Below are 109881 nucleotides of genomic sequence, written 5' to 3'. Positions count from 1 at the left end.
GCTGTTCCCGCAGCAGGTCGGAGGCGTGCTCGATGGCCTCAGCGGCGAGCTGCATCCGGCCACGGCCCTCGCCCTGGTCGAGGGCAGCCGCTACGTGCGCGATGCCGCGTTATCGCGCCATGCCGGCGCCGCCGCGCCCGGTAGCGACGTGGCTGATGCGACGGGTGCGTGGGTGCAGGCCATCGGTGGCAACGGCAAGCTGGACGGAGACGTCAACACTGCCCGCACCGAAGCCAACAGCAACGGCCTGCTGGTCGGCATCGACCGCGAGTTCTCCGGCTGGCAGGTCGGCGTGCTGGCCGGCACGGGCCGCACCGACGTGAAGCAGCAGGAGCGTCGCGCCAAGTCGAAGATCGACAACACGCACTTCGGTGCCTACGCCAGCCACAACTGGGGCGGTTTCGGCCTGCGTGGCGGTGTGGCGTGGAGCAAGCACGAGGTGAAGAGTACGCGTGACGTCGCCTTCGCAGGCTTCAGCGACAGCCTGAGCGCGCGCTACGACGCCCGTACCCGCCAGGCCTTCATCGAAGCCGGCTACCGCTTCGGTGGCCCGGAAGCCGGGCTGGAGCCCTACCTGCAGGTCGCACGCGTCGAAGTGGATCTCAAGCGCGTCAACGAACGCGGTGGAGCGGCGGCACTGCAGGGCAAGGTGGACGATACCGGAACCACGATTGCCACTGCCGGCCTGCGCTTCGACAAGGGACTGAAGGCTTCGTTCCAGCAGGAGAGCTGGCTGCACCTGCGCGGTGGCGTCGGCTATCGCCGCGCTTCCGGTGATCGCAGCCAGGTCGCCAACTTGGCCTTCGCCAACGGTAGCACGGCATTTGCGGTCAATGGCGCACCGATTGCCGACAACGCGGTGGTGGCCGAACTGGGCCTGTCGGCCTGGCTGACCGCGCGCCAGCAGCTGGAGCTGGGCTACAGCGGCCAGTTCGGCAATGAAAGCCGCGACCACAGCGCCAACGTGCGCTGGTCGGTACGCTTCTAGTTCCAGTCACCTGTTCTCATGAAGGATTGGGGCGGCCTCATGGCCGCCCCTTTTTTCCACCGGCCGAGGCTAGCGGCGGCCGCGCAACATCGCCGCGGCGACCAGGCTGGCCACTGGCAGCAACAGCCCATAGGCCACCAGCGGCCATACCGTATCGCCCGGCAGCAGCACCGTAGCCAGTGTCCCGAAGCAGGCCACGAGCAGGCTCTGCATCGCGTAGTAGAGCGCCACCGCCGTACCCGACGCATCGGCAAATTCACTCAACGCGCCGTTGGCAGCCACCGAAACCACCATCACCAGCCCCACCGCGATGCCCCACATGGGCAGCACGACGCTGGCGAATGACCGTGGCAACTTCGCAGCGAGCGCCATCACCAGCACACCCACCACCATCACGCACAGGCCACGCACGAAAGTGCCAGGCACTGCCCAGCGTGCAATGAACGTCTTTGCCACGCGCGACGTGAGGATCATCACCAGTGCCACCGTCGCGAACGCCAGGCTGAAGGTGATCTGGGAGTACTGCATGCGCTCGACCAGCACGCGCGGTGCGATCGAGAAGAACACGAAGAACGTACCCATCGCGGCACTGAATCCCAGCGTGTAGACCCAGAAGGCACCACTGCGAAGAATTTTCTGCAGTGCCGGTCCAGCGCCTCTGCGCCCTGCGGGTCGGGTTTCCTGCCACTGGCGTTGCGCGCGCAGGCCGGCGATCAGGCCAAGCACACCCAGCAGCACGAAGATCGCGCGCCAGCCTGCTGCCGCAGCCACCAGTGCGCCCAGCATCGGCCCCAGCGCCGGTACGAAGGCCAGCATCGAAGCGAACAGTCCATACAAGGACGCCCCCTGCGGTGCATCCGCGTACACGTCGCGGACGGTGGCAAACGTCGCTACCAGCGCTGCCGACGCGCCAATCGCCTGCACTGTGCGCCAGGCCAGGAAGATCACGCTGTTGCTGGACAGCGCCAGCGCAAACGAGGCGACAGTGAACAGCAGCGCCCCCAGCAACAGCACCGGGCGGCGCCCGATCCGGTCGGACAACGGGCCGAACAACAACTGGCCCAGGCCCAGCACCAGCAGGTAGATGCTCAGCGTCAACTGCACCCGCGCAGGCGATGCGTCCAACGCGCTGGGCATCAAGGGCACTACAGGTAGATAGATATCCATGGCCAGCGAGGCCAGGATATCGAACGGCGCCATCAGGACAAGCGCCGACGGCAGCGAATGGGCCCAACGCGGGGCCTGTCGATTGAGCATGGGGAGTCTCCGCCAAGAGTGAGTCCGGCGGTGATCCATCCACTTCGCATGCATCGCAGGGATGTTCACCGCAACAACGTCTGCGTCGTTGTTGCGGCTCAGCGAACTGTCTGCGGACCGTTCCCGTTGTTCATGGTGCTGATCGTTGGCAGTGCGGGACCAGCAAGAGTGTAGCAGCGACCGATTCAGGGTGGCCGGGGCAGCGGTGCCGCCCCGGCCGCGGCGGCCCTGGGGAGTGGGCCGCCGCTGATCGTCAGGCCGCCTTCATCGCATGCTTGCGCGCGCGCATCACGTTGTGGCACTCCTGCACTTCCGGCAACAGCTGGGTGACTTCCTGACGTACCGCCGGCGGAAGCTCGTTGTCCTTCAGCACGTCCTTGAACGCGCCCAGCAGGCGGTCTTCCGATTCTTCCAGCTCGGCCACATAGCCATAGTTGGTGTCACCGAAGGCTGCACGCACCTTGCCGTAGAACTGCTGCATCGAACCCACCACGGTGCCATGCTCGGCCGGCTTGCCGCCGCTGGCAGCCACCGAACCGCTCAGCGCCGCGACGATGCGGCCCTTGACGCCGGCGATACGGGTGAACAAGGCCGACAGCTCGGCATCCTTCACCTTGGTTGCGGCCTCTTCGTAGAACGACTTGCCGTCACGAGCGATCTCGATCAGGTCGTTGAGGCGATGTTCGATGGTGGACTGGGTGCTCATGGCGTTGCTCCTGTATCTTCGTTTCAGGGGAGAAAAGCAGCCTCGACTGCGCTGCCTGCGGATCCACTCTGGACACGCCCCTGTGGTTCCCGGGTGAGCAACGATTGATACGCACATCACGTCACCCAACCCGCACTGACTTTTTCACGCGGCGGTGGCGCGTGGATCACATCGAGCGATCCTGGGCAGGGTCACCAAGGGACGAAGAGGATGATCAGCACGATCACCAGGACCGCAACGAGTGCTCCCATCAGCACGTTTCTCTGGCGCCAACTGGGTTTCGGTTTTCCGGGAGTATTCATGCCTGCTACCTGTCTCTGCGGATGACCCCGGCAGACTGATGGATCGGCGACGGTGCGTGCGTGCAGGACACGTGCAGGCGACGTGCAGGGCACCGCCCCCATGTCGATTTTCGGCACACTCGCTCGTCAGACCATCAAAGCCATCCTTGACTGCGGACTGCTCCCATGCCTCCCATCCTCACCGCCTTCGCCACCTCCCCCGACCGCGGCCAGGGCCTGGCCCGTGACATGCGCGTGCGCTGGGCACTGGAGGAGCTGGCCGTAGCCTACGACGTACAACTGCTCACCTTCGCCGAGATGAAGCAGCCTGCACACCTGGCACGGAATCCGTTCGGGCAGATTCCCACCTGGCAGGAGGGCGACCGGACCCTGTTCGAATCCGGCGCCATCGTCCTGCACCTGGCCGAACAGCACCCCGGCCTGCTGCCGCGCGATCCGGACGCCCGCATGCGCGCGCTCATGTGGGTGTTCGCTGCGCTGAACACGGTGGAACCACCCATCGTTGAGCGCTCCATGGCCTGGGTGCTGGAGCGCGAGCAGCCGTGGTACGCGCAACGGCTGCCGATGCTGGATGAGCGGGTTCGGGCGCGACTGGCGCAACTGTCGACATGGCTGGCCAAGGCGCTGTGGCTGGACGGCGAGTTCAGCGTGGGCGACCTGATGATGGTCTCGGTGCTGCTGCGCCTGAAGAGCAGCGGGTTGCTCGACGAGTATCCGACGGTGGCCGCCTATGTGGCCCGCGCGACGCAGCGGCCCGCCTATCAGCGTGCGTTCGCCGCGCAGCTGGCGGTGTTCCAGCACGCCTAGCGCTGCGCCCCGCGCGGAGTCTTCAGCGCAACCTGCGCCGGCAGGCGGCCTGCACCAGCATCAGCTGCGCCACCAGGATCAGCATTGCGCAGCCCGACAACAGCCAAGGGTCGATGTACCACTGCTCATTGAAAGTGAAATCACCGGCGGAAATGCGTTTCCAGCCGTTGAAGTGCTGCATCGCTGCGACCACGAAGGCGAAGCCACCCGCTGTGTACGACAACCAGGGCACGATGAGGCTCCCCGGGCGCGCGAACAGCGTCAGCAGGCCGAGCACGCCGATGACCGTTCGCTGCACGCGGCAGTACGGGCAGACATAGGCCATCCCGCTCCATTCCACCGCCCAGGCCAGCAGGCTGACCAGCACGGCCGCGCCTGCGGCTGTGTGCAGGACTTTCGGCGTGATCGTCATGCCACTCTCGTGTGCCATCCCGTGCTCCTTTGAAAGACCCGGGCAGGGTAGCAGTGCTGCAGCCTCATCCCTTCTTGATGACGGTCCGCTTGCCGATGGTGCTGGTCTTGCCAGCGGTCGGCCTGGCCAAGCCAGGAATCAGGAAATCGGTGACCTTGTGGCCCATTGACACCTTGGACACCAACCAGCGCGGCATGCGCCCGCGACCGGTCCAGGTCAGGCGCTTGTATTCCGGGTCGCGATACTTGGGTGCGACTTTGCCGGATCTACGGCGGGCGGGTTTGCGGGCGGGCGCAGGTGTTTCCGAGGCTTGGCCACCAAAGAGTTCTTCAAGGGTATAGCCGGCTTCGGCGGCGGCGGCCTTCAGCATCCGCCGCACCGCACTGGCCGGACGGCGGCTGGAAATCAGCTGTTTCCGCTGTTCAGCGGCAACCACCAGGGCACCCAGCTCGCGAAGGCTGAGCGATTCAATATCGATCGTCATGCGGGAAAGGTCTACTGCAGCGCGGCAGCTGTCAAGGCGCCTTGTCCGGCGCGTAGACACAGGCTTCACCGCCGGTGGGCTCCGATCGCTCGGGTCGGCCATCTCCGAGGACATCGACGTGAGCACTTCATCGCATTCGCTCGCCTACCTGCTTGCGCGCATCCTGCTGATGGCCCTGTTCCTGGTCTCCGGGCTGGGCAAGCTCGGCGATCTCAGCGGTACCCAGGGCTACATGGAGGCGATGGGAGTACCCGGCATCCTGCTCTGGCCGACCATCGCCTTTGAGATCGGCAGCGGCCTGTGCATCCTTCTCGGCTTGCAGACCCGGCTGGTGGCGGTCGTGCTCGCGGGTTTCAGCCTGGTCACCGCTTTCATCTTCCACCACGACTTCGCCGATCAGACCCAGCAGATCATGTTCCTGAAGAACCTGGGCCTGGCCGGTGGCTTCCTGCTGCTGGCCTGCACCGGGGCGGGACGCTACAGCATTGATGGGCGGAGGCGGCGCACGCAGCTGTAACGCCAGTCCAGGGCATCGAGAGTACCCTCGCCGGATGCGGGAGGCACCGGACCAGGACGATCAACGGCTGACCGCGACTTCCGTCATTGCTGACGGCTGGCTGGCCAACCTCGTCAGGGAATCGTCTCAACGTGAAGCACACAGTGCAGGACACGCAGGATCCGCTGCAGCCACCGCGATCGGTCAGCTTCCGGGAGGCCGTTGCCTTCTGGCTGAAGCTCGGCTTCATCAGTTTTGGCGGTCCCGCCGGCCAGATTTCGATCATGCACCAGGAGCTGGTCGAGCGTCGGCGCTGGATTTCCGAACGGCGCTTCCTGCATGCACTGAACTACTGCATGTTGTTGCCTGGCCCGGAAGCCCAGCAACTCGCCACTTACATTGGCTGGCTGATGCACCGTACCTGGGGCGGGGTGGTTGCCGGGATGCTGTTCGTGCTGCCCTCGCTGCTCATCCTGATCGGGCTGTCATGGCTCTATGTGACGTTCGGTGAAATGCCCGTGGTGGCCGGGTTGTTCTACGGGATCAAGCCGGCCGTCACGGCCATCGTGGTGCATGCCGCCTATCGCATCGGCACGCGCGTGCTGAAGAATGCTTGGCTGCAGGTGATCGCCGCTGCTTCGTTTCTGGCCATTTTCGCCTTCGGCCTGCCCTTCCCGCTGATCGTACTGGGTGCTGCGCTGATCGGTTATTGCGGCGGACGATTCGCCCCACGGATGTTCGGCGTCGATGGCGACCAACGTGCCCCGCAGCAGACGTTCGGTCCTGCGCTGATCGACGACGACACCCCTGCGCCGGCGCATGCGCGCTTTCGCTGGCGGCGCCTGATCGTGCTGGCGGCCACAGGCGCGGCGCTATGGGCGTTGCCCATGGGCGTGTTGATCGCGCTGTATGGTTGGGAAGGCACGTTGACCCAGATGGGCTGGTTCTTCACCAAGGCCGCACTGCTGACCTTTGGCGGCGCCTATGCGGTGCTGCCCTATGTCTACCAGGGCGCGGTGGGCCACTACGGCTGGGTGACGCCCACGCAGATGATTGACGGCCTGGCCTTGGGCGAGACCACGCCGGGACCGCTGATCATGGTGGTGGCCTTTGTCGGCTTCGTCGGTGGGCATGCCGCGCATGCAGTGGGTACTGGTCAGGCATTCCTGGCTGGCGCGGTGGCTGCCAGCGTGGTCACCTGGTTCACCTTCCTGCCCTCTTTCCTGCTCATTCTCGCGGGTGGCCCGCTGGTGGAATCGACGCACAACGAACTGAAGTTCACCGCACCGTTGACGGCCATCACCGCCGCCGTGGTCGGCGTGATCCTCAACCTGGCCCTGTTTTTTGGCTACCACGTGTTCTGGCCGCAGGGGTTCGTCGGCCCGCTCGACTGGCCATCGGCACTGCTCACGCTGTTCGCCGCCGTGGCCCTGTTCCGTTTCAAACGGGGTGTCATCCAGGTATTGGCCTGCTGCGCGCTGCTGGGTTTGGCTGTGTACCTGATGCGGAACTGGTGAGTGAGCGTGCGCGTGGAGCACCATGGGCCGCACAGGGGCGTAGGCCACTGGCGCACAGCCCGGCGAACGTCTGGTGGAGGCGACGTGACTGTCCCTGAAATCCCGTTCGCCGATCTCCTGGGTTCCGGCACGGCCCGTACTGCGGCAGGGTGGTCGGGACACGTTGGCGAAGATCTGGATGGATACCTCTGAACCCGACATTTCCCTGCAGGAGATCAAAGCTCTCCGCCAGCAGTTGGCGGTCCTTCGTTTCGATATTTCAGGCAAGGAGTGGCTCACTGTTGACGAGGCCGCGCACTATTGCGGCAGTCGTCCGGCCAGCTCCGGAAGAACGCTCCTGATCTCGGCCTTGTCCCTGGGAACTTCATGGGCAAGCAGCTCTATGAGAAGAGTGAACTGTATAGGGCTGTTCACAATGCCAGCGACTGGGCCATGCGTGGGCGTGTTGGCTCCAACACTCCATCTGCTGCACCGAGGTCTGCGCGGGTGGAAGAGGCTCGTGCCCGCTTGAGCCGCTGTGACCAACGAAGGGGGAGCCGCTGATGGATCAGGCTAACAAGCTGATGACGCTCGCTCAGGCGGCGGAGCTTTGTGCATGCCACCGGGTCGCGCTGGCTCGACGAAAAAGACACTGCAGATAATTCTAAGTGCCTGATTCGATGGTGGGCCCACCAGGATTCGAACCTGGAACCAAGGGATTATGAGGCCTCTATAGGGCTTCCACAACCTTCCACAGGCGTCCCGGCTTTAAGCTAAGTCGTTGATTTTCTCAGGTTGTGCGACCACCTGCGCCCATCATCGTCCACCTCTTTCCATGGACAAACGGTCACCGAGCGGTCACCAATGGGCGCATCAAAGGGAATGCTTACAGCGAAGGGACTGGCCGCACTGCCGGCCGGCGAATGGGTCTCAGATCCGGCGCCGCGCGGCGCGGGCTGTCTGGACGTGCGCAAGCTGGCCGGCGGGCAGCTGCGGTTCTACTACAGGTACACGAAGTCCAACGGGCAGCGCGACCGTCTGCTGATCGGCACCGGCCTGGCGCTGACCGCGGCACGCGAAGCGGCGGCGGCGTTGTCACGGCGGTATCAGGCCGGCCAACGGGATCTGCGCGAGGCGATCGCGGCCGAGGCAGCGGCCGCGGACCGCGCGAAGGCTGAGGCCCTGGCCGAATCGACACGCCGATCTGGTGCAACACTTGGCGCTCTGATGACAGCCTACGTCCAGAGCTTGGAGGACGCTGGCAAGGTCTCTGCCGCCGCGACGCGCGCTTCCATCAAGCGCCATATCGAGGATCCGTGGCCAGCCCTCTGGGCGCGCCCGGCGTCCGAGCTTGAGCTGGATGACCTGCTTCCGATCCTGTCGCGACTGGTGCGCGCCAAGAAGCTGCGCGAGGGCGGCAAGATCCGGTCGTATCTGCGGGCGGCGTATGCAGCCGCGATCGCAGCGAAGCAGGATGCGGCAGCCCCCGACGCTCTGCGCGTGCTCAACGTATCCAGAAACCCGGCGCGCGACCTGGCCACGCTCGACAGCGGGCAGCCGCGCGACCGGGTTCTGTCGGTGGCCGAGCTTCGTGCCTACTGGCGCCGGATCGAGGCGATGCCCGGGAGGGAGGGTGCTCTGGTGCGCTTCCACCTGCTGACCGGCGGGCAGCGCATTGCACAGCTGATGCGGCTGAAGTGGTCTGATCACGATCACGACACGGACACCGGTATCGGATCCGTGCGCTTGCTCGACATCAAGGGGCGTCGCCGCGTGCCTCGCGTGCACCTGGTGCCACTGCTCCCGCTGATGGCTGCGGATCTCGCCGTCTTGCGCGGCGATGATCACAGTGAAGGCGGCGGCGACGGCGCCAGGCCGCACCTGTTCTCGCTCACCGGCGGAAAGGCGCCTGCTACCTATGACGAATTCCGGGGAATCATGGATCCGGTGGTGGGCAGCATGGTGGCCGCCGGAGAGCTGACATCGCCGTTCACGCCGGGCGATCTGCGACGCACGGTGGAGACTCGGCTAGCTGCGCTGGGACTGTCGCAAGAAGTCCGTGGCCACTTGCAATCCCACGGCCTGAGTGGTGTTCAGAAGCGGCATTACAACTTCTTCGAGTACGAAGCGGAGAAACGTGCCGCGATCCATTCCCTGTATGAGCTGTTAACCTCAACGCTTGAAAGCTCGTCAAATTCTGGAACCGCTGTCGGTAACACTCGAACATACTCTTCAATTTCCGGCATCGGCAATCGACGGTGACCGCTGTCGCGTGCGGACACTCAGCTTGTGAGACCACTGCTTTTACGGCAACCTTGCGAGCATCCGACGGCAGCTTGGCAAGGACGCGTCAATGGCACTCTCAAAGGCATCACATCCGCAGATTGACGCGTCAAACCCTTGGGCAGGGGATCCCTTGGCGAGGCAGCCCGAGGGAGAGGTTCTAGCCAACCTTATTTCAACACTCGGCGACTCTCCATTCGTAATTTCGCTTAAGGGCGGATGGGGTACCGGAAAATCAATCTTTCTGCGCAGGCTTGGCGCCCACCTTCAAGGGACCTTAAAGATACCGGTTATTCATATCGACGCGTGGCAATCTGATTACGTTGACGACCCCCTCCTAATAATGGCTAGCGCGCTAGGTGACAGACTGGGGGAAATACAAGATGGCCGTATCACCAGGGGGCTGAGCACAATTATCTCGGGGCTTGCAGGGTCTGCCGGAAAGATCACTTTGCCAGTTCTATCAGTTCTTGCTTCTGCGCTTCTCCCTGGCGGAGCCAAAGCAGTAGAGCTTGCGGCGGCAATGCCCCAGATCGCTCAGAACTTCCTAGATTGGGATGGCGAGAGAAAATCTGCTGAATCCGACTTTCGCGCCAGTCTAATAAAAGCTAAAGAAAAGCTGCACAAGTCTCTAAGAAGTGACTCCGAACTACCCGTTGTTGTAATCGTAGACGAGCTCGACCGCTGCCGCCCAGACTTTGCCATCAAGTTCCTAGAGCGAATGAAGCATTTCTTTAGCGTTGACGGGATCTGCTTTCTGATAGCGACAGACTATGAGAACTTGCCAAACGCCGTTGAATCCGTCTATGGCCCCAAGGTGGCGGGAGAACTATATCTAAGAAAATTCTTTGACTTCGAGTTCAACCTCCCTCCCCCCGCAGCCGAAGACCACGCCACTTATCTTTTCAGCACCTTCCCTGGCGCCGCCGATCCAGCAAGGGCCACTGCGGCTAGGAAGAGGCTGCTCACAATGGGAGGCTACCAAGAATTGTTCAGTGGCCCACGCAGCATTCTAGAGCAAGCGGAATACACCCTACTCTTTGGCTGGACTGCTTCCGCAATGGAGTTGCAACTACGCGACACGCTGCAAGCCCACACCCTCCTGATGGCATTCGTCAGAAGCTACCCGAAAGATTCAATGAGATTCCCCTTTGTAGATTGCTTTATTGCTTGCATGCGCTTCCGAGATCCCGACCATTTCAGAAAGCTCGTAACAACTCATGCGGGGCAGTACTCAATTTCGGCTGATCTTACCTCAAGCGGCAAGATCTCCGGCGCGGTCTTGGGCGCCTTAAATCGCTTCACAGCCATCCGTCTCGATTCGTCCCTGTTCAAATTTGATAACGAGGTTTCTCGCAAGATCTACGATAACTCGAATAATCCCATACAAGCTCTTGCATACGAATCTCTTTTGAGGCGAGGCAAAGCGACGGCGAACCACAGTGCCGGGATTCTCACCATAGACGTTGAGAAGTACATACGCGACGTTATAAAACTTTCTGCGGCGTTTAGCCAAGATGACCCAATAGCCGATCCCTAATAATGCAATGGCCACTTGATCCGCCAATTGGATAGAACGCCAAGCTTTTAGAGAGCTCAATGCCTACTAAGCGCCTGACGGTGCGCTGATTGTGACTGGCTGCCGCCCAGAGTCGCTGCACGCCCTTTCGGCAGCGCGCGCGGCAAGGTATCTCTTTCGAGGTACGACGCCTACTGCAGCTTGGCCGCAGCCTTGGCCTCCAATCAGGCCGGGGCCTTTTGCCAGCGCTGCAGGATGCCTGTTGAGCTTCGCGCAGTTCGCGACTGCCGTGGCGCCTGGCCCTCTGTGCGGAACGCGTTCAGGAATCCGAGGGCGACGATCGCGGCCAGCAATTAGTAATTGTACTAACATGCGCCCCGTCTCGACCCGTGAGACATGCCGCTACCAGAGTACGCCCATGCAGTCGCTTCCCCACTCCCATACGCTGGCCCACCCAGTCGGCCCGGCCATGATCGATGGCCCGGCGCAGTTCGTGCCCCTTGCCGCAGCGCGCGCGCGGCTTGGCTTCCCTTCGCCGGCCGACGACTTCATGGACGATGCGATCGACCTGCATCGCCTGCTGGTACGCAACCCGGCCGCCACGTTCCTGTACCGCGCCGATGGCTGGTCCATGAGCGGCGCCGGCGTCAGCGACGGGGACATCCTGGTGGTCGACCGGTCGGTAACCCCCCAGGCCGGGGACCTGGTCATCGCCATCTGGGACGGGAACCAGCCCACCTGCAAGGTGCTGCAGCTCTTCGAAAGCCACATGGAACTGCACTCGGCCAATCCGGACTTCCCCCCCATCGTGCTGGAGCAATCCACCGAGGTGGAAGTGTTCGCTGTCGTTGGAGTCGTCCGCCAGATCAAACGCCGGAGTAGCCGTGTTAGGGCTCGTTGACGGCAACAACTTCTACGCCAGCTGCGAGCGCGTGTTCCAGCCGGGCCTTCGCGGCGTTCCGCTGGTGGTGCTGAGCAACAACGACGGCTGCGCGATCGCGCGCTCGGCCGAGGCCAAGGCGCTCGGCGTCAAGATGGGCCAGCCCGCTCACGAACTGAAGCACCTGGTGCGCCGGCATGGCCTGCAGATGCGTTCGGCCAACTTCGGGCTCTATGGAGACATGAGCGCCCGGGTCGTGAGCGTTCTGCGGGAGGCCGCGCCGCGGGTGGAGGTCTACAGCATCGATGAGAGCTTCATCGACCTGGACGGAATCCGGGATCGCGAGCGGTTTGCCCGGGATCTGCGCCAACGTGTGCACCGGTGGACCGGCATACCGAATTGCATCGGCATTGGCCCCACGAAGACCCTGGCCAAGTTGGCCAACAAGGTGGCCAAGAGTGCTGACGGTGTGATCGACCTCGGCAATGCGGCCTACCGGGACACGGTGCTGCGGACATTCCCCGTAGGTGATCTATGGGGCGTCGGGCGCCGGCTGGCGCCGCGGTTGGAATCCATGGGCATCAGCACCGCCGCAGCACTGCGCGACGCGCCGGCGGACGACATCCTGGCCACCTTCGGTGTCACGTTGGCACGCACTCAACGTGAGCTGCAGGGACATCCGTGCATGGAACTGGAGGAAGTTGAGCCAGATCGGCAGCAGATCATGGTGAGCCGGTCCTTTGCGGAGCGGGTGGAAGACCATGACGCGGTTGCCCAAGCACTCGCTACGTTCGCCGTCAGGGCCTGCGAGAAGCTACGCGCGCGCGGCCTTGTCACCGCGGGGGTATGGGTGTTCGCGCATTCCGACACGTTCCGTCCGGAGCTGCGGCAGCACAACGCCACCCGGTCAGTAAGCCTACCGGCCTCGACCGCTGACACGATGGTGGTGCTGGGTGTTGTCCGCCGGCTGCTGCGCGGCCTGCTGCGGGAGGGCATCGGATACAAGAAGGCGGGTGTGGCGCTGCTCGACCTAGCCCGGCCGGAAGAGCTGCAAGCGGATCTGTTCGGACCCACGGTGGTAGGCAACGAACGGCTGATGGCCACCATGGACCGAATCAACCAGAAGTTCGGGCGGGGCACTGCGGGACTCGGTGCGTCAGGTTGGCAGGCTCGGCCTGCCTGGGGCATGCGGCAGCACATGCTCTCACCGAACTACACGACATCCGTGCACGAGATCCCTCCAGCGCGGTGCTGACGCGCCAATGGCCTATGCACCGAAGGCTAAGGTCACAAAGCCTGCGGCCGCGGTTAGGCGGCCGCAGGCATAAGCACTACGCGAAGTTCTCCAACTGCGCCAGAACGCTCTCCTTCCACTTCAGCTGCAGGACATCAGCGCCTGCGCGCTGCTTCTTATGCACCTGCAGCAGCACTCCAAAGGCCTTCCCGGCTTCAGTGGGACACCACTGACCATCACGCCGTTCCTGAAGCCCTCGCTCCGCAAGAAGGCGATTGAACTTCTGCGCGGAGAGGCCCTTTCGCTGGCCGAGTTCCGTAGGCGTGAAGCAACGGACGCCGTCGACATGGACCGCGACAGGACCGGCAGACAAAGCAATCGGGGGGGGCGGGGACACCAGCTGGTTAGCGGCCTGCGCCAAGGCCGATGGCGCGATGCCAATCAACCCGCACCAGTCCGACGGTGACACCGATCCCAGTTCAATGAATTTCTTGGGTACGAAATCTGAGCTATCGTCTTGATTGTATTTCACTTTCTATCTCCGTTGGACGGAGACATGAACCGCCAGGCGTTGACGTATATCCGGATATACATATGATCAACTTAGGCTCACCTAACCGGCATCGAATAGCCGGTGGTTAAGCCCGAAGCGATGAACGATTGCCGTCGTTCCTGCTTCTCCTGGCGGCTATGCCGCCGGTATTGCTCTGAGTAATGCGCAACCCTGAGGCTACCCGTCAAAGATGGCCTCGGGGTTTTGCGTTTTTGCCGCCGGAGATTGGGGGAAATAGAACTTGGACCAGCTCCCAGGCGGCTACTCGAAGATAGTGGGGGCAGTGGGGTCCGTCAACGCCAAATGTAGTGAAATTTGGCGACCCCTTGTCGCGCAAGGACCGTGCCATCGGCGCCTGGTTTAGGCGCTTTGAACCTGCTCGAAGTGGCTGCGCAGTCAAGCCCGCAAGCGTTCCGGTCCGCTACCGCGGGGCTAGGCCGAACTCAAGCTCTTCGCCGCTGACGCTACTCCCATCTAGCCGCGCTTGAACGTCTTGGAACTGCGGACCGCTGTGATCCGGCGAAGGCCTCTTGGATCATGCGGCAATGGCGTATGGCTCGACCAAGCCAATCAAGAGATCCATGGCCGTTCGATTACCGTCTTCGGCATCGCCGCGCTGGTTGAACCTGGTCCAGTCTGCGTGGGCCAACCGCCGTAACTCTTCTGGCTCGACGGGCAGCCACTTCATTGGCCAGAACGGCAGGCGGCGCTGCCCTACCCTGCCCCTCTGCAGCTCGACAATACCGTTGTGGCTGCTGGCGCCCAGCACTCGGGAATAGGACACGGACAGTCCATCTTCGGGCCCCTCCAGATACTGGAGGAAGCGTTCGCCATCGAAGAGGAGCACCCCCGTAACGCCAGCATTACGGTTGAACCGGGCCGCGTCGTCCACAACTTGATCCAGCTTGCCGTTGGACAGGCCCAGCTTGTCGCCGGCAATTTCCTCGCCAGCGGTGCTCGCGTATACAACCGCCCGGATGGGCATGGCGCACCTCCTTGATGAGGCACGACCCTAACAGACGCATGGGAACGTTTACGTGAGGTAGCGGCGACTTACACAACAATTCAGGAACCCATGATGCTGAATGCGGACGATCGTCACACGATGGAGGCAGCGATCAAGGCAGCATGCCCGAAAATTCTTGGTACACCGCAATGCCCGATACAGGCCTTTTCTACGTTCTAGATCTTGACGCAGTACGCGACCGCGATGGCAACCTCGACCGCGTGACCGCAATCAGTGTCCGATGCAACCACTGCAAGCACATTACCCATTCAAAGGTGCCTCAGCTGGAAACCATGCCGGGTGGCACGCTGCTAGCGTGCGCAGGATGCGGCGAGCGCCAAGCTGTGAGCAACGCCCGGCTCGTGGAGTGTGACCACATCCTCGGTGCGGGGCGTCGATCTCCAGAGGCCGCCTGATCTATCACGCCGCCAGCCGGTGCTCGTAGAACGGGTGCCGCTTGTCGTCGAAGATCCTGTAGAGCGCGGCCAGGTTGGTCGGATCCGGATTGAGCCAGGCATCCACGTGCTCTGGCTTGATGTTGATGATGGTCCGGTCATGGCCGGCGGCGGCCACCTCGGGCTCGGGGTCGTCGGTGATGGCAGCGAACGACAGCAGATCCGGCTCTTTGCCGGCCGGGTCCTTCCAGTGTGACCACAAGCACGCGACCAGCATCGGCTCGCCCGTGCGCGGGGTGAACTGCACCACCTGGTTCTTCCGGTCCGGGCCCTCGACGTTCTCATAGAAGGTGTCGACCACCATCAGGCCGTGGGTGTGGCCGAATGCCGGCGCCCAGAACTTCTCCAGGCTGTCGCGACGGGCGTTGTAGGTGCCGGGGAAGCGCTGGTCGTAGTTGGCCGGCTTCCCGGCCAGGCGGCACTGGTAGCGCATCGGCTTAATGACCAGCTTCCCGCCCTCGGAGACGATCACCGGAGCGTAGACGCCGGGAAAGATGCGGCTGTCGCGGTCCTTCGGCTCAACGCGCTGTAGATCCGCCAGCCGCGCCTTGGCCCGCTCGATCTTGTTGCCGGCGATCCGCACATCCTCCCGAGCCTTCTTCGTCTCCTTCACCTGCAGCGCGCGCTCAGCGTCGGCCAGCCGCTTGCGGTTGGCGAACAGCTCCTGCTCCAAGATGGTGGCCTCGGCCCTGTTCCATTGCTCGACCTCGTCCCACACCGCCAGCTCTGCCGGGCTCGCGCCGACCCGGAAGGCGTCATCCATGGCCTTCGGCGTCTTGGGCCGCTTCTTGCCCGGGTCGTGTGCGTAGAGAGCAGCGAACTCCTGCAGCGACAGGGTGGCGCCGGTCATCCTGACCAGCTTCTGATAGGCGGCGGTGATCTGGGCGGAATAGCACATGGCTGACATCTCGCCGCAAGCGCCGTTGCCGCCGCGTGAGGATCAAGTCACTGACTGCGGTGCCAGTCCATCCAGCGGCAGCCACGCCTGCTTCGGCCAGGCCGGATGGGTCAGGGATAAGCCGGGCGTCAACATGCTCAGGCATGACGGTGATGATGGTCCGATCATGGCGGCCAACGTCCGCTAGCAAGCGCTTGCCCGTAGGAATTTCCTTACACGAAATGCAGTGCGCGACCGATTGACAAAGGAACAGCACATTGCGACTTTGCAGGAGGGAATTGGCAATTACTTGGCTTCGGCGGTACGAAATTGAAAAAGATCTTGATCGTAGTACCTGTCCTGCTGGCAGCCGCCGTAGGCATCATCGCAATCAATGCCAGAAGCACCGGACGCGACACTCGCGCAGAGCAAGCCGAAACCAGCGGCAGGTCGACCTCAGCACCAGACCACAACACGCCGAAGCCGTACACGTCTCTCATCTCTCAGCGAAAGCTCGACCCCAAGGTCGTGCAACCGGTGGGATCACGAGCATTTGCCGTTTCGCGCAATGGCGCTTTCCGCCCTAGTGGCGATGCCAAAGACTTCATCCTCTCTCGCATTGCTGCGTCGGACGCTGGCGATAGCATTGCGACCTACGAGATCTATCTCGCTGCCCTCGATTGCAGAAACGCAGGGTCACCGGACGAAATTCAGTCTGCAGCTGTGCTAGCGAGTAAATCAGATCAGCAAGGTGCACTGGAATCCTCTGAGAGGCGTCTGAAGGAGTGCTCCTCGCTACTGAAAGACTCTAGCCTTTCGTCTCCAGGAAAGTGGCTGATCAAAGCCGCGCGTCAAGGTTCTATTGAAGCCATGCTCCTTTACGCTACCGATACCGAATCGGCATTTGGCGGTTCACGTGCAGCCATACAGAACCCGGAAGCCGTTGCCGAATGGAAGACTGACGCAGTCTCATTCCTCAATGCCGCTGCGAGCGAAGGCAGCGTTGATGCCTTGGTTGCCCTCGGGCGCGCTAACGCCAACGGCATAATTGTGAACAAGAATCCGACCGAAGCCTTTGCCTATTACTTGGCAGCCAAAAGGGCAATGCCCTCAGCGTTCTCGGAAAAATTGCTCGGCATGTACCAGAAGGAACTGAGCGCCGCTGAGCAGCAGGCGGCCATCAGACGAGCCGATGCAATTTACAAGAACTGCTGCCAATAACCAGAAAGGATTTCTGATGTCTCGTAGTACCAATGCAGTGCTCTCCATCGCGCTGGTGGCGGTCTGTGGCTGGGTCTTCTACGCCAAAGCAACCGAAGGCGGCCAAACCTACGGTCCGCTGCCTTGCTCAGCTTGCCGCCTAGAAACCCCAATGCCAGGGCCAGGAACCCAGACCTTCCTTGATGCCTGGGCTTGGGATGTTCGGCACACGACGGCGGTTTGGACTCAGATCGTTGTCAAACCCAACGACAAGATCGTGGTGTGCAACGGAACGTCATGCGTCACCTACACGATGACCGACAGCAATAGCTACCTCGGCGGCCAAGCGACGCCTCAGACTTCGAACCCAGGCGGCGGTGGCGGTGGCGGTGGTGGTGGTGGCGGCGGTGGAGGCGGTGGTGGTGGCGGTGGCGGAACCAACCTTGGCGGTTCCGGGGGCTGCGTTGGGAATTGCACGGGCGTCGTAACCGTGAAGCCGCCGTTCAAGGAGAATCCGAAGTAAGAAGGGCCGAGAGACGCTGTAGACGCTGCGGTCCGTCGGGGCCGCAGCTTGCAGCGTGTAGCAGCCGATCGATGGATCAGCCCCCTAGGAGACGGAACCCGCACCCTCGACAGAATCTGGTGTGCTAGGCGGCTTAGAGGACGACGTCGGGGCTTCCAGTGTCCAGCGGTAGCTCCGCCTTCTCCGGCCAGGCGAACGTCTCCGGCTGCGGCAACAGCGTGCGCACCTGCTCCCAGGTCTCGATGCCTTCCGGCGGCGCCAGCACCAGCTGCTCCAGCGCCTGGTTCACAGCATCGCGCCAGGCCACCATCGCCCGCGCCTCGGCGCGGTATCGGGCCACGCCGCTGTTGTAGTAGCTGGCGCACGACTCGATGCTGTCGTAGCCACGCTCTACCGCTTCGGCGCGCATCCACGCGAACGCCTGGTCGCGGATGTAGCGGTAGTGCGCGGGCGTGTGCAACTCGAAGCCCAGGCCGGGCGATGACGCCGGCAGCGGTGTGTTCCGTTCCAGCCATTCGGTCGGCCACAGGTAGTGCCCGCGCGGGATGAAAGCACCCGTTTCGACGCAGCGAATGACGTCCGGGTCATCGGTAAGCTGGTACATGATTAAATCTCCGCGTCTGCAGTCCAATTGAAACGCGTCAGGTATGACCCGTTTACAGTCAAACCCGAACCAAATACGCCATTCACGGCAAACCCCCTACTTGAAGCGCTGTCAAAGCTCCAAGAGGCGTTAGAGTTCCACACTGCGCCGTTCCACAAAGCCGCGCCATTACCCTGCGAGTTTGCGTCATTGCTGGTGTAGAGCAGCAACGCAGGGGTGGCGCGCATTTCGACCGGGAAATGGACTGTGCCTGTACGTACATCTGAGCCGCTCCACGCGGTCGCCCCTTGTGCTGTCGCTGCCGCAAGCGCAACGGCGGGGGTGGTGCCTACGGGGAATGACTTGCAATAGAAGCGCTGGCAGAGAGTCAATTCCAGTCCATCAGGTCGGTACTCGAAAGCGCTTGCTGAAGAACCTTCTTCGACCTGCACCTGCGTGAAATGCACATCACCAGCTTGCGCACCAAGCGATGCGTTGCGAGCGTTAAAGTTGCTTCCGCCTGTTGCCCAAAGAGTCAGAATCAGAGAACTGTTGGCACCCACAGTCTTACCGCTGATAGACGGAATCTGCACGGTATGAGTGACGGTATTGATTCCAGCTGCGAGGCTGTACTTCGCAGCACCGATCCCCGAAACCTGCGCACTTCCGCCAGCACCGAAGCTTTGACCAAATTCGATGGCAATCTGTCGGCCTGCCGCGCCACTGTTGAACACCTTCAAACTCACGGTTACCGTTCGACCCGCGAGCGTGGTCACATTCTCCATTCGTTGTTCAAGCACAACGTAATGGTTTGCAGCATCAGTCACAGCACCGTATGCGATTTTGGCAAGATAGATACACTCGGTATCGAATGCACCTGGCGTTACCGTGTTCCGTGACAAGCTCGGCGTTGCCACGCCGCCCGCGTTGAAGTACCAACGGTCGACGGAGTAGCCCGGCGCAGTGAAGTTGGTCCCGCGCTGCCACCAGCGCATCGAACCGTTGATGAGCCGGTTCTTTCCGATGAAGCGTGCACCGAGCGCAGTGTCGGCGTTCTGGCGTGCGGTCACTTCCGCTGCGACAGCCTGCGAAAGCGCGGTGTCGGCGCCCGTGCGCAGCAGTGTCTCCTGCTGCAAGCCCGTTTTCAGGTCGGCCACGTCCTGGCCGATGTTCGATGACCCACCTTCCAACGCCGAAAGGCGTCCCTCGGCATCCGCGAAGTTGTCGTTGCAGGTTGCAAAGGCGGTAAACGCGTCGTCGCCAGGGCGGCCGTCCGGCTGGATGGTGGTTTGATCGATGAGTTTCTGCGGCATGTGTGTTCTCTGCTGTTGATCGCCCACGGCAAAGCGGGCCGGACATGCCGGCCCGCGCCTTATGCGGTTTCAGTTCTCGACCGAGATGATCGACAGGCTCTGCGTGATGGACTGCTGCTGGAAGGACCCGGAGGTGTGCGACACGGTCTGCTCGGTGAAGCTGGTGATCACTGCGCGGTAGGTCATCGTCTGCGCACTGGTGCTGGTGTCGTTCACGGTGAATGACCCGCCCCAAGTGGACGTGGCGTTGTCAGGGCCGTCCTGCTCGTTGAGGATCATCACCGAGCCGCTGACGTTCAGTACCTGCCAAAGCGATTCAGCCCCCTCCCCCACCCGCCGATAGATCTCCACGCGTGCCGTGTTCTGGCCCGCGCCCGCGACGAAGCCGTCGCTGCCATAGGTGGTCTTGGTCCGGATGTGCCGGCGGGAGAAGCTGACAGTGACGCTCCGCACGCGGCCATTGGTGGCGAACGGCCCGTTGACCAACTCCACGCCGACGGTCTGCGTGGTCGTGGTCTGAACCGCGTTGCGCAGGATGCCCGCCGACAGCTGACCACCGAAGTAGGCACTGCCGTTGGCATCCATCCACATGACCGCGTTGGACTTTGCCGCGGCCCCGGCGCCGACGTTCGGCCCGAAGTAGTCAACCAGGTTGTCGCCGGCAGCGCCGAAGTTGGTACCGATGATGCGTTGGGCAGCCCCCTTCCAGACGCGCAGGAAGCCGTCACGCCACTCCATGCCCTCGCTGGCCCCCGGCGAGATGACCTCGAACGTGTTGCTGGCGAAACGGGTGTTGATGACCTGGCCGTTGTTGTCGATGACCATGCCACCGATCAGCGGTCCGCCGCCGCTGTTGGCGATGACGTTCAGGAACGCCCGCGCCAACACCTGGGTCAGGCCGTTCTCGTTCTCCACGACACGGGCTTCCATGCCCTGGACCACTTCGGCGCTGGCCTTGCCGGACACCTCCGCCTTCACCGACGCAAGCTGGCCCGTGAAGGACTCTATGCCGTCCTCGGTGACGGCCACGCGGGCTTCAATGCGCTCCACGTAGTCAGATGATGCCTTGCCCTCCAGCTCTGCGCCCACGTGCTCGATCTGTTCGGCTTGGCTGGCCTGCTCGGTTGCGATCAGCTCGATGGACTTCGTGGAACTGGCCTTGAAGTCGCCCAGCTCGACGTTGAGTGAATCGACAGTCTTGGCCACCGCCCGATCACCCTGGACGATGACCGACTGCCAGGTGCGCACGCCGGCGTAGACGTTCCGGTCGCCCGCATTCCAGTCGCGGTCGCCAGCGTGCTTGTACGTCATCTGCGCTTCCAGCGACGACGTGCGGTCGCCGACCGCGCGCAGGCCCTCTTCGGTTTCCTCCACCCGGCCGCTGACCGCGTCGACCGCCTCGACCGACGCCACCTTGCCGTCACCGGCCGGCATGCGCGCTACGATGGCATTGATGCGGCCAGCCTCGACCGCCAGGTCTGAAGCGTTCTGGTAGGCCATGTCGATCGACGCGGCCAACGCCTCGCCCACGCCAGAGAAGTTGCCCACCAGCTGCCAGTCGTCCGGGGCGGTGCCCGGCTCGGCGTCGGTGTTCTCTCGCAAGGCCCGGTACAACTTCCCGTCGTGCCGGGTGAAGTCGCCCACCGCGTAGGTCTTCCCAGCCTCCCATTCGTCGGCCTCGGTCAGATCCGCGACGATCGCCCCGATGGCATCGGCGTGTGCGATCGCCGCTGCCATCGCGTCATTTGCCTTCTTCGTGGCATCAGCCGCAGCCTCGCTCGCCACGCGGGCGTCCTCGTTGAACCTCTCGATCTTCTCCCGGTCAATGCGCTGCTGTGCGTCGATGAGTTCCTGAATGGTCTTGTCGATCACCTGGCCGAGGTTGGGGCCGAGCTTCTTGGTGATGACACGAGCCTCGGTGGACAACTCCCCCGACGTGTTCACACTCCGGCAGGCGAAAGTCCAGTCGCCCGACTCCGGGACAACTGCTTCGAAGGGTACTGCGTGGTAGCCGCTGCCCCCGATGGGGATCATTTGCTCCCATTCCGGTCGCAGCACCGCGCCCTGCATATAGCGGATCTCGACGCCGGCAAAGTCCGGCGACTGGATGCTGTTGGCCAGGAATCCCCAGGTGTACATGCGCACGCCGCCGGACAGCTCGTCCACGTCGAAGAAGTCCACCAGGCGCGGCGGGACATCCGCACCGGCCGTGATGTAGGTCACCGACGCTGCAACGCCGGCCCGGCCGTCGGGGCTGAACGGTCGGACCACCACGGTGAACTGATCCGCATGGCTGATGCGCCAGGTGGCCGTGCGGGTGGTGGTCTGGGCGACCTCGGAGAGCACACCGTCGCTGCCGGCGGCCAGCACGACGATGTTGCCGACCGGGCCACTGATCTCGAAGGTGACGGTCAGCTCGGTGAACACCGTATCGCCCTGCACCACCTGCTGCTCAGTGATGGCCAGGCCGCTGGCTATCGGGCGACTGGTGATCGGGTTGGTATTGACCGGCGGAACGTATTCGCCGGTGAGCACGTAGTTCCAGAACTCGGGCGGTTCGGGCACCACGGACACCTTGGCGCCTTTCAGGTCGCTCTCGGGCTCGATGCCGACCACACGGACCCGGTACCCCGGCGTCTGCTTGAAGTCGTAGATCCAGATGGTGTCGTGAGCCGGGTTGTCCGGTGTGTCGCCAGGCAGCGGCGCATCGCCTGGCCAGGAACCGGTCAGGCGGATCGTGTCGCTGGTGCCAGTGAACGCCTGCACGCCGAACACGCGGTACACCCGCTCGCCGGGGATGCGCAGGCCGATCCAGGCATTGCCGTTAGTAGGTGCCTGGACCGGTTCGTCCAGCAGCAGCGTGACAACGCCGTTGGCCGCGGTGGCCGAAACGATCCGGCCGCCGGCGCCCCACTGCGTCAGGTCGTGCTGCAGGGCCAGCAGGGACAGGCGACGATAGCTCAGGTGCTCGATGTCCGTGCTATAGGTGATGTCCTTGTACTGGTAGAGGGACTGCGCCAGGTGGTAGCGCGCCATCCGCGCGGCGTGCGCCTCGTTGGTGATGCCCTCGCCCTCCACCGTGGCCGGGTTGAGCATGGTGGTTACGCCGGGCGCGGCCACGCGCAGGGTCTTGGTCGTCCAGTCGGTGGCGTCGTAGTAGCTGTACTCGATCCCGTCGGCGGCGTTGGCCAGGGTGTAGTCAACCTGGAATTGCCCCTTCTTGATGGTGGCCATGTTGACCACGCCGGACAGCGGCTGCTCCGACCCGGCCCACACCACCGACAGGCGGCCGCCCGCCCAGGTGATCTGGCCGAACCCGGCCAGCGCGACGGCGTTGAGCACGTCATCGTGGTTGCGGACATCCTTGATGTAGTTCGAGTAACCGTAGCCGTTGGCCTGGCAGAACAGCATGAAGGCCTTCAGCGCCTCGATATCGATCTGGACGTCGTCCAGGCCGATGCCGGCGATCAGCTTGCCGTGCTCGTCCCTGAAGCCGCGGGCATAGGCCAGGATCAGTGCGCCGGGGTTGTTGGTCTCCTTCGTCGCCCACCCCGCCTCCGTCCAGACCGGTGCCGGCTCGGCGTAGGCGACGCAGCGGATCTCGTCCGGCTGGCCGTTGAGCTGCCCGGTTGCCTTGATCCGGATGCCGATTCGGGCCAGACCGGCGTAGTCGGCGGTGTCCTTCTGGATGCTGGTCAGGGTGGACCAGGTGAAGTCGCTGGTGGCGCCGCTTCCGTCGGTGTTGTGGCCGGCAATGCGGACCCGCACTTCGTACTGCCCCTCCGGTACATCCCGGGAGTAGCTGCGGCGCTGCTGCTTCTGCGACCGGCTGACGATCGAATAGGACCCGAAGAAGCTCCAGTTGGCGATGCCGACGGCGCGGTATTGGATCTCAATCGTCTCGCGGTTGTCCTTCGGCTTGCCCTTGCTGGTCGTGTCGAACAGCATGAAGTCCACGTCCACCTTCAGGCGGATCGTGTTCGGGCTGCTGGTGCGCTGCACCCACGGGCTGGCCTGGCCCTTCTCCGCCTCCAGCGCGCCGCCGTTGATCGTGTCGGCGTTGCTGTAGAGCGGGATGGCCTCGCTGGGCATCTCGGAAAAGCCGTTGTGCCACACCGTGACACCCTCGAAGGACGACAGCAGCGCATCGCCGTTGTACAGCGCCTCCACGCGCCCCACGTTGATGCCCGCGGTCAGGGTCATGGCGAGGTACTGGTCGTCGGCCTCGTACCAGGTGTAGGGGTTGCTGGCCACGTCCGGTGCGATGCGCAACGGCCCGCCCAGCAGCAGCGGCAGGGGCTGGTACGGGCGCGGCTGATTCCGGGCCGCGCCGATGGTGTACACCGGGCTGGCATCGCTGGCGCTGGGCTTGGGGCGCTTGGGCCCCAGCACTTTCTGGATCAGCAGCGCCCCTGCGGCGTAGATGGCGCCCTGCGCCAGGCCGGCGACGGCTGCGCTGTAGCCGGCGGCCACGATGGCCGTACCGACACCCATGGTGAAAACGGTCAGGGCGATCAGCGCAACGATCATCAGCGCGGTCTTCTTGACCACGCCTCGAACCTCGATCACCGTTCCGTCCTTCGGGCGCACGCGGTCCATGACCTCATGCGGCACGACCACCCCATTGATGCGCACCTCCCACAGGTCGCTGGAGTAGTCAGGCACCACGCGTGCCAGGAAGCCACCCAGCCGCTCCCCCTCTTGCAGCTGAGCCGCCAGGGTGCGCTGGCCCTCCAGCGTCACCGGATGCGGTGTGATGATCAGCGGCGCGTCCTTGATCAGGCCCATCTGTAGTAACCCTCAATCCTCAAGCCGAACTCCGGCAGGTCACGAACGCGGTGCAGTACGCTGCAGCCGTTCTTTTCGTTGGAATGCAGCACCCACCCCTCATGAGCCAGGTGGAAGTAGACGCCGGCGTGGCCGGCGCGCTTCTGCCCGTGCTCGACCATCAGCACCAGGTCACCGTCCGTTGGCACGGCCACCGCGGTCCCATACGGCCTCGACAGCTCGCCGATGGCGGCTTGGCCCGCCACGCCTCTCGGGCGGCCGTTGGGGAGCTGAACGGCGCGCCCGAACAGCTGCCGTTGGACCAGCACCACGAAATCGGCGCAATCGCACGTGTGCTCGCAGTACGGCACGCCCACCAAGGCTTCTACGTCTGCCAGCCGCATCAGAAGATCCCCGGTAGCGTGAACGGGTTGGCGCGCAGGCGCACGGCTTGCTGCCGCATCAGGTAGTCGACACCGCACTGAGCGGTGGCGGTGGCGCCGGCCACCGACACGCTGGTGATCGGCAGGTAGTAATCCCGCTCGTACAGGTTGGGGTCAGCACGGTCCGACACCATCAGCCGCGCCATCATCAGCTCGTTCGGCCCAAGCGCCTCCAAGTCCTCGGAGATGCCGCGCCCGACGTTATCCAGCACCAGCTGGGCACGCGGGGACTGACCGCGGGTGTCATCGGGCAATTTGAAGCCAAAGGGCACGCCCATGTAGGGAATGCCCTGACTTACCCAGTCCTGGGTGTCGTTGACGATGCGCAGCGGACCCGGAAGCGACGGCGAGGTGATGAACAGGAACAGCAGCGTCCCACTGGTGTCGGTCATGCGCTGCTTGCGCTCGGTGAAACTGCTCATCTCATGTACTCCACGACCACATCCATCCTGTAGTCCTCGGGCAGCTTCTCTTCGGGCACCAGATCGCCGAGGGCGCCATTCTCGAAGCGCGCGGTGATCACCTCCCCCGTGTAAGGGTGCACAAGGGTGAACCACCCAATGCGCTTGATCTCGCCGAAGTACCAGGCATCGAAGGTGTTCACATCCGCGATGCTGGCAAAGTAGAGCGTCATAGCCTGCTTGATCAGCACCTGGCTGTTCTCCAAGCGCTGCTTGGGTGCACCGCGCTCCATTTCGGTCCTCAGAACCGAGGGGTCGAAAGTTCGTTTTTGCCCTTCGAACATGACACGTGCCACTGAAGGTAGTGCTGTCATCACACCGAGTCCTTTAAGCCGAATCGGCTCCCCATTGCTGCATACGTTGATCCCTGACCACTGGCGACCTGGCCACCGATGTAGCTGTCGACCTGGCCCAGCAGAACCTCAATGTCGATGACGCCCTGACCGTTGCGCGATGCGCTGGCGGTAGTTCCTGCAGGCGCGTTCATCACGCGAACGTTGATCGCGGCGGCAGCCATTCCGGAGCCAACTGGAATGGCCACTGCTCCGCCCGAGTCGTAGCCCTTCAGCCCCCTTCGCATCGCCTCAACCACCTCGACGCCACCCGCGCGCGCCACATCCCGCTGCGACCAGACCACCTCGCCCTTATGGACCACCCCGGCCGGCTGATGAACACCACCGTCACCCGTGTACCCGCCGGTGGAGTAGCCGCCCCTCATGTTCTGGAACAGCTGGTTATTGATGCTGCTGGTGCCGGAGGTGACCGCCTGGTTACCCGCAGCGGTGACACCGCCACCCCAGGCACTGGCGAACATGTTCACTATTCCCATTGCCGCCTGCCGCGCGGCGATCCGCGCGAGATCGGCCAGGACCGACTTGGTGAGGTCGGAGAAGCTCAGCTTCCCGGTCGTGGTGAACTTGACCCATGCGTCTTCGAAGCCACCAATGGCGTTTCCGACCACGTCGCCCATCTGCCGCGCGGCATTGCCGGCCTCCTGCTGGTAGTTCGCCCAGGCAGCGCTGGCGCCTGCCAGCCAGCTTCCCTCGGCCTGCTGGAGCTCGTCGTACCCGTCTCGAATCATCTGCAGGCGATCGAGCGTCTTCGACAGCAGCTGCGCTCTCTCGGATTCGAACGTTTCCTGGTCGATTTGCCCCGCGTTCAACTGCAACTGCAGTTCTCGCAGCTTGTCCGCTTGGTCGGCGTAGGCGTCATTGATGCGCTGCTGAATCTCGTACTCACGATCACCCACCCCAACGCGCTGGGCCTGCGTTGAGAGCTGTCGCTGTAGTGCTTGATTGCTCGCGTCCAAGGCGTTTCCATACGCCGCGATAGCATTCAGGCGCGCTTTTACTGCGGCCGCTTCCTCAGTCGCCAGAACCTGCAGAGCGCCGGCTCCCTCGGTGCGGACCTTGGCGAGCCGTGCTTCAAGATCCCCGACCTGTCGGTTCACGCCGATGGCTTCTTTTCCCGTCACCGCCTGTCGCTGGAGGAAGGCAATCTGCCGCTCCAACGATTTCGCCTGCGCGTCGGTCCCCTTCTGAACGAGCTCTCGCATTCGACCGTAATACTCGCCCGCCGTGATTTCTCGCGCCGAGTACTGAGCACGCAGCATCTGGGTAGCGGCATTGATCTGCGCCTGCTCTGCCAGCAGATCGTCTTTGTAGCCCTGCAGCCCTGCCGCCCTGGAAGCCGACCCGCTGGATGCCTTGGGCTTCTCTGCATACTTCTTCTCGATAGCGGCGACGGCTGCGGCGCGGCGTTCCTCAATGGCACGAACCTCTTCCACGAGCCCGGCCGCTTCAGCTTTTCGCCGGACGACCTCGGCCTGCCCGTTGATCTGGGCAATTTCCCTCTTCTTCTTCTGCTCCTTCGTGGCCTGGGCCTCGATGATCGCGTCCTGCTGCTGCACGTAGTCCGCGCTGGCGTCCTGCGCAGCCTTTACTTCTGCATCCTTTCGCTCTTTGATCAGGTCGCCAGCCAACGCCTTGATCTTCTCCGACCGGTCCTTGATGGACTTCTCCATCGCAGCCAGGGCAATGGGATTCCGGGCCAACGGCAGGCCCCGCTGGGTGCCATTAGCCAGATTGTTCAGCTTCTCCAGTTCCTGCTGGTTCTCAGCCAACAGTTGCTGCATTTGCGCTGCCGCCGGTCCGAGGCCCACGCTCGCCTGCATCGCCGACCACGCCTTCGTGGCCTCGACCCAGAGGTCCTTGAATCCCCGGATCACCGGGTTCTGGCTGGCGCGGACCCGAGCGAGCGCCATGACGGTTTCATCCGCTGCTGCACGGGTGATCACAGTCACGGCGTCCTGATTCCGGCCCTGCTCCTGCAACGCCTTCACCTGCTCGTAGAGCGCCAGGGTCATGAAGTTGACCTGCTCGTTAAGCTTCTGCATTCCTTTGACCGGGTCTTCCGCCAACTTCGCGTACAGGGCGATGGTTTCATTGAGCGCCTGCCCGCTGATTTCCTTCATCGCCACGGCCGCATTGGCCACGTCCTGAAGGTTCTGCGCGGCAATCTTCCCGTTCGAGCCGACGGCTTGAGCCGCCTCGGCACCAACGCCGGCGGCAACCTGCAGCGCGTCACTGGTCTTCTGAGCCATGGTGACGAGCGTCAGGGTCGTCGCGGCCGCCTCATTTCGCGACAGGACAAGTGCCTTCGTGTAGGCCTGGGCCTGCTGCTCGGCGTCATACCAGGCGTAGACCACCAATCCGACAGCCGCCGCGGCCACGGTATACGGATTCACCATCCCCAGCAGCGCCGACGAGACCCCCTTCAATGCCGGCTCCACACCCCCGAAGCTGTCCTTGATCTGGCCACCCTGCTGCACCAGCACTGTGAAGAAGGGCATGCCGCCCTGCAGGCTGGTGAAGATGTCGGTGAACTGCGCCGGTAGCTGGCGCATCGCCTGCGCCGTCTGCCCTGCAGAGACCCCCAGCTCCGTGATGTTGTTCTTCGTCGGCAGCGGCCTGGCCGCTTCCGTGCGTACCTCGCGCAGCTGGCGAGTGAGCACGCCCAAGCCCTGCCGAATGTCGGCCAGGTCCGCGCTGATGCGGACGCGCAGATTTGCTGAAGGATCAGCCATCGTTCGATTTTCCTTGTCGCTGCTGTGCCGGGGCCTGGCCGCGCAGAGCAGCCAGGTACATCTGCCAGTCGGCAGCCGGGGCGGCCATAGCCATGCGCGTGGCCACGGCGAACTCCGCGATGCGATCGCGCTCAACCTGCGCAGCTGCGGCGGTGAAGGCTCGCAGCTGTGCCAGGGTGTAGGTCATCACCTCCGCGCGGGAGTGTCCGTGGGCGATGAGGTACTGGATCAGGTCGGCGAGGCCGTACTCTCTTCCGCCGGGAGCTTCGCCTGCAGCAGAAGCCGCCGCAGGCGGAGGGCGAAAAAATCCCTGTTGAGCCCGACAACCGCCTCCAGCAAGTCAGCGATCTCGTCCAGCGTTGCCCCCGCAACCCATTCCGCCTCGCGTCCGATTGCCACCCCCAAAGCCGCGGCGATCTCGTTGCTGTCCTGCTCGAGCAGGTCGAGCAGGATGGCACCGACGCCAGCACGATCGGCGCCCTCGACCACACCGGCCATCATCGCCACTCGGGCGATGATGGTGCGGCTGGCCGTGATGAAAGGACCGATCTGTTCCAGGCGCAGGGGACCCACAACCACCTTCTCGCCACGTACAAGAACCGTGCGCGTCGGCGGGGCGATCACGTCATCATCGGCCACGGCTTACTTCTCCTGCTGCCAGTAGAAGTAGGCCGACTTATCGTTGCCCGTGGCCTTCGACGAGTCCTTGAGCAGCGCGCCGGGCACGCTTCCCGCGCCGAACTCATTGCCGATCAGGCCCATGCTCTCGATGACGCCGCCGGCCACCTTGTGCGCCACCAGGCGGACCATCTTGCCGCCGCGTGCCTCGTTGGCACCGTAGAACTGCATCTCGTAGAACTTCTGCGAGGTGACCGCAGCTTCAACGTGGCCCAGGTCCGCGTTCTTGTAGGAGACCTTGATGTTTGGGGTGCCGATCGCAGACGGCGCTGCAATCGCAGAACCTACCGGGATGAACAGCATGCCGCGCTCGAAGCGGTAGTCCTTTCCGGCCTCGTAGGCGGTGGTTCCGGTTACTGGCTTCACAGCGGTGATCTCCGTCGCGAGGCGCGACAGTGGCGCGAAGCTGCCCGGCACGGCCAGCACCAGCTCATCGGTGACGGTACCCGCGGCGATGCTGCTGGCCTTGCCGCGAGTTGCCCGGGCGAAGTTCTCCGGGTTGAAGTCGTGGAAAGTGTAATTGAGGTTGTAGCCGGTCACCCGATCGACACGGTTGGCCGTGCCGCCGCCGGGGTTCTGGTAGTCGGCCAGCTCGATGGTATTGGTCTGCGGCGCCACGGTATAGGCTGAGATATTGCCGATCTCCAGGAACGGATCAGCGGTGTTCCACTCACGGATCAGGACGATTCCTGCGCCCAGGTAGCTGTAGTCTTCGGCCATGATGGCTCTCCAGTTGGGTTGCCGCTGTGCGGCGGGTTATTTCTTGGGGATGTGGGTCTGGTAGGTGATCAGCACGCCGACCCAGCCGGCGCTGGCCTTCTCCGGCATCAGCGGTTCCATACCGACGTACACCGGCACCTGGATGCCGTCAGGGAAGTTGCGGGCTACGTTCCGGCTATCCATGGCCGCCTCGATATCGGTCACCAGGTCGTCCAGCGCCTGCTGGTATCCCTCGGTGTCGGTGGGAACCTTGGCGATGACGCTGACGGTGGTAAGCCGGTGCGTGTTGACTTTCGAGGGGCTCTCCGCCCGCTGCTGCTTCTCGATCACGGCCGTCAGCACAGTCTGCGTATCCTGATCACCGGGCTTCGGCTCCAGTGTCCAACCGGCACCGGCATCGGTCAGGTAGCCGTTGTCGGTGCTGATCAGCTGCAGCGTCTTGCCCATCGCCTGCAGCAGCTGCTTCCGCGGACTGGGGGTGCGATCAGACATTGGCCACCTCCCACACCGCCGTCGATTCGTCGGCGTGGATCTTCTGGACCAGTTTGAGCCGGCGGCCGGTGCCATCAATCCGCACCACACCGCCCGCGCGAGGGTTGATTTCGGCCAACTGGAGCGTCACCCGATCAACCGTAGTCGCGACCGGCGCCACATCGTCGGGCGTGAACTGCTCCACGGCCTCGTCCAGCAGCACTGTGCACGGCACCTCAACCGTGCCGCCCGGATCTTTGTAGTGGGCAGCATCGGCGACGCCGGCTGCGCGGAAGGCATCGAACGCGGCTGCGTCGAATGCCTGCATGAAGGCTTTCTGGTTCAAGGCAGGGGCCTCGCGGTTTCCATGGCCTTTTCCAGCTCGCGCTTCAGGAAGAACGGCATCAGCCGCTTCCAGGTGTCCTCGGCCATGCCGAAGATGTCGTAGCGCGGCGTGTAGGCGGCGGTGTTGGTGAAGATGAAGATGGATCGGACACCTGATCCGCGTCCGATTCGCTCATAGATGCCCGGGCGCAGCACGCCGCGGCGCTTGGTGATCACGAAGTACTCGCCATCACGGTTGTTGCCTTTGCCCCGTCGCCGCTTCCGGCTGACACTGGTCTCGTTCTGGTACCGGTCCCGCTGGGCGCCCAGCTGCGACAGGATTTTGGTCACCTGGCCGGCCGGAACGTTGCCGTACTGGTTCGCCTGAGCGCCCCGACCCATCACCGCAAACTGCGTCGGCGACAACAGGCCTCGGCTCTGCAGCAGCCGCTCGAAGCCCTTCCGGCGGCGCTGACCACCATCCACCTCGGCAAGCAGGTACTTCGCCGGCGGCGTGCCCTTGAAGGCCTCGTCCCGGAGGTAGATTTCGGCGTACGGCTGGGCCTTGGTGGCCTTGCGGTACATCGCTGCGTTGACGGTCAGCGGCGTGGGCCGGTCGAACACCCGGGGCGCTTGGCGCTTCCAGCGCTCGCGGATCTCGTAGGCCACCTTGTTGGCGGCCTGCGATGCAGCGTAGGGCAGCTGGGACTGCTCCAGCTCGGTCAGTTGTCGCCCGAAGACGTTGTCGGGGTCGACCCCTATCCTGATCTGGGCCATACACCCTCCTGCCTGGCCCGCCGGAGCGGGCCAGGCACTGTTGGCTTACTTCGCGCCGGCCTTCAGGCGGATCACTGCGTCCGGTCGGGTGTTGATGTTGAGCGGGTTGGACTGGCTTTCCAGCTGGATGCCCTTGTTCATGCGCATCGGGGCGGTCTTGGTGTAGTACGGCAGGCCGATGCCGCGCACCGTTTCCAGGTAGTCCGCCGGCGCGAAGCGGGTCAGGAACATGTCCGGCACACCCAACGGGAACGCGATGGCCTCGCCATCTGCCAGGGCCAGATCGCCGCCGGTATTGCCCTGCAGCTCTTCGAAGGTGATATCGCCGAACACGAAGCCCTTGCGGACGTCATCGCGCAGCGCGGCACCGTCCTGCCAGCGCTCGTAGGCCTTCTGGACGTCCGGGTGGTCGGTCAGGGCATCGAAGAAGCCGGCGCTGCAGAACACATGGATGCCGGTGTACGGAATGCCACCCAGCTTTTCCTCGATTGCGCGCTTGATGGCCATGCACTTGGCGCGGACCTTGGTGGCGTCCTTGTTCAGCTCCATGCCGATGACGATCTGGCTGACACCGAATTCCTCGTAGAAGTCGATGATCACCGATCCGTCGGCATCGAGCAGCTTGCCCTGCAGCGCGCCCATACGGTGGTATTCGATGGTGAAGTCCAGGTCGCGCTTGTGCACCGCCTGCAGCGCGTTGACCACGGCGGCAACGTTGGCGCCTTCCGGGTCGGCCGGGTCATAAACGCCCAGCAGCTGGTCAGCCATGACCGTCGAGTTCTGCGGCAGGTGGGTGGTTTCCAGCAGCTTCACCTTGCCACGCTCCAGCCCCTTGGGCTGGCCGGGCGCACCGCGCGGAACGTTCGGGACCAGCACCAGCTTGGTGCCCTTGATACCCACCTTGACGATGGTGGTGCCGACCAGGCCATCTTCCTGGAACAGGCGCATGTCGGCCAGCCGCGTGGAGATGCGCGGCAGGTTGTTGATGTAGGCGTTCAGGGCGTCGAAGCTCAGCACGCCCAGAGCCAGAAGGGTCTGCAGATCCATGGTGATTTCTCTCTTGGAATGGGATACGAAAAGGCCCCGCGAAAGCGGGGCCAGGGGTCAGCGGGTGAAGAGGGAGCTGCTCGGCGGTCAGCCGCCGGCAGCGGCTGCGATGGTGATGGTGTCGCTGATGGCTTCGCCCAGGTCGGCGGCCGTCACCTTGAGGGTGTAGTCGCCCGCTGCGCTCAGCGTCGCGGCATCCCAGGTGATGACGCCGCCCACGGCTGCCTTTGCACCGCCGCCGGCCAGGTTTCCGGTGCCGCTGGCCTTGGCCAGAGTGGCGCTGACGGTGCTGCCGGTGACCAGGGCACCAAAGACGTCCTTGACGTGTACCACGATCGGGCCCAGCGCAACCCCGGCGGTGCCGGTCAGCGGTTCGGTCACGAACACCAGGTGATCGGCTGCGTTCGACGCGATCGGCTGCTGGGTCCAGCGGGTGATGATTCCCGACTCGGCCAGGCTCAGCGCGGCCAGCAACTTCTGATCGTCGGTAACGCCGTCAGCCCAGACCAGCTTTTCGCCAAAGACCTCTGCATCGCGTGCGATCGCTGCGCCCTTCACCGGCAGCTCGCCAGCGTTCGCACCGGTATCCACCGGGCCGTAGAGCACCTTCACTGCATCGGCGCCGTTGGCGGCCACGGTATTGTCGGCCTTGAGCAGGGTGCCGGCGGACAGCATGCCCTGCCCGGCCGGCAGACGGATCATTTCGCGGCTGCGCTCGCCGCCTGCTTCGGACAGCAGGAATTCGCCGGTGCGGGTGCCGGCCAGAGAGATTTCCATCGTCAGTTACCTCGGTTCTTGTAGATGTTGTTGGGGTTCAGCTGCGCCTTCATTTCGGCGGCTCGTTGATCGGCCATGGAGGCCGGGTGTGCGGTGACGACCTGAGTACTCCGGCCCTCTTCCGCCTTCATCGACAACAGCTGTGCACGCACCGTGTCGAGGTCGGTGTTCTTCTCGATGAAGCTGGCCGCGATCGTGTCATCGCCACGCAGTGCAGCCGCGCATGCATCCTGGACTGCGGTCGCGTACTCGATCGCGCTTGCCGCCTGCTCACCCTGCTGCATCGGGCGACGCAGCAATGCCACAGCGAGCGCCGGCGGTAGATCGCTGGAAGCGACCGCGGCAGCCAGCGCGGCTGCCGGGTTCTCCAAGACGGCTGCCGGCGGCGCGAGTGCGGCCTCGGGCACCAACGGCGTTGCCGCTGCCTCCGGCTCGTCGTCCGGATCCGGGCCGCCCGGCGCGGGCGGCGGTGCCGCTTCGGCCGCGCCGAGGTGCGCGATCAGGTCGTGCCAAGTGCCGAGCCGGGTAGCAAAACCCACCGCCACAGCGGCCTGGCCGCGGTAGCAGGCCGCCTCGGTGGCGCGCACCGCTTCGGCTTCCATGTCGAGGTTGCGCGCGACGGTATCGACGAACAGCGTGTACATGTCCTCCAGATCCGCCATTGCCTCTGCGTGCGCTTCCTCGCTAAGGGGGAAGTTGGGGTTGAAGTCGACCTTGCGGGCACCTGCGAAAAGCGGGGTGACCTTCAGGCCGATCTGTGCGTTGTTGCCACTCCAGTCATGGTGGAAGCGGACCACGCCCACCGACCCGACGCCGCCGGTGCGGCTGATCCAGATCTCGTCGCAGGCAGAAGCGAGGGCGAAACCAGCGGAGTACGCATGGTCATCGACGAGCGCATACACCGGCTTCCGGCCACGCGCCTCGAAGATGTGGTCGACCAGGTCGAAGCAGCCAGACGCCATGCCGCCCGGGGTGTCCAGCCGCAGGATGATGGACGTCACCGCATCGTCGTTGAGCAGTTCATCGAAGGTGTCGCGCACCGCGGCATAGCTCACCGGACCTGGGCCGCTGGCGCCGGGCATCGGCCGGTTGACCATTGCACCGGACAGGTTGATCACACCGATCAGTTTCTGGGCGACACCCACCGGCTGCCCGTCGGCGCCGGACACTTCGAAGCGGTCGGCCTTCAGCACGCTGTCGTCGCTGGTGACCTTCCCCTCCAGATAGCCGCCCACCAGTGCCTCGCCGATGGTCGGCTGCACCAGCAACGGCTGATTGAGGACCGCGGCAGCGAGCGAGGCCACCACAGGCGCACGGCTGCCGCGACCCAGCATTCGGGCCAAGAGGCCAGGCTTACTCGTCATCGTCATTCCCTTCATCGTTGTTGGCGCCAGGGGCGCCGGGTTTGTCGTCCTGCCGGGCACCGGAGGCGTTCGTACGCCTCGGGTCGCTGTCGTAGCGAAGCCCGGCCGCGTCTGCGCGCTCGTTGTCCAGCGCCTGCTCAGCGTCGACCTGTTCGGGATCCTCGCCAGCTCCCAGCACCACCTTGCTGCGCGATTTGAAGCCCGCCCGCACGGCCTTGAGTTCGGACGTCACGTCCTGCACCGGGTGGCTCCACGGCCAGCCCTCGGGCACCCACAGGGTTTCGGTCACATCGTCGCGAAGGGCCGCATACCGTGGCACCTTCAGCAGGCCGGCCAGCACTGCCTGATCAATGAAGGCGTCGCGCACCTTCTGGCAGAACATGGGAATCATGTAGAGCCACTGGTCCTGCTCGATGACACGGCGGAACTCGTTGAGGATCAGGCGCAGCGCGCGGTCGGAGACGTTGCGTAAGTCGCCGGTGAGCACCTCGTAGGGCACGTCCTGGCTGGCGCAGATCGCCAGCAGGTGACCACGCAGGAACTCCGCATAGTCAGAGCCGGCACTGGGCGGATTGGCGAAGTCGATTTTCCGACCCGGTGGCAGCTCCTGCAGCGTGCCGGGTTCCAGGCCACCGATGGCCATTCCATCGACGTCCTCACCGGTGATCAGATCTCCGACGGCATCGCCCTCGTCGCCATCAGCGCTGGCATCTGATGTGATGAAGCCTGCGAACAGGTTGGCCAGCGCCTGCCGTTCCAGCACCGCGTCATCGAGGCGGTCCAGGTTGAACATGCGCAGCAGAGCCGGAGCGGAGCGTGGTACGCCCCGCATCGCACCGGCGCGGCTCGGCCGGAAGAGATGCAGCACCTGCTCCGCAGGCACACGCACCAACTCGTTGCCGTTGACGGTCTGCTGCAGATCCCCGGGATGTTCCCGGTACATCCAGTAGGCCACGCGGCGCCCGATGCGATCGACCTCAATGCCTTGTCGAATCGCGTTTCCGTTGCTGGCCACGCCGTTGTAGTGCTGCGGGCACTGCTCCGATTCGATCAGCTGCACCTGCAGCGGCACTGGCAAGCCGTCCTCGGGCCGCCGGTAGCGAAGCCGGGCGAACACCTCGCCGGCTTCGTTCCACTCGCGCCAGGACAGCGCCTGCAGACCCTCCCAGCCCAGCACGCCGTCTGCATCAGCGTACTTGCCCCAGCGGGTCCACAGCTTGGTGAGCTTCTTCTTGTGCTCCTTCGACCCCCAAACTGGCTTTGCCTGGATGCCAGTGGCGATGCCGTTGGATACGCTCTTGTTGAGCGCACTGACCATCCACGGGTCATTGCGGGCCAGATGCCGTGCCCGGGCCAGCAATGTGGACAGGCCCGTCAATGCGGCATTGGGCCCGAGCGAGGTCGGCCGGAAAGTGCGCAGGCGTCTGCCATTGCCGGCGGCGCGGTAAGGGCCTTCGGCGATATCAGACATTTCCGGTCCCCGACTGGTAGAGGCGCACGATGCGACGACGCCGAGGCGCGCCTGATGCTTGACCAATCTCGTCCCGCATCTGCTTCAGCAGCCGCCGCATCGAGTCCAGGCTTTGGTAGGTCACAGTTCGGTCGGCGTAGCGGACGCTCAGGACGCCCGCCGAGATAGCTGCCTCCAGCTTCGCGACCTGTTCTTTGGTAAATGCCATATCAGCGTCCCAGGTACTTGCTTCGGATGACGCGGCGGGTTCGCGTGCGCGGCGTTGGCGCCGGCGCGACGTCGTCTGCCCTCACGTCTGGGTTGTCGTCCCACGGCGCGGCCCATGCCGGCGGCGCGGTCCAGTTGATGGCCGGAACCTTCAGCCACAGCGCCATGCCTTCGGCATAGCCGCACAGGTCGAAGGCTTCGTTGCGGCGCTTGGCCAAGTTTTCCCAGCCTCGGGCCGTCCTCGATTCGGCCGTCAGCTCCGCGTAGAACGCCTCGGGCAGCCAGTCGGGAAAGTGGTAGTAGCCCGGCCCGGGCTCGGCCCGCTTGATGTTGGCGTCCACCGTGTCCTTCAGTCGGTCCACGTTGAGCAGCAGCTGCGGCACATCGCCCTTCGACCCTGATTTGCGGTCCCGGCGCTTGCTGCTGTCCGGGAAAGTCTCCCGGAACAGCCCACCCTCGCGGCGCGCATCGCCCTTGATCAGCCTGACCCTGGCGTGCAGCTTCCTGGCCTTGAGCGAACGCCAGAACTCCAGCGCGCGCACCGAGGTGCCCGACTTGCCGCCCCAGTCGATACCCACTGCATGCACCGGCATGCTGCGGCCGGTGGCATCGTCCAGCGGGTAGCGCCGGCTGATGACCTTTTCGACCAGGCGTTCCCAGTCTTCCAGGTACTTCGGAGGGTCCAGTGGCAGGAAGCCGCCCGAACCGTCCTCCCGCTTGGAGGTGCGCAGGGTAAAGGAATCGACCACCCAGCGCTCCAGTTGCCCGGATTCTCCGATGCCGAAGCCCAGCACCAGCACGACGAACCGGTTGGCCTGGACGTCGACCTCACCGAGCAGGAAACGCACGCCCGCCGGCACAGCACCCGCAGGCCAGACCTCGGCCCGCTCCTGCATCTCGTTCGGATCACTGGCAGAGCGCGCTGCCATCGGCACGTAGTTGATCGCGCCGTCGACGTTATGCGTCGTCTTCAGCGGCCGCTCTTCACCGGTGGTAGCGAACGTCCGCAGCGCCTGGAAGTAGCGCTCGATCAGCGATTCCCAGGACTGATAGGCGGCTGCAACACCACCCAGCCAGTAGCTGGCGATGCGCGCTTCCGGCCTTTCACCGGTGACCGTTCCGTCGGCGTGCACGACCTGGCCCTCCGCAGCCCACACGCCGCTGCGGTTCATCCCGTCCTTCCACCGGTGCTGCAGGCCCACACCGCAGTGCGGACAGTGCAGCAGCGAGTAGTGCCGCGCCATCTTCTGCACGTCGTCCAGCACGACCCGTTCGAGCAGTTCCTCCATCGGCGGTAACGCGAAGCCGTCATAGCCTGGCGCTGCCTGAAACCTCTCGCCGCACTCCGGGCATGGCCAGTACCAGCGTCGGCGGTCGCCGCGCGCGTACAGCGCCGCGATGCCGGCCGCCGGCGGACCTTGGTGTGGGTGCAGAGGCTTCCACGCACCGTCGGCGTAGTCGGTTGCCGGGCTCGATTCGGCCACCACCATGCCGGCGGACATGTAGGTCTGCGTGCGCTTCAGGCCAAGGCCGAAGCACTCGTCGATAGTCAGGTCGCCGGTGTAGTTGTCCACGTCCGTCATCAGGACGTCGTGGATGTCCTTGCCCGACAGCACCGACACCGACGGCCAGCCCATGCGCAACGACATTCCCGACCGGAAGAACTTCAGCAGGATGTTGTCGTCGTGAGCACGCGGGCTCAGCCTGGAGCGCAGCTCCGGGCTGGCGGCGATGCTGCGGGCGATACGGGTCTTGCTGTAGTCCTCGGCCGCATCCTTGGACATCTGCACAACCATGGCGTCGGCCGGGTTGCAGGTGATCAGGTAGGCCAAGCGCGCATCGATCAGCGAGATGGTCTTGCCAGACCGCGCCGGCCCTACGAACACCACCGCCTCGTAGTGGCGGCTACCGGTCGTGTCCAGCGGCTCGACCATGTAGGGCGTCGTGTCCGGATCCCAAGATCCGGCGGCCCCGGCGGCATTGGCCACCTGCAGCACGCGCGCTCCCTCGCTCACCCTGATGCGGCGCGGCGGCCGGATCATCTCGGCAACGCCTTGGCGCACGCTACGCGCTGTCGCGTACGTCGTCATCGGTGATGCCCTCGTACATGGATTGCCGGACGCGATCGCACTCGTCCTGGACCTTGACCACCTGCTCCGGCGTGAGGCCTGCCTTGCGCTCGAGCACGTCAGGCAGCGTGTCGAAGAACTGAACGACCTTCTTCACCAGCTCGGCGTAGTCGGCCTCGACCTCTGCGGCCGGCACCAGCTGCCCGATGGTCGACTCAACCTTCAGGCGCTCGTTTTCCGACTGGTAGTAGGCGCGCCGCTCCATCGGCGGCAGGTCGCGCGGGTCGACCACGCCCTCCGCGCCGAACGCTGCGGCCCCCGGATTCACCAGCGCAGGAGCTGCATCGGCCAGGCGATAGACGTCGTGCCCAGCTCGCTTGGTCAGCGGCGGGACGCCGGCCTCCTTCAGCCGCTTGCTGGCCGTTCGGCGGTCCATTCCGAACTCATCCGCCAGCCTGGCCACGGACCAGCCCTTGGTGAATTCGTGGATGTCGGCCATGTGCTACCCGATGCGCAACCTATTCAGCTATGAAAATGCGGTTTCTCCCGGGAAAACCCGCCAAAACCGTGCCCTGTGGTGGAGCACCATAGAGGCCGAAAAACTGTCTTTGACCGGGGTCCGAATTCCCCCCGGTCGCTGTGGATAAGCCCGGGGGCCCCCGCACACACGTTGCCAACAAGTTGTCCACAGGGCTGTCCATGGCGAGGCGTGATCCCCGTCACATAGAGTCGCCTCGACCATTCCGGTCGCTAGGAGAACGACATGGCAGGTAATCCCGAGCAGTTCGTCGTATATAAGGACAGTGCTGGTGAGTTCCGTTGGCGCCTCTTCGCTCAGAACGGCAAGGTGATCGCAGACAGCGGTGAGGGCTACAAGAACCGAGGCGACTGCGTTCATGGAACAAGGCTGGTCGCTTCGATTGCTGCGGTCGCCGCTATCTGGGATGCAGACAACGAGAAACGGATTGAATGACCGAGGGGGCGGCGCACACTGCGCCGCCTTCCCTTTGATGATGGCCACCTACTGTGCTGCCGGCTTCCCCTGCACCTGGTCGATGGCATCGAACTGCGCCTCGTACTGCAGCAGGCAACGCTTCCGGCCGTTGCTCACCTCGAATACGGCAGACGGCGCCGCTTCCTTCACCCACTTACAGCGCTTCCGCAGCTGGGCGTCGATCGGCACGTAGGTGGCCACCGGAACCGTGATGACGGCTGCCGGCGGCGCGTTCGGCTTGGTAGGTGCTGCATGGCACGCGACCAGCAGCGCAGCGGTAGCAACCACGATGGTGCGCATATCAGTACCCCTTCAGTGCTGGGCAGGCGGAATCGAGCAGCTCCAGTGCTGCCTTGCAGGTGTCCGGCCGTTGTTCGTAGCGGCCGCGCCAGGTGGATGCCTCCTTCTCGGATGCCTCAATCTTTCCGGCCAGGTCCTGAAGTGCTGCCGCGCTCTCTGCCTTCAGGGCTTCCAGCTTCTCGGCTTCGGCCCTCAATGCGGCGGCGACCTCGGCCAAACGCTGATCGCGCGTATCCACGTCGGCCTGCAGTCGAGCGGCATCAGCCTGCCAGTCGGCACGTACCTTGATCACCTGGGCGCTCAGGTCGCGGATCTTCTGTTCCTTCTCCCAGGCAGTAAGCCCGGACACCATGCAGCCGAAGGCCAGCACCGCGCACACCAGCTTGATCTTGCTGCCGGGCTTGCTCAGCCACTGCAGCGCGTCGGCAGCGGCGCCTACGATCACCGTCCACAGTGCGCGAAAGAATCGAATCAGTACGCTCATGGCTTGTCGCCTCCGATGGCGCCGGTGGCTCGCTCCACCATGCGCACGTAACCCGGCAGCAGCCGGCGGATCAGGACGCCGGACAGACCGGCCAGCGGCAGCTGCGGAGCGCCCGCCAGTGCAGGCCAGATGGAAGCCGCAACGGCGATGACCCATGCGGCCACGATGGCGTAGGCCAGGACAGCTACTGCCAGGGCAGCCCACCGCGCGGCGGTCTGCAGGAGACGGTGTCCGCGTCGGCGGCTGGCATCAGCTGCCACCCGCTCCGCGTCCTTCTCCGGCAGCAGCAGGACACCGATCAGCGCTCCCGCCATAGCAACCAGCAGCACGGACTGCGGTACGCCAAGGATCACCCGTTCGGCCTCCCGCAGCGCGTCGGCTGTCGCCGGCGCCACAACAGCCGCGGTGAACGTCCCGACGATGGTTTTCAGTGTGCTCACGGGCTCAGTCACGGCACCACCGTCCCGCCGGCCTTGCGGTACACGGCCAACAGGTCGGCAATCTTGTGTTCGTGCTGGCCGTAGCCAGCGCCCGGCAGGCTGGCCCAGATGTTGCTGACCGCCTTGATGGCTTCCCGGATCTTGCCCGCCTGGATCAGCCGCAGCGCGCGGCGCTCACGGATCTGCTGCAGCGCAATCAGATCCTGGCTCAAGGGCGAGAAGTCCTTCAGGCCGAGCGTCTTCTTGTAGGCGTCGTAGTAACGGCGCAACAGCTGGTACCGGCCGGCTGCGGTCGACTGGATCTTGAGCTTCGGCAGGTCCACCAGCACGCGAGGATGGTCGGCGTAGCCCCGGAATAAGCCACCACCGACAAGCACGTCGTAGCCGCGGTCGTTCGTGGGCTGCCTGCCGTTGTCCGTCCCTTCGGACCAGGCCAGCATGTCGAGAAAGGCCACGACGTTCACGCCGCCAGCCTGTTGGGGAGTGATCTGCGTCATTTCGGTTCCTGCAGAGGTTCAGCCCCGCCACGCAGGCGGAGCACGGGACCCAGCCGGACCTGATGCCCGGCTAGGTCGTATAGATGAGCTCGCTCCGCGCAACGCCCTCGCCGCCACCAACGGTGTAGCGGATGGGCACGCTGACGCGAGTGAAGCGGTCGAACAGTGCCCGCATAGCGGGATGATCGTTGATGGTCAGGATTGCCCTGCCCTTGAGCTGGGCCATGGCTGCTGCTAACAGCTCGTACTGATCCATACCGAACTCGCTTCCATAGCCCGTCGTCTCCCAATACGGTGGATCGAGAAGGAACAAGGTCTCGGGTCGGTCGTACTTCTCGATGCAGCGCTGCCACGGCAATTGTTCGATCACCACCCCCTGCAGTCGGAGGTGCGCATCACTCAGATCCTGTTCCAACCGAAGCAGGTTGATACGTTTTGCAGCCGTCGGGCCAACGCCCAGCGACTGCCCGTCCACCTTTCCACCGAAGCTCAGCTTCTGCAGGTAGTAGAACCGCGCGGCGCGCTGGATATCAGTCAGCGTTTCGACGTGCTGCAGCTGAGCCCACCGGTACATTTCCCGGCTGGTCAGTGACCAACGGAAGTGCCGAACGAACTCGTCCAGGTGGTTGGCGACCACTCGGTACAGCCTCACCAGCTCTCCGTGCGTGTCGTTTAGAACTTCAATCTTGGCCGGTGCACGCTCGAACAGCATGGCGGCGCTGCCAGCAAAGGCTTCGACGTAGCAGGTATGGGGCCGCTCGTTGATCAGCGGCAGCAGGTGCTTCGCCAGGCGTGTCTTACCGCCCGGCCAGGGGAACAACGTCTTTGTCTTCAAGTCTCAACCTGTGCGACATTCGTTAAGCAAACTGCGCGCGCTCTCCGGAGAGCGGCAGGGCTTAAGCCAATGGCACGCGGGCGAAACGCGTGTACTGCGGCGGCGCCTGGATGCCTGCAAGCATCCAGGCGCCGCTCTGTTTAATGGTGGGGCGACGTGGAGTCGAACCACGCGAGTCACAGACGCCGGATTTACAGTCCGGCCCAGCGCCCATCTGGCAACCCGCCCCAGAAACGACGAACCGCAGGTGACTGGACCTCCCGAGTCCAGGCCTGCGGCCGTTGAGTGGAACGGATCGGAATCTCGCCCACGGTATCGATTGGACAACAATCCCGGTTCCCGCTGCAACTGCGGTAAGGTTCCTTACCGCATTCGCGCGAATGCGGTAAGTTTCGCGGCGACTGCGGTAATGTTGCTTAATATCTACGACTAGCCGCCCTCGCCCTCTTTCTCATCGAGGCCCCGGGAATTTCGAGTTCTGGCAAGACGAATTACCTCGCTTTTCCGAATCATCACGTCCAGTGACTCGACAACCTCTTTTGCCAAATCCAGCGTACGTCGCATGGCCTCTGGCGTAGCGGACGTGTGTTCCACTTCATTGATCATATCCATGGCAGCAACGATTCCGCCTGCTTGGCTCGTCGTAATCACCGACTTTTCCATCAGTCGATGCATCATGCCCATCGTAGAAAGCCCGAGCGGTGGTATCGAGTTGATCTGACACAGATACCGGATGCTGCGCATCAAGATCTCTCTTAAACCTGAGAGCTCAACTCTGCTGCTGCTCTTGCCGGGAAGAAGAGATGTGCGCAGCTCCAACTCTACGAGATCGTCAGCGGGACGTGCGCCGCTTTTGATGCGCTTGGGCGCTGCGCCATCAATCGTGTAGAAGATAGTAAGCGGGGTTCCCGAGTCTGTGCTGCCCTTGTTTGCCTCCTTTGGTTCCGCCCAAGTGTTCCCTTCATTGGACGCGACTTTCACGTCTGGTTGATCCTGCTCTACTTGTTCAGCCCCTTGAATTCCTTCCGGCAAATCTGGCGCATCATCTGGGGTTGGCAGGTCTGAAGCTTCAATAGCCTTAGCTACCTTTTCGACGTCATTAAGCTCAATTTTGCCAACTCCTGCCACCTCAATTGACTTGATCGCAGATCGAATCCATGGAGCCACCCCGACGATCAGAAGGCCGATCGAGACAGCGTCCATCTTGAAAATGTTCGGAAACAGATTTCTCAGTACGATCAGCGCCAGACAGAGCATGCTGATGGTAATCCCCACCCACGGCAGGCTCCTAATCCACGAAGTTCCTTTTGACATGGCCCGCCCCCTATCGTTAAGCAAAGGATGAGTTGACCAGGTCATCCGGTCAACCTACCCCCGTTGGCTGAAGAAGAGCCTGGCACTGAACTCTGCGCGGGCATCCTCCAGCGCCTGCGACAACGCAGAGCTGGCAATACCGTAGACCCGTAGATATTCGCTCTTGCGCATCTTGGCCGCCTTAGCCGCCGACTGCGCAGCGACCCTACGTTCAGGCCATATCAAGTCGTTCACAGCATCCTGCAGTACCAGGCGCATCCGCCAACGATCTGCCGGCTCGTCCATTCGAAGCGCGAGCTCGGCCCCATTTCGACGCTCCCACTGGATCTGTCGCATTACACGCCTAGCCAGCGCCCGCCCGAGCGAGGCTAAGGACACGCCCTGTCCCCGCAGCGCAACCGCTACAGCTGCCTGCTTGGCTACCGGATCCCGCATCAGCCCGACGGCACCAGCAATGTCGGCGGGCGTCAAAGGCTGTATGGACGACCTGCCGTTCGATGGCTCGCGGAAACTTCCGCCGACCAGCATGCGGGCGATCAGCTCGAGTGGATCTCGCCGCAGGGTGGGTTCTGGCACCGGTACTCGGTCGCGCGCCACCCTCGCTGCTGGCGGTGCCGGAGGCGCGTGGTGTTTGTGTCTCCAAGCCTTGGCCGCCTGAGCTTCCGCATCCGCGCCGACGCACAGCTCACTGTGGGCGCTACAGCGCGCGCACACGACCTGCGCGGTGCGCCGGCTGCTGGCGCTGCCCCGCGCCCGCATGCGCACTTCGTCGCTGCCGCAGTTGCCGCACGGCGTCAGGGCCGCCGCGGGCGCTGCTACTGCCGACATCAGGCCACCTCGGAGTTGCTGACCCAGCGGGACCGGCCGTCCTGCCAGACGTCCCACACGCTGCCGTCGACCTGACACCTGATAGGGCCTTCCCTCCCCTCCAGGTACAGGTGGTGGGTTGCCTCATCCAGGCTCGGGAATTTCGGGATCATCGGGTAGTCTCCATGGTTGTCACGTTCGTTGTTTCCAGGGCCACGCCCTGCTGTTGAAGGAATTGCTGGGCCAGCGCGCGCAACTGGTTCTCGCCTACGTCCAGGCGCTCCACCAGGTGTTCCCCCGGGCTGCGCACACCTTCGATCTGCTCCCGCTTCACCCCGAGCACGTCCGACACGATCGGGTCGCTGCCGCTGTCGGAGAGCAGGAAGTACGCCATGACCGGCTCGGTCTGGCCGTCGCGGTGGACGCGGCCGATACACTGCTCGTGGACACCTGGCGACCAGTCCAGTTCGCCGAACACCACGGTGCTGCACACGTGCTGCAGCCCGTCGATGCCCGCACCCGAGCGGAGGCTGATCAGCATCACCTGGCTATCGCCGCTGATGAATGCGTCTTTCGCTGCCTGCTTCTGGCTCGGCGACTCGCTGCCGGTGTACATGACGGGGTTGTACGCAGCGAGCTTCTCCTGCCAGATGCTGTAAACCTCTCGGTGCCACCCGAACAGCAGCACCTTCTGGCCGCTCTCCAGCAGCAGCCTGACGAACTCGGCCACGTAGGGCGCCTTGGCCACGCCGGTCGCCTGCCGCAGCAACCGGTCGAACTCGCCGGCGGCCTGCATCTTCTCGCCGCGGTACTGCTCGTTGGCCCGCAGGATGATCCGCGCCAGCGCCGCGGCGTCGCCGGTGATGGCGTCCAGTGCTTTGGCGTCGGATTCCACCTCGTGCGGGATCTTCGACAGCGCCGGCAGCTCACGCCCCACTTCCTTGCGGGTGCGGCGCAGCATGATCCCCTGTCGCCGCAGGTACTGGCCGAACTGCTCTGCGTCCTGCAGCTTGGCCTTCTCCCCGGGCGCGGAGATGCACCATTCCCGCAGGAACTCGTCATAGGTGCCCAGGCAGCCCGGCAGCAGCGGGTCGACCACATGGAAGAACTCGCAGCCGTAGTTGTAGATGGGGGTAGCGGTCAGGCCCATGCGGAGCCGCGCACGGCTGGCCAGATGCCGGCAAGCGCTGTGGATGCTGCTGTCCGGGCTGCGCAGCTGTTGGCATTCCTCGAACACCACGTACTGCGCGATCTCCCCCAGCGTCTCGGCCCAGCCCCGGAGCTTGTGGTAGCTGACCAAGATCACGTCCGGCAGCGTGTCCCACAGATCCTTGATCCTCTGCTTCGGCTGGCGCACTAGGGGGTACGGCGCGCTTTTCCTGATGTGGTGCACGCGCAGCTGCGGTGCAAATTCGGCCAGCTTCTCCGGCCAGTGGTTCGGCAGCGCCGCCGGGTACACCACCACGGCCGGCAGGTTGCCCGGCGCGGCCATCGGGCAGATGCCGGTGACCGTCTTGCCGAGTCCAAGGTCGTCGGCCAGCAGCAGGCCGCCGCGGATGGACAGCTGCGCCCCGGCCACCCGCTGGTAATCCCGCGGCGGCTTGGCCAGGGTGAACTCTGGAATCTGAACGCGGCCGGCCAGCAATTCGCCCAGGCTGCGCTCCATGTCCACGTGCTTGTCCGCCAGCTGCTGCAGCGCGCGCTGCGTGTCCGCATCCATCGACAGCGGGTATCGCTGGGTGAACCATTGCAACTCCCGGCTGTTCTCCGGCGTGGCAGAGAGGTCGATGTGCTCTGCAGCGTGCTGGCGCACCCGGGGAAAAACGCGCTTCATGCGCGCGCGTACCTGCGGCTCGCAAATCACCCGCCAGGTACTGCCGGCGGCGCTGTACAGAAGGGTTCCATAGGTCGTCTGCATTACAGTGCCTGCCTCTTCAGGCGAATGATGTTGAAGGGCTTCCCCTGCCAGGCCGGCCGGGCTACGAGCGGGCGTTCACCCCACCGCTCGGTGGTGGCGAGCAGCACGCCGCGCACCTGCGGCAGGCTGATGTAGCGCCCAACCTGCCGCAGGGCGTCGGCGAGTGAGCCGGCCACCTTCACCTCGATCACCAGACCGTCGAGCCAGAAGTCCGCGCGGTTGCTGGCATCGAGCCGGTACTCGCGAACGTGGGCATGGCCGGCCTGGTCAAGGATGGTGGCCAGAACCTCGTGCAGCTGGACCTCGGAACCGTAGCGATAGCCGAAGCCCGCCAGCAGCCGGCCAATGCCCTTCAGCTGCAGCTGCTCTTCCATGGCTGTGCCGGGGCGCATCGGTGCAACATCAGCACGCTTACCGAGTACTCGGTTCATTGCTTCTTTCTCTCCCAGGTGCCGTGCCAGCGCGCGTCGGCTTCCCTGTCGGCCAAATCGAGCCGAACCAGACGACGAATTTCTTCCGCCTCCTTGTGAGCGACTCCCGCTATCAGTACGCCAAAAACCACATCCAGCATCGCAAGGACGAAGCGCGCAGGTGCGGCCCAATCGGCCGGGTTGAAACTGGCTGCGGCGAACGCACAAACCAGATACATCACGGCAGTTGCCACCACGAACGCGATGAAGGCCAGCAGGTAGTAGCGCATCAGTTCACCTCCGCAGCCAGCTGCAGGCTGGTGGCGGCGTCGGCCTGCGCCCAGGTCATCTGGTCACGGTCGATGCTCTCGGCCAGTCGTGACAGGCCCTTCGCGGTCACCAGCACCTGCTCGTACACGCGGTCCGGCTCGCCCTCCCGCCGCTGCACGCTGGCCTTGTGGGTCAGCACGCCCTGCTGCAGGCGTGTTTGGTAGGCCAGCCAGTTCTTGCTGCCCGCGCGGCGGTAGATCCAGCCGTGCTCGGACAGCCAAGCGAACAGCTGGCGCGGCTGGACCTGGAGCATCTTGGCCGCGGTGCTGATGTTGAAGGCACCGTCAGCCTGGGTCAGCCGCAGCAGCGCACGGACCTGCGGCTCCTGATACTGCACGCGCGCCTCAAGGATCTCGGCCTTCTCGCTGTAGGACAGCAGCAGCGCGCGCAGCGTCGCCGGATCGGTCAGCGCCTGCATCGGGTCAGGCGCCGCCGCCCCGGCCGCGAGCGCGTCATAGGCGCGGATCACCTGCAGGCTGAAGCTGGGACTGATCCACATGGCGTAGGCATAGACCAGCTCGCGCACCACGTAGCTGCCGCCGTAGCGGCCGGCCACCGAGTGCACCGGGTAAATCCGGGAATCACCGGAGTTGACCAGCTCGGCCACCAGTTCCTCGGTCTGCTTCAGGCGCTGCCAGTCGCTGGGCTGGTGGCGCTTCGCACCGCCGGATGCCTGGTGCAGATCGTTCAGGCAGAACCTGCCCACGTCGTCGCGGCGCACAGTGACCCCGCCAATCATCATTGCGTTCAAGAGAACACCTCCGTCTTCCAGCCGCCGCCAGGGGCACGCTGGACTGCCAGGAATCGAAACGGGTACATCTCGGCGGCCACCTTCACCTTTACGCGGGCGTCTTCCTCCCAGAAGCCCTTCACCTCGTGGGCCTCCAAGTCACCAGCGGCCGTCATCACGAAGAAGTCGATGGTGAGGTGGGTCTTTTCGGCCAACTTCAGCTTCACCGACTCGAACCGGAACCATGCGATCTCGCCGGCGGCCAGCTGCAGCGCCAGATGCGCGGCATAGGCTTCTTCGGTCTTGTTCATCTCCCCGGGCACGTGCCGCGGCCTACCGCGTGCCACCTTGCCGGCGGCGTTTCCGCTGCCAGAGGGCTGAACAGCAGACGGCGGACGGTACGCGCGCGGCGCTGCCGGTGTAGGCCCGGCTGCCGGCGCACTGGCCTGCACGAGGCGGCGCATGCCTTCCGGCATGTCCTGCACGGTTGCGTACCGCAGGGAACGGCTGGATGTCTTCTTCGGCGGCATCAGGCAGATGCCTCCATAGCGCTCCACACGCGCATTGCTCGCTGCCGGAATGCGTCGAACTCCTGCCGGGCGCGTTGCTGCGCGGCCTGGTGCTCGCGGTCCATCTGCTCGAGCATGCAGTCGAATTCGACGTTAAGCAGTGCCATCAGTTGTTCCATGGACAACCCGCCGCGCGTGCGCTGCCCCGATGGTGGCGCGAGCATTGGCATGGCCAGCTGCTGCTGACCCGAGGGCGGCGCCGGCGCACGCTCTACGCGGCCGGCCTCAGTCGCCGCCCACGTCGCCACCGGCCGCCCATCGCGGCCGCTGTCGCGGTTCTCGCACCTGCGCACCAGGCCATCACCGTCCAGCTCTCTCAAAAGGCCAGCCACGGCGGCCGTGCTCAGCAGCATCACCTCGCGCGGCGCGCCTGACTCGAGCGCGGCGTTGCCCATCAGCTCCAGGGCCTCCGCTGCAGTGCTCTCGCCGTGGATGCCCAAGCAGAACAGCAGCAGCTGCCGCTGGTAGGCGCGGATTTCAGCCGGCTCCATGAGTGCCTCCGAAACCCAGATCCGCCGCGGCCTGCGCCATGGCGCTGCGGGCGGCGTCGCGGTTGCGCACCACGTGCAGTTCTGGCTTGTGTGCAGGCAATGCAGCCATCGCCTCGGGCACGGCGCCGCCGTCCATGACGTGCTTCACCGCCCTCTCGTAGGCGTTGGCCAACATGCGCTGCTGCTGCGCGCCGCTCTCGGCCGTGGCGTAGGCGTGCAGGTCCAGATTCGACCGCACCAGCACGGTGAACCCGCTATGTGCTTGGCCGGGTCGCATCTGGCCATCAACCTCTGCCAGCGACGGCACGCCCAGGCACATGGCCCGGAACTGCCCGGGGTTCGGCGGCCACTGCAGCGCACTGCGCAGGCAGTTGCCCATGCCGTCGGCGACCTGTCGTGGGGTGATGCCAACCAGCACCTGGAACCACAGTTCACCGGCGGTGGTCAGGCTGCCCGCGTTGTTCACTGGGGCTGAGCCGTTCTCACGCACCCACTTCCCGGGAAACATGCCGGCCATCCGTTCCCACACCGTCCACAGCATGCTCACCGCACGCTGGTCGGGCTCAGTGGTGGACGGGTTCGAACTCGACGTCGATGACATCGCCGCCCGTTCCGCCAAAGCCGCCAGCTCCCGCGCGCTGCTCGAATTGTCGCCGCCGCTCTGTGACCTGATCGGCAGAACCTGGCTGATGGCTTGCATTGGTGCCTCCGGTGGTATTTGGGATTGCGGGCATTGCGCCTGCTGCGTGGCGGTTGCGGGCGGTCTTGATCGCCCAGGGGAACGGGTTCGCGACCGGTGGTGATCGCGCAAGTCCTTCAGCGACCGTGTGCCCCAGCGTCTCCGGCGTCACGCCCTCCTTCAGGGCAGCCAGCAGGTCGGGGTGGCTCGGGTTGGTGGAATGGCAACCGGCCTTGCGCATCAGCAAGCACGCACGCCCCGCGTCGGTCACGCCTCCCAGAGATCCTTGAGTGAGATGTGATCTATCTGGAGTAGTAATGGGGTCTGGGGTCTGGGTACCCGTGTTCACACCTGTGTTCACACCACCTGTCACGCGTGACTCTGCGTGACAGGTCACGCGTGACAACTGGTCGAGCGTCACGCGTTCGTCGCCCGTGACATGCGTGACATGGAGCGCCTTCAGCTGTGCCATCGTGACCATTCCGTCCGGCACGACGCCGACCGCGCGCAGGTCTTCGAACAGCATGGTTCTGCGTGCTCGGGTGCGTGCCTGGCGCTCAGTTTCATTGCTCTTTCGGGCATCGCGGCGGCCTTGGCCCTCGGCAATACGGCCTTTCGCCTTGGCAATTTGCTCATCGCAGCGCTTGCTGTGCCGCAATCCGTCTTCTGCCACGGGGAAGTAGCGGTCGGCGACCTTCTTGACCGCGGCCTTGTCCGCCGCAGTGATTGCGCCGGCGATGATGTACAGCTCGGCCAGGCTCTCTGGCAGCGCCTGCTCTTCCGAGTAGTACGCCAGCATCAGCTTGAAGTAGACGCCGTGGTCGGTCAGGGACAGTCGGGTCGTGTCCTTGAGGTAGTCGCCCGGGAACATCTCGAAGTAGATCATCAGGGTTCCCCGGCCCCTTGCTTGCCGCGCGCCGCAGCACCGGAGCTGCCAATCCTGGTCAGCTCATGCTCGTTGGGCGGCAGCGTCTCCAGCCGGTATGTCTCACCCAGACTGTTGCGCCAGCGGTACGCCGTGGCGCGGCTCACGCCGAAGTGCCGGACTATGGCCTCAACGGTTGGGAAATCGCTGAGCTCGACTGCCCAGCGCATGAACTCCATGACGATCCTGGTGGTGTTGTAGCCGGCAAGGGCGTGCTGCGGCGCGCTGCGCCGCGGCTTCTTTTCAGACATCGCGGCGGCGACCGGAGCTACGGCCGGCTCTCGCTCAGTCGGAGCGGCGCGGAGCGCAGGGCCACAGCGCAGACCGAGGGTCGGACTGATGTTCATCCTGTCGCCCCCGCATGGCCCGATACGGGAACCTCACGCCCCATCGCGGTGCTCAGCTGCCGCAGGCTGGGAAGCCGCCGCCTGGCGGCCGCCGGGTCGTTGAGGTCCTGCAGCGCGAGCTGCCAGCGGTATGCCGTCGCGCGCGAAAGGCCGAATCGCTTCTGGAGCGCATCAACGCGCACCGGCTGCGGCTGCTCTTTGGCCCAGAGGACTACATCCACCATGGGCAGGAGCGGCACCACACTCTCGGGGATGCGACGGCCGGCACTGTCGAATTCGCTGACCACGGCGATTGCCCAGCTCACCATTGCACCGCCCCTCATCGCTGCGCACCCTGCACCGCTCGCGGCGCCAGATCCTGCAGGTGGCCCGACACGTAGCGCTTGGCCGTCACCAGTTCCGCCTCGAGCTGACCGATCTCGTCCAGCGCGCGGCGCAGCTCAGGTATGTCCTTCGGGCAGATGCGGCCGTCAGCCAGGACGTTGGTGATCGCTTCGAGCGTGTGACCGAACTCCACCGACAGGCGGGCCACAGCCAGCACGCCGGCATGCGGCTCCATCATCGGAATACGGGCACCGAGAAAGCCATAGCGCTGGGCCAGTTCGCGCGAACAGGCGTCGCGCCAGTGCGGCGGCAGCGCACGAACCCACGACTCTTCCAGGTCCACCGGCATCTTGACGGTGCCATTGCGGATGCGGGCAATGAGCTGGCCGTTGGACTTCAGCGCTTTTTCGGTGCTGTCGGCGTCTACACCGACATGGAAGTGCAGGATGCGCTCGGCTGGCGCTACGTCCGCCATGTACTGCTCGGCGATCGCCTGGGCGAGGCTGCTGTCGGTGTGGCCGCTGTTGCGGACGGCGTCGGTCGTGTGGCGGAACACCACCGCAGAGCGCGGCTCGTGGAACTGAGGATCAGGCTTCATTTACGCACCTCGGGAGGCGATGCAAAGTGGTCGCCATGGACAGGACGACCGGAATTCAAAGGCTTGGAGTCGCCCTCCTTGCGCTACGCTGGATGTGCGAACAACACCGCCCGCAAGGAGGGCGACATGGCAAAGAAGGGCGTTACGGCTGGCCGGAGCCAGATGAACGAGATCCGGCATCAGAACCACTACTGGAAGGGCTATGCGGACTACACGCTCGAGGTCTTCGGCGACACGCTAAAGAAGCGGGAAGGCTGGAAGAACGACCTGACTGGCTTGGATGCGATCCACTACTACCTGGTGGAAAAACACCACTGGCTACCGTCGGTTGTTCGGGCAATGTCTCTGGAAGACCTGCGATTCGCCTTGACCGAAGAAATGCATGGCTGGACGCTGCCAAAAGACGCTCTCGGGCCAGAGGACAGGTAACTGAAGCGGCTTCCAGGGTGAGTTGCTGGCTGCGCAGCAGTTCCAACCTGCTGCGCAGTTCTACCAAGCTTCCAGGGCGGATCCGCGCGCTCATCTCAGGCGACCTCCACTGGCACGATCCGGTCAGTGTCGGGGTCGCCTTCCGCAGGTCGCTCAAGCGCCTGGAAATGGGCTGGCATCAGCACAAAGCGCAGCTTCAGCGCCCAGAGATCGTCGATCTGCCCCTCGGGCCACTGATAGACAGCCGACGGCGTGATTCCGAGAGCGCGTGCGAGCGCGGCGGCATTGCCTTCGTAAGCAGCAATGGCTTCTTCCTTGGATATCCGGGGCATGTTCATGCCGCCTATATAAGCACGCTTCCATTACACATGCAAGCACGCTTACTTAACGGACTAATAAGCTCGCTAACATGACTACTGCCCTCGCCACCCGCTTGAAGCGCGCACGATCAGAGTGCGGCATCACCGAACCTGCTGACGCGGCACGCCGTGCTGGCATCACGCCATCGGCGCTGTATCAATTGGAGGACGGCAAGACCAAGTCACTAAGTGGAGAGACGGCAGTCAAGCTCGCCCGCGTCTACCGACCATTTCGTGTGGAATGGTTGATCACTGGTGAGCTGCCCGAGCGATGGGATGAGTCTCATGGCACTTTGATATCAACCGGTGAGACGCCCGCTGGATATGTTCGCTTCCGAGTTATGGAAGGCGAAGCATCAGGGGGCTTTGGCGCAGTGAATCAGGATTTCCCAGATGTGGTCAGGGAGCTCGACATCGCAGAGTGGCAGGTGCGCCAGCAGCTTGGGTTCATTCCAGAAGCTGACCGTGTTCGACTAGTCACCGTGCGGGGCGATTCGATGTATCCCGACATCAAGAACGGTGACGTCGTTTTTGTTGACGTGGCCAAGGACTACTTCGACGGGGACGGCCTGTATCTGATCAACCTACATGGCCTGACATACGTGAAGCGACTGCAGCTACTGCGGGACGGGCTGCATGTGATCAGCACCAACAGGAAGTACCTTAGTGAAGTTGTGCCGCCACAAGAAGCGGATCAGCTTCATGTGGGCGGCAAGATTCTGGGCCTGGCTTTGCTGCGCAGTGCCCAGGAAGTCTGAAGTTAGAAGGATTTCTCGTTCTCAGATTGGCGAGCCATTTCGCGCGCCCACTGCGCCTGTGTGAGAACGACGATGAGACCCGCATCGACAGTGCCGACGATACCGTTGAACTGAACATAGACATCTGGAAGATCCCACACAGCTTTGGGGCTGGAGAACCTAGCTCCTACGCCGCTAATCACTTCAGTCGTCTCCTGCAAGGTGGGCTTGCCCAGCTTCTGCTTCAGCTGTCCTAGCAGTTCGTTGGCATGACGGAAGCCATCGGTTTCCACGTTCAAACCTTCAATCCTTCCATCCACCACGATGGCCGTCACCGCATGGGTGCCGGTCGGCCTTTTGTTGTCCATAGGCGCGATCAGAAGGGTTCTGTTGTTGTGAGTGTTCAGACGTGGGTCGGGACGCATACTGAATGTCGCCCAGCAAGCGGACTTACGCGAAGCCACGTTGTACAAATTGCCGCCATAGGCCTGCTCCTGCGGACACTCACGGACCAACGGGCCGCCGAGGGTGATTCCCATAAACTCAAAGCCAGTCCCCGAGCCTGCTTCATCGACGCCCGTAGACGCTCCCGTCTTCCTGACCTTATTTGGAACTTCCAGCCCGATTACCTGGCGCTTGATCTCGAGATGAGAACCGGACTGCGCGTGTACCGATCCGATCAATCCGCTGACGGCCAGTACCGCCACTTTCCGCCATTCCATCCCGTGTCTCCTTCTCCATGGAGGACTAGCGTAGAAGCACGCTGAATAAGCGTGCTTGCATTCTCCGTATTAGCGTGCTTTCATAACGCCGCAGCCGGCTACTGCCGCCAACGGAGACCTTGCAATGCCCCTGACCCTCAGCACCAAGCGCACCGCCCGCGTCGGCCTGGCCGCCCTGGCGTGCTTCACCGTCCTGGGCGTGGTTGCCTGGGCCACCCCGACCGATGCACCTGCCGCAGCTACCGACGACGCGCCTGACGGCCTGGTGATCACCAGCCCTCGCATCTGCGCCGCCCTGGCTGTCTATGAGCTGGCCGACCGGGACGATTGGGCACTGCGCGCCACCGTCGCCAACACGACCCTCAACGCCTTCCGCGATGCAGACCGGGTGCCCGACTGCGCAACCGGCGTCACTGCGGCGCTGACGCAAAACTTCGAGCCGGCGCGCTGGCAGCTTTCCCTCGACGCGGCCGATGCCGTCCTGAGCGGCTCCTATGAGATTTCCCCGGCGGCATGCGTCCGGGCCAATGCGGTTGTCCCCCTGTCGACCGCAGACGGCAAAGAGCCGAACACCTCCCCGGTGCTGGCCCCGGCGCAGTGCGTCATGCACGAACTGGCCTTCGTGGAGGTGGCGCCGTGATCACCGGCCTCCGTACTGAACCGCGCGCCGCGATGATCGGCGCACAGCGCCTGCCCCTGAGCCCCACCGAATCTAAGGTGCTGCAGCTGATCATCAACGCGGGTGACACCCCGATCAGCCGCTCCGCGCTGGAAGAGAACCTGTATGGCGGTGCCGGCCGTAAATCGAACACCGTCGAGGTGACCATCTGCCGCCTGCGCCAGAAGCTGGCCCAGCACGGCTACCGCATCAATGCCACCCGCAGCCGTGGCTACACGATCAGCCAGGCCGGTGCAGCATGATCGCCACCATCACCTACCCGCTCGCACAGCGCGCGGCCGTCGCCGCCAAGGCAGCCGCTACGGCCGCCACTGGTATGGGCTTCGCCCCGAACCTGGTCGCCGCAGCCGCTGACGTTGCCGCGCGCGCAGTGCTCGAGCACCGCGCCAGCGCCGGCCGAGCCATCGCCGACGTGCGAAGGAACCTTCGCCGCATGTTGCGGGCACAAGGCGGTGCTGCATGAGGGCACCTGCGATCAAGCTCCCAGCACCTGGCCTGACGCCGGACCAGCGCGCGGCCTTGGAGCGCGCGAAGCGCCCCCGCCGCCATCCCTACCGCGTGTATTGCACGCACCAGGCGAGCGCGCAGCGTCAGCGCGAGGCGGAAGAGCAGCGCCAGCGCGTCGCGCCGAACCTTCACAGGTTGGTGCGCTGATGGACGGCCTGCATCCGATCGGCGGCGGCCTGGACGCGGTGATCGTCAGCACGGCCACACCGACGCCCGAAGAGAGGCTGCAGCGGTATGCGGCGGCAGTTGCTGCCCACCCGTGTCGCTGGTTCTCGCTGCGCGTGCAGTTCGGCCAGATCCTGCAGCGCTCGCTCAAAAAGGGCATCCGGGTGGGCTACGCAGCGTGGCAACGGCAGATGCCGGCTCTCTGGCCACGCACACAACTCCGCTGACGCTTCGCCGGCGGCATCCATGGACCTCCGCAACCAGCTCGACATCTTCGACCACGACCCAGCCCGCTTGGCCAAGCCATGCCGCGACGCAGCCGACCACGCGCTGCATGACAAGCAGTCCCCCGAAAGCGAGCGCCAGGACCGCGCCGCCTATTACACCCGCGAGGCAGAGCGCTGGGAGTTCAGCGCGGCGCTCGGCAGCCAGCAAATCAACGGCGCAAAGGTGCCGCGAGCATGACAAATGTTCAGCATCAGCTCAACGACCGGCCATCCATGGCCGGCGTAGAGGAATCCTCACTACTGAATGTAATCCGGATTCAAAGGCAGCTTCCAGACCCGCTCCTGCGGACACGCGATCATGCTGTCGATGAGAACAATTTCTGCTTCAGTACACTCGACAGCCGCAGTCAGTTCTTCGGTGCGCATCTTGTTGCGGGAGATCGCGTGTTCGATTTCCTGCAGCACTTCTTTGTAGTGATCGGCATCAACACTACGGCAATAGTCCTGGAGATAGGCGTTGTAGTCGCTCATCACCAATCGCGAGGCGGTGCTGGGCGTGTCTGCAGACCGCTCAACCAGACTAAGCACAGCACTGACTGCGGAGCGCTCAGCCTCAAAATTGCTCAGTTCCTGCTCCAGCCGGGCGATCTGAGCACGCCGGCGCTCCACTTCGTCAGCCGCCAGCTCACGAAGTCTGGCCAAGTTGTTGGGATGGAATTCCCACGCCGCTTGTCTTCCCCTTTGCACAGTGTGTCCCCCTTCAGTTGGATGTCTTCTACATGTGCGGGCGTCCGGAAGACAACTCAACCGTTGCCTCGTTCAGATCTGTTAAAGGAGGCTCGCAAATGAACATGCCCTCCCGATCCTTCAACTTCCCCCCGCCGCAGCGCTCCCGCCTGCGCCAGGATGAAATCGTGGTGGACCTGTTTGCCGGCGGCGGCGGCGCAAGCGAGGGCCTTAAGCAGGCCTTGGGTATCGATCCCGCTCTGGCCTACAACCACGACGAGCTGGCCATCGGCATGCACGCCGCCAACCACCCGCTGACCCAGCACCACCGTGAGGATATCTGGCACGCCGACCCGCGCGTGGACGTGGCCGGCCGTCCCATCGGCTGGTTCCATGCCTCTCCGGACTGCACGCATTTCAGCCAGGCCAAGGGTGGCCAGCCGCGCAGCAGGAAAACCCGTGCGCTGTCGTGGGTGGTGTTGAAGTGGGTTGGCCAGCTGCTGCGCGCTGATCGCCTGCACGGCACCAAAACCGCGCCGCGCATCATCTCCATGGAGAACGTCTGGCAGATCCTGACCTGGGGCCCGCTGGTAGCAAAGCGCTGCAAGACCACCGGCCGCGTCATCAAGATGGACGGCACCGTTGCAGCGCGCGGCGAGCGCGTTCCGGTGGAGAACCAGCAGCTGGTGCCGGACAAGCGCCACAGCGGCCGCACTTGGCAGCAGTTCGTGGCCGCACTGCGTGTGCTGGGCTACGTGGTCGAGTGGCGCAAGCTGGTGGCCAGCGACTATGGCGCAGGCACCAGCCGCGAACGCCTGTTCCTGCTCGGCCGCCGCGACGGTCAGGCCATCGTGTGGCCCGAGCCGAGCCACGGCCCTGCTCCGGGTCAGAAGCCGCGCGTGACCGCCGCCGACTGCCTGGACTTCTCCATCCCCTGCCCGTCCATCTTCGGCCGCAAACGAGACCTCGCAGATGCGACCATGCGGCGGATCGCGAAGGGCGTAATGCGCCATGTGCTGCAGTCCGCTGATCCGTTCCTCGTGCCGGTGCCACCCATCTGCCGCGACAACAGCAGCGCCGCCGCTGCCTTCATCGCCGAGCACGCGAACAGCAGCCACGCCCTCGGCTCCATGCGCGCGGACGAACCGCTGCGCACGGTATGCGCCGGGGTGAAGGGGGGCCACTTCTCTGTGGTGTCTCCGACGCTTGTCCAGACCGGCTACGGCGAGCGCGAGGGCCAGGCCCCGCGTGCGCTGGACATGCAGCAGCCGCTGGGCACGATTGTCGCGGGCGGAGTGAAGCACGCTGTGGCCGCGCCGCACCTGGTGAAGTTCCGTGGCGACAGCATCGGCACGGCGGCCACCGAGCCCGTGCCGACGATCACTTCTGGTGCTGGTGCAGCTAGGCCGGCCGGCGCAGCGCATGCCCTCGGTGTAGCCGCCACCTCACTGGTAACGCTGCGGCGGAACATGGTCGGCGCCGATGCGCGAACGCCGCTCACCACCGTAGCCGCTCAGGCCGAACACCACGCGGTATCGAGTGCCTTCATGGTCCAGGCCGCACACGGCGAAGGTCGAACTGGCGGCGTCCAACGCTGGGGAACTGGCAGCAAGGATGCTCGCTTACCGGTCGGCACGGTCACTGCCAGTGGCAATGGCGGGCATGCGGTGGCACAGGCGGAGCTGGCACAACTGTCCCCCGAGCACGAAGCAGGTGCCCTGCGAGTTGCCGCGTTCCTGGTGAAGTACTACGGCAGCGGCATCGCCGTGGGGCTGCATGACCCCGTGGACACGGTCACCACCAAGGACCGCCTGGCGCTGGTCACCGTGGTCATCAAGGGCACGCCCTACGTCATCGTTGATATCGGCCTGCGCATGCTCAAACCGCATGAGTTGTTCCGCGCGCAGGGCTTCCCGGTGACCTACATCATCGACCGCACCGCCGACGGAACGGTGCTGAAGACCACTGCGCAGGTTCGAATGTGCGGCAACAGCGTCAGCCCGCCCCCCATGTTCGCGATCGCAGAGGCGAACTTGGACCGGGTGCCGGCCGACATGGCGGTGGCGGCATGACTGACCTCTGTAAAGGGCTACCCAATCTGATAGCCCTCGGGAAGAAGCCCCACGTAGCTCATTCCCGAGACTTCCATCATGAAGGATCCATTCTGGGTTTCGCGTGCCCTTCCTATGAAAAGAACCTTTCTACCAACGAGCCCGGTAATTGCTTCAAGTTGATATCTCGCCTCGAGCTTCTTCGCGAGAGCGGGCAGGATTTCAAATCCCAACGCTGGCTTCGGAGCGCCGTTGAAAACTTGCGTGTTGTAGTACTGATTGGTCCGCGTCAGTTCGCCCCAATATCCTCGGAGCTCACCCACATGTTTCTTACGATCTGCCTTGGGTATTTCTACAAAAAACTCATTCACCGGAATATCGCCGCCAGGCGTAGCGATCACCAAGTTGCTCGTTTTGAAGGTGGGGGCTGCGTACAGCCACTCCAGCAGTTTGTCCGCATTACGTTGAATCTTCGTCTTTGCGGGCTCCCCTCCACCGGCAAATCGCCTGCCACCCCCACCTCGCTCTTGGTGGCCACGCACACCACCGGCTCTACCCTCAGCACCGTCTTCAACACTCATTCCCAAGATGATCTTGGTGTTATCGGCTTCAAGCCTTTGCACGAGGTCGTCTCCGGCCTCACCCCAAGGGTCTTCCGAGCGGACCGCCAGCTGGCAATTGTCGAGGTGCCTTGCTCCGAAACAGGGACCGCGACCGGATACGGAGGCCTTTCGAAAGTACCCCGGCTCTTTGCACTCGTCGCAGATGAAATTACGACGAAGTGCCTGGATCTGCTCTGGGGGCAGAAGCGAGAACTCCAGGGCAATGTGCTTCTGCCCCGTAATGGTGTTGAACGCTAAATCCATACGCCCCCCCCATACGAAAGTTTCTATTTAACTTTCACAATTCTTAAACGCCTCCGCCTCCTAATGCAATCGGATATTCCCTACCCAACGCATGCTCCGACCGATTCACCTGAGCCCACTCCCTCGTTCCGCGGGGCCGGTGCGTGAGTCCCGGCCCAAAGGTCTCGGCTACTAAGGCTGCTCTACGCGGTCCGGCGCCGGTGCACGCGTCGGTTCGCGACATGATCCGCCGCCACTGCCGGGAGCACGGCAAACAGCTGGCCTGCCTTGCGCCGGCCTGGGGCTGCCAGGTGTTCAGCGTTTGGCGCGCATTCGGCCGGACGTCCCGCCCCCTGCAGCCGCATCAGGTCGAGGGCGCGATCACAACGCTGCAGCTGGACGAGTTCGACGCCAACGAACTACGGCTGCGCGCTGCTCGCGAGGCCGGGTGGCACATCGATCCCAAGATGCTGCTCGAGGGCGAGGCATGAGCGGCGATGCCTCGACCATCGGCACAGCACCGCCGCCGACTGCGAGTGACGCCGTGCGCGAGATGCGAGCTGCAGGCCGCGCCGGGCATGCGGTGCCGGCCGATCAGGTGAATCGATGGGCCACCACGCTGATGCGTCTTTTCGGTCAGCAGCGGGCCGTCAGGCTCGAGCAATGGGGCGGATCGTTCTGGTATCAGATCGATGAAAGGCAGTGGTACCGAGCCCTTGCAGCTGGCGAACAGGTCCGGGCTCTTTACACCCAGCCGCTGCTCCACGAGGTCCGCAGGGCCGGCAAAGATCGGGATCACATCTGGTCGGCGGATCGAACGCACTGCACCGTCTGTAACGACCCCTTCGATTGGGCCGATCCGTACTGCAACCCACCCAAGCCGCCGACGCCCATCGCGCTGAAACCCCAGCCGTTCAATCCGTCCTGGGTTCTCCCGCTGCTCGACCGACTGGAGCGAGCGTTGAAGCGTGAAGGCAAGCGGGAAAGGGACGAGTGGGGTTTCCGAATTGCGCAGATGCGTAAGTCAATCGAAGAGCATACGAAGGAGAAATCACATTGACCGTTGAGCACATCGAGGCCGCCGCGGGCGAGCGGTCACCACTGATCCACCAGCAGCGCGCGGCCATAGCGGTTGCAGCAGCGCTCGAAACCGCCCTGACCAGCACGCGCCCCGCTAGCGGCGGCGGCCGCGCATTGACCTTCACGTTTGCCGGCGAGCCGCAGCTGCAGGCCGCGTGCGACGCCTGGCGCGCATACGCCCTCGCCACCATCGACACGCCGGCGCCACTGGCGGCGACAGCGACCCAGCGGCTTACGGCCCAGATCGGCCTCGCCCTTTTCGATGACCCCACAATGGACCTGACACAGATCGCAAACCTTGTGACCACGGCACGGTCGGATTCGCACACTGCGCTGCTGTTGGCGACCACCACTGAAGTAACGGAGGCCCGAGATGGGCGCAGCTGAGAACATGCCCGAAGTCCTGCTGAAGCTCGAGCAGGTCGAAGCCCAGACCGGGATGAAGAAGAGCTACATCTACCGCGAGATGGAGAAGGGCACTTTCCCGCCCAGGCACAAGGTCGGCGGCGGCACTCGCTGGTACCAGAGCGACATCCAGCGTTGGATCCGCGCACGTAGGAGCGCCCCGCAGTGGACGCCCGAGGATGTGGGGCGACCAGCGGCCAACTGCGACAGCAGCGGAGCGTAAACGGTCACCGAGCGGTCACCGTGCGGCGCTGGCTTGACGAAGAAGGCACTGCGGATGATCCTAAGTGCCTGATTCGATGGTGGGCCCATCAGGATTCGAACCTGAAACCAAGGGATTATGAGTCCCCTGCTCTAACCGTTGAGCTATAGGCCCTGCGCAGCGCCACAGTGTAGTGGAGGCCACGCTCGATCGGCTACCCGGCAGCAGCCAGAGCCTCAGCAACACGCCCCAACCGCTTCTCCGCCACGTCCACAAACCACATCTGCCGACGCAGATGTGCCTGGAACAGCGCCACCGTCCTCCTGGCCTCTTCCAGTCCCTGCTGGTTGTCGCCGCTGAAGCCGGCAGGCAATCCAGCCTCAGACAGCGTCAGCAGCGCATACGTCGTCCGACGTGCAAACCCCAACGGATCCTCACACTCATCCCGCATCACCTCATCCCGGTTCAGCAGCAGCGGGAAATCGATTTGCACGGGCTCAGGCATATCGTGCTCCACGTCATTCATGGCGTGACTCCAGATGCATGACGAATCAGTGCCGCAGGCCGCATGTGATGTACGTGACCTGCTGCGCGCTTGCATCAGCGCCGATGAAGATCGGCCTGCCTACGCGATGTGTTGAGCATCTGCACGGTCAGCGTGCGGCCGCCGCGGGACGTAATCAAATGGCAGGTGCGACATCGTCAGGATCCGATCGGCATGGCCGGGAGCTACCAAAGAAAAACCCCGCACCAGGCGGGGTTTTTCTCAACGCTTCAACAGCCGCTGGCTATCAATCGATATCCAGGAAGCTGCGCAGCTGCTCCGAGCGGCTCGGGTGACGCAGTTTGCGCAGGGCCTTTGCTTCGATCTGGCGGATGCGCTCGCGGGTCACGTCGAACTGCTTGCCGACCTCTTCCAGCGTGTGGTCGGTATTCATGTCGATGCCGAAGCGCATGCGCAGCACCTTGGCTTCCCTCGGGGTGAGGCCGGCCAGCACGTCGCGCACGGTTTCAGACAGGTTGATGTTGGTGGTGTTCTCGATCGGGGACTCCACGTTGGTGTCCTCGATGAAGTCGCCCAGATGGGAATCCTCGTCGTCGCCGATCGGGGTTTCCATCGAGATCGGCTCCTTGGCGATCTTCATCACCTTGCGGATCTTGTCTTCCGGCATGTCCATTTCCTTGGCCAGCTCCTCCGGCGTAGCCTCGCGGCCGTACTGCTGGAGCATCTGGCGGGAAATGCGGTTCAACTTGTTGATCGTCTCGATCATGTGCACCGGGATACGGATGGTGCGCGCCTGGTCGGCGATCGAGCGGGTGATCGCCTGGCGGATCCACCAGGTGGCGTAGGTCGAGAACTTGTAGCCGCGGCGGTACTCGAACTTGTCCACGGCCTTCATCAGGCCGATGTTGCCTTCCTGGATCAGGTCGAGGAACTGCAGGCCACGGTTGGTGTACTTCTTGGCAATCGAGATCACCAGGCGCAGGTTGGCCTCGACCATTTCCTTCTTGGCCTTGCGCGCCTTGGCTTCGCCGTAGGCCATGGCACGGCTGATTTCCTTCAGCTCTTCCAGGTCCAGCTGGGTCAGCTTCTCGATGTCGATCGTCGCCTGCTGTTCGGCGATGATCTGGTCCTTCACTTCGCGCAGGGCCGACGACCACTTCTGCTTGCGCTTCAGTGCGTCTTCCACCCACTCCAGATTGGTCTGGTTGCCTTCCCAGGAACGGATGAAGTCCTTGCGCGGCATGCGCGCGGTGACGGTGGCCAGGTTCAGCACACGGCGCTCATGCGACTTGATGTCGGCCATGGTGTCGCGCAGCTGCTTGGTCAGCACGTCGGTCAGCGGCAGCGGCAGCTTCAGGGTGACGAACACCGCCGACATCTCTTCGCGCAGGCGCGGCAGGTTCTTCTTGTCGCCCTTGGTCGCGGCCTTCTTGAAAGCGTTGAAGGCATCGCTCAGTGCCTGCATGCGCGCGGCGACTTCCTCCGGATCCGGACCGGTCGGTGCGGCTTCTTCATCGCCACCGTCGACATCGTCGTCCTCGTCCTCGTCGCCTTCGGCGTCCGCATCGGCGCTGTCATCGGCAACGACCGCCGGCGGTGCCGGCTCTTCGTCGACCAGGTCGTTGAAGCCGACGATCACTTCGGCCAGGCGCTTCTTGCCTTCCTTGTGGGCTTCGTAGTCGTTCAGCAGCGACTCGACCGAGACCGGGAACTGGCCGAGGGCGGCCTGGACCTGCGAAAGGCCTTCCTCGATGCGCTTGGCGATGGCGATTTCGCCTTCGCGGGTCAGCAGCTCGACGGTGCCCATTTCGCGCATGTACATGCGCACCGGGTCGGTGGTACGGCCACCTTCGGTGTCGAGCGCGCTCAGCGCGGCGGCAGCTTCTTCAGCCGCGGTGTCATCGACTTCGCGGTTGCCGGTGTTGCCATCGTTGAGAAGCAGGGTTTCCACATCCGGCGCAACTTCATGGACATCGATGCCCATGCCGTTGATCATGCCGATGATGTCTTCGATCTGTTCCGGGTCGACCATGTCGTCCGGCAGATGGTCATTGACTTCGGCGTAGGTCAGGTAGCCCTGTTCCAGGCCCTTGCTGATCAGTTGCTTGATTTCGGATTGGGCAGGACGTTCGTTGGCCATGTAGTGCTCGCGCCACCGGCTAGGGAGAAATAGGGAACGTAGCATTATACCAGCCCGGGGCCCCGCCTGCCGGGCGGTGGTCCCGCAGGCTCAGGGCCTGAGAAGGAAGGTCACGGGACCGTCATTGACCAGGCTGACGACCATATGGGCACCAAATCGGCCCGTTTCCACCCCGGGCGCGTGATTTTCACGACAGATGTCGACAAATCGATTGAACCCGCGTTCAGCCTCGTCCGGCGGTGCGGCGGTCGTGAAGCTGGGGCGCATGCCCGAACGGGTATCGGCGGCCAGGGTGAACTGGCTGACCAGCAGCAGGCCGCCGCCGGTGTCGCGCAGCGACCGGTTCATCTTCCCGGCCTCGTCGGCGAATACCCGGTAGCCCAGCAGGCGCTCGGCCATCCGTCGCAGCTGGGCCTCGGTATCGCCCGGTTCCATGCCGACCAGGGCCAGCAGGCCGGGACCGATCTGCCCCACCACTTCCTCGTCGACATGGACGGCGGCCTGGCTGACGCGCTGGATCAGGACGAGCATCGTGGGCTTCCAATGAACAGGGCCGGCCACGATAGCAGCGCCCTTGGCTAAACTGGCGCCGATGAATCCGCAACGCAAAGCCCGGCTGGTCTACCGCGCCACCACCCTGTTCGCCCGCCTGCCCTGGCCAGTCCTGCGGGGGTTCGCGCATGCCCTGGCGTGGACGTGGGTCCGTCTCAACGCTCGCGAGAGCCGCGTCACCCGGCGCAACCTGGAACTGGCCTACCCGGAACTGGACGGTCCGGCGCGCGACCGCCTGCACCGCGAGCTGCTGCGCTCCACCGCCCTGCAGGCCATCGAGACTCTGCGGCTGTGGAGCCGGAGGCCGGCCGACAACCTGCACCTGCACCTGACGCAGCGCCACGGCGAAGCCCTGTACGACGCGGCGCTGGCCAGCGGCAAGGGCGTGATCGTGGCCGCACCCCACTTCGGCAACTGGGAGCTGCTGAACCAGTGGCTGGCCTCGCGCGGGCACATCGCCATCGTCTACAAGCCTCCGGAGGACGAGGCCAGCGACGCCTTCCTGCAGCTGGTGCGCGGCGGCCAGAACGTGCAGCAGGTGCGCGCCGAGGGCCCCGCCGTGCGCCAGCTGTTCAAGGTACTCAAGGACGGTGGTGCCACCGGCATCCTGCCCGACCAGCAACCCAAGGCCGGCGACGGCGTGTTCGTGCCGTTCTTCGGCGTGCAGGCACTGACCATGACCCTGGTCAACCGGCTGGCCGAGCGCACCGGCGCCACCGTGCTGTATGGCTGGTGCGAGCGCATCGGGCCGGACATGGAATTCGCCCTGCACATCGAGCCGACCGACCCGGCCGTGGCCGACCCGGACCCGGAGGTGGCGGCCACCGCGCTCAACGCCGGCATCGAGCGCATCGCCCGCCGCGACCCGACGCAGTACCAATGGACCTACAAGCGCTATACGCTGCGGCCACCGGGCAGCGGCGAGGAAGACCCTTACGCGACCGAAGAGCATCCGCACTGACGGTCGCACCACGCGGGCCCGTCCGGCCCCTGCGACCGGCGGCCGCACCACGTTGAATATGACGCCGTCGCCCCCATAGAGACTGCGATGTCCGCCTCCCCCGGTCCTGCCATGCCTGCTGCCTCTTCCCTGTTCGGCGACCCCGCCGCGATCCGCTGCGAACGCGCGGTGGCCGAACTGCGTGCCGGTCGCCCGGTACTGCTCCACGATGGCCAGGGCCAGCGCCTGGCGGTAATTGCACTGGACAGCGCCACTGCCAGCAGCTTCGCCACGTTCGCCGGTGCCGCGCGCGAGCGCCACTACCTGTTCCTGACCGCCACCCGCGCCCGCGTGCTCGGCGTGGAAGCGCCGGAAGGCGCGCGCCTGCCGCTGGCCGGCATTGCCTTCGATACCCTGCCCTCGCTGGGTTACCTGCGCGAGCCCGGCCCGATGCCCGACGGCTGGGCAGCCGGCGACGCCTTCGATGCCGGCGCGGTCGAGCTGGCCCGCCTGGGCCTGCTGCTGCCGGCGATGGTCGCGGTGCGCCTGGACGTGGATGACCACACTTTCGACGGTGCCGCCGAGGTGGCCCTGTGCGACCTGGCCGAAGGCGCAGCACATGCGGCCCACGACTACGAACTGGTGGCGCGTTCGCCGGTACCGCTGCGCGACGTCGGCATGACCACCTTCGCGGTGTTCCGCGGCGGCGTGGCCCAGCGTGACCAGGTCGCGATCATCGTCGGCGAACCGGACCTGTCGGCGGTGGTACCGGTACGCGTGCACTCCTCGTGCCTGACCGGCGACCTGTTCGGCTCGCTCAAGTGCGACTGCGGCGACCAGCTGCGGCGCGGCCTGCGCAAGCTGAAGGAACTGGGCGGTGGCGTGCTGCTGTACCTGGACCAGGAAGGCCGCGGCACCGGCATCGCCGCCAAGATGCGCGCCTACGGCTACCAGCACGACGGCCTGGACACCATCGACGCCGATGCACAGCTGGGCTTCGGTGCCGACGAACGCCGCTACGGCAGTGCGGTGGCGATGCTGCATGGCCTGGGCATTTCGCGCGTGGCTCTGCTCAGCAACAACCCGACCAAGGCACAGCGCCTGCGCAATGCCGGCATCGAGGTGCTGGACTGCATTCCGGTCACCGGCGAGATCACCGCCGAAAACGAACACTACCTGCGCACCAAGGCCGATCGTGCTGGCCACCTGCTGGATGTCGATGCGCTGATCCAGGCTGCCCAGTAACACAGCCGACCTGCTACCGTCTGCGCGGTGCGGCCACCGCCGCCGCTCGCCCTGCCACCTGACGGAGCCCGCGTGACCGACGTCGCCCCCATCGCCCCGACCACCGAAGCCTGGCAATCGCTACCACAACGTGCCGCCCGCCTGGCCGCACTGGAAGGCGCCTTCGGCGGACTGTTCGTGCCGGGTCTGCCACTGGCCGCAGCTGCCTGGTTCTTCGATCTGCCCGGCGGCCTGTGGACTGCCGCCCTGGGGCTGCTGATCGGCATCCTCTTCGGCGCCTGGCTCGGCCGCCGGCGACTGACCCGCACCCGCTGGCGCCTGGATGACCAGGGCCTGGGCCTGCGCCGCGACCTGATGTGGCAGCTGGAAACCCGCATTCCCATATCGCGCGTACAGCACCTGGACCTGCGCCGGGGCCCGTTGGAGCGCCGCGCCGGCCTGGCCACGCTGATCGTGCACACTGCCGGTACCCGCATGAGCGCGGTCACCGTCAACGGCCTGGATGAGGCCGACGCCGAGCGCCTGCGCGACACCCTCTCGCACCAGCTCGACCAGGACGCCGACGCCCTGTGAGCCTGCCGCCGCCCCTGCCCGCATCGCTGCCTGCCGGTGGCGAGGATCATCGCCTGCACCCGTGGTCGTGGCTGTTCGTGCTGCTGATGCAGCTGCGCCACTACTTCCTGCCGCTGGTCGCGCTGCTGGTGTTCGGCCAGCGTGGCGAGCGCGACCCGATGTGGGCGCAGTTGATTCCACTGTCGGCGATCGCGGCACTGGTGCTGGTCTCGGTGCTGCAGTACCTCAGCTACCGCTACCGCATCGGCAGCGATGCCATCACCGTGCGCAGCGGGCTGCTGGCGCGCAACCGCCGCGAGATCCCGTTCGCCCGCATCCACAACGTGGAAGTGCGGCAGAACCCGTTGCACCGGCTGTTCGGTGTGGCCGAGCTGCGCCTGGAATCGGCCGGCGGCGTGCGGCCGGAAGCCGAGATGCGGGTACTGAAGCTGGACCAGGCGCTGGCGCTGGAACGGCTGGTGCGCCAGCGTGGGCAGGCACCGCAGACCGCCGACGTGGTCGCCACTCCCTCGATCACCGGGGCCGACACCGAACAGGTGCTGCTGCGCCTGTCGAGCTGGGACGTAGTGCGCATGGGCCTGCTCTCCAACCGCGGATGGGCACTGGCGATCGCCGCCTTCGGCGTGCTGTTCCAGACCGTGCCGCGCCCGGTGATGGACGCGGCCATCCAGCGTGGTGGCAGGGAGGCCTTCGGCTACGCAAGCCACCTGCATCCCGGCATGGCCGGCGCCTTCCTGCTGCTGGCCGCAGCCCTGCTGCTGGGCTGGCTGGCGCTGCGTGCGTTGTCGGTGGTGCTGACCCTGCTGCGCTATCACGGCTTCACTCTCAGCGAGCAGGATCGCCGGCTGACCGTCTCGGCTGGCCTGGTCAGCCGAACCCGCAGCAGTGTCGCGCGTCGCCGCATCCAGGCCTGGACGCTGTACGAGACCACCCTGCATCGCTGGTTCGGCCTGCGCCAGCTGCGCGTCGACAGCGCCGCCGGCGGCCCTTCGCGGGACCAGGACCGCGCTCTGCGCGAGCTGGCACCGCTGGCCCCGGCAATGCGCTGCGAGCAGTTGGTGCAGCACCTGTTGCCTCAACTGCAGTGGCCACCGGCGCAATGGCAGTCCATTCCGCAGCGTGGCTGGTGGCGGCTGTGCCTGGGTGCGCTGCTGCTGGTCCCCGTGCTGGCCGCAGCCGCGTACTGGCGCTGGGGATCATGGGGCCTGATCGTGCTGGCCTGGCTGCCGCTGGCGCTGCTGGTGGCACATCGGCAGATGGCGCGCATGGGCTGGTATCTGGATGACCACTACGTCGCCGTGCGCGGCGGCTGGTGGAAGCGCTGGTGGCGCTGGGCCGAGCTGGACAAGGTGCAGGGCCTGCGCCTGCTGCGCTCGCCACTGGACAAGCTGTTGGGCACCAGCAGCCTGCAGCTGGATACCGCCGGCGCGCATGGTGATGTGGCGTTGATCCTGCACTACCTGCCGCAGGCGCAGGCGCAACAGGTGATGGATCAACTGGCGGCCGCGCTGGCGCGGCGCAAGCTGCGCTGGTAGGGAGTGCCGGCCGCTGGCCGGCAACCGCACACATCCCCGAGGTTGCCGGCCAGCGGCCGGCACTACCGCGGCGAGCGGGATCGCGCATCCACGCATGGCGTGTATCCGCATCAACCCATCAGCGCTGCGACGGCCCCCAATACCCCAGGTCCTTGCGGATCTGCAGGTCGCGCACCCAGCTGCCGAACGGCTTGCGCCGCAGCACGCCCATTTCACCGGACAGGAAATCCTCGGTAGCCGCAATCACGCGCTCGCTGGACAGGCCATCGCGGTACGGATGGATGGCATCGGCGTAGCGCACGATCTCCGCCTGCAGCGCGGCGTCGGGATGCAGCGCGCGCTGCAGCATCGCCGGCAGCTGCACCGGGTCGTCGAAGTCGATCATGTGCGGCTTGGGCACCCGGTTGCGGAAGGTCACTACCGGCTTGTGCTGGACGATGAACTCCGAAACGATCGACGAGGTATCCGACACCAGCACATCGGCGGCGCGCTGTGCGGCCATCACCTGCTCCGGCTCGATGAAGCGCGCATTGGCACCGGCCAGCGCGCGGTAGCGTTCGAACAATTCCGGTGGGCACTTCGGGTGCAGGGTCAGCAGCCAGTAGCGGTTGCCTTCGGCGATGTCGGCGGCGATCTGCGCATGCAGGTGCGGGGCTGCGCTCAGGCGTTCGGTGAAGGTCGAGCCGAACAGGATCACCGGGCGTCCTCCAGCGGCGGCGCGCAGCGCGGCGCTCTCGCCACCGTCGTCGCGGAACAGCGGATCCAGCTTTGGCCAGCCGGTCTCGGCCACCGCGAAGTGGCCCTGCAGGGCCGCGATCTCACGGAACGGCGCGGTGGTGGCCGGCCCCTGCGTGCAGTAAAGGTCGAACATGCCGCGCACCCGGAAGTGGCCGCGCGCGCTGTCGCGCTTCTCCACGTTGAAGCCATGGAACAGCTGCACCTTGGCTCCCGAAAGGAAGGTCGGCACCCAGTTGGCGGCGCTGAACACCGCCCGCGGCCGCAGTGCCAGCGCCTGCTTGAGGCCGATGTTGGGCACTCCTGGCAGCTGGCTGCCGGCCGCGCCGCCCTCGAACCAGGCTGCCACCTCCTGCCCGGAGGCGTGCAAGGCCTGCGCCAACGGGGCGAGAATAGGCAGCGCATAGCGCTCCGTCGCAAACAACAGGTACCCGGCCATCATGTCCTCCACGACCGCTCCCATCGAACGGCCTCGCATCTCGGCCTGCATTATCGCGTTCAACGAGGCCGGCCGCATCGGCGACTGCCTGGCCTCGCTGGCCTTCTGCGATGAGATCGTCGTCGTGGACTCCTACTCCACCGATGCCACCGTGGCCATCGCCGAGGCCGCAGGCGCCCGCGTGCTGCAGCGCCCGTTCGACGGCTTCCGCAGCCAGAAGGCGTACTGCGTCGAGCAGGCCGGCCACGACTGGGTGCTGTGCCTGGACGCCGATGAGCGGATCAGCCCGGAACTGCGTGCGGCCATCGAACAGGCCCGCGACGGTGGCTTCGCTGGCCATGCCGGCTATCGCTTCGCACGCCTGTCGGAGTACTTCGGCAAGTTCCTGCGCCATGGCAATGCCTACCCGGACCGGGTGATGCGCCTGTTCGACCGCCGCCGTGGCGGCTGGCGCGGCAAGCGCGAGATCCACGAGGCCGCCAGCGTCGATGGCAGTGTCGGTACCCTGCGCGGCGACCTGGTCCACTATCCCTACCGCTCCTTGCAGCAACAGCTGGCCAAGACCGAGAAGTACGCGCGGATGATGGCCGAGCACGAGTTCGCGCGCGGCAAACGTGCCACGCTGGGCAAGCTGGTGCTGGCACCGGCCTGGCGGTTCTGGCGCGGCTTCGTGTTCCGTGGCGGCTTCCGCGACGGCTGGCATGGCCTGGTCTACGCCTATGTGCGCGCCAACTACGTGCGCCAGAAGACCATCATGCTGTGGATGCTGGGCAACGGCCAGGCCGTGGCTGATCCGCCCAGTCCCTGATCGCCGGGCCCTGCCCGGCGCGCCGATGCGTCACGCCCCGGTGACTGCCCGGTGGCGCGCGCCTTCGACGATCGACAGGCCGGTCAGCAGGCCGACCAGGGTCACGTAGAAACTGGCCGTCATCTGGTGCGCGAACATCGACTGGGTCAGGCCGCACAGCGCATAGGTGATCACCAGCATGATGCCGGCTGCGGCCGGCCCCCGGAAGGTCGACCGTCCGCTGCGGCGATGAAGCCGCACGAACAACCCTAGCGGGATGCCATACACCGCCAGCAACAGCAGCAGGCCCGGTACGCCCTGGGTCGCTGCCCATTCGGCAACATCGTTGTGTGCATGCCCCAGGTGGCAACGCAACTCTTCCGGATTCTCACGGCAGACCGGCACGCGCAGCATCGCGCTGTCGAAATGACCGATGCCAACCCCCACCAGCGGGTGATCGAGGAAGGTCTCCCAGGCCACCTGCAGGCGTTCCACGCGGGCACCGGCGGAAGAATCACTGTCGCCCAGCTCCATCCGCTGCACGTCACTGTGCAGCTCGCTCAGGCGCACCTGGTGACGCAGCTCCGGCACCGACAGCAGCAGGGTCGCACCGATCGCCAGCATGCCGGCCAGCACCGACAGGCGCGCCGCACCGGTGCGCCAGCGCAGGCTCAGCGCCAGCACCACCAGCAGCGCCAGCAGGGCGGCGAACACGCCGCGGCTGCCGGTCAGCACGATGGTGCCGCAGCCGGCGGCCATGCCGAGGATCACCAGCGACCAGCGCCGCGACGGGCGACAGAACACCAGCAGCACCATCAACACCATCACGATGTCGGCCAGCACGATGGCGTTGGTGAACAACTCTGCGCGCGGGGCGCCACCCAGCACCTGCCACAGCGACATCGCGAAGGTGGCGAGCAGGCCGGTCAATGATCCGTACCAGAGCCACCGCAGGTTGGGACGCAGCGCGCAGACCCAGAGCGCGATCCACGGGATCACCACGAATCGCGAGCGGTTGTCGACGTCTCGCAGGCCCTGCTCGAACAACACCACCGACAGTACGCCGAGCGCCAGCACCGCCAGCATCAGCCAGGCCAGCACTTTCACCGGCTGACCGGCCATGCCGCGCGCGCGCCACAGCAGCTCCGGCGCCAGCAGCGTGCTGAGCAGCAGCAGCAGGCCATACGGCAACAGGTTGATCGGCACGGTCAGCACCAGTGCCGGCAGGCAGAACAGGCCCAGCTGGGCGAGCGCATGCGCGACTCCATGGCGCCCACCGGCGGGAACGCCCAGCGGGTTTCCGGCCATGGGGTTCAGGTTGTCCGGTGAAGCTGGCACGTCGGGAAGTATCGCTGCAATCTGAGGGAAGAACGGGGCGGGCCAACAGCAGGCCGTCCCAGCCTGCTGTTTTACTGCCTTTGGGCCCGCTTGGGCAGACTGGACAAGCCGGAATCGTGGTGGCTAGTCATGTTCCTGCAAACGCCGTTCACGTTCGCGCTCCTCTGCAGTGACCACGCAGGGCACCTTCACCGCTGCTGCCGGCACCAGCCACCAGCGCCGCCGGTTGGCCACGCCGGCCAGTTCAGAACGGTTGCGGTCGACGCACGACAGCATCGCGTATTCGTGCACCAGCAACCAGCGGCGTCCGGGCGCCAGCCGCTGCCAGCGCGTGGCCGCAATCAGCTGCTCGTCCCAGTCCGTCTCGAAACCGAAGGTCGCTGCAGGACGGTCGGCCAGCAGCAGATGCTGCTCCTTCCAGGCCACCAGCCCCAACTCGGCATCCGGGCCCAGACGGCTACCAACCGTGCGCATCAGGCCGCGGGCGGAACTGGAATCGTTCAGCAGCGGATAGCCGACCAGGCTGTACAGCACCCAGACCATCGCCAGGGTCGACACCAGCGCCAGATGCCGGCGACGGCCGCAGGCCAGCAGGCTCAATCCGCCCCACACACCCATCGCCAGGATCGTCCAGGCCAGTGCGTCGACGGCGCCGGGCCCCAGCCCGCGGCTGTGGGTCAGGCGCAGCTCGAAGGCCGGCTCGCCCAGCACCGCCATCGCACCGGCCAGGGCCAGGCCCAGTGACAGCAGGCCGGTGAACGCCCCCACCACGGCCTGCACATCGCGCCGCCTCAGCAATCCAGGCAACAGCGGCGCCAGCACCAGGCAGAACATCGGCAGCGCCGGCAGGATGTACACATCGCGCTTGCCGGCGGGAATCGAGAAGAACAGCACCACCATCAGCCACCAGGCCAGCGGCAGCAGGTAGCGCGGGTCGCGGCGGCGCAGCCGGCGGCGCCACGCCGGAATCGCCCAGGGCAGGGCCAGGAACGCCGGGATCCACATCAGCGGCATCGTCGCCAGGAAGTACCAGGCGGGCTGATGGTGGTCCCAGGAATGGGCGTAGCGCCGCGCCGTCTGCTGGAACAGGATGTCGTCCATGTAGGCCCGGTACTCGTCCGAGCCGGTGGCAAAGCCGGCCAGCAGCATCGGCGCCAGCCACAACGACACGGCCAGCAGGAAGGCCAGCGGCGCCAGCCAGAAACGCGCGTCGCGCGCATGCAGTCCCACCCGTGGCCACTGCAGCGCCGCGGCGATCGCCGCAGGCACGAGCATCAGCAGCGCCAGCATCCCCACGCCCTTGGTGATCACGCCGATGCCAGCAAAGAACCAGCCCAGCCACCACCAGCGCCAGCTTGGTCCCAGCAAAAGGTGGCGCAGCAGGCCGTAGTTGGCCAGGGTGATGAACAGCAGCAGCAGTGGGTCGATCTGCGCCTTCTTCGCCTGGAAGGTGAACTGCAGCGCGAACAGCAGCGCCCAGCCGGCGTACAACCCCACCCGCCGCGTCCACAGGCGCCGCCCCAGGTCGACCACGCACCACAGCGTGCCCAGCGCCGCCAGCAGCGACGGCAGCAGGAAGGCTACGCGCCACTGCCCGACCAGGCTGTACAGCGTGGCCTGCCACCACATCAGCATCGGCGGCTTGTCCGAGTACAGCTCGGTGCCGCGATGCGGGAACAGCCACTGCCCGCTGTCGAACATCTGCTTGGCCACCAGTGCGAAGCGCGGTTCGTCCGACGGCCACGGATCACGAAGGCCCAGCCCGGCCCCCAGCACCAGCAGGGCCATCACCACGAACAACCACGTCTCGCGCGACGCGCGGGATTTCAGCATGGGACTCGGAACGTCAGCGGGGTCAGGCTGTTTTTAGCAGACGCGCGTAAAAGAAACCGTCGGCATCGTTGTCACCCGGCAGGCGCTGGCGCGCAATCCCCTCGCAATCGAGGCCGAATGTGTCATCCAGAGGCTGTGCCGCTGCGTCCGGATGCCACTTCAGGAAGGCTCGCACCTGATCGACGTTCTCGGCGCGCAGGATCGAACAGGTGGCGTACAGCAGCACGCCTCCCGGGCGCAGCATTGACCAGCACGCCTCCAGCAGGCGGGCCTGCACGCCGACCAGCGCATCGATGTCCTCGGCGCGGCGGTGGAACATCACGTCCGGCTGGCGGCGGATCACGCCGGTGGCCGAGCACGGGGCATCCAGCAGGATGGCGTCGAACGGCGTGCCGTCCCACCAGGCCCCGGGATCGCTGGCATCGGCCACCCGGGTCTGCGCGCCCTCGCCCACACCGGTGCGGGTGTAGGTATCGCGGGCGCGCGCGAGGCGACGCGCATCGATATCGAGCGCCAGCAGGCGCAGACTGGGGTCACGTTCCAGCAGGTGCGCCGACTTGCCACCGGGCGCCGCACAGGCGTCCAGCACGCGGGCGCCGGTCGCGGGCGCCAGCGCGTCGGCTGCGCATTGCGCCGACAGGTCCTGTACCGACAGTGCACCGTCGGCAAAACCCGGCAGCTGGTTCACGGCAACCGGGGCCGCCAGGCGCAATGCATCGGCGCAGAGCGCGCTGGGTTCGGCGGCAATGCCCGCCTCGGCCAGTGCCGCCAGTGCCTTGTCACGGCCACCGTGCTGGCGATTGGCACGCAGCCACAATGGGGCCGGTTGCAGGCTGGCGCTGAAGATGGCGTCGGCCTGTGCCGGCCAATCGCGTTCCACCGCATCGGCCAGCCATACCGGGAAGGCATCGCGCGCCGGCTGCTCCGGGAAACCCTCGCGCTGCGCGCGGCGCAGGATCGCATTGACCAGGCCGGCCTGGCGCTCACGGCCCAACGCACGCGCGGCATCGACCGTGGCCGACAGCGCCGCATGCGCCGGCAGTTCCAACACGTCCAGCTGGGCAAAGCCCACCATCAACAGGGTGCGCAGGTCGGCGTCGCGCGCCGACAGCGGCTTCTGCATCCACGACTGCAAGGCAGCGTCATAGGTACTGCGGCGACGCAGGACCGCAAAGCACAGCGCTTCCAGCAAGGCACGATCGCGGCTGTCGGCCAGCTTCGGCAGCGCCCAGGCCAGTTCGGCCTTCAATGAACGGCCACGGGTGAACACCTGTGCCAGCACGCGTGCGGCCAGCATGCGCGTGGCCGCGCCCGGCGCCGCCTTGGCCACGGAGAAATCGTTCTGCTTCGACACCGCTTATGCTCCCACGCGCAGATCACGGCGGGCGTTGAGGTAGTCGGCGGCGGTGATCGCCTTGCCGCCTTCGCGCTGCAGCGTACGCAAGCGCAGTGCGCCCTGGCCACAGGCGATGTCGATGCCATCGCGGCTGGCCGCCAGCACCGTGCCCGGCGCCTGGCCGTGGGCCTCATCCAGCGCCACCGCGCCATGGATGCGCACGCGTTCCCCAGCCAGCGTCGCTTCGGCGATCGGCCACGGATTGAAGGCACGCACGGTACGCGCCAGCACATCGGCGCCCTGCGCCCAGTCCAGACGGGCTTCGGCCTTGTCCAGCTTGTGCGCATAGGTCACGCCCTGCTCCGGCTGCGGCCGCGCGATCGGCTTGATGCCGGCCCGCAGCAGGCCCAGGCCATCGGACAGCACCTGTGCGCCCAGCTCGGCCAGTTTGTCGTGCAGCTGGCCACCGGTATCGGTGGCAGCGATCGGCAGTTCCTGGTGCAGCAGCACCGGGCCGGTATCCAGGCCCGCTTCCATCTGCATCAGGCACACGCCGGTCTTCGTGTCACCGGCCTGGATCGCACGCTGGATCGGCGCGGCACCGCGCCAGCGCGGCAGCAGCGAGGCGTGCACGTTCCAGCAGCCATGGGTCGGGATCGCCAGCACCGCCTTGGGCAGAATCAGGCCATAGGCCACCACCACCATCAGGTCCGGCTGCAGCTCGCGCAGCTGCTGCTGTGCAGCCTCGTCCTTCAGTGATTCGGGCTGGTAGACCGGAATGCCACGGGCCACGGCCTCGAGCTTGACCGGCGACGGTGCCAGGCCACGGCCTCGGCCGGCCGGCCGGTCAGGCTGGGTATGGACGGCCACGACCTCGTGGTGGCGCGCCGCAGCGCGCAGCGACGACACCGCGAATTCCGGCGTACCGGCAAAGACAATCCTCATGGCTACCCCACTTGCAGGATGGATTCGTGCAGGAAAGAAAACGGCGCCGTCGGCCGGCGCCGTGCAGCCCGCGCGCGTCGCGCGGGCACGGGCCACCCGAAGGGCGGCCCGGATGGGCGATCACGCCACGTGCTTGCGCTGCTTGGCCAGCTTCTTGCGGACCATCTCGCGCTTGAGCGGCGACAGGTAGTCGATGAACAGCTTGCCGTCCAGATGGTCCATCTCGTGCTGGATGCAGGTGGCCAGCACTTCACCGGCCTCCAGCTGCTGTTCCTGGCCGTTGCGGTCCAGGTACTTCACGGTGATGGTGTCGGCGCGGGTGACGTCGGCGAAGATGCCCGGGACCGACAGGCAACCCTCCTGGTACACCCGGCCCCCGTCCCTGGCGACGATTTCCGGGTTGATGAACACATGCGGTTCATTCTTCTCTTCGCTGACATCGATGACCATGAAGCGCTTGTGCACGTCCACCTGGGTGGCCGCCAGGCCGATGCCCGGGGCGTCGTACATGGTCTGGAACATGTTGTCGATCAGTTCCTGGAAGGCCGGCGTGGTGACTTCGGCGGCGTCGATCAACGCAGCCTTGGTACGCAGGCGCGGATCGGGGAACTCGAGAATGGGGAGAAGGGCCATGGCTGTTTCCGGATAGGGGGCCGGCACGCCGGCATACGTCGCAGATTCTAGCTCCAACGCTTGCCTTGCGCCCCGGTTTCTGGACTATAGTGCGCGGACCTGTTGGGGAATCAGGGCTTCACACCTATGTTGCTTCGTTTTCGTACGGTCGTCGCCGCGGCGATGCTGACCGTGGCTGCCTATGCTACCGCCGTGGAAGTGAATGGCGGGCACCCGGACACCTATGTGGTCCGAAAAGGGGATACGTTGTGGGATATCGCCGCACGTTTCCTGCAGAAGCCTTGGCTGTGGCCGGAGATCTGGCAAGCCAATCCGCAGATCGCCAACCCGCACCTGATCTATCCAGGTGACGTGCTGAGCCTGGCCTATCTGGACCGGGTGACCGTGTCCCAGGCCGGCCCGCGCCAGGAGGCCCCGATCGACGCCATTCCGCTGGCCCAGGTCGAGCCGTTCCTGAAGCAGTTGAGCGTTGTCGACAGCATCAAGCAGCTGCCCTACGTGGTCGGCCTGGAGGACAACCGCCTGCGCGTGTCCGGCGGTGACACCGTCTACGTGCGCCTGGCCGATGCCCAGGTGGGCCAGCGCTGGGCCGTGGTACGCCCGACCGTGCGGTACGCCCAGCCCAAGCCGACCGAAGACCTGACCGCCAATGGCCACGTGACCCCGGGCAGCGGCAACCTGTGGAAGGCCTACAACGCGCCCAACGCCCGCCGTGGCGTGCTCGGCTACGAGCTGGCCCAGGTCGCTACCGGCACCATCACCCAGATTGCCGGCGGCAAGGTCGAGGCCTCCACGCTGGTGCTGGACAAGAACGACGGCGGCCGCGAAGTGCGCGCCGGTGACCGCCTGGTGCCGGTCGAAGCCAAGCCATACGACCTGCAGTTCATCCCTCATGTACCCGCTGCCGGTGTCGAGGGTGTGGACGTGCGCGTGCTGGCCGTCACCGACATGTTCAATGCCGGTGGCCCGCGCGACGTGATCGCGATCTCGGCCGGCCGTGCCCAGGGCGTGGACAACGGGACCGTGTTCTCGCTGTGGCGCCCGGGCCGCCATGTGGCGCACCGCATGAAGTACCCGGGCTCCTCGCGCATGGACGACTCGCTCAGCACCGGCGCCGGCCGGGTCTCGCTGCCGGACGAGTATGCCGCGCACGCGATGGTGTTCCGCACCTTCGACAACGTCAGCTACGCGCTGGTGATGCAGGGTGTGAAGCCGGTGCAGGTGGGGTACAACGCGCTGCACCCGGACGCAAAGTAACCATTGCCGGGCGTGCCGGCCGCTGCCCGGCGGGCGTCTGCGGGAAAACCTGACGATCACGTGCGAAGGCGCCCTAGGGCGCCTTTGTTGTGTGCGGCCGATAGTGGGGGATGATCACGCATGCATATGAGGCGCTGCTGCGCCTGTTGATGGCGGGAGGCGCACTGGCGCCACGACGGGCCCTGCTGCAGGCCGCGGGCGGTGCGCAAGCCGGCATCGCGCAAGGCCCGGCGAACTGGCGCGCGCACGGCTGCACGCCGGAGCAATGCGCCGCGCTGGAACGTCCCGACGCCCGGGTGTGTGCAGCCGCCCTGCGCTGGCTGGAACAGGACAACCATCACCTGCTGCCCTGCACCGATCCGGCCTTTCCACCTTCGTTGCTGGAGGTGCCCAACCCGCCGCTGGCGCTGTTCGTCGCCGGTGATCCCTGCCTGGCCTGGCGCCCCTCGGTGGCGCTGGTCGGCAGCCGTTCCCCCACCCCGGGTGGGCGCGCACTGGCCGCGCGTTTTGCCGGCTGTTTCGTCGAGGCGGGCCTGGCGGTGACCAGCGGCCTGGCCGCAGGCATCGATGCGGCTGCGCACCAGGCCACGCTCGAGGCCGGTGGCTGCACCGTGGCGGTGATCGGCACCGGTCCTGACCGCGCCTATCCGGACAGCCACGCCCGGCTGCAGGCGCGCATCGCCGCCGAAGGCGCGGTGCTCAGCGAATACCTGCCCGGCACGGCCGCCCGCCCAGGCCACTTCCCCGCGCGCAACCGGCTGGTAGCCGGGCTGGCGCTGGCGACCGTGGTGGTCGAGGCCGCCCAGCGCTCGGGCGCGCTGATCACCGCGCGGCTGGCCGCCGAGGCAGGCCGCGAGGTCTGTGCCCTGCCCGGATCGGTGCTCAACCCGCGCGCGGCTGGCTGCCACCGCCTGATCCGCGAGGGCGCGGCGCTGGTCGAGCGCCCCGAGGAGGTTCTGGAACTGCTCGCCCCTGCCCTTCGCCAGCAGCTGCCGGGCTTGCAATCGCGGCTGGCCACCCCCACTGAACAGGCACCGCCGGCCCTCCTGCCGGCGCGCTGGGCCGACGACCCTGACTACCAGTGCTTGTGGCGGGCCCTGGACCACAACCCAAGCGGTATGGATTCACTGATCACGCGCTGTGGATTGACGGCGTCCCAGGTGTCCTCCATGCTGCTGGCCATGGAACTGGCGGGAATCGTGGTGTGCGTACACGGCCGCTACTGTCGAACTCCCTAGTTTCTTCACCTCCACAGCGTCGCGCGACGCAGGCCGAGGGGCAATGAAAGAGAGCATCCTGGATGTACTGCTGTACCTGTTTGAACACTATTTCAGCGAAGATGCGGACCTGATCCGTGACCGCGATTCGCTGCAGAACGGCCTGATCCAGGCCGGTTTCAGCCCCACCGAGATCAACAAGGCGTTCGACTGGCTCGATGCCCTGGCCGCGCAGCGGCCGAGCGTGGCCCAGGCGCGGGTCGATGGCCCCGTGCGCATCTACCATGGCCCCGAGCTGGACAAGCTGGATGTGGAATGCCGCGGCTTCCTGCTGTACCTGGAACAGCACGGCATCCTCGACGCCGACCAGCGCGAGCTGGTGCTGGACCGGGCGATGGCCCTGGACCAGGACGAACTGGACCTGGACGACCTGAAATGGGTCGTGCTGATGGTGCTGTTCAACCAGCCCGGCTCAGAAGCGGCCTATGCCTGGATGGAGACGCAGATGTTCATGGACGAGCCAGAACCCCTTCACTGACCGTACACTTGGGGGCATAGCGCATTCAGGAGCGTCCCCGTGAGCGAGTGGTTCCATGCAGAAGGCAACCGGCAGCAAGGCCCGCTGCCGGCGGAACAGTTGGTCGAGTTGTTCCGAAACAACCAGATCTCCCTGGACACCCTGGTCTGGCGCGACGGCCTGCCGCAATGGCAGCCGTTGCGCACCGTTGTCGACGAGCTGGGCCTGATCGTGCCGGCGCTGGACGTTGCTGCGCCGGCCCAGCCACCCGAGCCGGAACCGGAACCGGTGGCCCCCCCTCCGCCGCAGCCGCCTGTGCTGCCGCCGTCCACGCCCTATGCCACCCAGGCGGCAGCCGGGGTCCTGCCACCGCCGAAGAAGAAGCTCTCCGGTTGCGCCCTGACCGCGATCATCGGCGGCGGCCTGCTGCTGGTACTGGTACCGATCATGGCCATCCTCGCGGCGATCGCCCTGCCCGCATACAACGACTACACCGTGCGTGCCAGGATCGCGACCGCGGTCAATGCCCTGCAGCCGCTGAAACAGCAGGTGCAGCACTTCGCCGACGATGAAGGCCGCTGCCCCGGCGCCAACGATGCCGGTTTCCCGGCCCCGGGTGACTTCAGCCAGGCCGGCCTGTCGGCGGTGAACATCGGCCGCTTCAACAACGGCCACTGTGGCATCGAAGCAACGCTGGCCGTGCCCGGCAAGAGCCTCGATGGCGACCTGCTGTGGCTGGAATATGATCGCGACAGCGGCCGCTGGGAATGCAGCGGTGAAAGCGACGACAAGTACCTGCCGACGTCATGCCGCGGCTGAGCCACGCGCACGGCAGCACCTCCAAGGACGATCCAACAGGGAACATGCAATGACTGAGTGGTACTACGCCGAAGGACAGCAACGCCAGGGCCCGCTGTCGGTCCAGGAGATCCGCCAGCGCTTCCAGCGCGGCGAACTGAACCTGGACACCCTGGTCTGGCGCGAAGGCATGGCGCAGTGGGCTGCACTGCGCCAGGTGGTCGATGAACTGGGCCTGCAGACACTGGCCGGCGCCAGCACCGCCACTGCCAGTGGCGGCTTCGACCTGCGCAGCGACTACGCTGCCATCGACAACGGCACTGCGCCGCTGCCTGGCACGGGCGCGCTCAGCAGCTCGCCCTACAACGCCCCGGCCGCCGCCGCTGCCGGTGGCGCGCGGCCGGTGATCGGCGGCGAGGTGGTCTACGCCGGCTTCTGGAAGCGCGTCGCGGCCTACATGATCGACTACTTCGTGCTGGCCGTGCCGGGCGGCATCATCGGCGCCATCATCGGCGTGGTGCTTGGCGCCAGCATGGGCGCGGTGGGCAGTGGCGAGACCTCCATCGAAATCGTCGCGCAGCTGGCCAGCGCGCTGATCAACATGGCCATCGGCGTGGCCTACTACACCTGGTTCCATTCCTCGCAGGGCGGCGCCACGCTGGGCAAGATGGCGGTCGGCATCAAGGTCGTGCGCAGCAACGGTGACCGCCTGACCCGTGGCCGCGCCTTCGGTCGCTACTGGGCCATGCTGCTGAGCAGCTTCACCCTGGGCATCGGCTTCCTGATGGCCGCCTTCACCGAGCGCAAGCAGGGCCTGCACGACATGATCTGCGACACTCTGGTGGTCGACCGCTGGGCCTATACCGACCAGCCGCAGCTTCAGCGCCATGAGCTGGGTACGGTCACCATCGTGATCCTGGTGCTGACCGGCCTGCTGGCGGTGGCGGGCCTGGTGCTGCTGGTGGCTGCGGTCGGCTTCATCGCCAAGATGGCCTCATGAACGGCCATCCTCACGTCTGGCTGCTTGACAGGGGCTGGCCGGGCGTGATTCCTCTAATAAGGTGAAACCTGAACGCCCGGCACACTACCGGGCGTTCAGCGTATTGATTTGTCCGTGGCCGCTTCACTAATGCGGCCGTTTGCTCCACCCTAGCGGCCCCTTCCCTGCGGCTCGCCCCACAGACACTGCTGCCATGCCCAAGCACCTGCTCATCGTCGAATCGCCGGCCAAGGCCAAGACGATCAACAAATACCTCGGCAAGGACTACACCGTCCTGGCCTCGTATGGGCATGTGCGTGACCTGATTCCGAAGGAAGGCGCGGTCGACCCGGACAACGGGTTCGCCATGCACTACGACGTGATCGACAAGAACGAAAAGCATGTCGATGCGATCGCCAAGGCCGCCAAGGGCGCCGACGACATCCTGCTGGCAACCGACCCGGATCGCGAGGGTGAAGCGATCAGCTGGCATATCGCCGAGATCCTGAAGGAACGCGGGCTGGTCAAGGACAAGCCGATGCAGCGCGTGGTGTTCACCGAGATCACCCCGCGCGCCATCAAGGAAGCGATCAGCCAGCCGCGCGCGATCGCCAGCGACCTGGTCGACGCCCAGCAGGCCCGCCGCGCGCTGGACTACCTGGTCGGCTTCAACCTGTCGCCGGTGCTGTGGCGCAAGGTGCAGCGCGGCCTGTCCGCCGGCCGCGTGCAGAGCCCGGCGTTGCGCATGATCGTCGAGCGCGAGGAAGAGATCGAAGCCTTCATCGCCCGCGAGTACTGGTCGATCGCTGCCGAGTGCGCGCACCCGTCCCAGCACTTCAATGCCAAGCTGGTCAAGCTGGACGGGCAGAAGTTCGAGCAGTTCACCGTCACCGATGGCGACACCGCTGAAGCGGCGCGCCTGCGCATCCAGCAGGCCGCGCAGGGCTCGCTGCACGTCACCGACGTGGCCAGCAAGGAGCGCAAGCGCCGCCCGGCACCGCCGTTCACCACCTCCACCCTGCAGCAGGAAGCCTCGCGCAAGCTCGGCTTCACCACCCGCAAGACCATGCAGGTGGCGCAGAAGCTGTATGAAGGCGTGGCCATCGGCGACGAAGGCACCGTCGGCCTGATTTCGTACATGCGTACCGACTCGGTGAACCTGTCGCAGGACGCGCTGGCGGAAATCCGCGACGTGATCGCCCGCGACTACGGCATCGCCTCGCTGCCGGACCAGCCCAACACCTACCAGACCAAGTCGAAGAACGCCCAAGAAGCGCACGAAGCGGTGCGCCCGACCTCGGCCCTGCGCACGCCGTCGCAGGTCGCCCGCTTCCTTACCGACGACGAGCGGCGCCTGTACGAGCTGATCTGGAAGCGTGCGGTGGCCTGCCAGATGATCCCGGCCACGCTCAACACCGTCAGCGTCGACCTGTCGGCCGGCAGCGAACACGTGTTCCGCGCCAGCGGCACCACCGTGGTCGTGCCTGGCTTCCTGGCCGTGTACGAGGAAGGCAAGGACAACAAGAGCGCCGAGGACGAGGATGAGGGCCGCAAGCTGCCCGCGATGAAGCCGGGCGACCGCATCCCGCTGGAACGCATCCTGGCCGAACAGCATTTCACCCAGCCACCGCCGCGCTACACCGAAGCGGCGCTGGTGAAGGCGCTGGAAGAGTACGGCATCGGTCGTCCCTCGACCTACGCCTCGATCATCCAGACCCTGCTGTTCCGCAAGTATGTGGAAATGGAAGGCCGCAGCTTCCGCCCATCCGACGTGGGCCGCGCGGTGTCCAAGTTCCTGTCCAGCCACTTCACCCAGTACGTGGATTACGACTTCACCGCCAGGCTTGAGGACGAGCTCGATGCCGTCTCGCGCGGTGAGGAAGAATGGATCCCGCTGATGGCCCGTTTCTGGGAGCCGTTCAAGGAACTGGTCGAAGACAAGAAGGAATCGGTCGACCGCGCCGAGGCCAGTGGCGCGCGCGAGCTCGGCACCGACCCGAAGACCGGCAAGCCGGTCAGCGTGCGGCTGGGTCGCTTCGGGCCATATGCCGCCATCGGCAGCACCGCCGAGGACGCCGAGGAAAAGCCGAAGTTCGCCTCGTTGCGCCCCGGCCAGTCGATGCACACCATCTCGCTGGAAGACGCGCTGGAACTGTTCCTGATGCCGCGCGCACTGGGCGAGGACAATGGTGAGCCGGTCAGCGTCGGCATCGGTCGCTTCGGCCCGTTCGCCAAGCGCGGCAGCACCTACGCCTCGCTGAAGAAGGAAGACGACCCGTACACCATCGACCTGGCCCGCGCCGTATTCCTGATCGAAGAGAAGGAAGAAATCGCGCGCAACCGGATCATCAAGGAGTTCGAGGGCAGCGACATCCAGGTACTGAACGGCCGCTTCGGCCCGTACATCAGCGACGGCAGGATGAACGGCAAGATCCCCAAGGATCGCGAACCGGCATCGCTGACCCTGGCCGAAGTGCAGCAGCTGATGGAAGAAACCGGCAAGCCGGTGCGCAAGGGCTTCGGCGCCAAGAAAGCCGCCGCGAAGAAGGCGCCGGCCAAGAAGGCTGCGGTGAAGAAGGAAGCAGCGCCGAAGAAGGCCGCGGCCAAGAAAGCACCGGCCAAGAAGGCGGTGAAGAAAGCTGCCGCAAAGAAGGCACCGGCGAAGAAGGCCGTCAAGAAGACCGCTGCAAAGAAGTAGATCCGCGCCATGCGCGGATGAGGGGTAGTGCCGGCCGCTGGCCGGCAACCCCGGAAACATCAGATGCCGGCCAGCGGCCGGCACTACCGAGTGGTGCGTTCCACCCCTTCTGCACGCGGCGGGGGGATAATGGAGGCCCACGCCGGGCTGGTCGCCGTCATGAAAGAACTCACCCTGAACTCTGCTGTCGCCACGCTCCGCGCCGGTGGCGTGATCGCCTATCCGACCGAAGCGGTCTGGGGCCTGGGCTGCGATCCGTCACATGAAGCCGCGGTGCACGCGGTGCTGCGGCTGAAGCAGCGCCCGATCGAAAAGGGCATGATCCTGGTCGCCGCCGAACTGTCGCAGCTGGAGGGCTGGGTCCGCCTGCAGGCATTGCCCGACGCCCGCCAGCGCGCGGTGCTGGCCAGCTGGCCGGGCGCCAACACCTGGATCCTGCCGGCCGGTCCGCACGCGCAGCCCTGGGTCACCGGCGAACACAGCGGTATCGCGGTGCGCATCAGCGCCCACCCGCTGGTCGCCGCCCTGTGCCGCGCCTGGGGTGGCCCGCTGGTCTCCACCAGCGCCAACCTGGCCGGTGAACCACCGGCCCGCAGCCGTGCCGAGCTCGATCCGCGCCTGCTGCGCCTGCTCGATGGCCTCCTCGACGGCGAGACCGGCGGCCTGGCCCAGCCAACCCCGATCCGCGACGCGCTCAGCGGCAACGTGCTGCGCTCCTGAACCGACGATTGCACTACCGCGGACAATCACGCACCCTGCCGCCATGAACCTGCTGCGCACCGCCCTGGGCCTGTGCCTGTTGCTGCCATGGACCGCACCCGCCGCCGAGGACGTGCGCGTGTACCGCTGTGTCGCCAGCAACGGCGCCGTGGCCCTGCAGGACAAGCCGTGCAGCAGTGGCCGGCAGGAAGTGCGTGACCTGCAGCGCCCGCGCGATCCGGCGCCCCGGGTGGTGCGCAGCGACGCGGCACCCGCCCGGCCGGACGAGGTTCCGGTGATGCGTGATCGTGAGGTCCGCCACGTCTACCTCCAGCCACCACAACCGTTGTACGAGTGCGTAAGCGACGACGGTCGTCGCTACACCAGCGACAACAACGAGGGCAATCCGCGCTGGGTGCCATTGTGGACCAGCGTCTGGCTCCCGCATGGGCACCACGGCCCGGTCCATCCCGGCCCACGCCCGGCCTTCGGCACGCCGGTCGGCACCCCCATCGGTGAAGGAACCGGCTACCGGCCGCCAGCGGTGGGTGTCGGTGTGCAGGTTCCGGCCGGCAGCGTGCTGGTCCGCGACAGCTGCCATGCGCTGCCGCCACAGGAAGTCTGCGCGCGCCTGCGCGACCGCCGCTGGGAACTGGACCGCCGCTACAACAGCGCGCTGCAAAGTGAACGCACCGCCATCAGCAACGAACAGCGTGGCATCGACGCGCGCCTGTCGCGCGACTGCGAACGCTGAGCGCAGCGCCTGCCGTGGCATGTACGCTGTGCGCATGAAGAACCTGATCTGGCTGGCCCTGGGCCTGTTCGCCGGCAACGCAGTGGCCGACGACGGGCTGATCTACCGCTGCACCTCCAGCAACAGCGATGTGCCCACCCTGCAACGTACGCCCTGCCCAGCCGGCAACAAGCAGCAGGTGGTGCGGATTCCGGCCGCTGCCAGTGCGTCGCCCACGCCGGCCCCTGTGCCGTCGCCACCCGCACCGGCGGCGGCGGGTACGCCGCCGGCTTCCGCGCCCAGCCCCCGCCGCCCCGGCGAAGGACGCACGATCATGGAAGCCGGCATGGTCGAACGCGAAGGCGGCGATCTGATACTCGACAGTGCATCGCTGCCACGCCAGGCCGATGCCGCGCCGGACAGCAATGCGCCACCGAAGCCGCCGCTGCCGCCCATCTTCCAGTGCACCGACAGCCACGGCGGTGGCTACCTGCACGAATACGAAGCTGCCCCCGGCCGCTGCGAACTGATGACCGTGCAGGGCCTGGGCGGCGCCACACCGGTCAATGCTGCAGGCTGCGAAGTGGTGCGCGACCGCTGCGAGGAACTGCCGGACGCGCAGCGCTGCAGCAGCTGGCAGCAACGCTTCCGCGACGCACGTGGCCGCGAGCGGTTCGCCTCACCGGAGAACCGCGACAACGCCCGGGCGGAACGCGAACGGTTGCAGGGCGTGCTGGAGGCCAGCAACTGCCCGGTACCGGGGTGACTGCCATGCGGTAGTGCCGGCCGCTGGCCGGCAATCGCAGGATCTTCAAATGATTCCAGTTGCCGGCCAGCGGCCGGCACTACCCGCTGGAAGATCAGAACCCGTAGCGCAGGAAACCGCCATCCACTGCGATGCACTCGCCGGTGACATAGCTGGCCGCCGGCAGGCACAGGAAGCCTACCGCAGCAGCCACTTCCTCCGGCTCGCCGATACGACGCATCGGCGTGCGATTGATGACTTCTTCGTAGTAGTCCGGGTCCGACAACGGGCCGGACGTGCGCCGCGTGCGGATGTACCAGGGCGCCACCGCGTTGACCCGGATGCCATCCTCCGCCCACTCGACGGCCAGGTTGCGGGTCATCTGGTGCATCGCGGCCTTGGTCATGCCATAGACCACGCCACTGCGCACATGGGTCAGGCCGGACACGCTGCCGACGTTGACGATGGACGACGACGCATGCCGTGCCAACAGCGGATGCGCGTAGCGCGACAGCTCGAAGGCCGAGAACAGGTTGGTCTCGAAGATCTTGCGCCATTCGTCCTCGGAATACTCCGTGGCCGCCTTGGTGACGTTGCCACCGGCGTTGTTGACCAGGATGTGCAGGCCATCGCTGTGGTCCTCCACCCAGTCCAGGATCTGCCGGCGGTCCTCGTCATCGGAGACATCGGCAGCCAGGGCGTGCACCTGGTGCTGCGGATACACGTCCAGCAGTTCGTCGCGCGCCGTCTCCAGCATATCGATGTCACGGCCCACGATCATCAGGTCGGCGCCGAGGCCGGCCAGTTCGTGCGCGATGGCCAGGCCAATGCCGGCGCTGGCGCCCGTAATCAGGGCAGTCTGGCCGTCCAGGCGCCACCGTTGCTGGGTCATGTGTCCTCCGGGGCCGCGCCCGCTGTGTTTCGATGCCGCAAGGATACGCGCTCACGGCAGGGCGTTGCCGGAGATGCGACACTGCGCGAACGCCCACCGCGGAGTACCGCCATGCGCATCCTGATCCTGTCCTTGTCCCTGCTGGCCATCGTGCTGCTGGTGGCCTGCCAGCGTCCTCCGACGCCGAACCCGGAGAAGCCACCGGTACCCAAAGCGATGTCGCGTGCGATGCAGGAGCCGCTGGACCGCGCCAAGGGCGCGCAGAAGGCCGTGGATGAAGCCGCCGCACGCGAGCGCAAGGCCGAGGCCGACGCGGCGCAATGACGAGTGGCCCATGGGGTCAGAGCCCTTTGCGAAGCCAAGGGATCCAACCCCATGAACGAGAACGCCCGGCCAAGGCCGGGCGTTTCGCTGTCCAGTAGTTCCACGATCTGCGTGGATGGCTTCCGTCAGAACCCGCAGAAGCAGTAAGCAAGCGCCTTCACCGGTGCGCCATTGCCCTTCTCACGGGCCGCGTTCTCGACAAAGCGCAGCTGCGTATCCACTTCGGGCATCGTGCGTGCCAGCATCATCCGCGCCATGCCCGAATCGGACAGCATCCAGGCACCGGCGCGGCTGCCGGCGAAACCGCTGACGAACTGTGCGAACGGCGTGGCTGCCTTCTCGATGTAGCGCACGCGGTAAGCGTCCGCCTTGCCCAGCTTGGCCCGGCTGGCGGCATCGGCCACGGCATCCTTCAGGCCACCGAAGGCATCGACCAGGCCGCGTTCCTTGGCCTGCGCACCGCTCCACACGCGGCCACGGGCCACCTCGTCGACGGCCTCGACCGGCTTCTTGCGGGCGTCGGCGACGCGACCGGTGAAGTCGGCGTAACCCTTGTTGATCACCGTCTGGATGACCTGGCCCACCGCCGGATCCATCGGACGGGTGACATCGAAGGCACCCGCGAAACGGGTGGTGCCGACACCATCGGTATGCACGCCGATCTTGTCCAGCGCGCGGCTGAAGTTCGGCACCATGCCGAAGATGCCGATCGAACCGGTGATGGTCGACGGATCGGCATAGATGCGATCGGCGTTCATGCTGATCCAGTAGCCACCGGAAGCGGCCAGATCACCCATCGACACCACCACCGGCTTGCCAGCGGCCTGCAGGGCTACCACTTCACGACGGATCTGCTCGGAGGCGAACACTTCACCGCCCGGCGAATCCACCCGCAGCACCACCGACTTCACGTTATCGTCGTCGCGCGCGGCACGCAGCAGCGCCGAGGTCGACTCGCCACCGATGCGGCCGGCCGGCAGGTCACCGCCACTGATTTCGCCGGCAGCCACCACCACCGCCACCTGCGGACGCGAGTCCACCGGGTTGCGGCGCGCGTCGAGCAGGGCCAGGTAGCGGCCGAAGTCGACGTTGCGGAAACCACCGTCGGCATCCTCGTCGGCCACGCCGCGCTCGATCATCAGATCCTCGAATTCCTCGCGGGTCTTCAGCGCGGTCACCAGCTTCTGCTGCAGGGCGAACTTGGCCAGGTCGCCACCGGCAGCGGCGATGCCTTCCGGCAGCGTGTCGATGCCGGCGGCCAGCTGTGCCGGGTCCAGGCGACGGGCCTTGGCGATGTCGCCCAGGTAGCGCTGCCACACGTCGTTCATCCAGAACAGGTCGGCTTCCTTGGAGGCCGGCGACGCGGCGTCGAGCACGTACGGCTCGGCCGCGGACTTGTACTCGCCCACCTTGAACAGGTGCACGTCCACGCCCAGCTTGTCCTGCAGGCCGGTGCGGAAGTACTGGCGATAACGGCCCAGGCCTTCGAGCACGACCGAACCCATCGGGTCCAGGTAGACCTCGTCGGCCTGCGCGGCCAGCAGGTACTGCGACTGGCCCATGCTCTCGCTGTAGGCCACCAGCTGCTTGCCGGAGGCGCGCAGATCCTGCAGCGCGGCGGCCACTTCACGCAGCGAAGCGAACCCGGACGGCTGCAGCTTGTCCAGCTCCAGCACCACGCGCTCGATCTTCTTGTCGTCCTTGGCCGACTCGATCACCCGCAGCAGATCGCGCAGCTGGATTTCCTCGGCACCGTTGTCACCCACCGCCTTGGCCAGCGCGCGGCTGACCGGATCGGCACTGAACTGCTCGACCAGGCGGCCTTCCGGCGCGATCACCAGGGTGGTGCGGTCCTGCAGCGACTTGCTGGCACCGGCGCCCATGCCGGCGGCGATGACGAACATCACCAGCAGCAGGAACAGCAGGCCGAAGAACACCAGGTTGAGGATCAACCGGCGGGTGAAGTTCATGACGTCCCACAGCCCGATGAAGAAACTGGCGACGGGGTTGCGACGCGCCGGGGGCAGCGGGGGCACGGGTTGATTCATGGAACGCTCCGGATGGCTTCTTGCCGTGGTACCAGCATAGCCGGTGCCGCGTGATGCAGCATCGGACACAAGTCAGGGGATCGCCCGTCACGGGTGAACGTGGCGGGCAGGAAGATCAGGACAGCGCGGACTGCCCGATGCGCTGGCTGCTGCGGCGCAGGCGCCAGCCCATCAGGATCGCAGCGGCGGTCAGGCCGACGATCAGGCCGATCCACATGCCCTGCGGGCCCATGCCCAGCCCCAGGCCGAGCCCGGCGCCGAGCGGCATGCCCAGGCCCCAGTACGCGAACATGGCGATGAACATCGGCACGCGGGTGTCCTTCAGCCCGCGCAGCGCACCGGCCGACAGTACCTGGATGCCGTCCGGGAACTGGAAGGTGGCCGCGTACAGCAGCAGGGTCGAGGCCAGCCCGGCCACCGCCAGGTCGTTGGTGTACACACCGACGATGGCGTCGTGGCCGAACAGCAGCACCGCCGCCGACAGCGTCTGCGTGCCCATGATGATCGCGTAACCGGCCCAGGCCGCACGCCGCACGCCGAAGCCATCGCCACGGCCGACCGCATGGCCGACGCGCACGGTGGTGGCCTCGGCCACGCCCATCGGGATCATGAAGCACAGCTGCGCGACGTTGATCGCGATCTGGTGAGCCGCCGCTTCATTGGCTCCCAGGCGACCGATCAGCAACGCGGTGACGATGAACAGGCCACCTTCCATCAGCACGGTGATGCCGATCGGCAGGCCGGTGCGCAGCAGCTCCCAGATCGCCTTCCAGCGCGGCCCTTCGAAGTGCGAGAACAGCTGCAGGTGGGCGAAGCGCTTGGTGCACCACAGGTAGGTGGCGAAGGCGATCGCCTGCAGCCACATCATCACCGCCGAAGCGATGCCCAGGCCCTCCGCCCCCAACTCCGGGAAGCCGAGCTTGCCGTTGGCCAGCACGTAGCCCGTCGGTGCCAGCACCAGCAGGCCACCAAAGCCGAGCAGCATGGTCGGCAGCGTCCAGTGCATGCCTTCGCTCAGGTAGCGCATGCAGAAGTACAGGGTCAGCGCAGGTCCGCCCCAGCGCACCGCATGCAGGAACGCGGTCGCCCCCGGCACGATGTCCGGCGCGATGCCGAAGGCCGGCAGCAGCGGCGGCACCACGGTGAGGAAGGTGAACATGATCAGCCCCAGCCCCAGCGCCAGCCACAGTGCCTGGCGGAACAGCGGGCCGATCTCGCGCTCGCGGCCGGCGCCATGCAGCTGCGACACCGAGGCGGTAAGCGAGATGAGCGTGCCGATCGGGATCAGCATCGGCAGCCACAACAGTGCGGTACCGATGGTCACCGCGGCCAGGGTCGCCGTGGCGTGGTGGCCGGCAATCACGTTGTCGACGAAGGAGATCAGACCGGTGGATACGTGGCCCAGCACAAGCGGCAGGGCGAGCAGACCGGTGGCGCCGACTTCCTTGCTGAAGCGCGGCGTGGAGGTTGCAGTAGACATAAGGTGCTTGACGCGAACTACGGTTGCGCGCGAAGGGCACAGGCACCGGGTTTGCGGCCGGTCATCTTACGCGCGCAGCGCGGGTATTCCCATGACACGGCGTGAATGCTGGGTTCCAGCCGCCCCACACAAAAAGGGGACGGAGGGAATTAAGTCGTTTCAGGCCCGTTTGTGCCGGATGCGACTTAATTCCCTCCGTCCCCTTTTTTACTGGCCGGCCTGACGCTTCAGCCAGCTGTCGCGCTCGGCGGCGGGCACGGCGAGGAAGGCGCTGCGCACCGTGTCGCGTTCCTGCGGCGGCGTGCGCTGCGCGACCAGGGTCAGCTGGGCCAGCTGCGCCGGGCTGAGTTGGCGCAGCACGGCCAGCGCGGTCTCGCGTTGCGCCGGTGGAACGAATCCGAACAGTCCGTGCAGCTTGGGGAATTCCAGGCCCAGCTGCGGGCCCAGCCGCCATCCGTCGCGGAACGCCTGATCCTGCGCCTGGAACTGCTGCCGCATGCGCTGCTGTTGATCGGCCGGCAGCGAATTGAAGCGCGCAGCCGCCTGACGGATGCGCTCGCGCTCTGCTTCCGGCAATGCGCGCCAGGCGGCGTAGTCGGCACGGCGCTGTCGCTGCTGCTGCGCATCCAGCTGGGCGAACTCCGCAGGTGCTGTTGCAGCGGCCGACGCCGGCGTGGCCGGCGAACTGCCCGCAACCGGTGGCGGCAACGGCACGCTCAACGGCTGCGGTGCGGCGGACAGCGACAGCGGCAGGGCCAGCAGCAGGCTGGCGAACACGGACTTATTCATCGGCGGCAGCAGTTTCCAGCGTGGCACTGGCCGGCTCCGGCCGGCTCGGCTTGGCTTGCGATTCATCCACCGGCAGCGGGCCGCCCGCGGCAGTCCACGCGTACAGGTCGGCATCGGCGACCAGCGGGTAGTCGCGATCTGCCAGCATCGCTGCGTCATCATTGGCTTGCGCCTGGCCCGCGTCCGGTGCGGCGTCGACCTTGCTCGGTGGCAGGGCTTCCACGGTCACCGGACCGGCTTCGGCCACCACGCCCTCCGGCAAGGGTGCATCGCTGCCGAACGAATGTCCCTGCAGGTGGCGCCAACCCAGCGCCGCGGCCAGCAGTACCGCCACGGTCACCAGCAGGATCAGCGGACCGCGCCAGCGCGGCTTGGCACTCGCCCGACGGCGCTTGGCGTTGGCAGTGGCCCGCTCGTCGCGCTGGGGAGCGCGCCAGCTGGAGGCCGGTGCTTCATTGTGGGTGGTGGGTGCGGCCGGCTGCTGCAGTTGCTGCAGGCGCGCGGCCGGCAGGTCACGGACACGGGCCTGTACCTGCTCGGCCAACTGGCGCCAGGCCGCGGCATCGGGCCGGCCCTGGGCATCACGCGGGCAGGCATCGGCCAGCAGGTGCTGGTAGCCGGCCTCGTCCTGGTCGAGCACGCGCATGGCGATGCCCTCGTCGAGGCTGCCGCCCACCCGCAGCAGCAGCGCCAGTCGTGGAAGTGGCGGCATCGCGCCCAACGCGGCCAACGACGGCGCCCACTGCCCGCCCGCCGGCTCGCGCAGCGCCTGGCGCTGGCCCAGCAGGGTCCAGAAGCGGGTCGGCCATTGCGCCATCGGCAGGTCGCTGGCGACCGCCGCAAACGCGCGCATCACCGCCACCAGGGTCTGCTCGGCACGCGCGGCATCGCCGCACTGCAGTTCAGCCACCACCAGGGCGCGGCGCTCGACGCCACGCAGGAACGCCGACAGCGCGCCGGCCGCGGTCGAGGAAACAGGGGCGGGCACAGCCGTCATCGGTCACTCCAAAGGTCTGCCGGCATGATAGCGGCAGCCCATCGGCACCCGTAGGACTTGCGCCCACAGGCACTTCGTGCTGCAGGTTGTGCACAGCACCACGCTCCCCGCGCGGGAAACTGCGGCATGCAGCTGAATTCACTCTGTTTCAGCAATGTTTCACACTCAAGTCGTTGATTTTTAATGACTTTGAAGTGTGGCGATTTTTTGACCAACCCAAGGGTGAGCTCGTCGCCATCGGCCTCCTGGGTTCCCGTCGACCGGTAACGCACAACGTTATCCACAGAACATGTGGATAAGACTGAATCTCCAATGGACACCGATATTTAGGTGACATTTATGATTCAACGGTCGTCGCCCGGGCACGTCTGCCCCCTGCCATTCCGGCGCGCATGGCCCGTTACACTGGCCCGATGCTTTCACCCATTCCGACCCTGCAGGTCGCCCTGCCCGTCCCGCTGCCGCGCCTGTTCGACTACCTGTCGCCGGAGGGCGATGGCCCCACGGCCGCAGTCGGCTGCCGCCTGAAGGTGCCGTTCGGCAACCGCGAGCTGGTCGGCGTGGTGGCCGGCCACGGCCAGACCGACGACGGCCAGGGACTGCGCCAGGCGCTGGCCTGGTGCGACCTGCAGCCGCTGCTGCAGGGCGAACTCTGGCAGAGCCTGCAGTGGCTGGCGCGCTACACCCATGCGCCACTGGGCGAGGTGCTGAGCACCGCCCTGCCCGGCCCGCTGCGCCACGGCGAGGTCCTGCCCGACACACACCACTGGGGTTGGCAGCTGACCACCGAAGGCCACGCCCAGCGTGAAAAGCTGCGCGCCGGCAGCCGTCCGCGGCAACTGGCCGAGCTGCTGGCCGGGGCGATCGTGGATGAGGACGTGCTCGGCGAACGCATGGCCGACTGGCGCATCGCTGCACGCAGCCTGGCCAAGCGCGCGCTGGCCGAGCGTGTTGCGTTGAGCGTGGCCCCCCAGCATGCACAGCCACTGCCCGGCCCCACGCTCAACCCGGACCAGGCCGGGGCGGTGGCGGCGATCAACGCTGCCGACGGCTTCCAGCCGTTCCTGCTGGATGGCGTGACCGGCAGCGGCAAGACCGAGGTCTACCTGCAGGCGATCATCCACTGCCTGGCGCAGGGCAGACAGGCGCTGGTGCTGGTGCCGGAAATCGGCCTGACCCCGCAGACCCTGGCACGTTTCCGCGGTCGTCTCGGCATCGCCGTGCACGCCTTGCATTCGGGGTTGAATGACAACGAGCGCGCGCGCGTCTGGGCGGCCGCCTCACGTGGCGAAGCACGGGTCATCGTCGGCACCCGCTCGGCGGTGTTCACGCCGTTTCCGCAGGCCGGCCTGTTGATCGTCGACGAGGAACACGACGGCAGCTACAAGCAGCAGGACGGCATCCGTTATCACGCGCGCGATTTCGCTCTGGTCCGGGCCAAGGCGCTGGGCATTCCGGTACTGCTCGGCAGCGCCACGCCCTCGCTGGAAACCCTGCACAACGCCTATGCAGGCCGCTACACCCACCTGCGCCTGAAGCAGCGTGCCGGCGATGCACGGCCACCGCGCGTGCGCATCCTCGATGTGCGCAAACGGCCCTTGCACGACGGCCTCTCGGCCGACGTGCTGGCCGGCATCGGCGAGCACCTGCAGCGCGGCCAGCAGGTGCTGGTGTTCAAGAACCGCCGCGGCTACGCACCGGTGCTGCTGTGTCACGACTGCGGCTGGACCGCGCCGTGCCAGCGCTGCGATGCGCCGATGACCGTGCATGGCGGCGGCCGGCGCCTGCAATGCCACCACTGTGGCGCGCGCCAACCGGCGCCGTTGGCGTGCCCGGCCTGCGGCAGCCTGGCACTGCAGCCGCAGGGTATCGGCACCGAACGCCTGGAAGAACACCTCACCGCCGCCTTCGCCGACTTCCCGGTGGTGCGCATCGACCGCGGCACCACCTCGCGACGCGACGCGCTGGAACAGCAGCTGGCGAAACTGGGCGACCAGCCCGGCATCCTGGTCGGCACGCAGATCCTGGCCAAGGGCCACGACCTGCCGAAGCTGACCCTGGTGGTGGTGGTCGGCATCGACGAAGGCCTGTTCTCCGCCGACTTCCGCGCCAGCGAGAAGCTGGCGCAGCAGCTGATCCAGGTGGCCGGTCGTGCAGGACGTGCACGTGACCCCGGCGAGGTCTGGCTGCAGACCCATCACCCTGGTCACCCGCTGCTGGAAACCCTGGTCAGCGGTGGCTACCACCCGTTTGCGCAGGCCGAGTTGAACCAGCGCCAGGCGGCCGGGTTCCCGCCATTCGCGCATCTGGCGCTGATGCGTGCTGAAGCGCAGCAGGTCGAGCATGCCAATGCATTCCTGCTGGCCGCGCGGCAGCTGCTGGGCGAGCAGGACGTGGTCGAGGCCTACGGGCCGATGCCAGCCCCGATGCCACGCCGCGCCGGCTACCAGCGCACGCAGCTGCTGCTGTCGGCGCCGCAGCGACCGCCCCTGCATGGCGTGCTTTCGCAACTGGTACCGCAGCTGTATGCGCTGCCGGAAGCCCGCAAGGTGCGCTGGTCGCTGGATGTGGATCCGACGGATCTGTATTGAGGGGTCAGAGCCCACCCGCCGGGTGGGATCCGCCCCCGAACGCCTTCGCTTACGTCAGCGGCGACATCACGCCGCGCTGGTAGGCCGGCCGCTCGCGCAGGCGCGCATACCAATCCGCCAGGTGCGGAAGCTCCGGCCGCTGGATCGGCAGCTCGTACCAGGCGTAGACCAGCGAGCCCAGCGGGATGTCGCCCATCGCGAACTTCTCGCCCGACAGCCACGGCTGCCTGGCCAGGGTAGCGTCGGCCATCGCCAGGTAGTCACCGGCGCGCACGATGGCGGCACTGATGCGCGCTTCGTCGCGGTCGGCCGGCGCGGTGCGCATGATGCCCCAGACCAGGTCGCTGTACAGCGGTGCCATGCGCGAAGTGCTCCAGTCCATCCACTTCTCGGCCTGGGCGCGTTCCATCGGGTCCTCGGCGTACAGCGTGCCCAGCGCATAGCGCGCGCTCAGGTAGCGCACGATGGCGTTCGATTCCCACAGCGGCAGGCCGTGGTCTTCGATCACCGGCACCAGGCCGTTGGGATTCATCGCCTGGTACTCCGGCGTCTGCGTGCCGCCGTGGCTGCCGCCGACCTCGATGGATTCGTACGGCAGGCCGATTTCCTCGGCACACCACAGCACCTTGCGGACGTTGCTGGAATTGCGGCGGCCCCAGATCTTCAACATGCGGGTTTCCTTTGCTGGCAATGCGAGCGGCAACGATACGCCTGATCGATACAGGTGTGTGCGTGCCGGATGCGGGACCTGGCATCCGGGCATTGCCGGCCAGCGGCCGGCACTACCGGTTCTTCTTTGGCAGCGCGCGCACGTAGGAGGACTTGCCATCCTTCTTCAGCTCGAACAGGCCGATCGCCGCCAGCAGATCGCTGAGCTTGCCGTAGCCGTAGTTGCGCGGATCGAACGAGGCCTGGTTGCCGATCTGGCTGCCAACCGGGCCGAGGTGCGACCAGCCATCCTCGCCCTCGGCCGCGGACACCGCACGGCGCAGCATCTTCACCAGCCGCGTGTCGCTGCGCATCTCCGCACCGCTCTTGCGTGGACGGACATCGTCGTTGGCCACCGGCTCGTTCGAAGCCTGCTCGCTGGACGCCTGCTCGGCATCCGGCACGCTGGCATGGGTCTGGCCCAGTGCCTCCAGGTAGGTGAACTTCGAGCACGCATTGACGAACGGCTCGGGCGTCTTCTTCTCGCCGAAGCCATATACCTTCACGCCATCGGTCAGCAGGCGCATCACCATCGGGGTGAAGTCCGCATCGCTGGAGACGATGGCGAAGCCATCAAGGTTGCGCGCGTACAGCAGGTCCATGGCATCGATCACCATCGCCATGTCCGAAGCGTTCTTGCCCTTGCTGTAGGCGAACTGCTGGATCGGGCGGATCGCATACTCATGCAGCACCGCTTCCCACCCCTTCAGTCGCGGGCTCTTCCAGTTGCCGTAGGCACGGCGCACGTTGGCCACGCCGTAGCGGGCGACTTCCGCCAGGACCTCGTCGATCTTCGAGGCCGGCGCATTGTCGGCGTCGATCAACAGGGCGATGCGCTTTTCCGGTTCGCTCATGGGCTCCTCACGGGCCGTTGCCTGAACCCGAGTATCGCCGATCCGGGCAGGCGCTGACGTGACAGGTGGCCGCCGTGCGAAGATGCCAGGCGCTTCCCCCGATGCCCCCACTGGAGTGAGTCGATGAGTCGCGAGCGCGTTCCCCACCTGGTCGTTGTCGGCGGCGGTTTTGCCGGTCTCTGGGCCACCCGTGCCCTGGCCCGCGAGCGCATACGCATCACCCTGGTCGATCGCCGCAACCATCACCTGTTCCAGCCGCTGCTGTACCAGGTGGCCACCGCCGGCCTGTCCGCGCCGGATATCGCCGCACCGCTGCGCCACATCCTCGGCCACCAGCGCAATGTGGAAGTCCGCCTCGGCGAAGTGGTGGCCATCGACAAGCAGGCGCGGCAGATCCGCATGGCCGATGGCAGCACGCTGGACTACGACAGCCTGCTGCTGGCCACCGGCGCCACCCACGCCTACTTCGGCAACGATCAGTGGGCCGATGATGCGCCCGGCCTGAAGACGCTGGACGATGCCATCGCGCTGCGCCGCAAGCTGCTGCTGGCGTTCGAACGCGCCGAGGCCGAACCGGACCCGGCGAAGAAAGCGGCCTGGCTGAGTTTCGCCATCGTCGGTGGTGGTCCCACCGGTGTCGAACTGGCCGGCACCCTGGCCGAGATCGCGCGCCACACGCTGCGCAACGAATTCCGCCACATCGACCCGGCCAGCGCCAAGGTGCGGCTGGTCGAGGCTGGGCCGCGCGTGCTGTCCTCGTTCCCGGATGTGCTTTCGCTGAAGGCGCGCCGCCAACTGGAAAAGCTGGGTGTGGAAGTGCTGACCGGTACCCCGGTGAGCAACATCGACAGCCAGGGTTTCACGCTCGGTGACCAGTTCGTACCAGCGCGCACCGTGGTCTGGGCCGCCGGCGTGGCCGCTTCACCGCTGGCGCGCACGCTGGACGTGCCGCTGGACCGCGCCGGACGCGTGCCGGTGCAACCGGACCTGACCCTGCCCGATCACCCGGAGCTGTTCGTGGCCGGCGACCTGGCCGCGCTGAGCCAGGCCGACGGCAAGCCGGTCCCCGGTGTGGCACCGGCCGCCAAGCAGATGGGCAAATACGTGGCCAAGGTGATCCGCGCACGGCTGCACGGCACACCCGAGCCCGGTCCGTTCAAGTACGCGGACTACGGCAACCTGGCCACCATCGGCCGCATGGCCGCGATCGTGCACCTGGGCCGACTGCAGCTGTCGGGCGTGCTGGCGTGGTGGTTCTGGCTGGCCGCGCACGTGTTCTTCCTGATCGGCTTCCGCAACCGCATCGTGGTGCTGCTGAACTGGGCGGTCGCGTATTGGAGCTACCAGCGCAGTGCGCGCATCATCTTCGGTGATGACCGCGACGACCGGCGGCCGAAGCGCTAGGGCTGCACGCAGCGGGGTCGGATCCCTTTCCGCAGGAAAGGACTCTGACCCCGTCAACACCCTCCACGCATGGCGTGGATCTACCGGTTCATCGGGCCACCGGACACCCACCGTTTCGACCCGGTCCGGCAGAAGTCCTCCTTCCTCGCGGTGTCGGCAATCTGCGCGGCACTCCAATGCCGGGTGATCCAGATCGTCAATGCGGTACTACTGAGATGCCAGCGCAGCATGCCGCGCTGCGGTTGCCGCCACAGGTGGCGCCGGGCAATCCAGAAGGCCTCACGCTCAACTTCAGGCACCTTCTTCATCACGTCCTTGTCGAAGAACTGGGCGGTGAAGCGCCAGGGGTTCATCGCGTGGTATCCCGCCCGTGGCTCACTGCTGCACGCAGCCACACCACTGGGCACACGGTCGGCCGGCTTCGGCCGACCGCCTGCCAATGCCAGCCCGAGCAGGTACAGCAGGCCAGGCAACAGCGCGATGCCGGCGACCAGCACGACGACGGAGATCCATGCTTTGCCGGCGGCGCGCATCGTTCACGGCGCCTTCGGTTTCGGGTACCACAGCGACGACAATGACCGTCGGTCGTGCTGAAAAGCAAAGGTGGACATCCGGGTCTCCAGCGCTTGGCGCGGGGCGATCATCGCATGGCCCGGCAGCCCATCCACGCATGGCGTGGACCTACAGAATCCGGAGCCGAGCGTGGGCTCGGCTCTACAAAAGGCTGGAATCCGGCGCCTGCAGCCAGGCCAGCTTGCGCTCGCGCGGCTGCTGCTTGAGCTGCCACTCGGCGCGGGAGGCGGCGGCCCGGTCCGGGTATTCGCGCACGGCCAGCACGCGCAGCGGTGGCCGGGCCCGGGTGTAGCGCGCGCCCTTGCCGGCCTGGTGAGCGGCGAAACGCGCGTCCACGTCGGTGCTGATGCCGGCGTAATAGCTGCCATCGCGGCATTCGAGCAGGTACAGGAACCACGGGCGGAGGGACGGGGCCATGCCTGGATTATGCCGTGCTGCACTGCAGCGGATATACTGGCGCCCGAATGCAGGAGAGAGGCGCCGCGCTGGCGCCCGCCGAAGGCGCAGGCTCCCATGATCGCTCAGGCCGGTGGGCTGGAATCCCACCAACCATGCATTCGACTCGCCGAGCTGGAGAGAGGTCACCGGGCACGCCCGGGACGATCCGCCGAAGGGGCACGCGGCCCATGCCGCTGAACTCTCAGGCAAAAGGACAGCGGGAGCGGCACCGGTCATCGTCATCCCGTCATTGCGCAGGCAGTGGCGGTCGTCGCGCATGGCCGGCCCCACCGCGCCCGGAGCCTGTCCCATGCTGCTGTCCATCATCTACCTGATTGCCATTTCCGCCGAAGCCATGACCGGCGCACTGTCCGCCGGCCGCCGCCGCATGGACCTGTTCGGCGTGGTCATGATCGCCTGCGTCACCGCCCTCGGTGGTGGATCCCTGCGCGACATCCTGCTCGGCCACTACCCGCTGGGCTGGGTGAAGCATCCGGAGTACCTGGGCTTCACCGTATGCGCGGCGCTGATCGCCACCTGGGTGGCGCGCTGGATGCACCACTTCCGCCGCACGTTCCTGGTGCTCGACGGACTGGGCCTGATCGCCTTCACCCTGATCGGCTGCTCGATCGCGCGCGAAGCCGGCCATGCGATGCCGATCGTGCTGATCGCCGGCATGCTGACCGGCGCGTTCGGCGGCGTGCTGCGCGACATCCTCTGCAACGAAGTGCCGCTGATCTTCCAGAAGGAGCTGTACGCGATCATCGCGCTGCTGACCGGCGCCGCTTACCTGCTGCTGCTGCACTGGGGCGTGGCCGACGCCACCGCGATCCTGTGTTGCCTGGGCGGCGGCTTCGCGCTGCGCCTGCTGGCCATCCACTACCGCTGGGAAATGCCGAAGTTCGTGTACCACGACGAAGTGCATTGAGGTTCGCGTTCGCCTGGGGTTCCATGCTGGGCGCTGATCGACTGCACCACCCCGGCGATGTACCTGGCGCTGTCGCTCATGCGCAGCGCCAGGCGCATCGCCGGTGCGGACGGGCCGGTCTCCAACTCCGGCCGGCCCTGATCGCGGCCGCACCCCCGCAGGCGCTGGCCGCCATCCACACACGTGCCGCACTCAAGCGGCTTCGGACACCTTTACGTCGCGACGGGCACGCACGGCCGCAGCCAATCGCTCCAGCACCGTCACGGTGGTGTCCCAGTCGATGCAGCCATCGGTGATGCTCTGCCCGTAGACCAGCGGCTGGCCTTCCACCAGTTCCTGGCGGCCACCGACCAGATGGCTCTCGATCATCACGCCGACGATGCGCTGTTCGCCGTCTTCCATCTGATCGGCGATGTCGTCGATCACCTTCGGCTGGTTCTCCGGGTTCTTCAGGCTGTTGGCATGGCTGGCGTCGATCATCAGTCGCGCCGGCAGCTTGGCCTTGGCCAGCACCTGGCAGGCCTCAGCCACGCTGCCAGCGTCGTAGTTCGGTTGCTTGCCACCGCGCAGGATCACATGGCAATCCGGGTTGCCGGTGGTCGACACGATGGCGGTGCCGCCCTGCTTGGTGACCGACAGGAAATGATGCGGGTTGGATGCCGCACCCACCGCGTCGGCAGCGATCTTCACGTTGCCATCGGTGCCGTTCTTGAAGCCGACCGGGCACGACAGCCCCGAAGCCAGCTCGCGATGCACCTGGCTTTCGGTGGTGCGTGCGCCGATCGCGCCCCATGCCACCAGGTCGGCGATGTACTGCGGCGAGATCACATCGAGGAATTCAACACCGGCCGGCAGGCCGAGCTTGTTGATGTCGCGCAGCAGGCCGCGAGCAATGCGCAAGCCCTTGTCGATCCTGAAGCTGCCGTCCAGGTCCGGGTCGTTGATCAGGCCCTTCCAGCCCACCGTGGTGCGCGGCTTCTCGAAGTACACGCGCATGACGATTTCCAGCTCGCCAGCCAGCGCATCGCGCAGCGGCTTCAGGCGCTGGGCGTACTCGATGGCGGCCTTCGGGTCGTGGATCGAGCACGGGCCCACCACCACCGCCAGGCGATCGTCGCGGCCGTGCAGGATCTGGTGCAGGGCCGCGCGCGAGGCGCTGACGGTGTCGGAAGCTTCATCGTCACAGGGCAGCATCGCCAGCAGCTGGGCAGGCGGTGTCAGCGGTTCGATGGTGCGGATACGCAGGTCGTCGGTGTGCGGGGGCATTGCAGGAGATCTCCGGAACGTTGGGGGTCCCCAGCGTGGCGGCATGAAAAAAGCCGCCAGGTTCGCTGGCGGCTTTCGGGAATGCGTCTGAAGCTTTCTTCAGGGTGAGCGCAGTCCTTCCTCCGCCAGTGGCTTCGGAAAGTAATACCAGTAAAAGCGGGTAGCGGCTGCGTTCATGGGATCTATTGATAGCACAGCTTTTGCGCAGTGCAAAATGTTTCATCCGCAACTGGGGGCGCGGTTCAGTGATGCGCCTGCCCGCGCAGCCCACGCGGCGGCCGCCGTGCAACGTCGCTCATCTGCCATGCACTTCCACGTCCAGCAGCAGGCCTTCGTGGATGTCGGCCCAGCGCTCCAGCACGCGGTCCAGCTCCTGCCGGGCCTCGTCCAGCTGCTCGGGATTGAGCAGGGAACGGGCGGTGTAGAGATCGGACACCAGCCGGCGCAGTACCGCTTCGGGGATGGCCACCGAGGGCCCTTCCATCTGCGGCAGCTGCAGTGCCGGCGTATCGCCCTGCGGGCCGTACAGCGTTACCTGGAGCGTGCTCTGCATGATCGACTTCCCTGCGGATGGACATGGGCAATGTCCTGTTTACCGCGTCCGGGTGACAGGCGCATGTGCCATGCGCGTCCGGGTTGCCGCTACAAGGCGGCCAGATCGGCCAGGTGCTGGACCATCCCCTCGTCCGCGCCCAAGGCGTTGGTGGTGGTGAAGTACTGATGCCAACCGGTGGCGGCAATGCCGGCCACCAGGGCGTCGGCGTCCGCGCGGCTTGCACAGCGCCAGACCGCATAGAACTGCTCATCGCTGCCGTGCTGTACGCCCGTGGCAATGCGGCCCATCGCCAGCGGTGTGATGCGGACCGGATCGAACTGCCGCATGCCAGCACCGATGCGGGCGAAGAAGGCGGTGCGTTGGTCAGGCGGGAGCGCGGTCCAGGCCGGGGTGGCGGTGTAGAGCTCGATGAGGGTGTGGGACATGGAAGGTCTTCCTTGAGGTTGATGAGATTGCCGGCCAGCGGCCGGCACTACCGGAGCGAGCGCATGGCGCGTTTGCGGATGTAGGCATTGGCATCGCCAGGGTGCTGCTGTTGCCACCGCGCGCACAGCTCGCGCAGCCACTGCGGTTGAGTCTTGCCGGCATCGTTGAGCCAGTTCCCGACCGAGTCCTGCACGTAGCGCTCCGGGTCGTTGGCCATTGCTTCCAGCATCGGCAATGCGAGTTCTGGATGCTGCTTGAACAGCGCGATATGCGTGGACCACACGCCTCGTGGGCGCAGCGCTTCGCAGGCGAAGCGGCGCAGGTAAGGCGATGCTTCCTGCGTCCACATGTGCAGGTACTCAAGCGCCTGCAACGGTGCGGCAACGATGTCGCTGCGCAGCGCCAGCCATGCCCATTCGCGCACGCCGAAGTGCGGGTCGTCAGCCAGCGGACGCATCGCCCGCAGCTTGGCCGGCAGCGTCGCGCCGGCATCGCTGCCGATCAGGTAGCAGGCCCAGCCACGCACGGTGTCTGATGCGTGTGCCTGCCAGTGCGCGGGATCACCCTGCCCGGCTTCGCGCAGCAACCGCGCCGCCAGCGCCATGCGCTGGGTGATGCCCCTGCCGGAGGCGTCGCGCATACGTTGCAGCGCTTTCGGCTCGAGCGCAGGTGCCACCCCCTGTAACAGCGCGGCGAAATCCACTGCCAGGCATTCGGCCAGATGCGTGGCAGCGGCACCACCGCTGTTGAGTGCACGCAGCCGTTCCGCGGGAATGGGCGTGCTCATGCGGCGGCTTCCCGTCCGGTGTCCGTGTGCTGCCAGACCTTATGCAGCAGCTGTGACAGCTGCTGCCGTTCATCAGCATCCAGGCCGTTGAACAGGCCGCTGATCCATTGTGTGTGCTGCTCGAACAGCGACTCGGCCAAACGCTTGCCCGGTGCGGTCAATACGATCTGCAGACGACGGCCATCCTCGTCATCGCTGCGACGCTGCAGCAGGCCTTCGCGCTGCAGGCCATCGAGCAGGCCGCTGATGGTGGCCCGGGTCACGCCAGCGCGCTCGGCCAGCGCGTGCGGCGCCAGTGCGCCGCCGGCCCCGTGCAGCAGGAACAGCACGATGAAGCGACCCTCGCTGAGCCCGTGCGGTGCCAACCGTGCAGCGCAGTCGCGATCGATCGACGAGGACAACGAGAGCAGCTGGAAGCACAGGCGCAGCTGCGCGATGTTGGCGTGGCCGCGCCGCTGCGCTTCCTCCAGCAACGCCTGATGCTTGGCTTCGATCATCCTTCCCTCGCAGTATGATTAGGCGCCTAATCATATGGCGGAATGACCAGTGGAGGCAAATCGGAGTTGACTCAGGAAGTGCGTCCCAGCAGCAGCCGCGCGACCAGCCCCCCGCCCTCGCGGTGCAGCAGCTGAAGTTCGCCCGCGTGGCGCTTCGCCACGTTGGCAGCCACGGCCAGTCCAAGTCCGGCGCCCCCGGTGGCGCGGCTACGTGAGCCCTCGCTACGCTGGAACGGTTGCAGCAGGCGTGCGCGATCGATCTCGGCGATGCCGGGGCCGCGGTCCATCACGTCCAGCTGAACCCCGTCACCCGCCATGGCGACCGACAGCTCCACGGCGCCCGCGTAGCGCTCGGCGTTGTCGATGAGATTGTCGACCGCGCGCCGGAGCAGCAGCGCATCGCCATGCCACGGCAACGTATCCGGGCCCTGAAGGGAAATGTCGACCCCGCGCAGCAGCGCCGCCTGCACGCACTCCTCCAGCAGCGCTGAAAGATCCAGCATGCGCATCTGCAACGGCTGCAGCTCACCGCGTGCGTAGTCGAGCACCTGCTCGATCATCGTATCCATGCGCTCGATGTCTGCCACCATCCTGGCGGCCTGTGGCGCGGGAGCGAACTCGGCGCGCAGGCGCAGGCCGGTCAAGGGCGTGCGCAGGTCATGCGCCACTGCCGCCAGCATATGCGTCATGTCCCGTGCCTGGGCGCGCAGGCGTTCGCGACCGGTGCTGATCGCTGTGGCCAGTACCTGCACTTCGCGTGGACCGTCATCAGGCAACGGCGTTTCAGCCTGCAGGTCGACACGTGCGCTGGCTTCAGCCAGGCGTCGCAGCGGGCGCCCCAACCGGATTGACGCCCACGCCGCCAGAGGTGCCAGCAGGATCGCACCGCCCAGCAGGGCGAGCATCACCTGGCGGCGCCAGGCCGCCAGATCACTGTGGTCGCTGCCGACCACCCGCCATCGGCCATCGGCTTGCCGCATCCCCAGTTCGAACGGCGGCCACTGCATGGCGGTCAGCAACGCGGCCTGCGATTTCAGCACGCCAGCACGAGCGGAGGCGTCCAGTACCGCGCCACCCTCGATGACCTGCACATCGGGCGCCCTGCCCTGCCCCGTCCACACCAGGCGCACATTCCCGGCCGGCAGGTCCATCTGCACCGCCGCCAACTGGGTGAGCCAGTCGCTGGCGCTGCCCCGGGGCGGCGCGTCCTGCGTCGACATATGCAATCCCAGTGGCGCCGGCGCCTGTTCCCCACGCAGCACCTGCATCGCATGGTCCAGCCGCATCGGTGGCGGCGCGGGCCGGGGCATCCAACCCACTACCGCAACGCTGACCAGGGTTGCCAGCAGCAGGCTGGTCAAGGCCAGCATCGCGATCCAGCGGGTGGTCGACCACCGGCTGCTCACAACACCCCTACCTCCGCGTTGAAGCGGTACCCTTCGCCGCGCAGTGTCTGCACAAGGGCTTCAGCGCCGGACGCGGCCTGCCCGAGCTTGCGGCGCAGGCGGCTGATCGCAAGGTCGACGGCACGGTCCACGCTGTCACTGGCTTCTCCGCGACTCAACTGCAGCAGCTGTTCGCGCGCCAGCACCCGCCCGGGACGTTCAGCCAGTGCCAGCAGCAGGGAGAATTCACCGCGGCTCAGCACCAGTTCGGCACCATCCGGCGCGAACAGGCGACGCTGGTCAGGCAGCAATCGCCAGCCATCAAACCGCAGCTCGCTGGCCACCTGTGCGCGCAGCTTGTCCTGCCTGCGCAGCAGCGCGCGTACCCGCGCCAACAGCTCGCGCGGGTCAAACGGCTTGGCCAGGTAGTCGTCCGCGCCCATCTCCAGGCCGATCACGCGATCCGGCGCGGCCCCCATCGCCGACAGCATCAGGATCGGGATCGCCCGCGCCTGCAGCCGGCGGCAAACCGACAGGCCATCCTCACCGGGCATCATCCAGTCGAGGATGATCAGGTCAGGACGTTCAACCTGCAGCAACACGTCCAGCGCTGTTGCATCCGCCGCCACACGCACCTGGTAGCCGTGCAGCAGCAGGTGGTCGGCGATGGCGTCACGAATGCTGGCATCGTCATCGACGACGATGACGCGGATGGGAGTGTTCATTCCCCCAGTATCCCGCACCTGTGTATCAGGACGGTATCAATGCCGATATCGCGGTGATACGCCGCTGCGCGCCAATGGTCGCCCACGATCACTGCGGAGTCTTCCCTTGCGCCTGTTCCTGCTGCCCCTGTTCGCCATCCCCTTGCCGGCGCTCGCCTCCGATGCCGCCGAGCACGTCCTGCCGATGTGGATGCAGGGCGGTCATCCGGCAGTGGCCGTCTCGCTGGACGGGCGTTCAGAGCCGCTGCGCTTCGTGGTCGACAGTGCCGCCGGGGCAACCCTGGTCGATGCACGCGTAGTGCGGCGCTATGGTTTGCAGGATGCGGAAGCGGCAGTGTCGCAGGCCCAGGGCGCGAGCGCGAAGGCGGCGCGGTTGCAGCGCATGCGCAGCACAGCATGGCAGCTGGGCAGTTGGCAATTGAAGGCCAGTGGCATGCAGGTCGACCTGTCATCGCTGGCGGAGGGTGATGATCCGGCCATTGACGGCTTGATCGGCAACGATCTGACCGGGCGCTGGGACACCCGTTGGGACTTCGGCCGCAATCAACTGGCGCTGTGGACAGCCGGCGGCCTGGACCTGAAAGGACCGGGTTGCCAACCCAATGCGCTGCCCAGCCGCGATGACAGCCTGCGCCAGTTCGGCTTCATCACGCTTGCCTTGGGTACGCCCGGCGTGGACGCCATCGCCGTGGTCGACACCGGTGCCGCGCAGACCGTCCTCAACGCCGAAGCAGCCCGCGCACTGGGCCTGCGCACCGACGGCAGCGATGCTCGGGTGCGTGCACGTGAAAAGGGCACCGAGGGGCTGGGTGGCGGTGCACAGGCAACCTGGCTGTACACCCTGCCCGGCATGACCGGCAGCGGCTGGCGGCACCCGCCGATGGAGGTCCGGATCAGCGAACTGCCGGTGTTCAGGGCGATCGGCCTGGAGGCGCGACCGGCTTTGATCCTCGGTGCCGACGCGATGCGCGGTGGCCAGGTGGACATCGGTGCGGGTGCCGCGCGGATCTGCCTGCGCCGACCCGGCTGACGTCCGGCGCATGACGGCGGGACCTGGCAGGCGTAGCATCGCGCCACGTCCTGCCAGGAGTTCCACGCATGCGCCGTGCTGTCCTGCTGTTGCTGACGCTGCTCCCGCCGGCCGTGCTGGCCGCGCCGCCGCCGCTACCCTCGCCCGCGCGCATCGATGCCGAAGCACAGCGGCTGATGCAGGCGGCCCATGCGCGCGGGATGGCGCTGGCGGTGATCGATGGCGGCAAGGTGGTACACGTGGCCGCCTACGGCGAACGCAACGCCGCAGGCGAGCCGCTGCGCACCGATACCGTGATGTACGCCGCCTCGCTGACCAAGATGGCGTTCGGCCACGTGGTCGCACAGCTTGCCCAGGACGCGCGGATCGCGCTGGACGCCAGCATCGCCACGGCGCTGGACAAGCCGCTGCCGGACTACCCGCCAGAGCCGAAGAAGTACGCCGACTACAGCGTACTGGCCGATGATGCGCGCTGGCGCCGGCTCACCCCGCGCCTGCTGCTCAACCATTCCAGTGGCTTCGCCAACTTCGGGTTCCTGGAACCCGATGGCCGCCTGAAGTTCCACTTCGATCCCGGCAGTCGTTACGGGTATTCCGGCGAAGGGCTGATCCTGTTGCAGTTCGTGATCGAGCGTGGACGGCTGGGCCAGGACGTGGGTGCATTGATGCAGCGGCAGGTATTCGACCGCTTCGGCATGGTCCGCACCAGCATGATGTGGCGTGAGGATTTCGCCGCCAACCTGGCCGATGGCTGGACTGCGGAAGGCACGGCCGAGCCGCACGATGAACGCAGCCGCGTGCGTGCGGCCGGTTCGATGGACACCACCATCGCCGACATGGCGCGCTTCGCCGCCGGCTATGTCCGCGGCGATGGGCTGTCGCCTGCAATGCGCAGGGAACTGGTGCGGCCGCAGCTGCCGATCACCACCGCCAGCCAGTTCCCAACGCTGCAGCCGGAGCTGCCCGCGGCGCAGCGACGCCAGGATCTGGCCGCGGGCCTGGGCGTGGTGACGTTCCGCGGCCCGCAGGGCGCAGGCTTCTACAAGGGCGGCCACGACGATGCGGTCGGCAACACGCTGGTGTGCATCGAACAGCACAAACGCTGCGTGGTGATTCTGGGCAACGATGTACGGGCGGAAGCTGCGTTCCCGGCACTGGTGGCATTCGTGCTGGGCGATACCGGCGTGCCGTGGCAGTGGGAGTATGGCGCGGCGAAGGTATTCGTCGAATGAGGGTGCGATCACGCGTGCATGGCGAATGCGGCCAGGGCGAGCATCCACGCCATGCGTGGATGGCACTCCTCATCGCGCCTGCTCGAAGAACATCAGGTACACCAGCCGGCCATTCTCTGGCCGATCACCGAACGCTGGCCCGGCGGTGTGCCAGAACCAGGGCCGCAGCAGCACCAGCCGGTTGAAGCGCATCGGAATGCGCATGGTCATTTCCCACTGGCTGTCGTCGTTGCTGTCGCGCTCGATGATGTCGCGATGCATGTCACCGCCGTTGGCGTAGCCCAATGCGGCCAGCTCCGCCGCATCCAGGGCCATGCGTTCGGTGCCGGTACGGCGGTGGCGGAAGAACTCGGTGCCGCCCTCGCAGTGCTCCGGTGCACTCAGGTAGAGAATGCCCGACCAGTGCGAGCGGTCGGCGTGTACCTTGGCGCGGCCGGTGTCGCCGGCAAGGGTAAGGCGGAACTTGCCGTGCGACTGCGGCGGGTTGACCGGCCGCAGCGGTTCGTTGACCAGTCGCGAGACCGCGCCGGACAGTCCATCCAGGTCCAGCCGCTGCTGTGAATTGCGGCCGGGGAATGCGCCCTCCTGAACGGGATAGTCCAGGCCCAGTGCCGCCTGGCGCAACCCTTGCGCATCGGCGGGAGAAAGGAAGTCGTCAACGACGATGAACGAGGTAGGCATGGTCACCGAGCGTAGCGATGCACTGCGGCGACGGCAACCGGGCAACAAAAAACCCCGCCTTGCGGCGGGGTTCTTCTTTAGATCACATCGGGAAGGCGTGCCGACCGAGGCCGGCAACGACCGCCGGAGGCGTGGACTTAGAAGTCCATGCCGCCCATGCCGCCCATGCCACCCATGCCACCAGCGCCGCCCATGGCCGGCTCGTCCTTCTTCGGAGCTTCGGCAACCATGGCTTCGGTGGTGATCATCAGGCCGGCGATCGAGGCCGCGTTCTGCAGGGCCGAGCGGGTCACCTTGGTCGGGTCCAGGATGCCGAACTGCAGCATGTCGCCGAACTCGCCGGTGGCCGCGTTGTAGCCGAAGCTGCCGGTGCCTTCCTTGACCTTGTTGATGATGACCGACGGCTCGTCGCCGGCGTTGGCCACGATCTCGCGCAGCGGGGCTTCCATCGCACGCAGGGCGATCTGGATGCCGTGGTTCTGGTCTTCGTTGGCACCCTTCAGGCCGGCCAGCGCGGTGATCGCGCGGACCAGGGCGACGCCGCCGCCCGGAACCACGCCTTCTTCAACGGCCGCACGGGTGGCGTGCAGGGCGTCGTCGACGCGGTCCTTCTTTTCCTTCATTTCGATTTCGGTCGAGGCGCCGACCTTGATCACGGCAACACCGCCGGCCAGCTTGGCCACGCGTTCCTGCAGCTTCTCGCGATCGTAATCCGAGGAGGTGTCCTGGATCTGGGTCTTGATCTGCGCCACGCGTGCATCAACGTTGGCCTTGTCGCCGACGCCGTCGATGATGGTGGTGTTCTCCTTGGAGACCTGCACCTTCTTGGCGCGGCCCAGGTCCTTGATGGTGGCCTTTTCCAGCGAGAGGCCGACTTCTTCGGAGATCACGGTGCCGCCGGTCAGCACGGCCATGTCTTCCAGCATCGCCTTGCGACGGTCGCCGAAGCCCGGGGCCTTGACGGCCACGACCTTGACGATGCCACGGATGGTGTTGACCACCAGGGTCGCCAGCGCTTCGCCTTCGACTTCTTCGGCGACGATCAGCAGCGGCTTGCCGGCCTTGGCGACGCCTTCCAGCACCGGCAGCAGGTCACGGACGTTGGAGATCTTCTTGTCGTGCAGCAGGATGAACGGGTCATCCAGGTCAGCGGTCTGCGACTGCTGGTTGTTGATGAAGTACGGCGACAGGTAGCCGCGGTCGAACTGCATGCCCTTGACCACGTCCAGCTCGTTGTCCAGGCCCGAGCCTTCTTCAACGGTGATGACGCCTTCCTTGCCGACTTCCTTCATCGCGTCAGCGATGATCTGGCCGATCGACTCATCCGAGTTCGCCGAGATGGTACCGACCTGGGCAATCGCCTTGTCGTCGGCGGTCGGCTTGGAGATGTTCTTCAGCTCGGCGACGGCAGCCGAAACGGCCTTGTCGATACCGCGCTTGAGGTCCATCGGGTTCATGCCGGCGGCAACGGCCTTGGCGCCTTCGCGGATCAGGGCCTGGGCCAGCACGGTGGCGGTGGTGGTGCCGTCGCCGGCATCGTCGTTGGTGCGCGAAGCAACTTCCTTCACCATCTGCGCGCCCATGTTCTCGAACTTGTCAGCCAGTTCGATTTCCTTGGCGACGGAGACGCCGTCCTTGGTGATGGTCGGGGCGCCGAAGCTCTTTTCCAGCACGACGTTGCGGCCCTTCGGGCCCAGGGTGGCCTTGACGGCATTGGCGAGAACATTGACGCCGCGCACCATGCGCGAACGGGCGTCTTCACCGAAACGAATATCCTTGGCAGCCATTGCATTTACCTCATTGGTAGCGCCGGACGATGCCCGGCGGCTGGGAGTCTGGGATCAGGTTGAAACAGGTCGCGCCGGGGCTCAGCCGATGACGGCGAGCACGTCGTCTTCGCGCAGGACCTTGTATTCGACGCCTTCGCTCT

The 109881-nt window shown here is 65.8% G+C and carries 119 protein-coding genes, 2 tRNA genes and 2 riboswitches (2 of these 123 running past the window's edge); of the genes, 44 read left to right on the top strand and 77 right to left on the bottom strand.

Going from position 1 to position 109881, the window contains the following annotated elements; all coding sequences use genetic code 11:
* A protein-coding gene (locus KXV01_RS06030) for an autotransporter serine protease (RefSeq protein ID WP_099494899.1) crosses the window boundary here: on the top strand, positions 1–988 show its 3' portion. The gene continues 2363 nt to the left of window position 1, outside the view; the window shows 988 of its 3351 coding nt (coding positions 2364–3351); the start codon falls outside the window, past its left edge; its stop codon occupies positions 986–988.
* Between the two features lie 69 nt (positions 989–1057).
* Here the strand turns inward: KXV01_RS06030 and cml are convergent, their stop codons facing one another.
* Complete coding sequence (gene cml, locus KXV01_RS06025) at positions 1058–2245, bottom strand: CmlA/FloR family chloramphenicol efflux MFS transporter (RefSeq protein WP_099494898.1); 1188 nt, start codon at positions 2243–2245, stop codon at positions 1058–1060.
* 253 nt (positions 2246–2498) lie between these two features.
* Entirely contained in the window at positions 2499–2951 is a 453-nt protein-coding gene (locus tag KXV01_RS06020) for a PA2169 family four-helix-bundle protein (RefSeq protein ID WP_005419568.1), read from the bottom strand.
* A 467-nt stretch (positions 2952–3418) separates the two neighbouring features.
* Between KXV01_RS06020 and KXV01_RS06015 the strand changes: the two genes are divergently transcribed.
* Positions 3419–4060, top strand: coding sequence for a glutathione S-transferase family protein (locus tag KXV01_RS06015; RefSeq protein ID WP_049438521.1), 642 nt, complete (start codon positions 3419–3421; stop codon positions 4058–4060).
* A 22-nt stretch (positions 4061–4082) separates the two neighbouring features.
* Here the strand turns inward: KXV01_RS06015 and KXV01_RS06010 are convergent, their stop codons facing one another.
* Positions 4083–4490: a hypothetical protein gene (locus KXV01_RS06010; protein WP_049411944.1), complete on the bottom strand. Its 408-nt coding sequence runs from the start codon at positions 4488–4490 to the stop codon at positions 4083–4085.
* A gap of 46 nt (positions 4491–4536) precedes the next feature.
* Complete coding sequence (locus KXV01_RS06005) at positions 4537–4956, bottom strand: H-NS histone family protein (RefSeq protein WP_317987335.1); 420 nt, start codon at positions 4954–4956, stop codon at positions 4537–4539.
* 118 nt (positions 4957–5074) lie between these two features.
* Here KXV01_RS06005 and KXV01_RS06000 point away from each other — a divergent pair, with 118 nt between their 5' ends.
* From KXV01_RS06000 to KXV01_RS05975, 6 genes are all read left to right on the top strand, one after another.
* Positions 5075–5473: a DoxX family protein gene (locus tag KXV01_RS06000; RefSeq protein ID WP_049411940.1), complete on the top strand. Its 399-nt coding sequence runs from the start codon at positions 5075–5077 to the stop codon at positions 5471–5473.
* A 164-nt stretch (positions 5474–5637) separates the two neighbouring features.
* Positions 5638–6969: a chromate efflux transporter gene (gene chrA / locus KXV01_RS05995; RefSeq protein WP_309250490.1), complete on the top strand. Its 1332-nt coding sequence runs from the start codon at positions 5638–5640 to the stop codon at positions 6967–6969.
* Between the two features lie 843 nt (positions 6970–7812).
* Positions 7813–9210, top strand: a complete 1398-nt coding sequence (locus tag KXV01_RS05990) for a hypothetical protein (protein ID WP_263467597.1) — start codon at positions 7813–7815, stop codon at positions 9208–9210.
* Between the two features lie 91 nt (positions 9211–9301).
* On the top strand, positions 9302–10771 hold the full coding sequence (locus tag KXV01_RS05985) for a KAP family NTPase (RefSeq protein WP_263467596.1): 1470 nt from the start codon (positions 9302–9304) through the stop codon (positions 10769–10771).
* A 397-nt stretch (positions 10772–11168) separates the two neighbouring features.
* Positions 11169–11651 (top strand): translesion error-prone DNA polymerase V autoproteolytic subunit, encoded by a 483-nt coding sequence (umuD, locus tag KXV01_RS05980; protein ID WP_263467595.1) that lies wholly within the window; start codon positions 11169–11171, stop codon positions 11649–11651.
* Positions 11635–12885 carry a Y-family DNA polymerase gene (locus KXV01_RS05975; RefSeq protein WP_263467594.1) on the top strand — a complete coding sequence of 417 codons (1251 nt, stop codon included), beginning with the start codon at positions 11635–11637 and terminating at the stop codon, positions 12883–12885. Before umuD ends, KXV01_RS05975 begins: the two co-directional genes overlap by 17 nt.
* A 76-nt stretch (positions 12886–12961) precedes the next feature.
* Here KXV01_RS05975 and KXV01_RS05970 read toward each other — a convergent pair whose 3' ends face one another.
* The 3 genes from KXV01_RS05970 to KXV01_RS05960 all read right to left on the bottom strand — a co-directional run bounded on the left by KXV01_RS05970 (position 12962) and on the right by KXV01_RS05960 (position 15776).
* A complete protein-coding gene (locus KXV01_RS05970; RefSeq protein ID WP_263467593.1) occupies positions 12962–13396 on the bottom strand; it encodes a hypothetical protein in 435 nt (144 codons plus the stop codon).
* A 556-nt stretch (positions 13397–13952) separates the two neighbouring features.
* Positions 13953–14402, bottom strand: coding sequence for a BLUF domain-containing protein (locus KXV01_RS05965; RefSeq protein WP_263467592.1), 450 nt, complete (start codon positions 14400–14402; stop codon positions 13953–13955).
* A gap of 441 nt (positions 14403–14843) precedes the next feature.
* The gene (locus tag KXV01_RS05960) at positions 14844–15776 is read right to left on the bottom strand and encodes an SOS response-associated peptidase family protein (RefSeq protein WP_263467591.1); all 933 of its coding nucleotides are present in this window, start codon (positions 15774–15776) and stop codon (positions 14844–14846) included.
* On the opposite strand from KXV01_RS05960, the gene KXV01_RS05955 reads away from it, so the two are divergent.
* From KXV01_RS05955 to KXV01_RS05945, 3 genes are all read left to right on the top strand, one after another.
* Positions 15775–15963: a hypothetical protein gene (locus KXV01_RS05955; RefSeq protein ID WP_263467590.1), complete on the top strand. Its 189-nt coding sequence runs from the start codon at positions 15775–15777 to the stop codon at positions 15961–15963. The genes KXV01_RS05960 and KXV01_RS05955 overlap by 2 nt on opposite strands.
* Positions 15964–16085: 122 nt before the next feature.
* Positions 16086–16976 (top strand): hypothetical protein, encoded by an 891-nt coding sequence (locus tag KXV01_RS05950; protein ID WP_263467589.1) that lies wholly within the window; start codon positions 16086–16088, stop codon positions 16974–16976.
* Positions 16977–16992: 16 nt separating this feature from the next.
* A complete protein-coding gene (locus KXV01_RS05945; protein ID WP_189638118.1) occupies positions 16993–17478 on the top strand; it encodes a hypothetical protein in 486 nt (161 codons plus the stop codon).
* 133 nt (positions 17479–17611) lie between these two features.
* On the opposite strand, the gene KXV01_RS05940 is transcribed toward KXV01_RS05945, so the two are convergent.
* From KXV01_RS05940 to KXV01_RS05850, 19 genes are all read right to left on the bottom strand, one after another.
* Positions 17612–18082, bottom strand: coding sequence for a hypothetical protein (locus KXV01_RS05940; RefSeq protein WP_263467588.1), 471 nt, complete (start codon positions 18080–18082; stop codon positions 17612–17614).
* Positions 18083–18084: 2 nt separating this feature from the next.
* Positions 18085–19374 (bottom strand): hypothetical protein, encoded by a 1290-nt coding sequence (locus KXV01_RS05935; RefSeq protein ID WP_263467587.1) that lies wholly within the window; start codon positions 19372–19374, stop codon positions 18085–18087.
* A 69-nt stretch (positions 19375–19443) separates the two neighbouring features.
* Entirely contained in the window at positions 19444–24162 is a 4719-nt protein-coding gene (locus tag KXV01_RS05930; protein ID WP_263467586.1) for a host specificity factor TipJ family phage tail protein, read from the bottom strand.
* Entirely contained in the window at positions 24153–24545 is a 393-nt protein-coding gene (locus tag KXV01_RS05925) for a peptidoglycan endopeptidase (protein ID WP_149901766.1), read from the bottom strand. The genes KXV01_RS05930 and KXV01_RS05925 overlap by 10 nt, the downstream gene beginning before the upstream one ends.
* Complete coding sequence (locus KXV01_RS05920) at positions 24545–25006, bottom strand: DUF1833 domain-containing protein (RefSeq protein ID WP_263467585.1); 462 nt, start codon at positions 25004–25006, stop codon at positions 24545–24547. Before KXV01_RS05920 ends, KXV01_RS05925 begins: the two co-directional genes overlap by 1 nt.
* Positions 25003–25329 carry a hypothetical protein gene (locus tag KXV01_RS05915; protein WP_134968102.1) on the bottom strand — a complete coding sequence of 109 codons (327 nt, stop codon included), beginning with the start codon at positions 25327–25329 and terminating at the stop codon, positions 25003–25005. The genes KXV01_RS05920 and KXV01_RS05915 overlap by 4 nt, the downstream gene beginning before the upstream one ends.
* Before the next feature lie 29 nt (positions 25330–25358).
* The gene (locus KXV01_RS05910) at positions 25359–28130 is read right to left on the bottom strand and encodes a phage tail tape measure protein (protein ID WP_263467584.1); all 2772 of its coding nucleotides are present in this window, start codon (positions 28128–28130) and stop codon (positions 25359–25361) included.
* Positions 28123–28317, bottom strand: a complete 195-nt coding sequence (locus KXV01_RS05905) for a hypothetical protein (RefSeq protein ID WP_263467583.1) — start codon at positions 28315–28317, stop codon at positions 28123–28125. Before KXV01_RS05905 ends, KXV01_RS05910 begins: the two co-directional genes overlap by 8 nt.
* A gap of 41 nt (positions 28318–28358) precedes the next feature.
* A complete protein-coding gene (locus tag KXV01_RS05900; protein WP_064239306.1) occupies positions 28359–28769 on the bottom strand; it encodes a hypothetical protein in 411 nt (136 codons plus the stop codon).
* A gap of 3 nt (positions 28770–28772) precedes the next feature.
* A complete protein-coding gene (locus KXV01_RS05895; protein WP_197572795.1) occupies positions 28773–29528 on the bottom strand; it encodes a hypothetical protein in 756 nt (251 codons plus the stop codon).
* A 36-nt stretch (positions 29529–29564) separates the two neighbouring features.
* Positions 29565–29975: a hypothetical protein gene (locus KXV01_RS05890; protein WP_263467582.1), complete on the bottom strand. Its 411-nt coding sequence runs from the start codon at positions 29973–29975 to the stop codon at positions 29565–29567.
* A 37-nt stretch (positions 29976–30012) separates the two neighbouring features.
* Complete coding sequence (locus tag KXV01_RS05885; protein ID WP_262224613.1) at positions 30013–30345, bottom strand: hypothetical protein; 333 nt, start codon at positions 30343–30345, stop codon at positions 30013–30015.
* Positions 30342–31100 (bottom strand): hypothetical protein, encoded by a 759-nt coding sequence (locus KXV01_RS05880; protein ID WP_064239310.1) that lies wholly within the window; start codon positions 31098–31100, stop codon positions 30342–30344. Before KXV01_RS05880 ends, KXV01_RS05885 begins: the two co-directional genes overlap by 4 nt.
* 45 nt (positions 31101–31145) lie before the next feature.
* Positions 31146–32147, bottom strand: a complete 1002-nt coding sequence (locus KXV01_RS05875; RefSeq protein WP_064239311.1) for a major capsid protein — start codon at positions 32145–32147, stop codon at positions 31146–31148.
* Between the two features lie 87 nt (positions 32148–32234).
* The gene (locus tag KXV01_RS05870; protein ID WP_263467581.1) at positions 32235–32924 is read right to left on the bottom strand and encodes a head decoration protein; all 690 of its coding nucleotides are present in this window, start codon (positions 32922–32924) and stop codon (positions 32235–32237) included.
* Between the two features lie 2 nt (positions 32925–32926).
* Positions 32927–34303: a S49 family peptidase gene (locus KXV01_RS05865; RefSeq protein WP_263467580.1), complete on the bottom strand. Its 1377-nt coding sequence runs from the start codon at positions 34301–34303 to the stop codon at positions 32927–32929.
* Positions 34278–35825, bottom strand: coding sequence for a phage portal protein (locus KXV01_RS05860; protein WP_263467579.1), 1548 nt, complete (start codon positions 35823–35825; stop codon positions 34278–34280). The genes KXV01_RS05865 and KXV01_RS05860 overlap by 26 nt, the downstream gene beginning before the upstream one ends.
* 143 nt (positions 35826–35968) lie before the next feature.
* Entirely contained in the window at positions 35969–37954 is a 1986-nt protein-coding gene (locus KXV01_RS05855; RefSeq protein WP_263467578.1) for a phage terminase large subunit family protein, read from the bottom strand.
* Positions 37955–38030: 76 nt separating this feature from the next.
* Positions 38031–38534: a DUF1441 family protein gene (locus KXV01_RS05850; protein WP_008265668.1), complete on the bottom strand. Its 504-nt coding sequence runs from the start codon at positions 38532–38534 to the stop codon at positions 38031–38033.
* A gap of 264 nt (positions 38535–38798) precedes the next feature.
* Between KXV01_RS05850 and KXV01_RS05845 the strand changes: the two genes are divergently transcribed.
* Entirely contained in the window at positions 38799–39008 is a 210-nt protein-coding gene (locus KXV01_RS05845; RefSeq protein WP_263467577.1) for a DUF1508 domain-containing protein, read from the top strand.
* 48 nt (positions 39009–39056) lie between these two features.
* Here the strand turns inward: KXV01_RS05845 and KXV01_RS05840 are convergent, their stop codons facing one another.
* The 18 genes from KXV01_RS05840 to KXV01_RS05755 all read right to left on the bottom strand — a co-directional run bounded on the left by KXV01_RS05840 (position 39057) and on the right by KXV01_RS05755 (position 51027).
* The gene (locus KXV01_RS05840; RefSeq protein ID WP_263467576.1) at positions 39057–39329 is read right to left on the bottom strand and encodes a hypothetical protein; all 273 of its coding nucleotides are present in this window, start codon (positions 39327–39329) and stop codon (positions 39057–39059) included.
* 1 nt (position 39330) lies between these two features.
* A complete protein-coding gene (locus tag KXV01_RS05835; RefSeq protein WP_263467575.1) occupies positions 39331–39813 on the bottom strand; it encodes a hypothetical protein in 483 nt (160 codons plus the stop codon).
* Positions 39810–40253, bottom strand: coding sequence for a hypothetical protein (locus KXV01_RS05830; RefSeq protein WP_262219391.1), 444 nt, complete (start codon positions 40251–40253; stop codon positions 39810–39812). Before KXV01_RS05830 ends, KXV01_RS05835 begins: the two co-directional genes overlap by 4 nt.
* 8 nt (positions 40254–40261) lie before the next feature.
* On the bottom strand, positions 40262–40750 hold the full coding sequence (locus tag KXV01_RS05825) for a glycoside hydrolase family 104 protein (protein ID WP_263467574.1): 489 nt from the start codon (positions 40748–40750) through the stop codon (positions 40262–40264).
* A 70-nt stretch (positions 40751–40820) separates the two neighbouring features.
* A complete protein-coding gene (locus KXV01_RS05820; RefSeq protein WP_263467573.1) occupies positions 40821–41585 on the bottom strand; it encodes a DNA adenine methylase in 765 nt (254 codons plus the stop codon).
* Between the two features lie 144 nt (positions 41586–41729).
* A tRNA-Tyr gene (locus KXV01_RS05815) sits at positions 41730–41814 on the bottom strand.
* Between the two features lie 200 nt (positions 41815–42014).
* A complete protein-coding gene (locus tag KXV01_RS05810) occupies positions 42015–42860 on the bottom strand; it encodes a hypothetical protein (protein WP_263467572.1) in 846 nt (281 codons plus the stop codon).
* A gap of 1015 nt (positions 42861–43875) precedes the next feature.
* Entirely contained in the window at positions 43876–45372 is a 1497-nt protein-coding gene (locus KXV01_RS05805; protein WP_263467571.1) for a DEAD/DEAH box helicase, read from the bottom strand.
* Positions 45373–45623: 251 nt separating this feature from the next.
* Positions 45624–46055, bottom strand: a complete 432-nt coding sequence (locus KXV01_RS05800; protein ID WP_263467570.1) for a hypothetical protein — start codon at positions 46053–46055, stop codon at positions 45624–45626.
* Positions 46052–46324 carry a hypothetical protein gene (locus KXV01_RS05795; protein ID WP_263467569.1) on the bottom strand — a complete coding sequence of 91 codons (273 nt, stop codon included), beginning with the start codon at positions 46322–46324 and terminating at the stop codon, positions 46052–46054. Before KXV01_RS05795 ends, KXV01_RS05800 begins: the two co-directional genes overlap by 4 nt.
* Complete coding sequence (locus KXV01_RS05790) at positions 46324–47106, bottom strand: phage antirepressor KilAC domain-containing protein (protein ID WP_263467629.1); 783 nt, start codon at positions 47104–47106, stop codon at positions 46324–46326. Before KXV01_RS05790 ends, KXV01_RS05795 begins: the two co-directional genes overlap by 1 nt.
* Before the next feature lie 5 nt (positions 47107–47111).
* Complete coding sequence (locus KXV01_RS05785) at positions 47112–47624, bottom strand: hypothetical protein (RefSeq protein ID WP_229767334.1); 513 nt, start codon at positions 47622–47624, stop codon at positions 47112–47114.
* Positions 47624–48154: a hypothetical protein gene (locus KXV01_RS05780; RefSeq protein WP_064239322.1), complete on the bottom strand. Its 531-nt coding sequence runs from the start codon at positions 48152–48154 to the stop codon at positions 47624–47626. The genes KXV01_RS05785 and KXV01_RS05780 overlap by 1 nt, the downstream gene beginning before the upstream one ends.
* Positions 48141–48662, bottom strand: coding sequence for a hypothetical protein (locus KXV01_RS05775; protein ID WP_263467568.1), 522 nt, complete (start codon positions 48660–48662; stop codon positions 48141–48143). Before KXV01_RS05775 ends, KXV01_RS05780 begins: the two co-directional genes overlap by 14 nt.
* A 55-nt stretch (positions 48663–48717) precedes the next feature.
* The gene (locus KXV01_RS05770; RefSeq protein ID WP_263467567.1) at positions 48718–49719 is read right to left on the bottom strand and encodes a YdaU family protein; all 1002 of its coding nucleotides are present in this window, start codon (positions 49717–49719) and stop codon (positions 48718–48720) included.
* Positions 49719–50009, bottom strand: coding sequence for a helix-turn-helix domain-containing protein (locus tag KXV01_RS05765; protein WP_263467566.1), 291 nt, complete (start codon positions 50007–50009; stop codon positions 49719–49721). Before KXV01_RS05765 ends, KXV01_RS05770 begins: the two co-directional genes overlap by 1 nt.
* A 92-nt stretch (positions 50010–50101) precedes the next feature.
* Positions 50102–50410, bottom strand: coding sequence for a hypothetical protein (locus KXV01_RS05760; protein ID WP_263467565.1), 309 nt, complete (start codon positions 50408–50410; stop codon positions 50102–50104).
* A 14-nt stretch (positions 50411–50424) separates the two neighbouring features.
* Positions 50425–51027, bottom strand: a complete 603-nt coding sequence (locus KXV01_RS05755; RefSeq protein WP_263467564.1) for a hypothetical protein — start codon at positions 51025–51027, stop codon at positions 50425–50427.
* Between the two features lie 126 nt (positions 51028–51153).
* Here KXV01_RS05755 and KXV01_RS05750 point away from each other — a divergent pair, with 126 nt between their 5' ends.
* Positions 51154–51456 carry a hypothetical protein gene (locus KXV01_RS05750; RefSeq protein ID WP_263467563.1) on the top strand — a complete coding sequence of 101 codons (303 nt, stop codon included), beginning with the start codon at positions 51154–51156 and terminating at the stop codon, positions 51454–51456.
* A 95-nt stretch (positions 51457–51551) separates the two neighbouring features.
* On the opposite strand, the gene KXV01_RS05745 is transcribed toward KXV01_RS05750, so the two are convergent.
* Complete coding sequence (locus KXV01_RS05745; RefSeq protein WP_263467562.1) at positions 51552–51794, bottom strand: Cro/CI family transcriptional regulator; 243 nt, start codon at positions 51792–51794, stop codon at positions 51552–51554.
* 71 nt (positions 51795–51865) lie between these two features.
* Between KXV01_RS05745 and KXV01_RS05740 the strand changes: the two genes are divergently transcribed.
* Positions 51866–52573, top strand: coding sequence for a helix-turn-helix transcriptional regulator (locus tag KXV01_RS05740; protein ID WP_263467561.1), 708 nt, complete (start codon positions 51866–51868; stop codon positions 52571–52573).
* A 2-nt stretch (positions 52574–52575) separates the two neighbouring features.
* On the opposite strand, the gene KXV01_RS05735 is transcribed toward KXV01_RS05740, so the two are convergent.
* Complete coding sequence (locus tag KXV01_RS05735; protein ID WP_263467560.1) at positions 52576–53274, bottom strand: hypothetical protein; 699 nt, start codon at positions 53272–53274, stop codon at positions 52576–52578.
* Between the two features lie 124 nt (positions 53275–53398).
* Between KXV01_RS05735 and KXV01_RS05730 the strand changes: the two genes are divergently transcribed.
* From KXV01_RS05730 to KXV01_RS05710, 5 genes are all read left to right on the top strand, one after another.
* Positions 53399–53914 carry a hypothetical protein gene (locus KXV01_RS05730; protein WP_263467559.1) on the top strand — a complete coding sequence of 172 codons (516 nt, stop codon included), beginning with the start codon at positions 53399–53401 and terminating at the stop codon, positions 53912–53914.
* Positions 53911–54195: a helix-turn-helix domain-containing protein gene (locus tag KXV01_RS05725; RefSeq protein WP_263467558.1), complete on the top strand. Its 285-nt coding sequence runs from the start codon at positions 53911–53913 to the stop codon at positions 54193–54195. The genes KXV01_RS05730 and KXV01_RS05725 overlap by 4 nt, the downstream gene beginning before the upstream one ends.
* Positions 54192–54416 (top strand): hypothetical protein, encoded by a 225-nt coding sequence (locus KXV01_RS05720; RefSeq protein WP_263467557.1) that lies wholly within the window; start codon positions 54192–54194, stop codon positions 54414–54416. The genes KXV01_RS05725 and KXV01_RS05720 overlap by 4 nt, the downstream gene beginning before the upstream one ends.
* Before the next feature lie 190 nt (positions 54417–54606).
* Complete coding sequence (locus KXV01_RS05715) at positions 54607–54852, top strand: hypothetical protein (RefSeq protein ID WP_154353412.1); 246 nt, start codon at positions 54607–54609, stop codon at positions 54850–54852.
* Between the two features lie 19 nt (positions 54853–54871).
* On the top strand, positions 54872–55090 hold the full coding sequence (locus KXV01_RS05710; protein ID WP_263467556.1) for a hypothetical protein: 219 nt from the start codon (positions 54872–54874) through the stop codon (positions 55088–55090).
* A 59-nt stretch (positions 55091–55149) separates the two neighbouring features.
* Here KXV01_RS05710 and KXV01_RS05705 read toward each other — a convergent pair whose 3' ends face one another.
* Entirely contained in the window at positions 55150–55554 is a 405-nt protein-coding gene (locus KXV01_RS05705) for a hypothetical protein (RefSeq protein ID WP_263467555.1), read from the bottom strand.
* A 143-nt stretch (positions 55555–55697) separates the two neighbouring features.
* Here KXV01_RS05705 and KXV01_RS05700 point away from each other — a divergent pair, with 143 nt between their 5' ends.
* On the top strand, positions 55698–57650 hold the full coding sequence (locus KXV01_RS05700; RefSeq protein ID WP_263467628.1) for a DNA cytosine methyltransferase: 1953 nt from the start codon (positions 55698–55700) through the stop codon (positions 57648–57650).
* Between the two features lie 17 nt (positions 57651–57667).
* Here KXV01_RS05700 and KXV01_RS05695 read toward each other — a convergent pair whose 3' ends face one another.
* The gene (locus KXV01_RS05695; RefSeq protein ID WP_263467554.1) at positions 57668–58495 is read right to left on the bottom strand and encodes a hypothetical protein; all 828 of its coding nucleotides are present in this window, start codon (positions 58493–58495) and stop codon (positions 57668–57670) included.
* Between the two features lie 221 nt (positions 58496–58716).
* On the opposite strand from KXV01_RS05695, the gene KXV01_RS05690 reads away from it, so the two are divergent.
* From KXV01_RS05690 to KXV01_RS05675, 4 genes are read left to right on the top strand one after another with little or no spacing between them, the layout of a single operon-like run.
* A complete protein-coding gene (locus tag KXV01_RS05690) occupies positions 58717–58965 on the top strand; it encodes a hypothetical protein (RefSeq protein ID WP_263467553.1) in 249 nt (82 codons plus the stop codon).
* A complete protein-coding gene (locus tag KXV01_RS05685; protein ID WP_263467552.1) occupies positions 58962–59534 on the top strand; it encodes a hypothetical protein in 573 nt (190 codons plus the stop codon). The genes KXV01_RS05690 and KXV01_RS05685 overlap by 4 nt, the downstream gene beginning before the upstream one ends.
* Positions 59531–59941 carry a hypothetical protein gene (locus KXV01_RS05680; protein ID WP_263467551.1) on the top strand — a complete coding sequence of 137 codons (411 nt, stop codon included), beginning with the start codon at positions 59531–59533 and terminating at the stop codon, positions 59939–59941. Before KXV01_RS05685 ends, KXV01_RS05680 begins: the two co-directional genes overlap by 4 nt.
* Positions 59928–60182, top strand: a complete 255-nt coding sequence (locus tag KXV01_RS05675; RefSeq protein WP_263467550.1) for an AlpA family phage regulatory protein — start codon at positions 59928–59930, stop codon at positions 60180–60182. Before KXV01_RS05680 ends, KXV01_RS05675 begins: the two co-directional genes overlap by 14 nt.
* 77 nt (positions 60183–60259) lie before the next feature.
* Here KXV01_RS05675 and KXV01_RS05670 read toward each other — a convergent pair.
* The 4 genes from KXV01_RS05670 to dtd all read right to left on the bottom strand — a co-directional run bounded on the left by KXV01_RS05670 (position 60260) and on the right by dtd (position 63337).
* Positions 60260–60335: transfer RNA gene (locus KXV01_RS05670), tRNA-Ile, on the bottom strand.
* Between the two features lie 40 nt (positions 60336–60375).
* Positions 60376–60687: a hypothetical protein gene (locus KXV01_RS05665; RefSeq protein WP_049438518.1), complete on the bottom strand. Its 312-nt coding sequence runs from the start codon at positions 60685–60687 to the stop codon at positions 60376–60378.
* Between the two features lie 265 nt (positions 60688–60952).
* Entirely contained in the window at positions 60953–62806 is a 1854-nt protein-coding gene (gene rpoD, locus KXV01_RS05660) for an RNA polymerase sigma factor RpoD (protein ID WP_005419586.1), read from the bottom strand.
* A gap of 90 nt (positions 62807–62896) precedes the next feature.
* Complete coding sequence (gene dtd, locus KXV01_RS05655; protein WP_049411932.1) at positions 62897–63337, bottom strand: D-aminoacyl-tRNA deacylase; 441 nt, start codon at positions 63335–63337, stop codon at positions 62897–62899.
* 61 nt (positions 63338–63398) lie between these two features.
* On the opposite strand from dtd, the gene KXV01_RS05650 reads away from it, so the two are divergent.
* From KXV01_RS05650 to KXV01_RS05635, 4 genes are all read left to right on the top strand, one after another.
* Positions 63399–64319: a lauroyl acyltransferase gene (locus tag KXV01_RS05650; protein WP_263467549.1), complete on the top strand. Its 921-nt coding sequence runs from the start codon at positions 63399–63401 to the stop codon at positions 64317–64319.
* A gap of 87 nt (positions 64320–64406) precedes the next feature.
* Positions 64407–65543, top strand: coding sequence for a GTP cyclohydrolase II RibA (gene ribA / locus KXV01_RS05645; protein WP_049411925.1), 1137 nt, complete (start codon positions 64407–64409; stop codon positions 65541–65543).
* A 72-nt stretch (positions 65544–65615) separates the two neighbouring features.
* Positions 65616–66116: a PH domain-containing protein gene (locus KXV01_RS05640; RefSeq protein ID WP_005419594.1), complete on the top strand. Its 501-nt coding sequence runs from the start codon at positions 65616–65618 to the stop codon at positions 66114–66116.
* Entirely contained in the window at positions 66113–67651 is a 1539-nt protein-coding gene (locus KXV01_RS05635; protein ID WP_099494894.1) for a PH domain-containing protein, read from the top strand. The genes KXV01_RS05640 and KXV01_RS05635 overlap by 4 nt, the downstream gene beginning before the upstream one ends.
* A gap of 118 nt (positions 67652–67769) precedes the next feature.
* On the opposite strand, the gene KXV01_RS05630 is transcribed toward KXV01_RS05635, so the two are convergent.
* Positions 67770–68828, bottom strand: a complete 1059-nt coding sequence (locus KXV01_RS05630) for a CDP-glycerol glycerophosphotransferase family protein (RefSeq protein ID WP_049438515.1) — start codon at positions 68826–68828, stop codon at positions 67770–67772.
* Here KXV01_RS05630 and KXV01_RS05625 point away from each other — a divergent pair.
* A complete protein-coding gene (locus KXV01_RS05625) occupies positions 68827–69633 on the top strand; it encodes a glycosyltransferase family 2 protein (RefSeq protein WP_049411918.1) in 807 nt (268 codons plus the stop codon). The two genes, KXV01_RS05630 and KXV01_RS05625, sit on opposite strands and share 2 nt — an antisense overlap.
* A 30-nt stretch (positions 69634–69663) precedes the next feature.
* Here KXV01_RS05625 and KXV01_RS05620 read toward each other — a convergent pair whose 3' ends face one another.
* From KXV01_RS05620 to def, 5 genes are all read right to left on the bottom strand, one after another.
* On the bottom strand, positions 69664–70920 hold the full coding sequence (locus KXV01_RS05620) for an O-antigen ligase (RefSeq protein WP_049411916.1): 1257 nt from the start codon (positions 70918–70920) through the stop codon (positions 69664–69666).
* A 153-nt stretch (positions 70921–71073) separates the two neighbouring features.
* Positions 71074–72783, bottom strand: coding sequence for a glycosyltransferase family 39 protein (locus KXV01_RS05615; RefSeq protein WP_049411914.1), 1710 nt, complete (start codon positions 72781–72783; stop codon positions 71074–71076).
* Positions 72784–72805: 22 nt separating this feature from the next.
* On the bottom strand, positions 72806–74137 hold the full coding sequence (gene rsmB / locus KXV01_RS05610) for a 16S rRNA (cytosine(967)-C(5))-methyltransferase RsmB (protein ID WP_049411910.1): 1332 nt from the start codon (positions 74135–74137) through the stop codon (positions 72806–72808).
* A gap of 3 nt (positions 74138–74140) precedes the next feature.
* A complete protein-coding gene (fmt, locus tag KXV01_RS05605; RefSeq protein WP_263467548.1) occupies positions 74141–75064 on the bottom strand; it encodes a methionyl-tRNA formyltransferase in 924 nt (307 codons plus the stop codon).
* 120 nt (positions 75065–75184) lie between these two features.
* Positions 75185–75697 carry a peptide deformylase gene (gene def / locus KXV01_RS05600; protein ID WP_005419619.1) on the bottom strand — a complete coding sequence of 171 codons (513 nt, stop codon included), beginning with the start codon at positions 75695–75697 and terminating at the stop codon, positions 75185–75187.
* 126 nt (positions 75698–75823) lie between these two features.
* Here def and KXV01_RS05595 point away from each other — a divergent pair, with 126 nt between their 5' ends.
* From KXV01_RS05595 to KXV01_RS05555, 9 genes are all read left to right on the top strand, one after another.
* On the top strand, positions 75824–76954 hold the full coding sequence (locus KXV01_RS05595; RefSeq protein ID WP_111096742.1) for a LysM peptidoglycan-binding domain-containing protein: 1131 nt from the start codon (positions 75824–75826) through the stop codon (positions 76952–76954).
* Positions 76955–77064: 110 nt separating this feature from the next.
* A complete protein-coding gene (gene dprA / locus KXV01_RS05590; RefSeq protein WP_263467547.1) occupies positions 77065–78192 on the top strand; it encodes a DNA-processing protein DprA in 1128 nt (375 codons plus the stop codon).
* A 43-nt stretch (positions 78193–78235) separates the two neighbouring features.
* Positions 78236–78709, top strand: a complete 474-nt coding sequence (locus KXV01_RS05585; RefSeq protein ID WP_005419622.1) for a DUF494 family protein — start codon at positions 78236–78238, stop codon at positions 78707–78709.
* A 39-nt stretch (positions 78710–78748) separates the two neighbouring features.
* Positions 78749–79507 (top strand): pilin, encoded by a 759-nt coding sequence (locus KXV01_RS05580; protein ID WP_134709465.1) that lies wholly within the window; start codon positions 78749–78751, stop codon positions 79505–79507.
* Positions 79508–79556: 49 nt separating this feature from the next.
* Positions 79557–80486, top strand: a complete 930-nt coding sequence (locus KXV01_RS05575) for an RDD family protein (protein ID WP_049438510.1) — start codon at positions 79557–79559, stop codon at positions 80484–80486.
* A gap of 193 nt (positions 80487–80679) precedes the next feature.
* The gene (locus tag KXV01_RS05570; RefSeq protein ID WP_049438509.1) at positions 80680–83163 is read left to right on the top strand and encodes a DNA topoisomerase I; all 2484 of its coding nucleotides are present in this window, start codon (positions 80680–80682) and stop codon (positions 83161–83163) included.
* Between the two features lie 129 nt (positions 83164–83292).
* Positions 83293–83883, top strand: a complete 591-nt coding sequence (locus tag KXV01_RS05565; protein WP_099494890.1) for a Sua5/YciO/YrdC/YwlC family protein — start codon at positions 83293–83295, stop codon at positions 83881–83883.
* Between the two features lie 43 nt (positions 83884–83926).
* Entirely contained in the window at positions 83927–84616 is a 690-nt protein-coding gene (locus KXV01_RS05560; RefSeq protein ID WP_111175349.1) for a DUF4124 domain-containing protein, read from the top strand.
* A 34-nt stretch (positions 84617–84650) separates the two neighbouring features.
* Positions 84651–85361, top strand: coding sequence for a hypothetical protein (locus tag KXV01_RS05555; RefSeq protein ID WP_049411970.1), 711 nt, complete (start codon positions 84651–84653; stop codon positions 85359–85361).
* Between the two features lie 94 nt (positions 85362–85455).
* On the opposite strand, the gene KXV01_RS05550 is transcribed toward KXV01_RS05555, so the two are convergent.
* Complete coding sequence (locus KXV01_RS05550; RefSeq protein WP_014038643.1) at positions 85456–86232, bottom strand: SDR family oxidoreductase; 777 nt, start codon at positions 86230–86232, stop codon at positions 85456–85458.
* Between the two features lie 111 nt (positions 86233–86343).
* On the opposite strand from KXV01_RS05550, the gene KXV01_RS05545 reads away from it, so the two are divergent.
* Positions 86344–86556: a hypothetical protein gene (locus KXV01_RS05545; protein ID WP_049411884.1), complete on the top strand. Its 213-nt coding sequence runs from the start codon at positions 86344–86346 to the stop codon at positions 86554–86556.
* 125 nt (positions 86557–86681) lie between these two features.
* Here the strand turns inward: KXV01_RS05545 and sppA are convergent, their stop codons facing one another.
* The 4 genes from sppA to KXV01_RS05525 all read right to left on the bottom strand — a co-directional run bounded on the left by sppA (position 86682) and on the right by KXV01_RS05525 (position 91870).
* Entirely contained in the window at positions 86682–88604 is a 1923-nt protein-coding gene (gene sppA, locus KXV01_RS05540) for a signal peptide peptidase SppA (protein WP_049411880.1), read from the bottom strand.
* A 115-nt stretch (positions 88605–88719) separates the two neighbouring features.
* Entirely contained in the window at positions 88720–90084 is a 1365-nt protein-coding gene (locus KXV01_RS05535; RefSeq protein ID WP_263467546.1) for an MATE family efflux transporter, read from the bottom strand.
* A gap of 207 nt (positions 90085–90291) precedes the next feature.
* Positions 90292–90873 carry a DUF3106 domain-containing protein gene (locus tag KXV01_RS05530; protein WP_049411876.1) on the bottom strand — a complete coding sequence of 194 codons (582 nt, stop codon included), beginning with the start codon at positions 90871–90873 and terminating at the stop codon, positions 90292–90294.
* Positions 90866–91870 carry a hypothetical protein gene (locus tag KXV01_RS05525; protein WP_049411873.1) on the bottom strand — a complete coding sequence of 335 codons (1005 nt, stop codon included), beginning with the start codon at positions 91868–91870 and terminating at the stop codon, positions 90866–90868. Before KXV01_RS05525 ends, KXV01_RS05530 begins: the two co-directional genes overlap by 8 nt.
* Before the next feature lie 413 nt (positions 91871–92283).
* Here KXV01_RS05525 and KXV01_RS05520 point away from each other — a divergent pair, with 413 nt between their 5' ends.
* Positions 92284–94461: a primosomal protein N' gene (locus tag KXV01_RS05520; protein ID WP_263467627.1), complete on the top strand. Its 2178-nt coding sequence runs from the start codon at positions 92284–92286 to the stop codon at positions 94459–94461.
* A gap of 49 nt (positions 94462–94510) precedes the next feature.
* On the opposite strand, the gene KXV01_RS05515 is transcribed toward KXV01_RS05520, so the two are convergent.
* Positions 94511–95131, bottom strand: a complete 621-nt coding sequence (locus KXV01_RS05515) for a glutathione S-transferase (protein WP_049411872.1) — start codon at positions 95129–95131, stop codon at positions 94511–94513.
* 112 nt (positions 95132–95243) lie between these two features.
* Positions 95244–96023: an NYN domain-containing protein gene (locus tag KXV01_RS05510; RefSeq protein WP_111096392.1), complete on the bottom strand. Its 780-nt coding sequence runs from the start codon at positions 96021–96023 to the stop codon at positions 95244–95246.
* A 123-nt stretch (positions 96024–96146) separates the two neighbouring features.
* Here KXV01_RS05510 and KXV01_RS05505 point away from each other — a divergent pair, with 123 nt between their 5' ends.
* Positions 96147–97427 carry an NAD(P)/FAD-dependent oxidoreductase gene (locus KXV01_RS05505; RefSeq protein ID WP_164283245.1) on the top strand — a complete coding sequence of 427 codons (1281 nt, stop codon included), beginning with the start codon at positions 96147–96149 and terminating at the stop codon, positions 97425–97427.
* Between the two features lie 80 nt (positions 97428–97507).
* Here the strand turns inward: KXV01_RS05505 and KXV01_RS05500 are convergent, their stop codons facing one another.
* Both KXV01_RS05500 and KXV01_RS05495 read right to left on the bottom strand, forming a co-directional pair.
* Positions 97508–97960: a hypothetical protein gene (locus tag KXV01_RS05500; protein ID WP_099494885.1), complete on the bottom strand. Its 453-nt coding sequence runs from the start codon at positions 97958–97960 to the stop codon at positions 97508–97510.
* Positions 97961–98141: 181 nt separating this feature from the next.
* Positions 98142–98417 (bottom strand): GIY-YIG nuclease family protein, encoded by a 276-nt coding sequence (locus tag KXV01_RS05495; protein ID WP_049411861.1) that lies wholly within the window; start codon positions 98415–98417, stop codon positions 98142–98144.
* Positions 98418–98457: 40 nt separating this feature from the next.
* Positions 98458–98547, top strand: a riboswitch (glycine riboswitch).
* A 13-nt stretch (positions 98548–98560) separates the two neighbouring features.
* Positions 98561–98664, top strand: a riboswitch (glycine riboswitch).
* An 84-nt stretch (positions 98665–98748) separates the two neighbouring features.
* Between KXV01_RS05495 and KXV01_RS05490 the strand changes: the two genes are divergently transcribed.
* Positions 98749–99366 (top strand): trimeric intracellular cation channel family protein, encoded by a 618-nt coding sequence (locus tag KXV01_RS05490; protein WP_005411215.1) that lies wholly within the window; start codon positions 98749–98751, stop codon positions 99364–99366.
* A 192-nt stretch (positions 99367–99558) separates the two neighbouring features.
* Here the strand turns inward: KXV01_RS05490 and KXV01_RS05485 are convergent, their stop codons facing one another.
* The 7 genes from KXV01_RS05485 to KXV01_RS05455 all read right to left on the bottom strand — a co-directional run bounded on the left by KXV01_RS05485 (position 99559) and on the right by KXV01_RS05455 (position 105008).
* A complete protein-coding gene (locus KXV01_RS05485) occupies positions 99559–100632 on the bottom strand; it encodes a 3-deoxy-7-phosphoheptulonate synthase (protein ID WP_180880619.1) in 1074 nt (357 codons plus the stop codon).
* Between the two features lie 295 nt (positions 100633–100927).
* Positions 100928–101185: a hypothetical protein gene (locus KXV01_RS05480; RefSeq protein WP_049411856.1), complete on the bottom strand. Its 258-nt coding sequence runs from the start codon at positions 101183–101185 to the stop codon at positions 100928–100930.
* Positions 101186–101274: 89 nt separating this feature from the next.
* Entirely contained in the window at positions 101275–101613 is a 339-nt protein-coding gene (locus KXV01_RS05475) for a DUF6616 family protein (RefSeq protein ID WP_049411852.1), read from the bottom strand.
* 47 nt (positions 101614–101660) lie between these two features.
* A complete protein-coding gene (locus KXV01_RS05470; protein ID WP_049411850.1) occupies positions 101661–102401 on the bottom strand; it encodes a DNA alkylation repair protein in 741 nt (246 codons plus the stop codon).
* Entirely contained in the window at positions 102398–102898 is a 501-nt protein-coding gene (locus tag KXV01_RS05465) for a MarR family transcriptional regulator (RefSeq protein ID WP_049411847.1), read from the bottom strand. Before KXV01_RS05465 ends, KXV01_RS05470 begins: the two co-directional genes overlap by 4 nt.
* A 71-nt stretch (positions 102899–102969) precedes the next feature.
* Positions 102970–104268, bottom strand: coding sequence for an ATP-binding protein (locus KXV01_RS05460; protein ID WP_263467626.1), 1299 nt, complete (start codon positions 104266–104268; stop codon positions 102970–102972).
* Between the two features lie 32 nt (positions 104269–104300).
* Positions 104301–105008, bottom strand: a complete 708-nt coding sequence (locus KXV01_RS05455) for a response regulator transcription factor (RefSeq protein WP_061478145.1) — start codon at positions 105006–105008, stop codon at positions 104301–104303.
* A gap of 106 nt (positions 105009–105114) precedes the next feature.
* Between KXV01_RS05455 and KXV01_RS05450 the strand changes: the two genes are divergently transcribed.
* Together KXV01_RS05450 and KXV01_RS05445 are read left to right on the top strand one after the other, a co-directional pair.
* Positions 105115–106038: a pepsin/retropepsin-like aspartic protease family protein gene (locus tag KXV01_RS05450; protein WP_263467545.1), complete on the top strand. Its 924-nt coding sequence runs from the start codon at positions 105115–105117 to the stop codon at positions 106036–106038.
* A gap of 68 nt (positions 106039–106106) precedes the next feature.
* Positions 106107–107270, top strand: a complete 1164-nt coding sequence (locus KXV01_RS05445; protein ID WP_049411836.1) for a serine hydrolase domain-containing protein — start codon at positions 106107–106109, stop codon at positions 107268–107270.
* A gap of 69 nt (positions 107271–107339) precedes the next feature.
* Here the strand turns inward: KXV01_RS05445 and KXV01_RS05440 are convergent, their stop codons facing one another.
* From KXV01_RS05440 to KXV01_RS05430, 3 genes are all read right to left on the bottom strand, one after another.
* Positions 107340–107951, bottom strand: a complete 612-nt coding sequence (locus tag KXV01_RS05440; RefSeq protein WP_049411833.1) for a DUF6445 family protein — start codon at positions 107949–107951, stop codon at positions 107340–107342.
* 137 nt (positions 107952–108088) lie between these two features.
* Positions 108089–109738 (bottom strand): chaperonin GroEL, encoded by a 1650-nt coding sequence (groL, locus tag KXV01_RS05435; RefSeq protein ID WP_005411226.1) that lies wholly within the window; start codon positions 109736–109738, stop codon positions 108089–108091.
* Positions 109739–109819: 81 nt separating this feature from the next.
* On the bottom strand, positions 109820–109881 hold the final stretch of the coding sequence (locus tag KXV01_RS05430) for a co-chaperone GroES (protein WP_005411227.1). Its footprint extends 226 nt past the window's final position; 62 of the gene's 288 nt are visible here — the last part of the coding sequence; the start codon falls outside the window, past its right edge; it ends in the stop codon at positions 109820–109822.

Origin of the sequence: Stenotrophomonas sp. Ps181, assembly GCF_025697425.1 — a bacterium.
Classification (GTDB): Bacteria; Pseudomonadota; Gammaproteobacteria; order Xanthomonadales; family Xanthomonadaceae; genus Stenotrophomonas; species Stenotrophomonas sepilia.
Note: the sequence above shows the minus strand (reverse complement) of the source record. Positions and strands in the feature narration are given on the sequence as shown.

Excerpts from the sequence above, each read along its gene's own strand:
- KXV01_RS05985 (WP_263467596.1), top strand. The coding sequence starts at position 9,302 with ATGGCACTCTCAAAGGCATCACATCCGCAGATTGACGCGTCAAACCCT.
- KXV01_RS05805 (WP_263467571.1), bottom strand. The coding sequence starts at position 45,372 with ATGGAGCGCAGCCTGGGCGAATTGCTGGCCGGCCGCGTTCAGATTCCA.
- KXV01_RS05480 (WP_049411856.1), bottom strand. The coding sequence starts at position 101,185 with ATGCAGAGCACGCTCCAGGTAACGCTGTACGGCCCGCAGGGCGATACG.
- KXV01_RS05525 (WP_049411873.1), bottom strand. The coding sequence starts at position 91,870 with ATGACGGCTGTGCCCGCCCCTGTTTCCTCGACCGCGGCCGGCGCGCTG.
- KXV01_RS05485 (WP_180880619.1), bottom strand. The coding sequence starts at position 100,632 with ATGCCCCCGCACACCGACGACCTGCGTATCCGCACCATCGAACCGCTG.
- KXV01_RS06010 (WP_049411944.1), bottom strand. The coding sequence starts at position 4,490 with ATGGCACACGAGAGTGGCATGACGATCACGCCGAAAGTCCTGCACACA.
- KXV01_RS05890 (WP_263467582.1), bottom strand. The coding sequence starts at position 29,975 with ATGGGCAAGACGCTGCAGCTGATCAGCACCGACAACGGCTACCTGACC.
- KXV01_RS05530 (WP_049411876.1), bottom strand. The coding sequence starts at position 90,873 with ATGAATAAGTCCGTGTTCGCCAGCCTGCTGCTGGCCCTGCCGCTGTCG.
- KXV01_RS05535 (WP_263467546.1), bottom strand. The coding sequence starts at position 90,084 with ATGTCTACTGCAACCTCCACGCCGCGCTTCAGCAAGGAAGTCGGCGCC.
- KXV01_RS05690 (WP_263467553.1), top strand. The coding sequence starts at position 58,717 with ATGATCCGCCGCCACTGCCGGGAGCACGGCAAACAGCTGGCCTGCCTT.
- KXV01_RS05745 (WP_263467562.1), bottom strand. The coding sequence starts at position 51,794 with ATGAACATGCCCCGGATATCCAAGGAAGAAGCCATTGCTGCTTACGAA.
- KXV01_RS05630 (WP_049438515.1), bottom strand. The coding sequence starts at position 68,828 with ATGATGGCCGGGTACCTGTTGTTTGCGACGGAGCGCTATGCGCTGCCT.
- cml (WP_099494898.1), bottom strand. The coding sequence starts at position 2,245 with ATGCTCAATCGACAGGCCCCGCGTTGGGCCCATTCGCTGCCGTCGGCG.
- KXV01_RS05835 (WP_263467575.1), bottom strand. The coding sequence starts at position 39,813 with ATGAGCGTACTGATTCGATTCTTTCGCGCACTGTGGACGGTGATCGTA.
- KXV01_RS05910 (WP_263467584.1), bottom strand. The coding sequence starts at position 28,130 with ATGGCTGATCCTTCAGCAAATCTGCGCGTCCGCATCAGCGCGGACCTG.
- KXV01_RS05915 (WP_134968102.1), bottom strand. The coding sequence starts at position 25,329 with ATGTTCGAAGGGCAAAAACGAACTTTCGACCCCTCGGTTCTGAGGACC.
- KXV01_RS05930 (WP_263467586.1), bottom strand. The coding sequence starts at position 24,162 with ATGGGCCTGATCAAGGACGCGCCGCTGATCATCACACCGCATCCGGTG.
- KXV01_RS05785 (WP_229767334.1), bottom strand. The coding sequence starts at position 47,624 with ATGCCGCCGAAGAAGACATCCAGCCGTTCCCTGCGGTACGCAACCGTG.
- KXV01_RS05625 (WP_049411918.1), top strand. The coding sequence starts at position 68,827 with ATGTCCTCCACGACCGCTCCCATCGAACGGCCTCGCATCTCGGCCTGC.
- KXV01_RS05845 (WP_263467577.1), top strand. The coding sequence starts at position 38,799 with ATGGCAGGTAATCCCGAGCAGTTCGTCGTATATAAGGACAGTGCTGGT.
- KXV01_RS05505 (WP_164283245.1), top strand. The coding sequence starts at position 96,147 with ATGAGTCGCGAGCGCGTTCCCCACCTGGTCGTTGTCGGCGGCGGTTTT.
- KXV01_RS05440 (WP_049411833.1), bottom strand. The coding sequence starts at position 107,951 with ATGCCTACCTCGTTCATCGTCGTTGACGACTTCCTTTCTCCCGCCGAT.
- KXV01_RS05730 (WP_263467559.1), top strand. The coding sequence starts at position 53,399 with ATGCCCCTGACCCTCAGCACCAAGCGCACCGCCCGCGTCGGCCTGGCC.
- KXV01_RS05500 (WP_099494885.1), bottom strand. The coding sequence starts at position 97,960 with ATGCGCGCCGCCGGCAAAGCATGGATCTCCGTCGTCGTGCTGGTCGCC.
- KXV01_RS05870 (WP_263467581.1), bottom strand. The coding sequence starts at position 32,924 with ATGGAAATCTCTCTGGCCGGCACCCGCACCGGCGAATTCCTGCTGTCC.
- KXV01_RS05925 (WP_149901766.1), bottom strand. The coding sequence starts at position 24,545 with ATGCGGCTGGCAGACGTAGAAGCCTTGGTGGGCGTGCCGTACTGCGAG.
- KXV01_RS05550 (WP_014038643.1), bottom strand. The coding sequence starts at position 86,232 with ATGACCCAGCAACGGTGGCGCCTGGACGGCCAGACTGCCCTGATTACG.
- KXV01_RS05675 (WP_263467550.1), top strand. The coding sequence starts at position 59,928 with ATGGGCGCAGCTGAGAACATGCCCGAAGTCCTGCTGAAGCTCGAGCAG.
- KXV01_RS05960 (WP_263467591.1), bottom strand. The coding sequence starts at position 15,776 with ATGTGCTATTCCGCCCAGATCACCGCCGCCTATCAGAAGCTGGTCAGG.
- KXV01_RS06005 (WP_317987335.1), bottom strand. The coding sequence starts at position 4,956 with ATGACGATCGATATTGAATCGCTCAGCCTTCGCGAGCTGGGTGCCCTG.
- KXV01_RS05560 (WP_111175349.1), top strand. The coding sequence starts at position 83,927 with ATGAACCTGCTGCGCACCGCCCTGGGCCTGTGCCTGTTGCTGCCATGG.
- KXV01_RS05945 (WP_189638118.1), top strand. The coding sequence starts at position 16,993 with ATGTCTCGTAGTACCAATGCAGTGCTCTCCATCGCGCTGGTGGCGGTC.
- KXV01_RS05825 (WP_263467574.1), bottom strand. The coding sequence starts at position 40,750 with ATGACGCAGATCACTCCCCAACAGGCTGGCGGCGTGAACGTCGTGGCC.
- KXV01_RS05710 (WP_263467556.1), top strand. The coding sequence starts at position 54,872 with ATGGACCTCCGCAACCAGCTCGACATCTTCGACCACGACCCAGCCCGC.
- KXV01_RS05955 (WP_263467590.1), top strand. The coding sequence starts at position 15,775 with ATGGCTGACATCTCGCCGCAAGCGCCGTTGCCGCCGCGTGAGGATCAA.
- KXV01_RS05685 (WP_263467552.1), top strand. The coding sequence starts at position 58,962 with ATGAGCGGCGATGCCTCGACCATCGGCACAGCACCGCCGCCGACTGCG.
- KXV01_RS05585 (WP_005419622.1), top strand. The coding sequence starts at position 78,236 with ATGAAAGAGAGCATCCTGGATGTACTGCTGTACCTGTTTGAACACTAT.
- KXV01_RS05545 (WP_049411884.1), top strand. The coding sequence starts at position 86,344 with ATGCGCATCCTGATCCTGTCCTTGTCCCTGCTGGCCATCGTGCTGCTG.
- dtd (WP_049411932.1), bottom strand. The coding sequence starts at position 63,337 with ATGCTCGTCCTGATCCAGCGCGTCAGCCAGGCCGCCGTCCATGTCGAC.
- KXV01_RS05715 (WP_154353412.1), top strand. The coding sequence starts at position 54,607 with ATGGACGGCCTGCATCCGATCGGCGGCGGCCTGGACGCGGTGATCGTC.
- KXV01_RS05695 (WP_263467554.1), bottom strand. The coding sequence starts at position 58,495 with ATGGATTTAGCGTTCAACACCATTACGGGGCAGAAGCACATTGCCCTG.
- KXV01_RS05780 (WP_064239322.1), bottom strand. The coding sequence starts at position 48,154 with ATGGAGCCGGCTGAAATCCGCGCCTACCAGCGGCAGCTGCTGCTGTTC.
- KXV01_RS05720 (WP_263467557.1), top strand. The coding sequence starts at position 54,192 with ATGATCGCCACCATCACCTACCCGCTCGCACAGCGCGCGGCCGTCGCC.
- KXV01_RS05850 (WP_008265668.1), bottom strand. The coding sequence starts at position 38,534 with ATGGCCGACATCCACGAATTCACCAAGGGCTGGTCCGTGGCCAGGCTG.
- umuD (WP_263467595.1), top strand. The coding sequence starts at position 11,169 with ATGCAGTCGCTTCCCCACTCCCATACGCTGGCCCACCCAGTCGGCCCG.
- KXV01_RS05495 (WP_049411861.1), bottom strand. The coding sequence starts at position 98,417 with ATGGCCCCGTCCCTCCGCCCGTGGTTCCTGTACCTGCTCGAATGCCGC.
- ribA (WP_049411925.1), top strand. The coding sequence starts at position 64,407 with ATGTCCGCCTCCCCCGGTCCTGCCATGCCTGCTGCCTCTTCCCTGTTC.
- dprA (WP_263467547.1), top strand. The coding sequence starts at position 77,065 with ATGATCACGCATGCATATGAGGCGCTGCTGCGCCTGTTGATGGCGGGA.
- KXV01_RS05650 (WP_263467549.1), top strand. The coding sequence starts at position 63,399 with ATGAATCCGCAACGCAAAGCCCGGCTGGTCTACCGCGCCACCACCCTG.
- KXV01_RS05790 (WP_263467629.1), bottom strand. The coding sequence starts at position 47,106 with ATGATGATTGGCGGGGTCACTGTGCGCCGCGACGACGTGGGCAGGTTC.
- KXV01_RS05800 (WP_263467570.1), bottom strand. The coding sequence starts at position 46,055 with ATGAACCGAGTACTCGGTAAGCGTGCTGATGTTGCACCGATGCGCCCC.
- KXV01_RS05770 (WP_263467567.1), bottom strand. The coding sequence starts at position 49,719 with ATGATCTACTTCGAGATGTTCCCGGGCGACTACCTCAAGGACACGACC.
- KXV01_RS05990 (WP_263467597.1), top strand. The coding sequence starts at position 7,813 with ATGGGCGCATCAAAGGGAATGCTTACAGCGAAGGGACTGGCCGCACTG.
- KXV01_RS05735 (WP_263467560.1), bottom strand. The coding sequence starts at position 53,274 with ATGGAATGGCGGAAAGTGGCGGTACTGGCCGTCAGCGGATTGATCGGA.
- KXV01_RS05465 (WP_049411847.1), bottom strand. The coding sequence starts at position 102,898 with ATGATCGAAGCCAAGCATCAGGCGTTGCTGGAGGAAGCGCAGCGGCGC.
- KXV01_RS05765 (WP_263467566.1), bottom strand. The coding sequence starts at position 50,009 with ATGTCTGAAAAGAAGCCGCGGCGCAGCGCGCCGCAGCACGCCCTTGCC.
- KXV01_RS06020 (WP_005419568.1), bottom strand. The coding sequence starts at position 2,951 with ATGAGCACCCAGTCCACCATCGAACATCGCCTCAACGACCTGATCGAG.
- KXV01_RS05615 (WP_049411914.1), bottom strand. The coding sequence starts at position 72,783 with ATGCTGAAATCCCGCGCGTCGCGCGAGACGTGGTTGTTCGTGGTGATG.
- KXV01_RS05470 (WP_049411850.1), bottom strand. The coding sequence starts at position 102,401 with ATGAGCACGCCCATTCCCGCGGAACGGCTGCGTGCACTCAACAGCGGT.
- KXV01_RS05455 (WP_061478145.1), bottom strand. The coding sequence starts at position 105,008 with ATGAACACTCCCATCCGCGTCATCGTCGTCGATGACGATGCCAGCATT.
- KXV01_RS05795 (WP_263467569.1), bottom strand. The coding sequence starts at position 46,324 with ATGCGCTACTACCTGCTGGCCTTCATCGCGTTCGTGGTGGCAACTGCC.
- KXV01_RS05920 (WP_263467585.1), bottom strand. The coding sequence starts at position 25,006 with ATGAGCAGTTTCACCGAGCGCAAGCAGCGCATGACCGACACCAGTGGG.
- KXV01_RS05840 (WP_263467576.1), bottom strand. The coding sequence starts at position 39,329 with ATGCGCACCATCGTGGTTGCTACCGCTGCGCTGCTGGTCGCGTGCCAT.
- KXV01_RS05445 (WP_049411836.1), top strand. The coding sequence starts at position 106,107 with ATGCGCCGTGCTGTCCTGCTGTTGCTGACGCTGCTCCCGCCGGCCGTG.
- KXV01_RS05865 (WP_263467580.1), bottom strand. The coding sequence starts at position 34,303 with ATGAAGGGAATGACGATGACGAGTAAGCCTGGCCTCTTGGCCCGAATG.
- KXV01_RS05595 (WP_111096742.1), top strand. The coding sequence starts at position 75,824 with ATGTTGCTTCGTTTTCGTACGGTCGTCGCCGCGGCGATGCTGACCGTG.
- KXV01_RS05965 (WP_263467592.1), bottom strand. The coding sequence starts at position 14,402 with ATGCCCATCCGGGCGGTTGTATACGCGAGCACCGCTGGCGAGGAAATT.
- KXV01_RS05740 (WP_263467561.1), top strand. The coding sequence starts at position 51,866 with ATGACTACTGCCCTCGCCACCCGCTTGAAGCGCGCACGATCAGAGTGC.
- KXV01_RS05755 (WP_263467564.1), bottom strand. The coding sequence starts at position 51,027 with ATGAAGCCTGATCCTCAGTTCCACGAGCCGCGCTCTGCGGTGGTGTTC.
- KXV01_RS05475 (WP_049411852.1), bottom strand. The coding sequence starts at position 101,613 with ATGTCCCACACCCTCATCGAGCTCTACACCGCCACCCCGGCCTGGACC.
- KXV01_RS05875 (WP_064239311.1), bottom strand. The coding sequence starts at position 32,147 with ATGGATCTGCAGACCCTTCTGGCTCTGGGCGTGCTGAGCTTCGACGCC.
- KXV01_RS05880 (WP_064239310.1), bottom strand. The coding sequence starts at position 31,100 with ATGGCCCAGATCAGGATAGGGGTCGACCCCGACAACGTCTTCGGGCGA.
- KXV01_RS05665 (WP_049438518.1), bottom strand. The coding sequence starts at position 60,687 with ATGAATGACGTGGAGCACGATATGCCTGAGCCCGTGCAAATCGATTTC.
- KXV01_RS05620 (WP_049411916.1), bottom strand. The coding sequence starts at position 70,920 with ATGGCCGGAAACCCGCTGGGCGTTCCCGCCGGTGGGCGCCATGGAGTC.
- KXV01_RS05520 (WP_263467627.1), top strand. The coding sequence starts at position 92,284 with ATGCTTTCACCCATTCCGACCCTGCAGGTCGCCCTGCCCGTCCCGCTG.
- KXV01_RS05905 (WP_263467583.1), bottom strand. The coding sequence starts at position 28,317 with ATGACCTACACCCTGGCACAGCTGCGAGCCTTCACCGCCGCAGCTGCG.
- KXV01_RS05575 (WP_049438510.1), top strand. The coding sequence starts at position 79,557 with ATGACTGAGTGGTACTACGCCGAAGGACAGCAACGCCAGGGCCCGCTG.
- KXV01_RS05555 (WP_049411970.1), top strand. The coding sequence starts at position 84,651 with ATGAAGAACCTGATCTGGCTGGCCCTGGGCCTGTTCGCCGGCAACGCA.
- fmt (WP_263467548.1), bottom strand. The coding sequence starts at position 75,064 with ATGAGGATTGTCTTTGCCGGTACGCCGGAATTCGCGGTGTCGTCGCTG.
- KXV01_RS05935 (WP_263467587.1), bottom strand. The coding sequence starts at position 19,374 with ATGCCGCAGAAACTCATCGATCAAACCACCATCCAGCCGGACGGCCGC.
- groL (WP_005411226.1), bottom strand. The coding sequence starts at position 109,738 with ATGGCTGCCAAGGATATTCGTTTCGGTGAAGACGCCCGTTCGCGCATG.
- KXV01_RS05895 (WP_197572795.1), bottom strand. The coding sequence starts at position 29,528 with ATGGCCGAAGACTACAGCTACCTGGGCGCAGGAATCGTCCTGATCCGT.
- KXV01_RS05515 (WP_049411872.1), bottom strand. The coding sequence starts at position 95,131 with ATGTTGAAGATCTGGGGCCGCCGCAATTCCAGCAACGTCCGCAAGGTG.
- sppA (WP_049411880.1), bottom strand. The coding sequence starts at position 88,604 with ATGAATCAACCCGTGCCCCCGCTGCCCCCGGCGCGTCGCAACCCCGTC.
- def (WP_005419619.1), bottom strand. The coding sequence starts at position 75,697 with ATGGCCCTTCTCCCCATTCTCGAGTTCCCCGATCCGCGCCTGCGTACC.
- KXV01_RS05570 (WP_049438509.1), top strand. The coding sequence starts at position 80,680 with ATGCCCAAGCACCTGCTCATCGTCGAATCGCCGGCCAAGGCCAAGACG.
- KXV01_RS05775 (WP_263467568.1), bottom strand. The coding sequence starts at position 48,662 with ATGTTTCCCGGGAAGTGGGTGCGTGAGAACGGCTCAGCCCCAGTGAAC.
- KXV01_RS05700 (WP_263467628.1), top strand. The coding sequence starts at position 55,698 with ATGAACATGCCCTCCCGATCCTTCAACTTCCCCCCGCCGCAGCGCTCC.
- KXV01_RS05460 (WP_263467626.1), bottom strand. The coding sequence starts at position 104,268 with ATGCTGGCCTTGACCAGCCTGCTGCTGGCAACCCTGGTCAGCGTTGCG.
- KXV01_RS05750 (WP_263467563.1), top strand. The coding sequence starts at position 51,154 with ATGGCAAAGAAGGGCGTTACGGCTGGCCGGAGCCAGATGAACGAGATC.
- KXV01_RS06015 (WP_049438521.1), top strand. The coding sequence starts at position 3,419 with ATGCCTCCCATCCTCACCGCCTTCGCCACCTCCCCCGACCGCGGCCAG.
- KXV01_RS05940 (WP_263467588.1), bottom strand. The coding sequence starts at position 18,082 with ATGTACCAGCTTACCGATGACCCGGACGTCATTCGCTGCGTCGAAACG.
- rpoD (WP_005419586.1), bottom strand. The coding sequence starts at position 62,806 with ATGGCCAACGAACGTCCTGCCCAATCCGAAATCAAGCAACTGATCAGC.
- KXV01_RS05510 (WP_111096392.1), bottom strand. The coding sequence starts at position 96,023 with ATGAGCGAACCGGAAAAGCGCATCGCCCTGTTGATCGACGCCGACAAT.
- KXV01_RS05565 (WP_099494890.1), top strand. The coding sequence starts at position 83,293 with ATGGAGGCCCACGCCGGGCTGGTCGCCGTCATGAAAGAACTCACCCTG.
- KXV01_RS05490 (WP_005411215.1), top strand. The coding sequence starts at position 98,749 with ATGCTGCTGTCCATCATCTACCTGATTGCCATTTCCGCCGAAGCCATG.